Annotated in this window: 108 protein-coding genes, 2 tRNA genes and 4 pseudogenes (2 of these 114 cut by a window edge); 67 read left to right on the top strand and 47 right to left on the bottom strand. The window is 38.8% G+C overall.

Translation table 11 applies throughout. From position 1 onward, the window contains the following. From cyoB to alr, 11 genes are all read left to right on the top strand, one after another. Positions 1-1,546: the 3' portion of a cytochrome o ubiquinol oxidase subunit I gene (gene cyoB / locus M5121_RS00825; RefSeq protein WP_249569980.1), read on the top strand. 446 nt of this gene lie to the left of the window's left edge; 1,546 of the gene's 1,992 nt are visible here — the last part of the coding sequence; the start codon falls outside the window, past its left edge; it ends in the stop codon at positions 1,544-1,546. A 4-nt stretch (positions 1,547-1,550) separates the two neighbouring features. Then, on the top strand, positions 1,551-2,171 hold the full coding sequence (gene cyoC / locus M5121_RS00820) for a cytochrome o ubiquinol oxidase subunit III (RefSeq protein ID WP_087544273.1): 621 nt from the start codon (positions 1,551-1,553) through the stop codon (positions 2,169-2,171). Then, positions 2,171-2,500, top strand: coding sequence for a cytochrome o ubiquinol oxidase subunit IV (locus M5121_RS00815; RefSeq protein WP_087536102.1), 330 nt, complete (start codon positions 2,171-2,173; stop codon positions 2,498-2,500). The genes cyoC and M5121_RS00815 overlap by 1 nt, the downstream gene beginning before the upstream one ends. Before the next feature lie 10 nt (positions 2,501-2,510). Next, positions 2,511-3,389, top strand: coding sequence for a heme o synthase (gene cyoE, locus M5121_RS00810; RefSeq protein ID WP_249569978.1), 879 nt, complete (start codon positions 2,511-2,513; stop codon positions 3,387-3,389). Between the two features lie 87 nt (positions 3,390-3,476). Then, positions 3,477-5,591, top strand: coding sequence for a PA5441 family protein (locus tag M5121_RS00805; protein ID WP_249569976.1), 2,115 nt, complete (start codon positions 3,477-3,479; stop codon positions 5,589-5,591). Positions 5,592-5,635: 44 nt separating this feature from the next. Further along, positions 5,636-6,334, top strand: coding sequence for a DUF3142 domain-containing protein (locus M5121_RS00800; RefSeq protein ID WP_349628947.1), 699 nt, complete (start codon positions 5,636-5,638; stop codon positions 6,332-6,334). 129 nt (positions 6,335-6,463) lie between these two features. Then, positions 6,464-6,847: a 30S ribosomal protein S6 gene (rpsF, locus tag M5121_RS00795; RefSeq protein ID WP_004654408.1), complete on the top strand. Its 384-nt coding sequence runs from the start codon at positions 6,464-6,466 to the stop codon at positions 6,845-6,847. Positions 6,848-6,858: 11 nt separating this feature from the next. After that, positions 6,859-7,086, top strand: a complete 228-nt coding sequence (rpsR, locus tag M5121_RS00790) for a 30S ribosomal protein S18 (RefSeq protein WP_000090661.1) — start codon at positions 6,859-6,861, stop codon at positions 7,084-7,086. Between the two features lie 12 nt (positions 7,087-7,098). After that, positions 7,099-7,545: a 50S ribosomal protein L9 gene (rplI, locus tag M5121_RS00785; protein WP_004912185.1), complete on the top strand. Its 447-nt coding sequence runs from the start codon at positions 7,099-7,101 to the stop codon at positions 7,543-7,545. Between the two features lie 181 nt (positions 7,546-7,726). Continuing rightward, positions 7,727-9,172, top strand: coding sequence for a replicative DNA helicase (dnaB, locus tag M5121_RS00780; protein ID WP_087536098.1), 1,446 nt, complete (start codon positions 7,727-7,729; stop codon positions 9,170-9,172). Between the two features lie 59 nt (positions 9,173-9,231). Further along, a complete protein-coding gene (gene alr / locus M5121_RS00775) occupies positions 9,232-10,302 on the top strand; it encodes an alanine racemase (RefSeq protein ID WP_249569972.1) in 1,071 nt (356 codons plus the stop codon). Between the two features lie 46 nt (positions 10,303-10,348). On the opposite strand, the gene M5121_RS00770 is transcribed toward alr, so the two are convergent. The 4 genes from M5121_RS00770 to M5121_RS00755 form a co-directional block, all read right to left on the bottom strand. Continuing rightward, positions 10,349-11,083: a proteasome-type protease gene (locus tag M5121_RS00770; protein ID WP_005160957.1), complete on the bottom strand. Its 735-nt coding sequence runs from the start codon at positions 11,081-11,083 to the stop codon at positions 10,349-10,351. Positions 11,084-11,100: 17 nt separating this feature from the next. Further along, a complete protein-coding gene (locus tag M5121_RS00765) occupies positions 11,101-11,880 on the bottom strand; it encodes a transglutaminase family protein (protein WP_249569970.1) in 780 nt (259 codons plus the stop codon). Further along, positions 11,877-12,479, bottom strand: a complete 603-nt coding sequence (locus M5121_RS00760; RefSeq protein ID WP_249569968.1) for an alpha-E domain-containing protein — start codon at positions 12,477-12,479, stop codon at positions 11,877-11,879. Before M5121_RS00760 ends, M5121_RS00765 begins: the two co-directional genes overlap by 4 nt. Positions 12,480-12,564: 85 nt before the next feature. Further along, positions 12,565-14,115: a circularly permuted type 2 ATP-grasp protein gene (locus M5121_RS00755; RefSeq protein ID WP_249569967.1), complete on the bottom strand. Its 1,551-nt coding sequence runs from the start codon at positions 14,113-14,115 to the stop codon at positions 12,565-12,567. 213 nt (positions 14,116-14,328) lie between these two features. Between M5121_RS00755 and M5121_RS00750 the strand changes: the two genes are divergently transcribed. Then, entirely contained in the window at positions 14,329-15,330 is a 1,002-nt protein-coding gene (locus M5121_RS00750) for a helix-turn-helix transcriptional regulator (protein WP_087536092.1), read from the top strand. 13 nt (positions 15,331-15,343) lie between these two features. Here M5121_RS00750 and M5121_RS00745 read toward each other — a convergent pair whose 3' ends face one another. The 6 genes from M5121_RS00745 to M5121_RS00720 form a co-directional block, all read right to left on the bottom strand. After that, a complete protein-coding gene (locus tag M5121_RS00745) occupies positions 15,344-15,619 on the bottom strand; it encodes a DksA/TraR family C4-type zinc finger protein (RefSeq protein ID WP_005160973.1) in 276 nt (91 codons plus the stop codon). Positions 15,620-16,137: 518 nt separating this feature from the next. Further along, the gene (locus M5121_RS00740; protein ID WP_005160977.1) at positions 16,138-17,457 is read right to left on the bottom strand and encodes an adenylosuccinate synthase; all 1,320 of its coding nucleotides are present in this window, start codon (positions 17,455-17,457) and stop codon (positions 16,138-16,140) included. Between the two features lie 58 nt (positions 17,458-17,515). After that, positions 17,516-18,682: an ATP phosphoribosyltransferase regulatory subunit gene (locus M5121_RS00735; RefSeq protein WP_249569965.1), complete on the bottom strand. Its 1,167-nt coding sequence runs from the start codon at positions 18,680-18,682 to the stop codon at positions 17,516-17,518. 196 nt (positions 18,683-18,878) lie between these two features. Beyond that, positions 18,879-19,925, bottom strand: coding sequence for a carboxypeptidase-like regulatory domain-containing protein (locus tag M5121_RS00730; RefSeq protein ID WP_249569963.1), 1,047 nt, complete (start codon positions 19,923-19,925; stop codon positions 18,879-18,881). 268 nt (positions 19,926-20,193) lie between these two features. Further along, positions 20,194-20,508 carry a hypothetical protein gene (locus M5121_RS00725; protein WP_249569961.1) on the bottom strand — a complete coding sequence of 105 codons (315 nt, stop codon included), beginning with the start codon at positions 20,506-20,508 and terminating at the stop codon, positions 20,194-20,196. 34 nt (positions 20,509-20,542) lie between these two features. After that, a complete protein-coding gene (locus M5121_RS00720; RefSeq protein ID WP_249569960.1) occupies positions 20,543-21,568 on the bottom strand; it encodes a type I glyceraldehyde-3-phosphate dehydrogenase in 1,026 nt (341 codons plus the stop codon). A gap of 180 nt (positions 21,569-21,748) precedes the next feature. Here M5121_RS00720 and alaS point away from each other — a divergent pair, with 180 nt between their 5' ends. The 3 genes from alaS to csrA all read left to right on the top strand — a co-directional run bounded on the left by alaS (position 21,749) and on the right by csrA (position 26,290). Then, entirely contained in the window at positions 21,749-24,439 is a 2,691-nt protein-coding gene (alaS, locus tag M5121_RS00715) for an alanine--tRNA ligase (protein WP_249569959.1), read from the top strand. 66 nt (positions 24,440-24,505) lie between these two features. Beyond that, positions 24,506-25,786: an aspartate kinase gene (locus tag M5121_RS00710; RefSeq protein WP_249569957.1), complete on the top strand. Its 1,281-nt coding sequence runs from the start codon at positions 24,506-24,508 to the stop codon at positions 25,784-25,786. A 240-nt stretch (positions 25,787-26,026) separates the two neighbouring features. After that, entirely contained in the window at positions 26,027-26,290 is a 264-nt protein-coding gene (csrA, locus tag M5121_RS00705; RefSeq protein ID WP_004661337.1) for a carbon storage regulator CsrA, read from the top strand. Positions 26,291-26,366: 76 nt separating this feature from the next. Here csrA and rnhB read toward each other — a convergent pair whose 3' ends face one another. From rnhB to M5121_RS00690, 3 genes are all read right to left on the bottom strand, one after another. Continuing rightward, the gene (gene rnhB, locus M5121_RS00700) at positions 26,367-26,933 is read right to left on the bottom strand and encodes a ribonuclease HII (protein WP_249570073.1); all 567 of its coding nucleotides are present in this window, start codon (positions 26,931-26,933) and stop codon (positions 26,367-26,369) included. 60 nt (positions 26,934-26,993) lie between these two features. Next, entirely contained in the window at positions 26,994-27,179 is a 186-nt protein-coding gene (locus tag M5121_RS00695) for a hypothetical protein (protein ID WP_249569956.1), read from the bottom strand. A gap of 325 nt (positions 27,180-27,504) precedes the next feature. Continuing rightward, the gene (locus M5121_RS00690; protein ID WP_249569955.1) at positions 27,505-27,879 is read right to left on the bottom strand and encodes a hypothetical protein; all 375 of its coding nucleotides are present in this window, start codon (positions 27,877-27,879) and stop codon (positions 27,505-27,507) included. A 215-nt stretch (positions 27,880-28,094) separates the two neighbouring features. Between M5121_RS00690 and M5121_RS00685 the strand changes: the two genes are divergently transcribed. Next, positions 28,095-28,649 (top strand): cytochrome b, encoded by a 555-nt coding sequence (locus M5121_RS00685; RefSeq protein WP_249569953.1) that lies wholly within the window; start codon positions 28,095-28,097, stop codon positions 28,647-28,649. Positions 28,650-28,692: 43 nt separating this feature from the next. On the opposite strand, the gene M5121_RS00680 is transcribed toward M5121_RS00685, so the two are convergent. The 4 genes and pseudogenes from M5121_RS00680 to M5121_RS00665 all read right to left on the bottom strand — a co-directional run bounded on the left by M5121_RS00680 (position 28,693) and on the right by M5121_RS00665 (position 32,853). Continuing rightward, a complete protein-coding gene (locus M5121_RS00680) occupies positions 28,693-29,691 on the bottom strand; it encodes an adenosine deaminase (RefSeq protein ID WP_249569951.1) in 999 nt (332 codons plus the stop codon). 81 nt (positions 29,692-29,772) lie between these two features. Beyond that, a complete protein-coding gene (locus M5121_RS00675; protein ID WP_249569949.1) occupies positions 29,773-31,092 on the bottom strand; it encodes an NCS2 family permease in 1,320 nt (439 codons plus the stop codon). A 330-nt stretch (positions 31,093-31,422) separates the two neighbouring features. Next, on the bottom strand, positions 31,423-31,620 hold the full coding sequence (locus M5121_RS00670; RefSeq protein WP_249569947.1) for a hypothetical protein: 198 nt from the start codon (positions 31,618-31,620) through the stop codon (positions 31,423-31,425). 332 nt (positions 31,621-31,952) lie between these two features. Beyond that, a pseudogene (locus M5121_RS00665) lies at positions 31,953-32,853 on the bottom strand (TonB-dependent receptor domain-containing protein). A 286-nt stretch (positions 32,854-33,139) separates the two neighbouring features. On the opposite strand from M5121_RS00665, the gene M5121_RS00660 reads away from it, so the two are divergent. Both M5121_RS00660 and M5121_RS00655 read left to right on the top strand, forming a co-directional pair. Further along, entirely contained in the window at positions 33,140-35,203 is a 2,064-nt protein-coding gene (locus M5121_RS00660) for a TonB-dependent receptor plug domain-containing protein (protein ID WP_249569945.1), read from the top strand. 165 nt (positions 35,204-35,368) lie between these two features. Next, a pseudogene (locus M5121_RS00655) lies at positions 35,369-35,574 on the top strand (DUF6500 family protein). Positions 35,575-35,583: 9 nt separating this feature from the next. Here the strand turns inward: M5121_RS00655 and M5121_RS00650 are convergent. Genes M5121_RS00650 through M5121_RS00640 form a run of 3 tightly spaced genes read right to left on the bottom strand, consistent with a single transcriptional unit; the run spans position 35,584 to position 39,269 of the window. Next, positions 35,584-37,056 (bottom strand): sulfite reductase subunit alpha, encoded by a 1,473-nt coding sequence (locus tag M5121_RS00650; RefSeq protein ID WP_249569943.1) that lies wholly within the window; start codon positions 37,054-37,056, stop codon positions 35,584-35,586. Positions 37,057-37,066: 10 nt separating this feature from the next. Next, on the bottom strand, positions 37,067-37,657 hold the full coding sequence (locus tag M5121_RS00645) for a PepSY-associated TM helix domain-containing protein (RefSeq protein WP_249569941.1): 591 nt from the start codon (positions 37,655-37,657) through the stop codon (positions 37,067-37,069). Between the two features lie 34 nt (positions 37,658-37,691). Then, positions 37,692-39,269 (bottom strand): DUF2271 domain-containing protein, encoded by a 1,578-nt coding sequence (locus M5121_RS00640; RefSeq protein WP_249569939.1) that lies wholly within the window; start codon positions 39,267-39,269, stop codon positions 37,692-37,694. Positions 39,270-39,578: 309 nt separating this feature from the next. On the opposite strand from M5121_RS00640, the gene M5121_RS00635 reads away from it, so the two are divergent. Further along, a complete protein-coding gene (locus tag M5121_RS00635) occupies positions 39,579-40,460 on the top strand; it encodes a DUF4198 domain-containing protein (RefSeq protein WP_087536078.1) in 882 nt (293 codons plus the stop codon). Between the two features lie 98 nt (positions 40,461-40,558). Here M5121_RS00635 and M5121_RS00630 read toward each other — a convergent pair whose 3' ends face one another. Together M5121_RS00630 and mnmG are read right to left on the bottom strand one after the other, a co-directional pair. After that, a complete protein-coding gene (locus M5121_RS00630; protein WP_087536077.1) occupies positions 40,559-40,891 on the bottom strand; it encodes a DMT family transporter in 333 nt (110 codons plus the stop codon). A gap of 96 nt (positions 40,892-40,987) precedes the next feature. After that, on the bottom strand, positions 40,988-42,868 hold the full coding sequence (mnmG, locus tag M5121_RS00625) for a tRNA uridine-5-carboxymethylaminomethyl(34) synthesis enzyme MnmG (protein WP_087536076.1): 1,881 nt from the start codon (positions 42,866-42,868) through the stop codon (positions 40,988-40,990). Between the two features lie 251 nt (positions 42,869-43,119). Here mnmG and M5121_RS00620 point away from each other — a divergent pair, with 251 nt between their 5' ends. From M5121_RS00620 to M5121_RS00580, 9 genes are all read left to right on the top strand, one after another. Continuing rightward, positions 43,120-43,434 (top strand): hypothetical protein, encoded by a 315-nt coding sequence (locus M5121_RS00620; RefSeq protein ID WP_087546783.1) that lies wholly within the window; start codon positions 43,120-43,122, stop codon positions 43,432-43,434. Between the two features lie 199 nt (positions 43,435-43,633). Then, a complete protein-coding gene (prmA, locus tag M5121_RS00615; RefSeq protein ID WP_050041886.1) occupies positions 43,634-44,539 on the top strand; it encodes a 50S ribosomal protein L11 methyltransferase in 906 nt (301 codons plus the stop codon). A gap of 14 nt (positions 44,540-44,553) precedes the next feature. Beyond that, a complete protein-coding gene (locus M5121_RS00610) occupies positions 44,554-45,417 on the top strand; it encodes an MJ0042-type zinc finger domain-containing protein (RefSeq protein ID WP_249569938.1) in 864 nt (287 codons plus the stop codon). Positions 45,418-45,792: 375 nt separating this feature from the next. Further along, positions 45,793-46,062: a DNA-binding transcriptional regulator Fis gene (gene fis / locus M5121_RS00605; protein WP_001086304.1), complete on the top strand. Its 270-nt coding sequence runs from the start codon at positions 45,793-45,795 to the stop codon at positions 46,060-46,062. Between the two features lie 82 nt (positions 46,063-46,144). Continuing rightward, complete coding sequence (gene purH / locus M5121_RS00600) at positions 46,145-47,719, top strand: bifunctional phosphoribosylaminoimidazolecarboxamide formyltransferase/IMP cyclohydrolase (RefSeq protein ID WP_249569936.1); 1,575 nt, start codon at positions 46,145-46,147, stop codon at positions 47,717-47,719. Positions 47,720-47,826: 107 nt separating this feature from the next. Next, a complete protein-coding gene (purD, locus tag M5121_RS00595; protein ID WP_249569934.1) occupies positions 47,827-49,113 on the top strand; it encodes a phosphoribosylamine--glycine ligase in 1,287 nt (428 codons plus the stop codon). A 581-nt stretch (positions 49,114-49,694) separates the two neighbouring features. After that, a complete protein-coding gene (locus tag M5121_RS00590; RefSeq protein WP_005161058.1) occupies positions 49,695-50,567 on the top strand; it encodes a MetQ/NlpA family ABC transporter substrate-binding protein in 873 nt (290 codons plus the stop codon). 69 nt (positions 50,568-50,636) lie between these two features. After that, positions 50,637-51,662 (top strand): methionine ABC transporter ATP-binding protein, encoded by a 1,026-nt coding sequence (locus M5121_RS00585; RefSeq protein ID WP_005161062.1) that lies wholly within the window; start codon positions 50,637-50,639, stop codon positions 51,660-51,662. Beyond that, a complete protein-coding gene (locus M5121_RS00580; protein WP_004661291.1) occupies positions 51,659-52,354 on the top strand; it encodes a methionine ABC transporter permease in 696 nt (231 codons plus the stop codon). Before M5121_RS00585 ends, M5121_RS00580 begins: the two co-directional genes overlap by 4 nt. A gap of 54 nt (positions 52,355-52,408) precedes the next feature. On the opposite strand, the gene M5121_RS00575 is transcribed toward M5121_RS00580, so the two are convergent. Together M5121_RS00575 and M5121_RS00570 are read right to left on the bottom strand one after the other, a co-directional pair. Next, positions 52,409-53,275 carry an arginase family protein gene (locus M5121_RS00575; RefSeq protein WP_249569932.1) on the bottom strand — a complete coding sequence of 289 codons (867 nt, stop codon included), beginning with the start codon at positions 53,273-53,275 and terminating at the stop codon, positions 52,409-52,411. Then, a complete protein-coding gene (locus M5121_RS00570; protein ID WP_249569930.1) occupies positions 53,269-54,255 on the bottom strand; it encodes a hypothetical protein in 987 nt (328 codons plus the stop codon). The genes M5121_RS00575 and M5121_RS00570 overlap by 7 nt, the downstream gene beginning before the upstream one ends. 372 nt (positions 54,256-54,627) lie before the next feature. Here M5121_RS00570 and gloB point away from each other — a divergent pair, with 372 nt between their 5' ends. The 8 genes from gloB to M5121_RS00530 all read left to right on the top strand — a co-directional run bounded on the left by gloB (position 54,628) and on the right by M5121_RS00530 (position 65,970). Continuing rightward, a complete protein-coding gene (gene gloB / locus M5121_RS00565) occupies positions 54,628-55,359 on the top strand; it encodes a hydroxyacylglutathione hydrolase (RefSeq protein WP_249569928.1) in 732 nt (243 codons plus the stop codon). Positions 55,360-55,645: 286 nt separating this feature from the next. Then, positions 55,646-55,852 (top strand): hypothetical protein, encoded by a 207-nt coding sequence (locus M5121_RS00560; protein WP_004661287.1) that lies wholly within the window; start codon positions 55,646-55,648, stop codon positions 55,850-55,852. A gap of 297 nt (positions 55,853-56,149) precedes the next feature. Beyond that, complete coding sequence (gene ahcY / locus M5121_RS00555) at positions 56,150-57,532, top strand: adenosylhomocysteinase (RefSeq protein ID WP_087536066.1); 1,383 nt, start codon at positions 56,150-56,152, stop codon at positions 57,530-57,532. Positions 57,533-57,607: 75 nt separating this feature from the next. Further along, the gene (gene metF / locus M5121_RS00550) at positions 57,608-58,444 is read left to right on the top strand and encodes a methylenetetrahydrofolate reductase [NAD(P)H] (protein WP_249569920.1); all 837 of its coding nucleotides are present in this window, start codon (positions 57,608-57,610) and stop codon (positions 58,442-58,444) included. Between the two features lie 21 nt (positions 58,445-58,465). Then, entirely contained in the window at positions 58,466-59,188 is a 723-nt protein-coding gene (locus tag M5121_RS00545) for a 16S rRNA (uracil(1498)-N(3))-methyltransferase (protein WP_249569918.1), read from the top strand. A gap of 116 nt (positions 59,189-59,304) precedes the next feature. Continuing rightward, the gene (locus tag M5121_RS00540) at positions 59,305-62,181 is read left to right on the top strand and encodes a bifunctional diguanylate cyclase/phosphodiesterase (protein ID WP_249569916.1); all 2,877 of its coding nucleotides are present in this window, start codon (positions 59,305-59,307) and stop codon (positions 62,179-62,181) included. 191 nt (positions 62,182-62,372) lie between these two features. Next, complete coding sequence (locus tag M5121_RS00535; RefSeq protein ID WP_005161082.1) at positions 62,373-64,643, top strand: NADP-dependent malic enzyme; 2,271 nt, start codon at positions 62,373-62,375, stop codon at positions 64,641-64,643. Positions 64,644-64,740: 97 nt separating this feature from the next. Further along, positions 64,741-65,970: a multifunctional CCA addition/repair protein gene (locus M5121_RS00530; protein WP_249569914.1), complete on the top strand. Its 1,230-nt coding sequence runs from the start codon at positions 64,741-64,743 to the stop codon at positions 65,968-65,970. Positions 65,971-66,038: 68 nt separating this feature from the next. Here M5121_RS00530 and tsf read toward each other — a convergent pair whose 3' ends face one another. Beyond that, a complete protein-coding gene (tsf, locus tag M5121_RS00525) occupies positions 66,039-66,917 on the bottom strand; it encodes a translation elongation factor Ts (RefSeq protein WP_249569904.1) in 879 nt (292 codons plus the stop codon). Between the two features lie 137 nt (positions 66,918-67,054). Further along, entirely contained in the window at positions 67,055-67,807 is a 753-nt protein-coding gene (gene rpsB, locus M5121_RS00520) for a 30S ribosomal protein S2 (protein WP_004661273.1), read from the bottom strand. A gap of 222 nt (positions 67,808-68,029) precedes the next feature. Between rpsB and map the strand changes: the two genes are divergently transcribed. The 4 genes from map (at position 68,030) to M5121_RS00500 (ending at position 73,146) form a co-directional block, all read left to right on the top strand. Next, positions 68,030-68,854 carry a type I methionyl aminopeptidase gene (map, locus tag M5121_RS00515; RefSeq protein WP_004661270.1) on the top strand — a complete coding sequence of 275 codons (825 nt, stop codon included), beginning with the start codon at positions 68,030-68,032 and terminating at the stop codon, positions 68,852-68,854. Positions 68,855-69,048: 194 nt separating this feature from the next. Beyond that, positions 69,049-70,104: an OmpW/AlkL family protein gene (locus M5121_RS00510; RefSeq protein ID WP_249569903.1), complete on the top strand. Its 1,056-nt coding sequence runs from the start codon at positions 69,049-69,051 to the stop codon at positions 70,102-70,104. Positions 70,105-70,493: 389 nt separating this feature from the next. After that, on the top strand, positions 70,494-71,843 hold the full coding sequence (locus tag M5121_RS00505; RefSeq protein ID WP_249569901.1) for an MFS transporter: 1,350 nt from the start codon (positions 70,494-70,496) through the stop codon (positions 71,841-71,843). An 88-nt stretch (positions 71,844-71,931) separates the two neighbouring features. Next, positions 71,932-73,146 (top strand): alginate export family protein, encoded by a 1,215-nt coding sequence (locus tag M5121_RS00500; RefSeq protein WP_249569899.1) that lies wholly within the window; start codon positions 71,932-71,934, stop codon positions 73,144-73,146. A 195-nt stretch (positions 73,147-73,341) separates the two neighbouring features. On the opposite strand, the gene M5121_RS00495 is transcribed toward M5121_RS00500, so the two are convergent. Beyond that, positions 73,342-74,526 carry a trypsin-like peptidase domain-containing protein gene (locus M5121_RS00495; RefSeq protein ID WP_249569897.1) on the bottom strand — a complete coding sequence of 395 codons (1,185 nt, stop codon included), beginning with the start codon at positions 74,524-74,526 and terminating at the stop codon, positions 73,342-73,344. 183 nt (positions 74,527-74,709) lie between these two features. Here M5121_RS00495 and M5121_RS00490 point away from each other — a divergent pair, with 183 nt between their 5' ends. From M5121_RS00490 to M5121_RS00465, 6 genes are all read left to right on the top strand, one after another. Beyond that, on the top strand, positions 74,710-75,468 hold the full coding sequence (locus tag M5121_RS00490; protein ID WP_249569895.1) for a Nif3-like dinuclear metal center hexameric protein: 759 nt from the start codon (positions 74,710-74,712) through the stop codon (positions 75,466-75,468). A gap of 144 nt (positions 75,469-75,612) precedes the next feature. After that, the gene (gene sodB, locus M5121_RS00485; RefSeq protein ID WP_249569889.1) at positions 75,613-76,239 is read left to right on the top strand and encodes a superoxide dismutase SodB; all 627 of its coding nucleotides are present in this window, start codon (positions 75,613-75,615) and stop codon (positions 76,237-76,239) included. A gap of 146 nt (positions 76,240-76,385) precedes the next feature. After that, positions 76,386-76,461: transfer RNA gene (locus M5121_RS00480), tRNA-Asn, on the top strand. A gap of 173 nt (positions 76,462-76,634) precedes the next feature. Continuing rightward, complete coding sequence (locus tag M5121_RS00475; RefSeq protein WP_249569887.1) at positions 76,635-76,943, top strand: DUF8200 family protein; 309 nt, start codon at positions 76,635-76,637, stop codon at positions 76,941-76,943. A gap of 88 nt (positions 76,944-77,031) precedes the next feature. Beyond that, a tRNA-Asn gene (locus M5121_RS00470) sits at positions 77,032-77,107 on the top strand. Positions 77,108-77,193: 86 nt separating this feature from the next. After that, positions 77,194-77,748, top strand: coding sequence for a peroxiredoxin family protein (locus M5121_RS00465; RefSeq protein WP_087546800.1), 555 nt, complete (start codon positions 77,194-77,196; stop codon positions 77,746-77,748). A 45-nt stretch (positions 77,749-77,793) separates the two neighbouring features. Here M5121_RS00465 and M5121_RS00460 read toward each other — a convergent pair whose 3' ends face one another. From M5121_RS00460 to M5121_RS00410, 11 genes are all read right to left on the bottom strand, one after another. Further along, positions 77,794-78,441, bottom strand: coding sequence for a MiaE family protein (locus M5121_RS00460; protein ID WP_249569885.1), 648 nt, complete (start codon positions 78,439-78,441; stop codon positions 77,794-77,796). 4 nt (positions 78,442-78,445) lie between these two features. Beyond that, a complete protein-coding gene (gene pdxJ, locus M5121_RS00455; RefSeq protein ID WP_249569883.1) occupies positions 78,446-79,174 on the bottom strand; it encodes a pyridoxine 5'-phosphate synthase in 729 nt (242 codons plus the stop codon). Between the two features lie 55 nt (positions 79,175-79,229). Beyond that, positions 79,230-79,937: a DNA repair protein RecO gene (gene recO / locus M5121_RS00450; protein ID WP_249569882.1), complete on the bottom strand. Its 708-nt coding sequence runs from the start codon at positions 79,935-79,937 to the stop codon at positions 79,230-79,232. Positions 79,938-79,946: 9 nt separating this feature from the next. Further along, complete coding sequence (locus tag M5121_RS00445; protein WP_249569881.1) at positions 79,947-80,144, bottom strand: NF038104 family lipoprotein; 198 nt, start codon at positions 80,142-80,144, stop codon at positions 79,947-79,949. Between the two features lie 26 nt (positions 80,145-80,170). Beyond that, positions 80,171-81,196: a GTPase Era gene (era, locus tag M5121_RS00440; protein WP_249569880.1), complete on the bottom strand. Its 1,026-nt coding sequence runs from the start codon at positions 81,194-81,196 to the stop codon at positions 80,171-80,173. A 4-nt stretch (positions 81,197-81,200) separates the two neighbouring features. Beyond that, positions 81,201-81,896 (bottom strand): ribonuclease III, encoded by a 696-nt coding sequence (gene rnc, locus M5121_RS00435; RefSeq protein ID WP_249569875.1) that lies wholly within the window; start codon positions 81,894-81,896, stop codon positions 81,201-81,203. After that, complete coding sequence (locus tag M5121_RS00430) at positions 81,865-82,242, bottom strand: DUF4845 domain-containing protein (protein WP_087536434.1); 378 nt, start codon at positions 82,240-82,242, stop codon at positions 81,865-81,867. The genes rnc and M5121_RS00430 overlap by 32 nt, the downstream gene beginning before the upstream one ends. 24 nt (positions 82,243-82,266) lie before the next feature. Next, entirely contained in the window at positions 82,267-83,130 is an 864-nt protein-coding gene (lepB, locus tag M5121_RS00425) for a signal peptidase I (protein WP_249570071.1), read from the bottom strand. A 70-nt stretch (positions 83,131-83,200) separates the two neighbouring features. Next, entirely contained in the window at positions 83,201-85,018 is a 1,818-nt protein-coding gene (lepA, locus tag M5121_RS00420; protein ID WP_087536433.1) for a translation elongation factor 4, read from the bottom strand. Between the two features lie 157 nt (positions 85,019-85,175). Next, positions 85,176-85,625 (bottom strand): acyl-CoA thioesterase, encoded by a 450-nt coding sequence (locus M5121_RS00415; RefSeq protein WP_249569868.1) that lies wholly within the window; start codon positions 85,623-85,625, stop codon positions 85,176-85,178. Between the two features lie 114 nt (positions 85,626-85,739). Beyond that, positions 85,740-87,116, bottom strand: coding sequence for a Do family serine endopeptidase (locus M5121_RS00410; protein WP_249569866.1), 1,377 nt, complete (start codon positions 87,114-87,116; stop codon positions 85,740-85,742). A 371-nt stretch (positions 87,117-87,487) separates the two neighbouring features. Between M5121_RS00410 and nadB the strand changes: the two genes are divergently transcribed. Beyond that, positions 87,488-89,125 carry an L-aspartate oxidase gene (nadB, locus tag M5121_RS00405; protein WP_249570070.1) on the top strand — a complete coding sequence of 546 codons (1,638 nt, stop codon included), beginning with the start codon at positions 87,488-87,490 and terminating at the stop codon, positions 89,123-89,125. A 99-nt stretch (positions 89,126-89,224) separates the two neighbouring features. Here nadB and M5121_RS00400 read toward each other — a convergent pair whose 3' ends face one another. From M5121_RS00400 to pabC, 4 genes are all read right to left on the bottom strand, one after another. Then, positions 89,225-89,665 carry a hypothetical protein gene (locus M5121_RS00400; protein WP_283772233.1) on the bottom strand — a complete coding sequence of 147 codons (441 nt, stop codon included), beginning with the start codon at positions 89,663-89,665 and terminating at the stop codon, positions 89,225-89,227. A gap of 70 nt (positions 89,666-89,735) precedes the next feature. Continuing rightward, the gene (gene tmk, locus M5121_RS00395; RefSeq protein WP_249569862.1) at positions 89,736-90,341 is read right to left on the bottom strand and encodes a dTMP kinase; all 606 of its coding nucleotides are present in this window, start codon (positions 90,339-90,341) and stop codon (positions 89,736-89,738) included. Next, positions 90,341-91,420 carry an endolytic transglycosylase MltG gene (mltG, locus tag M5121_RS00390; protein ID WP_249569854.1) on the bottom strand — a complete coding sequence of 360 codons (1,080 nt, stop codon included), beginning with the start codon at positions 91,418-91,420 and terminating at the stop codon, positions 90,341-90,343. The genes tmk and mltG overlap by 1 nt, the downstream gene beginning before the upstream one ends. Position 91,421: 1 nt before the next feature. After that, on the bottom strand, positions 91,422-92,234 hold the full coding sequence (gene pabC / locus M5121_RS00385) for an aminodeoxychorismate lyase (protein ID WP_005161148.1): 813 nt from the start codon (positions 92,232-92,234) through the stop codon (positions 91,422-91,424). Between the two features lie 384 nt (positions 92,235-92,618). Here pabC and M5121_RS00380 point away from each other — a divergent pair, with 384 nt between their 5' ends. From M5121_RS00380 to M5121_RS00355, 6 genes are all read left to right on the top strand, one after another. Continuing rightward, positions 92,619-93,626, top strand: a complete 1,008-nt coding sequence (locus M5121_RS00380) for a sulfate ABC transporter substrate-binding protein (protein WP_087536427.1) — start codon at positions 92,619-92,621, stop codon at positions 93,624-93,626. A 31-nt stretch (positions 93,627-93,657) separates the two neighbouring features. Continuing rightward, positions 93,658-94,260 (top strand): RBBP9/YdeN family alpha/beta hydrolase, encoded by a 603-nt coding sequence (locus tag M5121_RS00375; RefSeq protein WP_249569848.1) that lies wholly within the window; start codon positions 93,658-93,660, stop codon positions 94,258-94,260. Positions 94,261-94,338: 78 nt separating this feature from the next. Continuing rightward, the gene (gene cysT, locus M5121_RS00370; protein ID WP_249569847.1) at positions 94,339-95,172 is read left to right on the top strand and encodes a sulfate ABC transporter permease subunit CysT; all 834 of its coding nucleotides are present in this window, start codon (positions 94,339-94,341) and stop codon (positions 95,170-95,172) included. Then, positions 95,169-96,053: a sulfate ABC transporter permease subunit CysW gene (gene cysW, locus M5121_RS00365; protein WP_050041906.1), complete on the top strand. Its 885-nt coding sequence runs from the start codon at positions 95,169-95,171 to the stop codon at positions 96,051-96,053. The genes cysT and cysW overlap by 4 nt, the downstream gene beginning before the upstream one ends. Before the next feature lie 11 nt (positions 96,054-96,064). Then, positions 96,065-97,135, top strand: a complete 1,071-nt coding sequence (locus M5121_RS00360) for a sulfate/molybdate ABC transporter ATP-binding protein (RefSeq protein ID WP_005161170.1) — start codon at positions 96,065-96,067, stop codon at positions 97,133-97,135. A 65-nt stretch (positions 97,136-97,200) separates the two neighbouring features. Continuing rightward, a complete protein-coding gene (locus M5121_RS00355; protein ID WP_004959761.1) occupies positions 97,201-98,124 on the top strand; it encodes a CysB family HTH-type transcriptional regulator in 924 nt (307 codons plus the stop codon). A gap of 106 nt (positions 98,125-98,230) precedes the next feature. Here the strand turns inward: M5121_RS00355 and carO are convergent, their stop codons facing one another. After that, the gene (gene carO, locus M5121_RS00350) at positions 98,231-98,983 is read right to left on the bottom strand and encodes an ornithine uptake porin CarO (RefSeq protein WP_087536423.1); all 753 of its coding nucleotides are present in this window, start codon (positions 98,981-98,983) and stop codon (positions 98,231-98,233) included. A 290-nt stretch (positions 98,984-99,273) separates the two neighbouring features. Between carO and dapD the strand changes: the two genes are divergently transcribed. From dapD to M5121_RS00320, 6 genes and pseudogenes are all read left to right on the top strand, one after another. Next, entirely contained in the window at positions 99,274-100,095 is an 822-nt protein-coding gene (gene dapD / locus M5121_RS00345; RefSeq protein ID WP_249569846.1) for a 2,3,4,5-tetrahydropyridine-2,6-dicarboxylate N-succinyltransferase, read from the top strand. 103 nt (positions 100,096-100,198) lie between these two features. Next, positions 100,199-100,909, top strand: a complete 711-nt coding sequence (queE, locus tag M5121_RS00340) for a 7-carboxy-7-deazaguanine synthase QueE (protein ID WP_004913505.1) — start codon at positions 100,199-100,201, stop codon at positions 100,907-100,909. A gap of 70 nt (positions 100,910-100,979) precedes the next feature. Continuing rightward, entirely contained in the window at positions 100,980-101,648 is a 669-nt protein-coding gene (gene queC / locus M5121_RS00335) for a 7-cyano-7-deazaguanine synthase QueC (RefSeq protein ID WP_215899298.1), read from the top strand. A 30-nt stretch (positions 101,649-101,678) separates the two neighbouring features. Next, positions 101,679-102,095, top strand: coding sequence for a hypothetical protein (locus tag M5121_RS00330; RefSeq protein ID WP_004913510.1), 417 nt, complete (start codon positions 101,679-101,681; stop codon positions 102,093-102,095). 77 nt (positions 102,096-102,172) lie between these two features. Further along, positions 102,173-102,302: pseudogene (locus M5121_RS00325) on the top strand (Dph6-related ATP pyrophosphatase); the annotation flags it as partial. 19 nt (positions 102,303-102,321) lie between these two features. After that, positions 102,322-102,786: a peroxiredoxin gene (locus M5121_RS00320; protein WP_249569845.1), complete on the top strand. Its 465-nt coding sequence runs from the start codon at positions 102,322-102,324 to the stop codon at positions 102,784-102,786. Between the two features lie 105 nt (positions 102,787-102,891). Here the strand turns inward: M5121_RS00320 and M5121_RS00315 are convergent. Continuing rightward, positions 102,892-103,413 (bottom strand): annotated as a pseudogene (locus tag M5121_RS00315) (IS5 family transposase); the annotation flags it as partial. A 143-nt stretch (positions 103,414-103,556) separates the two neighbouring features. Beyond that, the gene (locus M5121_RS00310; protein WP_249570068.1) at positions 103,557-104,132 is read right to left on the bottom strand and encodes a nicotinate-nicotinamide nucleotide adenylyltransferase; all 576 of its coding nucleotides are present in this window, start codon (positions 104,130-104,132) and stop codon (positions 103,557-103,559) included. A 108-nt stretch (positions 104,133-104,240) separates the two neighbouring features. Between M5121_RS00310 and M5121_RS00305 the strand changes: the two genes are divergently transcribed. Together M5121_RS00305 and M5121_RS00300 are read left to right on the top strand one after the other, a co-directional pair. Further along, on the top strand, positions 104,241-105,041 hold the full coding sequence (locus M5121_RS00305; RefSeq protein ID WP_087544834.1) for an enoyl-CoA hydratase-related protein: 801 nt from the start codon (positions 104,241-104,243) through the stop codon (positions 105,039-105,041). Positions 105,042-105,142: 101 nt separating this feature from the next. Beyond that, entirely contained in the window at positions 105,143-105,904 is a 762-nt protein-coding gene (locus M5121_RS00300; RefSeq protein WP_087546817.1) for a nitroreductase family protein, read from the top strand. Here the strand turns inward: M5121_RS00300 and M5121_RS00295 are convergent, their stop codons facing one another. Together M5121_RS00295 and purL are read right to left on the bottom strand one after the other, a co-directional pair. Then, positions 105,905-106,219, bottom strand: coding sequence for a YqfO family protein (locus M5121_RS00295; RefSeq protein WP_249569844.1), 315 nt, complete (start codon positions 106,217-106,219; stop codon positions 105,905-105,907). Between the two features lie 100 nt (positions 106,220-106,319). After that, positions 106,320-110,150 carry a phosphoribosylformylglycinamidine synthase gene (gene purL / locus M5121_RS00290; RefSeq protein WP_249569842.1) on the bottom strand — a complete coding sequence of 1,277 codons (3,831 nt, stop codon included), beginning with the start codon at positions 110,148-110,150 and terminating at the stop codon, positions 106,320-106,322. Between the two features lie 464 nt (positions 110,151-110,614). On the opposite strand from purL, the gene M5121_RS00285 reads away from it, so the two are divergent. The 6 genes from M5121_RS00285 to tolR form a co-directional block, all read left to right on the top strand. Beyond that, complete coding sequence (locus M5121_RS00285) at positions 110,615-111,955, top strand: deoxyguanosinetriphosphate triphosphohydrolase (RefSeq protein WP_249569840.1); 1,341 nt, start codon at positions 110,615-110,617, stop codon at positions 111,953-111,955. 56 nt (positions 111,956-112,011) lie between these two features. Next, positions 112,012-112,614 carry a Holliday junction branch migration protein RuvA gene (gene ruvA / locus M5121_RS00280; protein WP_249569838.1) on the top strand — a complete coding sequence of 201 codons (603 nt, stop codon included), beginning with the start codon at positions 112,012-112,014 and terminating at the stop codon, positions 112,612-112,614. An 18-nt stretch (positions 112,615-112,632) separates the two neighbouring features. Then, on the top strand, positions 112,633-113,628 hold the full coding sequence (gene ruvB, locus M5121_RS00275; RefSeq protein ID WP_005161224.1) for a Holliday junction branch migration DNA helicase RuvB: 996 nt from the start codon (positions 112,633-112,635) through the stop codon (positions 113,626-113,628). Positions 113,629-113,801: 173 nt separating this feature from the next. Beyond that, a complete protein-coding gene (gene ybgC / locus M5121_RS00270) occupies positions 113,802-114,209 on the top strand; it encodes a tol-pal system-associated acyl-CoA thioesterase (RefSeq protein ID WP_005161226.1) in 408 nt (135 codons plus the stop codon). A 24-nt stretch (positions 114,210-114,233) separates the two neighbouring features. Continuing rightward, complete coding sequence (tolQ, locus tag M5121_RS00265; RefSeq protein ID WP_004661166.1) at positions 114,234-114,932, top strand: protein TolQ; 699 nt, start codon at positions 114,234-114,236, stop codon at positions 114,930-114,932. Next, positions 114,932-115,343, top strand: partial view of a protein TolR gene (tolR, locus tag M5121_RS00260; protein ID WP_087536408.1) — the 5' portion only. Its footprint extends 41 nt past the window's final position; the window shows 412 of its 453 coding nt (coding positions 1-412); the start codon lies at positions 114,932-114,934; the stop codon falls past the right edge of the window. Before tolQ ends, tolR begins: the two co-directional genes overlap by 1 nt.

Below are 115,343 nucleotides of genomic sequence, written 5' to 3'. Positions count from 1 at the left end.
GTTATTCGCAGGCGCTGCTGGTTTGATGATGGTTTCACTTGTACTAGGTGAATTCGCTTCGACTGGTTGGATGGCTTACCCTCCTCTATCTGGCATTCAATATTCTCCTGGTGTCGGTGTTGACTACTATATCTGGGCACTCCAAGTTTCTGGTTTAGGTACGCTTTTATCTGGTGTTAACTTCTTTGTTACCATCATTAAAATGCGCGCACCTGGCATGAAATTAATGGACATGCCTATTTTCACATGGACTTCACTGTGTACGGCTGTATTAATCATTGCATCATTCCCTGTATTAACAGGTACGCTTGCAATGCTTACTTTAGACCGTTACTTCGGTTTCCATTTCTTCACTAATGAGCTTGGCGGTAGCCCAATGCTTTACGTGAACTTGATCTGGACATGGGGTCACCCTGAAGTATATATCTTGGTATTACCAGCATTTGGTTTATACTCAGAAATCGTTGCAACCTTCTCTCGTAAAGCGTTGTTCGGTTACAAGTCTATGGTGTATGCAACTATCGCGATTACTGTACTTGCGTTCGTTGTATGGCTTCACCACTTCTTCACCATGGGTGCTGGTGCGAACGTGAATGCGTTCTTCGGTATCATGACCATGGTTATTGCGATTCCTACAGGTGTGAAAATCTTCTCTTGGTTATTCACGATGTATAAAGGTCGCATCACCTTTACTACTCCAATGTTATGGACGCTTGGCTTCCTAGTAACATTCGGTATTGGTGGTTTAACTGGTGTACTTATGGCTGTTCCGCCTGCGGACTTCCTTGTACACAACTCACTCTTCTTGATCGCTCACTTCCATAACGTAATTATCGGTGGTGTGGTGTTTGGTATGTTTGCCGGCATCATCTTCTACTGGCCGAAAATGTTTGGTTGGAAGCTCAACGAAGCATGGGGTAAAGCTGCGTTCTGGTTCTGGTTCTTCGGTTTCTATTTTGCATTCATGCCACTTTATATCCTTGGTTTCATGGGTATGACTCGTCGTTTGAATACATATGACAACCCAGAATGGGATCCATACTTAGCGATCGCATTATTTGGTGCCGTTCTTGTTGCTATTGGTATTGCATGTTTCTTAATGCAAATCATCGTTGGTTTCTTACAACGTAAAGACAACATGGACTACACAGGCGACCCTTGGGATAGTCGTACACTTGAATGGTCTACGTCATCTCCTGCTCCATTCTATAACTTTGCACATGTACCAGAAGCTAGCGGCGTTGACCGTTTCTGGACTGACAAAGAAAATGGCGTAGCATATGCACGTAACACTAAATATGAAGACATCCACATGCCGACTGATCGTGCTGCTGGTTTTGTCATTGCAATGTTCATTACTGTTCTTGGTTTTGCATTGATCTGGCATATTTGGTGGCTAGTCGTTGTTTCATTCGTTGCTTCAGTTGTTAGCTTGATCGTAAGCTCATTCACTAAGAATGTTGATTACTACGTACCTGCTGCAGAAGTTGAACGTATTGAAAATGAACGCTATGCGTTACTTGAAAAACACTTGAAGAAGGACTAAGGAAATGGCTGAAGTACTTCATCACGACAACCACGGTCATGACGGTCATCACGAGCACGATGACACAGACTTAACGGTCTTTGGTTTCTGGACATACTTGATGAGTGACTTGATTCTTTTCGGATCACTCTTCATTGCGTTCGCTGTATTAAGCAGTCATATTCCGCCTGGTACCCCAAGTGCGAAAGATCTTTTTGGTGATTCTTTAGGTTTTGTATTAACCGAAACTTTTGCCCTCTTGATCTCTTCGGTAACATTCGGATTTGCAGTTCTTGCATCTTATAAAAAGAATGTAAACCAAGTGATTACTTGGTTATTCATTACTTTCTTATTTGGTGCATCGTTCATTGGTATGGAAATCTATGAATTCCATCACCTTGTACATGCTGGCCACGGTCCGACTCATAGTGCATTCTTATCAGCATTCTTTACTTTAGTTGGTACACACGGTATTCACGTAACTTCTGGTTTAGTGTGGATGCTGGTACTTATGTATCAAATTAAAAAGAATGGTTTGACACTACCGAATACACGTCGTCTTGCTTGCTTAAGCTTGTTCTGGCACTTCCTTGACATCGTTTGGATCTGTGTATTCAGCGTCGTTTACTTACTGGGAGTTCTCTAATGAGTGGTCATGACCATAATGCTGCAGGTGCATCACACGGTAACTTTAAGCAATACACTGTTGGGTTTATCCTATCTGTTATCCTCACCATCATCCCATTCGGGATGGTGATGTCGGGCGGATTTAGCCGTGGCATCTTAGTTACTGTTATTGCAATCGCTGCTGTTGCTCAGGTAATCGTACAACTTGTGTATTTCTTACACATGAATACATCATCTGAACAACGCTGGAACCTTATTGCATTTATCTACACAATCTTATGTATTGCTGTACTTTTAGTCGGCTCTGTGTGGATTATGAATTACCTACACTATAACATGATGATCTAAACTGATTGTCATGTGGAAAAAGTATCTATTCCTGACTAAGCCAGGAATTCTCTTCGGTAATTTTATTACCACCTTGGGCGGCTTCTTTTTAGCCGCGCAAGGCTCCATAGACTTCCTCTTGTTATTACTTACTCTGATTGGAACAACATTGGTTGTTGCTTCTGGTTGTGTAGTCAATAATGTTATTGATCAAGATATCGATCAAAAAATGCAACGCACAATGAATCGTGCTCTTGTTAAGAAAACCATATCTCCTACTATTGCAATGTTTTATGCTCTTGTATTAGGTGTGATTGGTTTTAGCATGCTCTGGTTCTATGTGAATGCCTATGCATTTTTATTCGCAGTCATTGGTTTTGTCGTCTATGTCGGTTTTTATAGTTTGTGGACAAAACGTACCACAATCCATCAGACCGTAATTGGTAGTATTTCTGGAGCGAGTCCACCTGTTATTGGTTATACGGCTGTAAGTCATCATTTCGATATGGCTGCTCTTCTCATTTTTATTGCATATGCCTTATGGCAAATGCCGCATTCATGGGCAATTGCAATTTATCGTTTTGAAGATTATAAAAATGCAGGAGTGCCAATCTTACCTGTAGCTCGTTCTATCTATAGAACGAAAGTGGAATCACTGATTTATGTGGTTTTATTTACGCTAGCCATGAATGCGCTATATGTTTATGGATACACCAATGTTGTTTTTCTGGCGATCTGTAATCTGCTTTGTGCCTACTGGTTCTACATTGGTATTTTAGGATTTAAAGCTGAAGATGATCAGCTTTGGGCAAAACGCTTTTTCCTTTTTTCAGTAATCTTAATTACTGTAATTAGTTTGAGCTTTAGCTTTACATTTAAAAGTCCTGCACCCTTCCTCCCTATTTTTTAAAAAGATAGAGACTTCTCTGTCTTTTTATTCCCCATTTCAGTTGTTATCATTTCGTGCAATAAAAACATTTCACCCTTTATTGCCTAAATGAAACTACAAAATAAATTTATATTCAAATCAATTGTCTATTCTTCGCTTTCACTGGTAATTTACTATAGCCCAATCACCTATGCTGGTGTAGAGCAATTTTGCGAGCCAAACCTTGCCATAAATGACAAAAATTTAAACGGTTGTAGCAATCTTCCTGTGTTATATCCAGCAAATGATAGTCAAACCAATATGACTTTACTACTCAGCGACTTAGGGCTTGCAACAATTAAGCCGATGACAGCAGATGGTAATTTATGGGATGCAAGCTACGGTACGGTGCCTTTTGATGCCGCAAATATTTCCGCTTTGACTGAAAACAGGATTTTAAATCAGCGAGAAAAATTATCGCAAAAAGATGAAATCATTTTTGATGAACGTTGCTACAGTTTTAATTCTGGCAATGCTGCTTTTATTAGTCAGGTTAAAATCAATAAGAATATTCCAGCAAATGAAAAACAATTGCTGATTAATGAACGTCAAAAAATGAATCAATGTGGTGATAAAATTGCATTGATTGCCGTTGATCCAAATTGGTCAGTCACAACACGTCAATACGCCTCTTACTTAAACGCCAGTATCCTGTTTTATAATGCAAACTACTCTGCCGCGACCAAAATTTATACCGTCTTAACCAACGTTGAAGATACGTGGTTAAAAGAAACTGCACTATATATGCTGATTCGTACCAGCCTCAACTCAGCCTATACAACAGGTGTGGATCAATATGGTGATGTATATCTGGACAATATCAATCAAAATTTACTTAAACAATTTTTAGATCATATTACGGTTTATTTAAAAGCCTATTCAAATGGGCAATATGTCGCGAGCGCACGCGGCTTTATGCGTCGGGGACTATGGCTTTCAAAACGTCAGGATTTATTGGTCAATGAAATCGTTTGGCAACTTAAAAATCCGACATCAAAATTTTATAATTTGGAAATGAGTGAACTTCCCGCCGAAATTGATCGCCGAGTGTTCGATAGCTCAGCTTTTAATCTGAGCAATCTAAAAGACCCTTTCTTTTTGGCAGTATATGATTTGATGCATATGCGTGAATCGAATTCTGAGAATTATCATTCGATTTCTTGGGCACAACTGAATGCACAAAAAGATTTTTTCAGAACCCAGCCTGAATTATTTCAGTATTTACAAGCCGCTCACTTATTTTTTGTTCAAAATAAAGCTCAAGAAACTCAAAATTACTTAGCTAAAGCAAATGCTAAAAATGGTAGTTATTTGCAGTTAAGCCAAACTTTTTTGAGAGGACAAATTTTAGAAAAAATTGGACAACCTCAAAATACTGAAGAATATTGGCGTCAGCAACTTGCACAGGCCAAAGACAGTTATCAACGCGGTTTATTTGAAACAGCATTATCCAATCATTTGGCAATAAAACAGGACTATTCAGCATTTATAGGAAAAAAAGCTCAAATTACTCAGCCGAACCTACAGAGAAATTTTATTACCCAAATCGCAGATACAAAAAGTTTGCAAAAATTGATTCAATCTGAACAAAGCAACATAGATCAAAAACAAGCTGCGATCTACACCCTTCTAAGTAAAAGCTTAGTACATCAACAATTCGAATTGTTTAAACAAAGCTATGCTTTTATGCCCAAAAATGCCATGCAATATCAAGGTTATAACAGTGCCAATGAACAATTGAAGAATAAGCCAGATTTTTCTAATTTCATTTGGAATGGAGCAAACATTACACCACAACTAAAATGCTCAAATTTAGAGACTTTAGTTAATCAATTGGCTCAAACACCTAAAGATTCATTATTAAATGTTTGCTTAGGAGAATATTTCCGTAGTGAACAAGGATATGCGTTACAGCAGCTTTCTTATAATAAAAAACAAACATCAAATTTTTCAGGAAAAATTTTTGCTCGTGGTCAGATTTATCAAGATCTCATCAAATCATCAAGCAAAAGCGATTTACAAGCTTACGCCCTTTATCGCGCAATTCAATGTTATGCGCCAAGTGGTATTAATGATTGTGGTGGTAATGAAGTAAACAAATCTGTCCGAAAACAATGGTTTGATAAAATCAAAACAGATTATCCAAATACCAGTTGGGCAAAATCACTGAAATATTATTGGTAATTGACGATGTTGAAGTGGCTGAAAGCGATCATTTTCACTTTTTTATTTTTAACTTATTTGCTTGCCAACCGACACAATCTGCAACGTCAACAATTGATGCCTATCATTTCGATTCTTTTTGGATTTGGGGCAACATTCAATCTGCGCCTTACTTAAGTAAGGCGAAAGAACTGTATATTTTGCAAGGAGAAATTCGATATTCAAAACAAAAACACAGCTCTATATTGATCCCACAAGGTGTTTCTATCCTAAAATTACCCCGTCAGAAAATTTGGTTAGTTTTTCGCACACATCATCTGGCTTGGAACGAACAAAACTATCAAACTGTTTTCAAACGTTTAGAACATTGGAGAAATCAAGGTAATCAAGTTCAGGGAATTCAAATTGATTTCGACAGTCGAACCCATGATTTAAAAGAATATGCCCTTTTTCTAGAAAGTTTCAGAAAAAGACTCCCTCCCTCTTATCAACTTAGCATTACAGGATTACTGGACTGGACAAATTTTAAGGATCAGAAAACTTTAACTATTTTGAGAAATAATATCAGTGAACTTGTGATCCAAACCTATCAAGGTACAACCACCATTCCCAATTACCCACAATATTTAAAACGTATCTCTGCAATGCAACTGCCTTATAAAATCGGTTTTGTACAAAATGGGTTACGTCAAAATAACTCAAACGATTTTAATGACCCTCATTTTAAAAGCTATATCATCTTTTTACTTCGATCTAAAACATGAATTTACTTGCGATTTAAATGAAATGTGTCTAAAATCCCAGCTTCGCAATTTGCGACATAACTAAATTAGTTATGACTCCTTGCTTCTGGCTTTTTAGTTGGGGGCTGCTTAAACCGTAAGGAGCTGACAATGCGTCACTACGAAATCGTACTATTGGTACACCCAGACCAAAGCGATCAAGTTGTAGGTATGGTTGAACGCTATATCTCTCAGATCAAAGAAGCTGAAGGTCAAATTCACCGTTTAGAAGATTGGGGCCGTCGCCAATTGGCTTACCCAATCAACAAGATTCACAAAGCACACTACATTCTTATGAATGTTGAATGTGGTCAAACGACTCTTGATGAATTAGAAGAATTGTTCCGTTATAACGATGCAATCATTCGTAACATCATCATCCGTCGTGAACACGCAATTACTGAAGAATCTTTACTTGCTAAGAGTGCTGAAGAGAAACGTGCGCGTAAAGCTCAACGTGAAGAAGCACAACAAGCAATTCAAGAAGCTGAATAAGGAGAACCTCAATGGCACGTTTTTACCGTCGTCGCAAGTTCTGCCGCTTTACAGCTGAGAATGTTGCGTACATCGACTACAAAGATATCGACACTTTAAAACAGTACATCACTGAAAACGGCAAGATTGTTCCTAGCCGTATTACAGGTACTAAAGCTCGTTATCAACGTCAATTAGCGTTAGCTATTAAACAAGCTCGCTATTTGTCTTTGATTCCGTACACTGACAACCATAAGTAAGTGAGGTGAGCTGTGGACGTTATCTTATTACAACGCATTAAGAATCTTGGTAAATTAGGCGACAAAGTATCAGTTAAAGCTGGTTACGGTCGTAACTTCTTGATCCCTCAAGGTAAAGCTGTAGCTGCAACTGAAGCAAATACTGCTGCATTTGAAGCTCGTCGTGCTGAACTTGAGAAACAAGAAGCTGCTATTTTAGCTGCTGCGAATGCACGTGCTGAACAATTGAACGAAGTAAATATCGTTATCACTGCTAAAGCTGGTGATGAAGGTAAACTTTTCGGTTCTATCGGTACTCGTGATATCGCTGACGCTTTAACGAACGCTGGTCTAGCAGTAGACCGTGCAGAAGTTCGTTTACCAAACGGTGCGCTTCGTCACACTGGTGAATTCAACATCGCAATCCAATTGCATCATGATGTTGTTGCTGAAGTTCTCGTTACTATCGTATCTGAGTAATTTCTGCAAAGAAAAGAGCATGTTTTTACATGCTCTTTTTTTATGCCTAAAATTTTATATTTTGGTACACCCTACTTTTCCAGCAATTAAACAATTTTCTTCCAATTAAATTCTCCTGTCTGCGTCCATTTGGATTAAGATAGTCAGTCGTTACAGTTTCATCTTTTTATTAGGTCTTGTTATGTCACAGGCGAATGCCAATTTTACGAAAAATTCTCCAAACACAGAGAGTAAAGTGAGTGACTCAGGTCAATTAAAAGAATTTCGTACACCACCGCACAATCTCGCAATTGAGCAAGCTGTGCTCGCGGCATTAATGACGGTTGCCGAATCATTTGAACAAGTTAGCGATTTACTTAAAGAAAATGATTTTTATGCAACACGTCATAAATATATTTATCGTGCCATCGAAAAACTAGCGCAAGAAAACTCGCCTTATGATGCTGTATTGGTCAATGATTGGTTACTCAAACAAAACCTGCTTGATGCAATTGGTGGTGAAGAATATTTGATGCAATTGATGGCAGATTCACCTTCAAGCTTTTACAATCTTGAAATCTACGCCAATAAAATTAAAGAATTTTCAACACTACGCGCAATGATTAAAGTCAGTAGTGATATTTTGCAAAATGCTTATGACACCAAAGGTCGCCCTGTCAGTGAAATCCTAGATTTAGCCGAAACCAGTATTTTCTCTTTGGCCGAACAGCATAACAACAACAAGAAAGATTCAGGGCCAAAATCGATTAGCTCTGTCACTGCTGATGTGATTTCTAAACTCGATGAACTTTCTAAATTAGACGGCAATATTACAGGTTTAACCACAGGTTTCTTAGAGTTAGATAATAAAACCTCAGGTATGCAACCTGGGGATTTGATTATTGTTGCAGCCCGTCCTTCGATGGGTAAAACCACCTTCGCCATGAACTTAGTTGAAAGTGTACTGCAATACAACCGCTTACCTGCTCTCGTATTCTCAATGGAGATGCCAGCAGACTCGATTGCTATGCGTTTGATCTCAGCAATGGGTAAAGTCCATCAGGGTCATCTACGTTCAGGTAATCTCGATGCAGATGAATGGACCAAAGTCACAGGAACTATTCTTCAATTACAAGAAATGCACCTCTATATTGATGATTCCTCTGCCCTACCACCAACTGAACTTCGTGCACGTGCGCGACGTATTGCCAAAATGCATGATGGAAAAATCGGCTGTATCATGGTCGACTACTTACAGTTAATGAAAGTGCCGGGTATGGGCGATAACCGTGTGGGTGAGATTTCGGAGATTTCTCGAAGCTTAAAAGCACTAGCTAAAGAAATGCAATGCCCTGTCATTGCCCTGTCTCAGCTTAACCGTAGTTTGGAGAACAGACCAAATAAACGCCCTGTCATGTCAGACTTACGTGAATCAGGCGCAATCGAGCAAGATGCCGACTTGATCATGTTTATTTATCGTGATGAAGTCTATAACAAAGAGTCTAAAGAAGCTGGTACAGCCGAAATTATTATCGGTAAACAACGTAATGGTCCAATTGGTTCAGTTCGTCTTGCCTTTGAAGGTCAATACACTCGCTTTAGTAACCTTTCACCTGAGTTCTATGCTCAATACGATGACGAGGAATAATCCCTCGGTTATTGATCTGCCTTAAAAACTTTCCATGTCGACCCAAAGGAGAAATCAGGGTGCGCCAAGCAACAGTTTATATTGATAGTGATGCACTACAATATAATTTAAACCGCGTTAAACAACTTGCTCCACATTCACAAATTGTTAGTATGGTCAAAGCAAATGCTTATGGACATGGAGTTAAAGACTGTTTAGCCGCCTTGGATGCAACAGATGCCTTTGGTGTCGCCTGTTTAGAAGAAGCTTTAGAGATCAGGCAACTGGAATATTCTCAACCCATCACTTTGATTGAGGGCATATTTTCAGAAGACGAAATGCAACAAGTAATTGAGCACAAACTCGAATGCCTGATTCATCAAAGTCAACAAGTTGAATGGTTGATTCAGCATAAACAAGCTTATAATGCTTTGGGCTTAAAAGTGTGGGTAAAGCTAAATAGCGGAATGAACCGTTTAGGCTTTAAAGTGACTGAAATTATCGATGTCATTCAACGTTTAAAATCAGAAGGCTTTAGCTGTGTCCTTACTATGCATTTTGCCAATGCAGATGCCGATCACCCTTTAAATGAACAACAAAAGCAGCAATTTCTCCATGTCAAAGAAGCATGTGCCCCTATCTTTGCATCATGCTGTAACTCTGCTGCGATCTATAAATATCCTGAATTGCATTTCGATTTTGTTCGCCCAGGTATCATGCTTTATGGCGCAAGTCCATTTGCTGACAAAAATGTAAATGAACTCGATTTAAAGCCTGTAATGACCTTTAGTGCAGAAATCATTGCGCTTAATCAAATTCAACAAGGCGAATCTGTAGGTTACGGTTCAACGTTTACAGCAACACAGCCTATGAATATTGCCATTGTCTCAATTGGCTATGGTGATGGTTATCCAAGAGCATATATCAAACCAAATTTCGTTGCGATTGATGAACAACTTGTTCCTGTTATTGGTCGTGTCAGTATGGATATGATTGCCATTGATGTCACTCATATTCAGGCAGAGATCGGCACTAAAGTCGAGCTTTGGGGCAAATCTCGTTTGGTTGATGATGTCGCTGCGGCAAATGGCACGATTGGTTACGAATTATTATGTCGGTTAAGTAATAGACCCATTCGAAAAGTGATTTAAAACAGATAAAAAATCCAAGCCTTTGCTTGGATTTTTTCTTATATGATTACAAACCATAATCAGTCGTAGGCTTTGGTAACTCTTGAAGTCCACGGCGTAAGGTTTCAGACCATTGCTTACTAATCTGAGTAAAATAAGGATCATCTTCTCGGATGCGTTTCCCTTCAGGAATTTTAAAACTATCTTTATGATAAACCAAAGCGTCTAAAGGCAATCCGACAGAAACATTAGACCTTAATGTTGAATCAAAAGAGATCAAACTGCAACGTAACGCATCATCTAATGGCATCGTATAGTGCAGTGCACGATCTAAAATTGGCTTTCCATACTTACTTTCACCAATCTGGAAATATGGGGTATCGGTAGTCGCACAGATAAAATTACCTTGTGGATAGACATTATACAGTTGCATTTCCTCACCCTGTATCTGCCCACACACCAAAATACTACACGAGTAGTTCATCTGTTCCTGAGTATCAGTAGTAACATCCTCGAGTACCTTACGCAAAGTCTTTCCAATTAATTCAGCAACTTCAAACATGGTATTTGCGCTATATAAATTTGGCTCTTGATGTAATGCTAAAGCATTTTGTAAATGACCAATAACAGCTTGTGTTGTTGCTAAATTACCTGCTGTTTGCAATGCAATAAAACGCTCACCTTCAACACCAAAGGTATGTAATTTACGAAATACAGAAATATGATCGACCCCTGCATTAGTTCGAGTATCACTAATCAATACCAAACCTTGCTCTAATCTTAATGCACAACAATAGGTCATCTCTTCTTCTCTTACCTTCAACAAGCCAAAACTTGAACCGTAGATATCATACTTTCCACCCCACCTTGCTCACGGATACCTCGAATTGGTGCAACATCTAGATAATCACGACCAACTGCGACATAAATATGATTTTTTGGGGTAAATATCTGGTTACTTACATCGAAACAATACCACTCATTTTCTACAAAAACCTCAGCCCATGCATGACTGGCTAGGTGCGGTTGATTTGCATCATATATATAGCCAGACACATAACGAGCTGGTAAATGTAATCCACGGCACATTGCAATTAAAATATGTGCATGATCTTGACATACACCTTGTCTTGCATGAAATGCATCAATTGCAGAAGTCGTCACTGAGGTGGTCTCAGGCTGGTACTGAACTTGTTGTAAAATTTTCTCAGATAAAAGTATTAAATGCTTACGATCTTTTACTTTGACCACCGCCTGAGCAAAATCAAGCATACTTAGATCGCAACACGTCATCATGGTACGCTGCAAAAAAAGCATTGGAGAAACATCCGTTTCTACATAGCCGAGTTCTGTTGCATATAAATCAACGACACCTTGCGCCATAATGGTCAAGTAGCGATATTCATGTCTCTGAGTTGCAGTGATCCATAAATTATTAAATGCATCTCTTTGACATGAATATTGCCCAGGCACACTAATATGCCAGTTTTCTATGCTTTGGTGCATAGAACTCTGCGGCAGCATTTTAATCGATTGCACACTATTTCGAGCAACTTGCGTATAACGATAGTGTGTTTGATGATTCACCATGAGTTTCATGAGAATGCCTCAAATTGATTTTCTAACTTATAGGTAAAGGCATAAAACTGATTTAAATTAGGTTGCTCTTTTAGAATCTGCCAATTTGGCTGCAAGTCATCCCAACCTAGTTCAAATAACTGTTCAATAATCAGATCAGTCGAAGCTATAACATCCTGAATATTATGTTGAAAACGGAAATGCGTATCAATTTTTTCAATACATTGTCCAACATGAAAGAATAAGAAAACATCGTTTTGTTCTGTTTTTAAAAGAGCACAACACTTCCCTACGACGGCTTGAATATCTTCACCATCTGATACTGCATTTTTAATTATATGATTCAGCTCAGCATAGGTTTGAGCTGACAGTAAACCACGTAATTCTTGAATATTATCTCGAGCAATCTCAAGCTGACTCAATAAAGAATAGGGTTGTTGATGATCTAGCATAAAATTATTCAGATTCTCAGCATCATCGATATGTAAACAAAGCGCTTGAGCAAAATCTGCTGCTTGTTCATTATCACAAAATGGCAAATGGCTAGCAACATGACCAATTCTAAATAAATAACGACCTAACCAATAAATTTGATGAGCGCTTGAGCTAAGTAAAAGCATAAATTTCCTCCCTTATATATGATCAAAATCCCCAAAGTACGGCACTAGGCGATAGACTTTGGACTAAAACTCTTAAGGAAAGCGTTCAAGAATGCAATGTTTCTACAACCCATGTATCTTTGATACCACCGCCTTGAGAGGAATTAACCACTAAAGAACCCGCTTGCATTGCAACTCGAGTCAGACCTCCTGGCACAATCTCAGTACGATAAGGCGAACTCAAAACGAATGGGCGTAAATCGATATGTCGTTCAGCAACCCCTTCGGACGTTAATGTTGGTGCTACAGAAAGTGCCAGAGTGGGTTGTGCAATATACAAATGAGGTGTTTCAATAATTTTTTGTCTAAATAGTTCAATTTGTTGTTGATCTGCTTGTGGTCCAATCAACATCCCATATCCACCCGAACCTTGTGTCTCTTTCACGACCAATTTTTCTAAATTACTAAGTACATAATCCAAGTGTTCTTGATCACGACATTGATATGTCGGAACATTACTTAAAATTGCTGTTTCACCCAAATAAAATTGAATCATTTTATCAACATAAGGATAAATTGATTTATCGTCAGCAACACCTGTACCTGGTGCATTTGCAATCACAACATTTTTTTGCAAATAAGCCGACATCAACCCTGCAACTCCTAATGTACTATCAGGTCTAAAAGTTAACGGATCAAGAAAGTCATCATCGACACGGCGATAGATCACATCAACTTGCTGACGACCACGAATTGTTTTAACAAAAACCCGATCATTTTCAACAAATAAATCTAGACTCGTGACTAATGGCACATCCATTTCTCGTGCTAAAAATGAATGCTCATAATAAGCACTGTTAAAACGACCCGGTGTTAATACCACAATAAGTGGCTTATCCACATAAGCGTTCTCTTCTAAAATTGCTCTTAATAAAGTTGGGTATTGTTCTATGCCTTGCAAATTGTTACTGATGCACAAATCAGGCATTAGTTTTTGACTAATCTTACGACTCTCAATCATATAAGATACGCCAGACGGTGTTCTTAAGTTATCTTCAAGTACGAAGAAATCACCCTGACCATCACGAATAATATCAATACCGCTAATTTGTGAATAAACCTTCCCTTTAAGATGATGATTTAACATATGTGGCTGAAATGCTTCATGTGCAATCACTTGATCAGCAGGAATAAGCCCCTCTTTTAAAATATGTTGTCCATGATAAATATCATCCAAAAATAAATTGAGTGCTTTCACGCGTTGTGCACAACCTGATGAAATTTTTTCCCATTGTTTCTTTTCAATCACTCTTGGAATCAAATCATAAGGAATGGTTCGCTCAGCACCCTCTTGATCGCCATACACATTGAATGTGATTCCCTGATAAAGGAAATGTTGCTTCGCTTGATTCCCAAGTGTTCGTAACTCATCAAGGCTACGAATACTCAACCACTGTTCAATTTTTTTCGAAGCTTCCGCATTAAAACTTTTGTCATCAAGCATCTCGTTAAAAAACTCAGATTTAAGCTGCTCAAACAAGTTTGTGCTGACACTAAGCTGTGGGATAAATGTAGACGAATGGACTGATACTGCTGCCGTTTGCTCTTGAGTATAATAATCCGCACTGGCATGTAGGTTGTGTTCTTGTTCTGACATAGAAACCTCGTCTCATCATTTATTTATATCTTAAATAAGCAATTTCAATGCCACTTATATAAAACGATTATTTTTTTCATCAGGATTAAGATCATTCAATAAATCGACAGTTGTTTCAGTCGTAAATACGTAATCTCAAGATCATGGGCTTGCTAAATAGTGCTAGTTTTTTTATTGTGTCTGCTTTAGACCATTAAATTACGTATTTCGCTTATGTCATCCGTACAAGAAAAAGAAACTTCCAATAGCCTTTATCGCCAATGGCAGATATTGTCTCGTCTTTCTACAGGGAAATGGATGGGGACACGTGAATTACAAGAAACATTACAACGTGAAGGAATCGAAATTAGCCTTCGAACCATTCAGCGGGATTTAAATCAGATTGCTCAACGCTTTCCCATTGAAAGCAATAGGACTGTACCGCAAGGTTGGCGTTGGCGTTCAGATGCACCCATCCAAAGCTTGCCACATATGACCAGCTCTCAAGCTGTCACCTTTATGATGGTAGAAGAGCATTTAAGACACTTACTTCCGCCAAGTTTACTTGAAGAAATGACACCTTGGTTTGATCTGGCAAAACGTAGTTTGTCTACACAAAACAATGTCAGACAATGGATCAATCGAGTTCGTATTGTTCCTGCTTCGCAACCATTAATCCCTCCGATGGTTGATAAACAAGCTCAACAAGCAATTTATGAAGGCTTACTACAAGATAAAAAAATTGAATGTATATATCGAGCACGGACCAATTCAGGCGAAGATAAATCCTATATTTTAAATCCTTTAGCTTTGGTTCAAAAAGGTGCAGTAATTTATTTAATCTGTACCAGAAATGATAAAACTGAAGTACAAACTTTTGCCCTGCACCGTTTTAAAGCAGCAACTGTACTTGATAACCGTGCTCTACATCCCGTAAATTTTGATATTGATAATTATATCGAATCAGGCGCGTTGGGCTTCCGTGTAGATTACAGCAAACCGACCGAACAAATTCAGCTCAAACTAACGATGACTGAAAGTACAGCAAAAAGCTTTTATGAAAGTCAGTTAAGTAAAGACCAAAAGATTACGCCGTTAGAAGAAAATATTGTTGAGGTTAGTGCAACAGTCGCTTTTACCTCTCAACTGGTTTGGTGGTTACGTAGCTTTGGTAAAAAGTTGCTCAATATTGAGCCAAGCGTTGTATATAATGCTGTGAAAGAGATAGAAGATTAATAAGGCAAAAGATTTAACGTAATTGGCTATCCTTACTTCCCCGCCGATTAAATAGTTCCAGTGCCTTACTCTTTTCCTCAAGTTGTTGCTGGCAACGAATACAATATTTCACGCCTTTCATCGCTTCACGTCGGGCTTGAGGAATGGGCTCGCCACATTCTTCACAATATAATGCGGCTTCTCCATCTTCATTATGAGAAAGACCTTGTCTTGCTTTTGCAATCGCATCATAAATTGTTGCATCAATCTGCTCCTGCTCTGCACCGTCACGTGCCCAACCACCTGCCATTGCTGATCTCGTTTCATTTTTATATCTTGTCAATTTAAAATTCTAATACCATTTTATTTAGCTCACAATACGATTATTTATACCGATCACAACTGATGTGCTATCCACTTCAAAGCACAGCAGTTTTTATTTTTAGAAAAAAATAAGGGAATCAATAGATTCCCTTAGATTTCTTATTCGTTTTTTATTTAACATTTAGGATTATTCTTATTGTATTAAAATGTTCAAACCAATTCCTTTCCCCGCCTGATCAAAATTGGCTTGTACCTTTTTAATCGCCTTGATATAACCTAACATTGGCATGCCAGTTCATATCCATTATAGCGAATTGTTTTTTTCGTCATGGTTAAAACCCTCTTCGTTTGAATGTAGAGTGAATATAACGGGGATTTTCCATTCTGTGAAATAACAATGACTGAAATAAAAAGCTGATTTTTTGCTAGAGATTTTTGATATATAAATCCATAAAAATAAAAAAGCCCCTTTTAAAAAGAGGCTTTTGACGTTATCTATTCAGTTTAAGCTGAAAATGGATGACGTAAAATAATGGTTTCTGCACGATCTGGACCTGTAGAAACAATATCAATTGGGCATTCAATTAACTGCTCAAGACGTTTTACATAAGCTAACGCATTTGCAGGAAGTTGATCAATTTGAGTTAAGCCTACTGTAGACTCACTCCAACCTGGCATTGTTTCATAAATTGGTTTTAAGCTTTCAAATGAAATTGCATCAGAAGAACCTGCACAGCCTGAATCCACATCTTCATAGCCTACACAGATCTTGATTTCTTCTAAACCATCTAATACATCTAGCTTAGTCAAGCAAATACCAGACAATGAGTTCACTTCAACTGAACGACGTAGGATTTCAGCATCGAACCAGCCACAACGACGTTGACGACCTGTAGATGCACCAAATTCGTGACCCACAGTACCTAAATGACGACCAATCGCATCACCTGTATCTGTAGCAGCATCGTAATGCAACTCAGTTGGGAATGGACCAGCGCCTACACGTGTTGTATATGCTTTAGTAATACCTAATACATAATCTAAATGTAATGGACCCATACCAGAACCAGAACTTACGCCACCAGCGGTTGTATTCGAACTTGTTACAAACGGATAAGTACCATGATCGATGTCAAGTAACGAACCTTGAGCACCTTCAAACATAATTGACTTACCTTCTTTGCGGTAATCATGTAACACTTTGGTCACGTCAATCACTAATGGTGCAAGCACTTCACGCCATTGATTACAAAGCTCAAGTACATCTTCAAACTTCACTTCATCAACACCATAGAATTGAGAAAGTTGGAAGTTATGAAGCTCTAGCATTTCCTTAAGTTTTTCTTCAAGTAATGCGCCACCACGAATCAAATCAGCTACACGTACAGCACGACGTGCAACTTTATCTTCATAAGCTGGACCAATGCCACGACCTGTTGTACCAATTTTGGCATTACCACGTTTTTTCTCACGTGCTTGGTCTAGTGCAATATGGTTAGGCAAAATCAAAGGACAGTTTGGTGAAATACGTAAACGCTCTTTAACAGGTACGCCTTCCGCTTCCAAAATTGCCATTTCTTTGATTAATGCTTCAGGAGAAAGAACAACACCATTCCCGATTAAGCACAATACGTTTTCACGTAAAATACCTGATGGAATGAGGTGTAATACAGTCTTCTTACCACCGACAACAAGTGTGTGACCTGCATTGTGTCCACCTTGATAGCGTACGACCGCAGCCGCCTGATCTGTGAGCAGGTCGACGATCTTACCTTTACCCTCGTCGCCCCATTGGGTACCCAGTACCACAACATTTTTGCCCATAATAGCCTCATTACATCATGCTGTTAAAATTGGAAGCTAAGCTTTTTAAACTTAGCAATTAAATTTTTTCAATTACCCATTGCCCATTTTGCAACACCATTTGATGCGTCGCATAAGGTACAGAGCTTAAATCATCATTACCTAACAATTGCACTACACTTAAACCTTGAGTACGTGCATCAGCAATTGCTTTCAATAAATTTTGATCATTTCCACGAGGAGCTACTATCGTTTCAATTTCAGTAAACTGAGTAGATCCTAATGCATATAAATCACAGCTAAAACCAGTCGCAGGACGAGCACGACCAAAGTGTTCACCAATACCATCATAACGCCCGCCTTGCGCAAGTGGCGCAGCACGATTTGGCGCATAAATGGCATACATCAAACCCGTATGATAGTGATAACTACGCAGTTCAATGACATCTATGCCAATATCAAGGCTAGACCAGCGAGATCTTATTTCTGCAAAAGTTGTTCTCAATGCATCAAACGCATTTTTAAAATCAACATCATTTAAAACATCTGGACTTAAATGTGCTTGCAAAGCTTCTAGATCGCTCGCATAACGACCTAGAGCATAAAAATCAGTACCCATTGGCAAGTCTTGAGTAAATTCTTCTAATTCTGGTAAAGCCTTACGCTGATATAAATCAGACAGCTGATTTTCAGTATTTTTATTTAAACCAGCGCGCTTAACCAGACTACGGAATAAACCAACATGACCTAAGTCTAAGTGAACACCTTGTAAACTATCTGTTTTTTCCAACAAACCAAGCATAACATCAATCATTTCGACATCAGCTTCGATGCTGTCATGACCATATAGCTCCGCACCCAACTGGAGTGGAGCACGTGTTGCATTGAAGTTTTGCGGTTTTGTATGAAGGACTGTACCTGCATAGCAATAACGAGCTACACCTTCAATTGGTCGAACATGCGCATCAATACGTGCAACTTGCGGTGTCATATCCGCTCGCACACCAAGCAAACGACCAGAAAGTTGATCAATAACTTTAAATGTAACCAAATCTAAATCTTGATTTGATTCTGAAAGTGAAGATAACGATTCGATGTATTCAATAAATGGTGTATATACCAATTGATAACCGCGAACTGCAAGAAAATCTAATGCTTGTCTACGCAAAGCTTCAACAACTTGCGCTTGTTCGGGCAATACATCTGCTACCCCGTCAGGGAGCAACCATGTCTCTGAAATGGTCATGTTCAAACCTAAAATCTGTTCAATGTGGAGGCATCCACACAAAAAGCAACCACATAAAAAAATCGGGTGAATGCCCGATTCAGCGTAGTGTAACATGAAGATTTATATGATGCACCTGAGAATTTTAGTAAATCCCGCATAAAAATAGGCAACCAAAATGGTTGCCTAAAATCAATTCCAAGTTTTTTAGATTTGATTATGCTGGGCTATACTCGTACTTCACATCATAGGTAACATTAAAACCGTTTGCATTTACTGTCGCATTGATATTACCTACCGTACCATTAAAGCTACAGCTATTAATCTTAAACTGACCATTTGGTAATTGTGCTGTGACATCATTAGAACCACAGAATTCATTTTGATTAGCTGGTTTTGGAACATTCTTCACTGTTACTGTTGCACCTTGCCCCATCACAGAAGTTGTAACATTCAAATTATAATTTCCTGAAGGAATATTTGGATTATTTCCTAGATCAACAACGACATTTAGACCTGTTGTATCAACACTATAATTCCATGCAAAGTTTTGCCCATTGACGACATACTGCACATTACAAGTATATGTGCTACCAATACCCGTACATTTACTATTCAAACCATTAATCTTAACTTGATCCAGAACCTTGTCCAGACCAGTAGAATCTGCATTAAACGCAGTTTTAAAAATGTTTGGATAACCTTTACTCGTATCTATATTTGCATCAAATACGGTCTTTAAGTTCGCAACAACTTCTTTTGCGGCTTTATCAATAGCAGCATTTATTTCATCACTAGTACTGTCTTTAGCCAGTTTTGCCCAATTAGTATAAATTTCTGCCAATGAGTTGTAATCACGTTTTTCATCCGCTTTGTTGGCAGCCAAAATTGCCTGTGTGGTTAATTGGGTTACATTGACATTACCAGCAGCCGAAGCATAAGAATATAGGGTAACTTGGGATTCACCAGTACCTTTAATTGCCTTTAATAAATAAGGTGCTCCCTTTTCAACATCGATACTGAATTTACCATCTGCCCCCGCAACAACTGATTTAGTTGTGCCATTTTTATTGACCACTTCAATATTCGCACCAGCCAGAGCAGCTCCAGTTGCAACAGTCCCTGTCAATTTTTCAGTCGTTGTTTGCTGTTGCCCACCATTATTGTTATTTGAACTATTATCATCATTACAACCTGTGACCATTACAATCGCACTAAATAAGGCTGAGCAGATTGCTGTACGTTTTAAAACTATTTTTTTCATTATCAATTATCCTTATGTGTTTAGTGATCAATGCTTTGTGAAGCACGATTTATAATAAGCAACAGCCAAAACACACTTCAAGTTAGTTTTCAGTCAAAATAATAATTAAAAAATATTTAACCATCCAACAAAAATTAATCATTGTTTTGCATAAATTTTACAATTCTATATAGAGTCTTTTCTTGTTTTAAATTTGTATCAAAATATTTAACAAAAACAAATGCTTATTAATTTTATTTTGTCAACCCCCTGTTCAAGGGGGACAACTTTAGGGCATATTTTTCCCATTTTTAACAACCACTTCCAAAACATTGACCAACTCAACATTTTGCTTTTCCAACGCCGCAATGTTTGCAACAGTCCGATCCAGCACTTCCTGCTGAACGTGCATTTTCTTTGCCAGGTCCTGCATAATTTCCAGACTCTTTTTAAGGTGGGATTCCAGATGCAGAACTTTTTCTCCCAGATACAATACTTGCGGATCAACAGCAGGTTGCTGTTTATTTTTAAACTGAAACCAAAATAAGAAACCAACCGCAATCAATAACAGACCGATAAAACCCCAAATCAACATCAATGTCATTCCGTTCTCCAAATCCTTTGTTTTTTATTTAATGTTATGAATCAAATGATTCACATAAATCAAGTAGGCGGTTCGCATAACCCCATTCGTTATCATACCATGCAAACACTTTAGCTTGATGACCCACCACCATGGTTTGAGTTAAATCGACGATTAAAGAATAGGGCGAATGATTAAAATCACTTGAAACCAAATCTTCATCTGTCACTTGCATGATTTGCGCATAATCATATTGAGCTGCTTTACTCAAAACCTCATTGACTTTGTGTACTGTAATTGATGAATGCGAAACAAAAGTTAAATCAATTGCTGCGACATTAATGGTCGGTACACGAATCGAATAACCATCAATTCGACCTTCCATTTTTGGCATGACTTGTTTTAATGCCCCTAATGCACTCGATGTGGTTGGAATAATATTTTGTCCTGAAGCTCGCGCACGACGTAAATCTCGATGTGCGTGGTCTAATACCGATTGATCTGCTGTGACTGCATGGATTTCTGTCATTAAAGCGGTATCAATGCCAAAGGCATCATCAATAATTTTAACCAACGGAACCAAAGCCTGAGTGGTGCAAGATACACTCGAAATAATTTGATCAGTTATTTTCACATCATGGTGATTGACACCATAGACAATTGCAGCATCGACCGAATCAAAAGGTGCAGCGCCAATAATCACGCGCTTTGCCCCTGCTTCGACATGCCGAGTTGCATCAACACGTGAACGGAATAGACCTGTACATTCCAATACCACATCTATTTTTAAATCTGCCCAAGGTAATAATTCTGGCTGAGCCTGCTTAAAAACCTGTAGCTTTAACTGACGTTGATGGGACTGAATATTTAAAAATATCTGTTCATTTTCAATCTGAATTTCAACTTGACCTGCAAAACGTCCATGCGTGGTATCGTATTTAAACAGATGTACCAAAGTCTGCACATCAGCAATGTCGTTGATAGCAACGATATCAAATTGAAATTGTTTTGGACTCTCAAACCACGCACGTAATACATTTCGACCAATTCGACCAAATCCATTGATAGCGATACGTTGCATGCGGAGCCCTTTCATCAAAACATCATCTTTTCTATGCTATATGGTAAAACATGAACAGCGCTATTGAATATAGATTTTTAGCTTAAACACAGTTTTATATGATATTGCTTGTAAAATCGTTGGTTGGGATCATATTTTCCGTTATAATTTAGCACTTTTAAAAATTATGGACGCTTGGTTGTGAGTACTCGTTTTATGACATCCGCTGAAATCCGTGAAGCATTTTTGCGTTACTTTGAATCGCAAGGGCATACACGTGTTGCTTCGAGTTCTCTCGTTCCTGCCAACGACCCAACTTTACTGTTTACCAATGCTGGTATGAACCAGTTTAAAGATTGTTTCTTAGGTTTAGAAAAGCGTGATTATGTTCGTGCTGTTTCATCTCAAAAATGTGTACGTGCAGGCGGCAAACACAATGACCTCGACAATGTAGGTTATACCGCACGTCATCACACTTTCTTTGAAATGTTAGGTAACTTTTCTTTCGGTGATTATTTTAAAGAAAATGCACTGAAATTTGCTTGGGAATTTTTAACCAGCGAACAATGGTTAGGCTTACCGAAAGATCGTTTATATGTCACGGTTTATCATACCGATGATGAAGCATTTGATATCTGGAACAAAGAAATCGGAATCGATGCTGAACGTATCATTCGTATTGGCGATAACAAAGGCGGAAAATACGCATCTGATAATTTCTGGGCAATGGGTGATACAGGTCCTTGTGGTCCGTGTTCTGAAATTTTCTATGATCATGGTGATCATATCTGGGGTGGCTTACCAGGCTCACCTGAAGAAGATGGCGACCGTTTCATCGAAATCTGGAACAACGTTTTCATGCAGTTTAACCGTACTGCGGATGGTGTCATGCACCCTCTTCCAGCACCATCTGTAGATACAGGTATGGGCTTGGAGCGTATTTCTGCGGTTCTACAACATGTCAATTCAAACTATGAAATTGACCTGTTCCAACACTTATTAAAAGCAGCCGCTGAAGTCATTGGTTTGGATACCACTGCAATTGAAGCTGAAGCAAAAGCTCAAAATAAACCAGTTGAATACCCAGCTTCTTTAAAAGTGATTGCAGATCATGCACGTTCATGCTCATTCTTGATTGCTGACGGTGTTAATCCTTCAAATGAAGGTCGTGGTTATGTGTTACGTCGTATCATTCGTCGTGCAGTGCGTCATGGTAACAAGCTCGGTGCGACGGGTTCATTCTTCTACAAGATGTTGCAACCGCTAATTGAAGTCATGGGTGAAGCATACCCTGAACTTGCAGCACAACAGGCACGCATTGAAGCGCAACTGCTGAAAGAAGAAGAGCAATTTGCGAAAACACTTGAACAAGGCTTGAAATTACTTGAAGGTGAATTGGCTCAGCTAAAAGGCAATGTGATTGCTGGTGAAACTGTATTTAAACTTTACGATACTTACGGTTTCCCGACTGACTTAACTGCTGATATCGCGCGTGAACGTGATCTTACAATTGACGAAGCTGGCTTCGAAGTTGAAATGGCTGCACAACGTCAACGTGCACGTGATGCTGGTAAGTTTGCAGTTGATTATAACAACATTGTAAAAGTTGAAGGCGAAACTCAATTTGACGGTTATGATGCAACTCAAGGTCAAGGTCAAATTGTTGCGATCTATAAAGATGGTGTTCAAGTTGATGAAATCAACGAAGGCGATGAAGCACTGATCGTATTGAACCAAACCCCTTTCTATGCAGAAAGTGGTGGTCAGATTGGTGACACTGGTATTTTCAAAAACGATACCGGTATCTTTGAAGTTCAAGATACCAAAAAATCTGGTGGTGCTTTTGTACACCAAGGTATCGTGACAATGGGTAGCCTCAAAGCAACTCAAAATGTTGAAGCAACGGTTAAAGCAGATATTCGTGCAGCAACAGCACGCAACCACTCTGCAACTCACCTTCTACATGCCGCTTTACGTCAAATTCTGGGTGAACATGTTCAACAGAAAGGTTCTTTGGTTGCAAGTGATATTTTGCGTTTCGACTTTGCTAATGACCAACCTGTTTCATTTGAACAATTGCAACAGATTGAGCGTTTGGTCAATGCTGAAGTGATTGCCAATACGACAGTAAGCACTGAATTACTTGATATTGAATCAGCGAAAGCCAAAGGCGCAATGATGCTTTTTGGTGAAAAGTATGGCGAAGAAGTTCGCGTACTTTCCATGGGTTCTATTATTGAAGAGAAAAACTTCTCGATCGAACTGTGTGGTGGTATTCATGTTAAGCGCACAGGTGATATTGGTTTATTCAAGATCACTTCCGAAGGTGGTGTTGCTGCGGGTGTTCGCCGTATTGAAGCCGTAACGGGTACCAAAGCACTTGAAGTTGTTCAAAAAGCTGAAGCTGATATTCAGACGATCAATGCTTTATTGAAAGCGCAAAAAGATCAAACTGTAGAAAAAGTTGAATCAATTGTTGAAACAGCATCAAGTCTGCAAAAGCAAATTGAACAATTGAATCAAAAATTAGCCAGCTTCCAAGCAGCTGATTTATTAGATCAAGTGAAAGAAATTGCTGGTCGTCAAACACTTATCACATCAGTAAAAGGTTTAGATGCCAAATCATTACGCAATCTTCATGACAGCGTAAAATCAAAATTGGAAGATGCAGTCATTATTTTAGCTGGTGTTGACGGTGATAAAGTGAGTTTAATCGCCTCTGTCGCTAAACAATACGCTGCAACTCTAAAAGCAGGTGACATCATCAAACATTTAGCTCAAGAGCTGGGTGGCAAAGGTGGTGGTAAACCTGACTTAGCACAAGGTGGCGCGCCACTTAACGAGAAGTTTGATCAAGTAATCGCAGCATTGCCTGCTTGGCTTGAGCAATAATAACAACTTCACTTTTGTGTAACTGACCCTGATGCCTCTCAGGGTCATGGCTTATATGGAACAACTATGGCATTAATCGTTCAAAAATATGGCGGTACCTCTATAGGTACTCCTGAGCGCATTTTAAATGTTGCTCATCGTGTCAAGCGTTGGCATGATCACGGTCACAAAGTGGTCGTGGTTGTATCGGCAATGAGTGGTGAAACTAACCGCTTACTTGCGCTTGCTAAAGCCATTACTAGCACCCCTAACCCACGTGAACTTGATCAAATGGTGTCTACGGGTGAGCAAGTAACGATTTCCATGTTAGCTATGGCACTGAATTCTATTGGTGTAGAAGCTAAATCATACACTGGACGTCAAGTTGGTATTAAAACTGACAGCGCGTTTACCAAAGCGCGTATCGAATCTATTGATACCGATGTCATGACAGCTGATTTAGATGCTGGTCGTGTGATTGTTGTCGCAGGTTTCCAAGGCTTTGATGCTGAAGGAAATATTACAACATTAGGTCGTGGCGGCTCAGATACCTCTGGTGTAGCACTTGCAGCTGCATTAAAAGCAGATGAATGCCAAATTTACACAGATGTGGATGGTGTTTATACCACTGATCCTCGTGTTGCACCTAAAGCGAAAAAAGTTGACCGTATCTCTTTTGAAGAAATGCTTGAAATGGCATCTTTAGGTTCAAAAGTTTTACAAATTCGTTCGGTTGAATTCGCAGGCAAATATCAAGTTCCATTACGTGTATTATCAAGCTTTGATAATGACAATGACGGCGCATTTGATGAAGATTTCAAACAAAACGTAGGCACATTAATCACGACTGAGGCAGAAGACGACATGGAACAACCAATTATTGCAGGTATTGCATTTAACCGTGACGAAGCAAAATTAACGATTTTGGGTGTTCCAGATGAACCAGGCATTGCCTCTAAAATCTTATCCCCGATTAGTGATGCTAACATTGAAGTGGATATGATTATCCAAAATGTTGAAGAAGATGGTACTACTGATTTTACCTTTACTGTAAATCGCAATGATCTTGCTAAAGCTAAAGCAATCTTGGACCAAACAGCAAGCAGCATTGAAGGCTGTGAAGTTGTCACTCGCGATGACATCGTAAAAGTGTCTATTGTTGGTGTAGGTATGCGCTCACATGCTGGTGTAGCAAGCAAAATGTTTACAGCTCTTGCGGATGAAAGCATTAATATCCTCATGATTTCTACTTCAGAAATTAAGATTTCTGTCATCATTGAAGAAAACTACTTAGAGCTTGCTGTACGTTGCCTACATACTGCTTTTGGTTTAGACCGTGAACATGGCGAAAGCAGTGCACGTGCTTAATTCATAGCACAATAAACATATTTACTTTCAAGTAAATGGTAAAAAATACAGAGCCACTATAGTTTTTATTCCAGTGGCTCTGTTATATTAAGTTGTGAGGTTTTTCAGAAAAACTCGGCAGAACTTACGAAAAAAAGCTGTTTTTTACATATTTCTGTTAAAATTTTCTGTATATTAAGGCTGTGCTTTCAAATAATGAATTCCCTGTCGCAAGTTTAAGCGTTTAGCAAGGAGATAAACATGCTGATTCTGACCCGTCGTGTCGGAGAAACATTAATGATTGGGGATCAAGTCAGTGTTACTGTGCTTGGCGTAAAAGGTAATCAGGTGCGTATTGGTGTAAATGCTCCAAAAGAAGTTTCCGTGCATCGTGAGGAAATTTACCAACGTATCCAACATGAACGTGCTATGCATGAGCATTTACAACATCTTGATCAAGATTATCAACTTTCTTTTGAAGAAGATAATAACGATTTTACTCGACATAATAACTTCAATCGTTAATGTACAGAATTCTTCTCTAACAATTAAAGCGACTAATTATTAGTCGCTTTAATTGTTTATGGATACTCATATATATTTATAAACCCAGTGCTTTTTTTACTGGCGCATAACTACGACGATGTTGATCAATCACGCCATACGCTGCAATTGCTTCAAAATGCGCTTTGGTTGGATAGCCTTTATGTTTTGCAAAACCGTAATTAGGATACTGCTGATCTAGTTCATGCATTTGACGGTCACGTGTTACTTTAGCCAAGATACTTGCTGCGCTAATCTCCGCATGACTTGCATCCCCACCAACAATCGCCTCACACAATATTTCAATTCCTTTCGGAATTTGGTTGCCATCAACAATCACTTTTTCAGGCTGAATGTTTAAGGTATCTACAGCACGACGCATGGCTAAAAAAGTTGCCTGTAAAATATTAATTTCGTCAATTTCTGAGTGGGAAGCTTCTGCAATTGACCAAGCTAAGGCTTTCTCTTGAATTTCTAAGAAAAGTTTTTCACGTTTCTTTTCAGTTAATTTTTTAGAATCATTTAAACCATCAATCGGATTATTGGGATCTAAAATTACCGCAGCAGCAACAACTGAACCGACCAAAGGCCCACGCCCTGCCTCATCTACACCAGCAACAAACATGATATTACTCACAAAGATTAGCTGCTTCAGAGCAACTAATTACAACTTATTTAAACTGTTCTATTTTATCACTTCTGATAAGCAAGCGTTCATCGTTTTTGCGACAGCAACGCCTGTTAATGCTGTTCTAGCTTTTGAATCAACTGCCGCTAAAGCAAGCTCTAATGGAGATAATACAGTAGGTGCATTTTTACCAACACATTTACAAATTTGCTTTTTCTTGTGTTGTTTTTGGTTCTTGGTCATTAATTTACTTGTAACTTTCTAAGCCGCGAAATCATCGATATCATGAGTACACTTGGTTTGTGCTGCACATTGTATTGCTGACGTACCCATTTTCAGTTTAGTTAGTTCAGCACTTTGTGCGTCAACATCTGCAAATAAGGTAAAGAAAGAGAAAAGAATAAAAAAATTGTTCTTATTCATACAAAACCTATTCTAAATGTAGGTATTTTTATAATTTAATCATATAAGTCTATTAACACGATCTTCAATTACGAGACCATATCAATTTCATCTAAAAAAGCAGAACCAAGTCAAACTTAGCTCTGCTTAGCGCATTTCATCAGAATTATTTCTTCAACACTTCTGCGACACAGGCATTTACTGTTTTAGAAACAACTTGATTCACAATCGTTGCACGCGCTGTAGGATCAATCGCAGCTGTGGCCAATTCAACAGTCGTTACACTATTTGGTGCTTTTTCACTAACACATCCACATACATTCGTTTGAATGTTTTCACGTTGCTCAGATGTCATTAAACGTGTCGCTGTTTTCCATGCTGGTAATGTATTGATCTCATTAATACATTTTGCATTCACAGCAATTTTTAATGCAGCCATACCTAGCTGCTGAGATGTTGTTGCAGTGGAATTATTAGTATTTGTCGCAACACACCCATTTAAAGCAAATAACATAGGTACGATAAAGAATAATTTTTTCACGAACTCAAACCTGTATCCAAAATTTTAGCACGCGTATTGTGCCTAAAGGATGACTTGAAAGAAATGACTGTGTAGATTCTTTACATAATATAACAATCAAGTTGCATTTTACTTACTGCTCTACACGTACAACGCTCTGTTACATATACACTGTATATGAAGAAAAATGAGCTATTTAAAATCGTAAAACTCATATTCACCGCTAGGATGTTGCAATGTCAACCTCAGCACAATATTACACTCGCACAGCGCAAATTTTACACTGGCTGATGGCGGCTATTTTTATCACAGCTTGGCTGATCGGCTTTTACAGTGGGAATTTTCTCAGCTATGACGTTGATGGAAGCTTCAAAGGCAATGTTATTACACTACATAAAAATATAGCCACCACCATTATCTTTCTGGTTGTGATTCGAATTTTTTGGCGTTACACCCACCCAGTCCCTAAACTACCAAACACCATGTCACCTATGATGAAGACTTTGGCTCATATCGGCCATTTCTTACTGTATTTCATGCTACTTGCGCTACCAATTACCGGCTGTTTATTTAGCTGGAGTGCTGGACATCCAGCTCCTGTTTTATATTTATTTGAAATTCCTCGCCTAGTTCAAGATAATCCTGACCTGCTTGAAATAGTGAAACCATTACACATTTATCTTTCTTGGTTTGCAGGTTTACTTATTGTCGGTCATGCTTTAGCAGCAATAAAACATCACATCATTGATAAAGATAATGTCTTATTGAGTATGTTGCGCCAACCTAAATAAATCCTGACACATAAAAAAACCGCTTAACGCGGTTTTTTTACATTTAAATCTTTTTTACTTCTGCAATCCATTTCTGTTTCTCATCATCAGAAATAAAGGATGCCTCAAAAGAGTTAATTGCAAGTTGCTTAAGCTCATCATTCGATAAATCTAAAGCCTGCTGAATTGCTACAAAGTTATCATTCATATAACCACCGAAATATGAAGGATCATCCGAGTTTACAGTAACATGCACACCTTTTTGTAATAAACGGCGGATGTTATGCTCGGCCATGTCATTGACAACACAAAGCTTTAAATTACTTAAAGGGCAAACTGTTAATGGCATTTTTTCTGCGATTAAACGTACCATTAACTGCTCATCTTCTTCTGAGCGAACACCATGATCAATACGGTTTACTTTGAGTAAATCCAAAGCTTCCCAGATATATTCTGGTGGGCCTTCTTCACCTGCATGTGCCACAATCAAGAAACCTACTTCACGTGCTTTAGCAAAAACACGTTCAAATTTCGAAGGAGGATGCCCTACTTCGCTTGAATCTAAACCAATTGCAATAATGTCATCTTTAAATGGCAAGGCTTGCGCAAGTGTTTCAAATGCTTTTTCTTCACTTAAATGACGCAAGAAGCACATGATCAATTGGGAACTAATTCCTAATTTTTCTTGAGCATCTTTACAAGCACGCTTTAAACCTGCAAGTACCGTTGCAAATTCAACCCCACGCTCAGTATGTGTTTGTGGGTCGAAGAACATCTCTGTATGCACGACACGATCTTCAGCACATTTCTCGAAATATGCCCAAGCTAGATCATAAAAATCTTGTTCATGCACCAGCACGTTCGCACCAGCATAATAGATATCAAGAAATGATTGAAGATTATGGAAGTTGTAGGCTTGCTTTACTTCCTCAACTGATTGATACGGAATCTGAATCTGATTACGCTGTGCAATTGCAAACATCAGTTCTGGTTCAAAAGTCCCTTCAATATGCACATGCAATTCGGCTTTGGGTAAAGCACGAATCAGCTCGATTTGATTCATATTAACTCCACGTTTAAATAAAAAAGGGTGTTGCCTATTCGGTACACCCTCTAAAGGTTTTATCAATAACTTTTAAATGGCTTAACCACCAAATGCAATAAATTTAAATACCCACAGTGCAGCAATAATCCAAACCATATAAGGAACTGTTTTTGCTTTGCCTGTAAATAATTTGACTAATGCATAACTAATAAAGCCCATTGCAATACCATCCGCAATTGAATACGTAAATGGCATAAATACAATCGTTAAAAATGCAGGTACTGCTTCTGTAATATCATCCCAATCAATATGTGTGATTCCTTGAATCATCAACACACCGATAAATAATAATGCAGGAGCTGTTGCAAAACTTGGAACAGATTGAGCTAATGGTGCCAAGAATAAGCAGCCAATAAATAAGAATGCAACGACAACGGCAGTCAAACCTGTACGACCACCCGCAGCAACGCCAGATGCAGATTCGATATAAGGTGTGGTTGAAGATGTACCTAATGCTGCGCCTGCAACAATTGCTGTTGAATCAGCAAACAACGCTTTCTTCAAACGAGGTAACTTACCATCTTGTAGTAAACCTGCACGGTGCGATACACCAACTAAAGTCCCTGTACTATCAAATAAATCGACAATAAAGAAGACAAAAATCACACCAACCATACTTGCAGTAAATAAACCTTCAAAGTCCATTTGCATAAAAGTGGGTGCAATCGATGGAATTTGTCCAACAACACCTTTAAATTCATTTAAGCCTAAAGCTGTCGCTATTCCAGTCACAGCAAGAATACTAATGATGATCGCACCACGAACTTTTAACTGGTGTAAAACCACAATCATTAAAAAGCCAAATAAAGCCAGTAAAACCGTAGGTTGTTTGATATTTCCCAGACCAACTAAAGTCGCTGGATTGTCTACAATGATGCCTGCATTTTTAAGCGCAATGAGGGCAAGAAATAAACCAATACCCCCGCCAATCGCAAATTTAAGCGATATAGGAATGGCATTGACAATCGCTTCACGAATTTTAAAAAAGCTGATTGCCAAAAAGATTAAACCTGATACAAAAACGGCCGCAAGCGCAGTCTGCCAAGGTACACCCATGCCTAAACAGACCGAATAGGTAAAATAGGCATTTAGGCCCATCCCCGGTGCAAGTGCGATTGGATAATTGGCAACAATCCCCATTACCAAGCAACCAATAGCAGCAGCTAAACAGGTTGCAACAAACACGGCACCATGATCCATTCCAGTTTCGGAAAGAATAAGTGGGTTTACAATAATGATGTAACACATCGTCAAAAATGTAGTTACACCCGCTAGAACTTCTGTTCTGAAGTTGGTTTTGTTCTCACTTAATTTAAATAAGCGTTCTAAAACACCAACCGAAGCATTAGGCGTTGTCATAACATAGCACCTGTTAAAATCTGAGATCTTAGGAATTGAAATCTATACACTTGCATTTCAATCTTTTTTGAATTTGCGAAATGGCATACCCAACGACAAAGCAATCTCTATGCCAGCCGAATGCTTGTGACACCAACAAGATGTATAAATCTGACCCGCTATCAAAATGTAAAAAGCTGCATAACAAGATGCAGCTTTTTATTCAATGGTAAATATTTTAACAGATTTTAAGCAAAACTTGATGGCTTCAAATCAAAAAAAGCCTAGTTATCATACATTCTAGAAAGACACATACACTGAATTGCAATAATTATTGATTAATATCAATGACTATTGATCGTTCTTATACGATGACAAATGTGTATGCTTGGTATAATTAGGATTATTCTGGATCATATGCAAACTGTGTTCCGCATCATTTACAATTTTCGTAAGCTCTTGGCGTCTTTTATCTTGGGCATCTACATATGCAGCGTAACCTAAAACAACAATCGAACAAACAACAAGCAATGGAAGGAATTTCTTCATTATTATTATCTCTATTGTATGCTTTTCTTGAATATTAACAATAATAAACAAAAAAGAGAATTAATTAACATTAAATAATCAAAAATTAGAAATAATTCACAATTATATGATTATTTATGAATTGATTTTGTATATTTTTCATCCAAATAAATCTTAAATTATTTATATTCTTGATGCAATTGCATTTTATATAATCCAATTAGATAGCTTAAAATTTAAGCATTTTTTATAACATTTGTTAAAATTAAAGATGGATTACTATCAAAAATCAAATAAAAAAGCATCTCTAGTTTAACTAAAGACGCTTTTACTCATATGCGATCTAAACAAGTTTAAAACTGATAATTCAATCGAACTAGAACATTACGTGGTGTTCCAGGCATTGACTCTGAGCGCCAATAGTCTTTATTGGTTAGGTTATTTACAGCAAGCGTAACGTTCCAAGGATCAGCGCTATAACCAATTGCAGCATCTAAACGCGTGAATCCTTGAAAATCGATAGGCGTATTATCTAAATTGCCATTGGAATATATCTTCGCATCACCAACATAAGTTGCGCCAATTTCACCATAGATCTTCTCGACTGGTAAATAGCGTATAAATAAGTTTCCAGTATGGCGTGGAGTATTATTGAGTACTTTACCAACATTGGCCGCTTTATTGTCTTTAGAAATCTCTGTATCCATATAGCTATAGCCTCCCCGTACAAACAAGTTATCTAAAGCACGTCCAATAAAGCTAAACTCTATCCCTTTAGATTGATGCTGGACCCTTCAATATTTCAATACGCTCAATATTGGCAGTACTACGGCGAACTTGACCACTTTCACGGACACCATCACGATAGATATCGCCAGTATCTGCATTAAATCCACGGAAGTTGATGCCATCACCACGCATGTCATAGCTCGTTGATATCCCTGGTGTTCCCTGTAACATCACACTTAAATCATTTGCACCATAGATTTTATATTTCTGAACATCAATCGTATCAATCGTTTGAGGAATATCTTTTTTCTTTAGCCCATTTCGAGTCACGCTGGCTTGTTCATAATCAATATAGCTTTTAATTGGATCAAGCTCGCTCATTGCTTCAATTTTAATCGTTGGCATAACCGCAGTCTGAGTATTGTTCTCGTTGGCAAATAGGTACTGCGCTTGTAAGAGCATTAAGCTTAATGCACTAAATCTAAAAATAGGCTTGTGAGAGAGCGTAACATATCGAGATGTCATAAGAATTCCAAACAAAAAATCAGACAAATATTAAGTAAAACTTAAAATATAAAAAACAATACAATATTAATGAAAATAATTCTTATTTTCACCATATTTTATATAAATTATTTCTCACAGCTTATTAAGCAGTCAATTTTTACGAAATCATGCTCTTTAATAGCGCATAAATAATTAAAAAATATTTTTTAAATCTGAGGCTTATTTAAGCTAAATTCCATTTTTCTACACAATTTTACATTAGGCTACACACAAAATAATTTGATCTTTCTTTTGGGGTACTTGAATGAAATATCCACTCTATTCTGGGAAATTGAGTGTACTTAGCTCGGCATTACTGAGTATCAGCACTTCAGTTTTCGCCGCTGATAGCAACATAACAACACCTACAGAAACAGCAACGCAGGTTTTACCTACCCTATCGTTTAAAGCATCGGCAGAGCCACAGAAACCAAAAGATGATGATATAAGTGCTGTACCTAAAACCATTATCACCCGTGATGAAATGCTACAGTACGGCGATCAATCCGTGATGGATGCATTACGTAGAGCTGCTGGATTTCAACTTCCGACACCTGGACAAGGTCCACGCGGTGGTGGCGGCGCTTCTGGAATGCGTTTCCGTGGTGGAGCTGGTCCAACATTCCTTATCAATGGTGAACCTGTGCAAGGTGGACCACGTGGAGGGATGTCTATTATTGACACGATTACCCCTGAAATGATTGAACGAATTGAAGTCGTGAAGCAGCCAAGTGTTGCTCAAGCGTCTGTTGCATCATCAGCTGTTATCAACATTATTTTGAAAGAACCTCTCGATAGTCGTATCAGTGGCTCGATAAAAGTAGGTTATGGTAAGTATGAGGATTCTGAGAAACAATCAAAGAGCGAACAAAAAATCAGCCTACAAGCAGATGGTCGTGACAACGTATGGTCATATAGCGTTTCTGCAAATCAAATGTGGGTTGATAACACATCCCTAACCAAAACAGAAACATCAGCGGGTACACGTGAACAATCGCGCACGGTCAATCGAAGCATGCAAATGTTTTCACCTCGCTTGCAATACGATCTCGATGATCAACAAAAATTGATTGCCGAATTATTCTATCGCAACATCAAAATGGATGGTTATTCAGCCAATCAAACGCAAGATGATAAAAATGATAGCATTCGTCTAAATACACGTTATGAACGAAAAGACAAAGACTTAAGCGATAAGATTCGGCTATCCGTTGAACGTCAAACCGAAACTCAACTCACCCGTTCACCTCAAAATACCATTTATACCGATGAAACCATTCATGAATATGGCCTCGCTTATGATGGGATGCGTAAATTAGATCCGACTCGTCAAATCAAATTTGGTGTTGATACACGGAGTAGTAATTTAGACAGTAATGTGAGCAATCGTTTAGATGAGCAACGTTATGCTTTATATGCCGAGGGAAGCTGGCGTTTTACAGATCGACAAACCATTACGTTGGGCGCGCGCCAAGAATGGTTAAATCGCTCTGGTCTAGTTGATTATCAGGACCAACATCTTAGCCCTGTACTTGCTTATCGTTTTGATCTAACCGAACAATGGTCGATTCAAACCAACCTGAGCCAAGCATTTAACAGTCCAAAAACTGATCGTCTAATTCCGAATGTCACTGTTTCTACAGATAGCGATGCTGGTTCATTGAATAATCCTGATCGCGGCGGTAATCCTGACTTAAAACCAGAGAAAACAAGCGCTGTAGAATCAACTCTGGCATATGACTCAGCGAATGGTGGTATGAGTTTAACTGCATATCATCGCGAAATTAAAGATTACATCGAAAAGGTGATTGCGCTTGAAGGGTCACGTTATGTTGAACGTCCACAAAACCAAAATCAAGCAACGACCTATGGTGTTGAACTTTCTGGACGTTATGCGCTGAAACAAACGGATGCAGGTCATTCATTTATGCTGAATGGGCAAATATCAACGATTCGTGCAAAAGTTGAAGATGAACAGCATAATGAGCGTTTAGTCAGCGATGTTGCCCCATATAATGCAAGTGCGGGGTTATCTTATAACTTTAAGCCTTGGCAGCTTTCTACCAGTATCAATGTGAGCTATACACCTGAATTTACGCGTGGTTTAGATGGTCAACCTTATGATCGAACCACCAATCAACGTTTTGGATTAGACCTCAGTGCAACCAAGCGTTTCACTGGTGGCTGGGCGGCAAGTTTAAATCTCAACAATCTACTCAGTACAGATTATAAAGAACGACTGACCAATCAATCTGACGGTAGTTTATATCAAGCAAGAACAAATCAAGGTATGGCGAGTTTCCAATTCTCTGTTGAGAAAAAGTTCTAACTTTACTGCCTAGGCTAAATTGATTCATCATTAACAAAAGCCAGTTATGAAAATAGCTGGTTTTTTTAGATTTCAAAATAGATATTAAAAATCTAACTATGAAAATTTTCGATATTGGGAATGCTATGATCTTCATCCTACTTTCATCAGTGCTTAGAGGATAATATGAGAGCCGAACTCAAAGCCAAATCCTACAGGTCTGCGATGAAAAAATTGCAAAAAAAGGCAGTAACGTCGGACTTTCTTTTTATGCTTTCTTTGCCAATAAAAATGATGATCCTGAATGCTTAATGGAAGCTACCCCATTGGTGGATCATTTTGAAAAAGCTGACAAGATCAAAGCACTGGTACTAGCCCAATCTGACAACTGATCGATAGACTTAATACACATCGCGTTGATAACGCTGTTGCTGCTTAAGCAGTTCTACCTGTTCATGCCCTAGAATCTCTTTTAGTGCTTGATCAACACCGCTCGCCATGCCTTGTAAACTACCACAGACATATATCGCTGCGCCTTGTGCAATCCATGCTTGTAATTGAACTGATTGTGTTCTCAGACAATCTTGCACATAGACTTTTTCAGCCTGATCACGTGAAAAAGCATAATCCACATACTCCAGAAAACCATGCTGCTGCCAATAGCGAATCTCTGTTTGGTACAAATGATCAAACTGCTGCTGTCTTTCACCAAAAATCAACCAATTCCGTCTATATCCCCAATGCTCACGTTGGCGTAAATGTGCAACTAGACCTGCGATTCCCGTACCATTGCCAATTAAAATCAGTGGTCGATCATCATGAACTAAGTGAAAACTTGGATTATGACGTATGTTGGCTTGCAGCGATTGGTCTTGCTCCAACCCCACTGTCAACCAACCTGAGCCTAGTCCTAAACCTGATTCAGTCTGTTGCTGTCTCACCACCAATTCAATTAAACCATTTTCAGGTAAGCTTGCAATCGAATACTCACGCTGAGCTAAGGATTCAAATTGTGTAATCCATTCAGCAAATGAAAGTGATGCGCGAGGTGGTAATTTTCTTAAATTTAAGCGGCGCAGTTGAGGTATGAAATCCACTGCATCTTCTTGCTGTTGTGCTACTAAAAAATTCTGAATATCAATCGTATTGTTTTCACATTGAATTTCTAAAATATCGCCTGATGACCAAACCAAATCTTGTTCAGGAATTAATTGGATTTTATAAATTGCTTCCCCAATACTGCCTCTATTCAAGCATTGGCGATGAGCAAACTTTAATTCTACATGCTCTTTTTCAATAGATAGCGCTGAAAATTGAGTGCTGGTTAACTGCTCCAAGCCAAGCAACCATTGTTCTAAATCACGACTATTGAGCTGATCCACACAAACTATTGGAAATAGAGCTTGAGCTTGTTGCTTCAATAACCATTGTTCTAGTGTTTTCCCAAACTGACAAAAATTCGAGTAACGTTGATCACCCAATGCAAGCACTGAAAATAACAAATGCGATAAATCTAAAGATTGGGACAGAATTTTATGGACAAAGGACTGGGCTGCATCAGGTGCATCCCCTTCTCCATAGGTACTCACCACCCATAAAATACGTTGATGTTGCGTTAAATCAGTAATACTCAGTTCTTGAATATTTCGAATTGCAGTGCGATGATCAATTAAACGCAATTGTTCAGCGGTGTGATTTGCCCAAGATTCAGCATGCCCCGATTGACTTGCATACACCACTAAATAAGCAGGATGATCTTGATTCGTTTTTTGCTTCGCATGACCTTGTTGCCATAATAACCAAACAATTATAAAAAGATGTAGACTCAATAATATTGCCAATATCACAATAATCGTCAGTACAGCTTGAGTCATCCTTTCACCCTTAAATGGCAGACCAAATGAGCAAAATAATTGCCGATAAACTACATGCCGTTAAAAGCAGATGTGTCACTAAACGGGTTTTAATGGTCAGGAACAGAATATAACCTGCCAAAGATAATAAAATAATGATGATCGCACTAATATCAATTAACCAATGCCAAGCTGTTCCAACGTTTTTGCCACGATGCAAATCATTCAATAATGAAACAGCGGTGGCTGGTTTCTGCGTTATCTCAACATCACCATTGTCGAGCAACACCCATAAGTCTGTTGAACCTGCTGGGCTTTCGAGACGAATCATGATCTCACCGTCTAGCACTTCACTACTTTTATAACGACCAATCAAAGGCTGTTTCGAACGAACGTATTCCACAATACTTTGGCTTGGATTCTCTTGTTTTTGCAGAGACGCAACCAGTGTTGGCGGTAAAGTGAATGTGGTGGTTTGCTCTTCATTTTTTGATTTAAACCAATCAGGATTATTGAGAAATAAACCTGTAGCAGCAAAGAAGATCAAAACGATAAAGGCAAAGGCAGAAAGCCAACCATGCACATAGCGTGCATGGCGGTAAAAATCACGGCGTTGATACAAGGGACTAGCCTCATAAATGGAGTGATGCTAGAAATTAAGCACCACGTTGGAAATTCAATTTAACTGTACCAATTTCTGCTTGAGCAGGCAGCGTTTGTGTTGCAGCTTTTGGTGTGACATTCAATTCAATAGTTTGATAAGAATGATCACCATGCTCACGCGAGGTTTCAATATGGATAATATATTTACCTGCATTCACTATTTTACCCGCTTCGTCTTTACCATCCCAAGCCAACTTATACTGTCCTGGTTGACGTGAAGGTTTTGCAACAGCATCTAAGTTTGGCATTTGACGACCATATCGACGCCACCAAACATAGTTAGAGTTAATCCACTTCTCATCTTTACCCCAGACAGCCAGTGTACGCACAATTTTTTTATCGCTATCTGTAACCCAAACTGACACATAAGGTGCACGGTAGTTATCTACTGCGATTTTTGGAATATTCACTTCTAACTGAGCTTGGTAGCCTTTTGGCCAAGCTGTTGCTGCGCCATTCGCCGCAACATGACGCATTAGAGCAGGTTGATTGGCATCTAATAATGATGACCAGCCTGAACTTTGATAACGTGTGCCGTCAGTTGCAACAAGTTGAGCTTCATAACCGACGAGTTGTTCAATCAGTTGCATCCCTTCATGCGCAGGCATTGCGGTTAATGCTGTTGCTAAAGCATCTGAATCAGCAGCACATTGTCCAACCACAACACATTGTTCAACGTTTTGAATCGGTTGTCCTGTATGTGGATTTAACAAATGTGATTGATCTGCGAACCCACGATAGCCTTGACCACTAAAAGCTACAGCTTGATCTTTCAGTTTGAGTACCTGAGTTGGTGCAACATTATCAAAACGTTCATTTGGGTCTTGTACACCAACTTTCCAACCCGCTTGTTGAGGTGATTGCCCCCATACACGCATATCGCCACCAATATCGATCAGAATACCTTGTAAATGTGGCACTGCTTGTTTAGCTGCTAACAAAGCACGGTCAATCACATAGCCTTTAGCGTAAGCATCAGGGGCGATTTTAATAGCTGATGCCGTTTTAATTTGTTTGGTTACAGGATTCAGTTCAATACTTTGCGTCTGTAACTGTCGCAATAAAGATTCTTGAGTATTGTCATCCAAGCGTTGGACTTGATTGCTATTTTCCCATAATTGGATCAATTGCCCCAAACGTGCATCAAAACCGCCACACGTTGCACTGCGCCACTGTTCACAAGCTGCGATAACATCATAAAGCTCAGATGAAGCAAAAATTTGCTGCTCACGATTTAATTGGCTGATTTCACTATCATCACGCCAAACAGAAAGAATCTGATCAAGCCTCGCAATTTCTGTTTGAATTGCTTGTAAAGCTTTTTCTGCATCTTGTTGCTGAGATGTAGTGACTACAACATCTAAAGATGTGCCTAACACATGATCTTGATGAAAACGATAACTTGGTAATTGGATGGGCGCGGATAATTGATGTGCATCTTTTATATTTATACTTAGTTCATCTGCTTGAGTCGCCGTAAATGGGGACATCAAAACTGTTAACGCAGCCATCAACGGAGATAAACGAAAAATTATCTGTATTGGACGAAAAATTTGTTGAGTTGATGACATACGGGGATTCCATTTTCCAAGATTTACTTAAAATCTACTGGTCGCTCAATTAAAGTAATGCTCTTCTTCTATCTCAATACTTAACTTAGACTACGATATAATTTGATCAAATTTTTCAATAAAATCAATAATATTAATCTGCATAAAAACTTAAGTTAAAAGAAAGGAATAACTTTTTAATCATCAACTTAGTTTTTGAACATGATGATTAAAAATTTATCGAAATAATATTGCAATTGATACTCGTTATCAAGTAGATTGTGGCAAATCTTTTGCATTTTTGTATATTTCTCTTTTAAGGAATTTTTCATGCGTCATTTGATTACGACTGGATTACTCGCGCTGTTACCAACCTTGAGTTTTGCTCATACTGCCAGCCCATTTTTACTGCCTGAAGTCTTCGATAGCAAATCTGACAGTGTAAGCTTTCAAAGTGGTATTACAGTAGAAAAATTCTTTGTCGCAAGTAGAAATTTTAAAACCAGCTATCAAGTCACAACACCTGAAGGTAAAACTGAATCTTTCAATGCAGCAGCTGAACTCAAAAAGTTTAATATCGCTGAATTCAATTTAACCAATGATGGTACCTATCGCATTCGCACAAAAGAAGCGACTGGTAATCCAACCAAATATGCTCAAGTTGATGGGCGTTGGTTACGTGTTCGTCCATCACGACCTGCAAATGCTGCACCTATGCAACCTCAAGCAAATGCTGAACAAAAAGCACCTCAGCAAGCAAGCCAACCACCACGTTTTGTGACAGAGGATCAAATCACGGCTAATGCAAAAACACTTCAAACAACAAACTATTATCTTGCTGAAAGCTTTGTGACAAAAGGCAAACCAAGCCCAATTCCACAAGTTGAAAATAAAGGTTTTGAATTTAAGTTTTTAACACACCCAAATGAATTATTTGCTGGTGAATCACTTAAAGCACAAGTTTTAATGGATGGCAAAGCTGTTCCTAACTTAGAAGTTGATGTCTTTAAAGGTGCGAGCAGCTATCAACCCAATGCTAAACGTGAACAACCGCACGTGAAAACCAATGCAAAAGGTGAAGTCGAGATTAAATTTAGCGAAGCAGGCATTTATTTAATTACCGCGACTTATCCAGAAGCGAATAGTGACAATACCAAACCACCTGTTGCTCAAAGCTACACCTATAGCGTTACCGTTGAAGTGACGGAGTAAGCCATTCAGGCACTTACATTCACATTTTTTGTAAGTGCCTTTGATTTTCCTGTCTGATTACAAGCAATTCAAATTTCTGCTTTGACTGACTTACCAGTTTAATGCGAACTTGTTTTAGACAACAAATTCAGGACCAGAACGCCACTCATAATCAATGCAATGCCAACAATTCCCCAGACATCCAGTTTCTGGTCAAATACAATCCAAGCTACAGTCGTAATGAGGACAATCCCGACACCCGACCATACCGCATAAGCAATACCAACGGGAATTGTTTTCAATGTGAGAGATAAACAATAAAATGCAATCATATAACCGAGTACAACAACAATAGATGCCATCGGCTTTGTAAACCCTTCACTACTTTTTAAAGCAGAAGTAGCAATCACTTCAGCAACAATTGCGATAAATAAAATGAGCCAATTCTTCATTCAATTTCCCATAGATAAATGGTTAAGCACAAAATTAAAAAAAAAATACCCTCTTATAAAAAGAGGGTATTTTTAACACGTAACTTTATACAAGAATTATGCTGATTTCTTCGCCATATTGTTTTTACGAATGGTGATCATCAATAATTGTACTGCTGCGGGAGTCACACCTGGGATACGACTCGCTTGTGCCAAAGTTTCTGGACGAACTGTTTTTAACTTCAAGGTGATTTCACGTGACAAACCTGAAATCCCCTCATATTCAAAATCAGCAGGAATTCGGGTTTCTTCTAGACGTTTCAATTGTGCAACATCTTCATGTTGACGGTTGATATAACCTTCGTATTTCACCGCAATTTCGATTTGCTCACCCACTTGCTCTGAAACTTCAGAACCCGTTAATTCTGCAATTTGACTGAAATTGATATTTGGACGTTTCAATAAATCAATCGCACTACATTCTTTACTAAGATCAGCACCCGTCATTTCAACGAATTTTTTACCCATTGGATTGTTTGGCGCAGCCCATAAATGTTGTAAACGAGAAGTTTCGCGCTCAACTGCTTCCATTTTTTCGCTATATGCAGCCCAACGCTCATCATCCACTAAGCCAAGCTCACGACCAATAGAGGTTAAACGTTGATCAGCATTGTCTTCACGTAACATCAAACGGTATTCCGCACGTGAGGTAAACATACGGTACGGCTCTTTAGTTCCAAGTGTAATCAAATCGTCAACCAATACGCCCATATAAGCTTGATCACGTTTTGGTGTCCATTCCTCTTGTTCCCAAGCACGACGTGCAGCGTTTAAGCCTGCAAGTAAGCCTTGAGCACCCGCTTCTTCATAACCTGTGGTACCATTGATTTGACCCGCAAAGTACAGATTTTGAATCGCTTTGGTTTCAAGTGTAAATTTCAATGCTTGTGGATTGAAATAGTCATATTCAATCGCATAGCCTGGACGCAAGATATGCGCATTTTCCATACCACGGATCGAACGAACTAAATTGAACTGTACGTCAAATGGTAAAGAAGTCGAAATTCCGTTTGGATAAAGTTCATGGGTATCCAAGCCTTCTGGCTCCAAGAACACTTGATGTGAATCTTTATCAGCAAAACGGTGAATTTTATCTTCAATTGATGGACAATAACGCGGACCTACACCTTCAATTACACCCGTATACATAGGTGAACGATCTAGACCACCACGAATAATTTCATGGGTTTTTTCGCTTGTATGGGTAATATAGCAATTCACCTGTTCAGGATGCATAGATGCATCACCCATAAATGACATTACAGGCGATGGGAAATCACCTGGCTGCGGCGTCATAACAGAGAAATCAACTGTACGGGCATCAATACGCGGTGGTGTACCTGTTTTTAAACGACCTACTGGCAATTTAAGTTCACGCAAACGATGAGCTAATGCAATTGACGGTGGATCGCCCGCACGACCACCACTTGAGTTTTGTAGACCAACGTGGATCACACCGCCCAAGAAAGTACCTGTCGTCAATACCACAGTTTTGGTATCAAAACGGATGCCCATTTGGGTTACAACGCCTTTAACGGTATCGCCTTCAACAATCAAATCATCCGCAGCTTGTTGGAAAATATCTAGATTCGCTTGATTTTCTAAAGTATCACGAATTGCAGCTTTATAACGAACACGGTCAGCCTGTGCACGTGTTGCACGAACAGCCGCACCTTTACGAGAGTTTAGAATACGGAACTGAATACCACCTTTATCCGCAGCAAGTGCCATTGCACCACCGAGTGCATCAATCTCGCGGACAAGGTGTGATTTACCAATACCACCGATTGCAGGGTTACAGCTCATCTGCCCCAAAGTTTCAATATTATGCGTCAACAATAATGTTTGTCTTCCCATACGAGCAGCAGCAAGCGCCGCTTCCGTACCAGCGTGACCGCCACCAATTACGATAACGTCGTAAACTTTAGGATAGTGCATAGTGGTAAATGTGTATTCAAAAAATGACAGAGTATTATACAGGATTTTTCATATTAAGTTGACAAAAACCGTCAATATTCTTATTCACTAGAAATCAATGGTCTGTATACAAAACACACAAAAAGAAACCTTCTGTTGCATTTTTCTCCAATGGTTAACAAAGCGCCACACAATCATTAACCTGATCACCACTGTTTTAGTGAATGAATTTCTTATTCTAGTTAATGCATAAAATACTTTAGGAAAATGATATGAACAAAAAGCTTTTAATTTCATCGTTTCTTTGTAGCCTATGTTTAGCTGTAACTGCACAGGTAAATGCTAAATCGACTGTTGATGCTCAAACTCAAAAGTATCAACAAGTTTGTAAAAGCAAAAAACAAGGTGATATGGTTTCTTTTGCTTATAAAGGTGTTGTTTATAACGGTACATGTGAACCGAATGAATCTGGAAAACTAGCATTCCAGCCACCGATGCCTGCTAACAACGCGACACCTGAAACTCAAAGCAAAATTTCAGAAACTCAGTCCGCACCTCGTCCAGTAAGTTCAGTCCAAACACCATAGACTTATCAAATAGGAAAATTATAAATATTTAAAATGATAAAAGAATGTGACCTAAGCACATTCTTTTATCCTATTTGATGTGATCAACACACTAAATTCAAAAAAAAGATCTTAAAATTGTAATCTGCCTATTTTATAATCCCTTTAGACTAGCTGAATCTATTACAATAACCCCAAATACATTTACTTAGGTTTTCCTGTGAACTGGCTACAAATTCATATTACCGTTGATCAAGATCAAGTTGAGCTTACTGAAACACTGCTTCTCTCTCTAGGTGCTGTGAGTGTGACTTTGGATGATGCTGAAGATCAGGCACTTCTTGAACCATTACCGGGTGAAACGCCACTATGGAATAAAGTTATTGTTACTGGAATTTATCAACAAGAAGAAGATGATCCTATCGATGTTGATACCTTAGAAGCTTTCCTCAAGGCGCAGCTTCCTAACGTTCCGATGCGTCATGAATATTTAGAAAATCAAGTATGGGAACGCGCATGGATGGACTATTACGAACCAATCCAAATTGGCGAAAAATACTGGATCGTACCTGAGTGGTTAGAACCACCTGAAGCTGATGCAACAAATATTAAACTTGATCCAGGTCTTGCTTTTGGTACAGGTAACCATGCAAGCACTTTCTTGTGCCTACAGTGGTTAGGTAAAACCGACGTAAAAGATAAAATCGTCATTGACTATGGCTGTGGTTCGGGCATTTTAGGCGTTGCAGCTTTATTGCTTGGTGCTAAAAAAGTTTATGCCACTGATATCGATCCTCAAGCAGTATTGGCTACAAAACAAAATGCAGAATTAAATGGTGTACTTGAGCGTCTTTATGTAGGATTACCTGAAGAGTTTGAGCAAGAATTCAAACAACAACAAGCGGATATACTTGTCGCGAATATTTTAGCGGCACCGCTCATGGCACTTGCGCCTGAATTCTCAACTTTATTGAAAAATGAGGGTGAATTCGCACTTGCTGGTGTAATCGAAGAGCAAGTTGCTGATGTTTCTAGTGTTTATTCTGAATTTTTTGATATATTACAGATCGAAAAACGTGAAGAGAACTGGTGTCGCATCTCAGGAAAACGTAAAACAACAATTTGAGAAATTTGTTCCTTATGAGTGAAAAACAAACCCGCTGCCCTAAATGCTCAACCGTGTATAAAGTAAGCCTTTCACAACTTAGCGTTGCACAGGGCATGGTTTGTTGCCCAAAATGTATCATTAATTTTAATGCTTTAACGAATCTAATAGATTCTGAACCGACTGACACAACCTTAACACCACCAAATCGTTCATTATTTTCTTCGATTCAACCCGATAGTTCTTTTGCTGAGAAGCAAATGCAAATTTTGAGTATTTTTGATCAGAAAATTGAAAACTCAAATATTGATTTATTGACTTATTTAAATAATTTAAATTACTTTAATACTGAACCTATTACGGCATTGCCTAATTTGAACTTATCAGAAGATAACTTGTTAATCATCCATGAACAAAATCATAAACAACATGGCTGGCTTTATTACACATTGTGGGGATTAGGCAATATTGCATTAATTCTAGTTTTTGCTTTTCAGATTTTATGGTTCAATCCAAAACTCATGCATGATAGTCCAGCATTGAATCACATCTTTAACTATGCTTGCAGTGTAGTAACGTGCAAAATAAAGAATGAACAATATAAATTTCTTAGTTTTGAAAAAGTAAAAATTAAACGTGTAGGAAAAGATGAAACAAGCTTCACAGGTGTATTAGTAAACCGTCACAAAGATAGTCTTGTGATCCCCTCTATTAAAGTGATTCTAAAAGAAAATGGAGAAGTCATCACCGATATCACGCTAAAGCCACAGGATTATTTAGTGGATAGTTTAAAAAGCATCCAAAGAATCCCAACGAATAGCCCTTTTAGATTCGAATTTATAGTGCCAAAGAGTAAACATAGCTTCGATGATTATAGTTTAGAAATTGTACAGCCTTAAAAGCGTAGAAAAATGACAAAAAAATAAAAAAAAGTGCAGTTAATTTGCTCACTTTTTCGCAGACAATGGTATGATACGCGCCACGAATGCTTAACCCACTTACTCCTCGTTATTTATAGACAATAAAATCGTTAAACGAACTGTGCTTCTAACACATAAGCGCATTGTTGGTTTTTTTGTTTTTGAAAGTAGGCTGTAACAAATATTTAACTATTGTTACGCTTATTTTTTACACAAATCGAGGATTTGTGGCAAGCTAATAGTCCCTTTGTTTTAGAGTCACTGTTTTAGGATCTAAAACAGGACTCAGTAATTTAGACCACATTTACATATCACTTTATCCAAGTGGTATTTTGATTTTTCGGATTAACACGCATGAATAGCAAATCTCCTATTTTTACGGCTCAATCTGATGTCGCTCTTCGCATCCATGTAGATCGCGCAGTTCGTCATTATTTTGCACAATTGCAAGGTGAGCAACCATCTCAAGTTTATGACATGGTTTTAGCAGAAATGGAGAAACCTCTTTTATCTGTGGTCTTAGAATACACTCGTGGCAATCAAACGCGCGCTGCTGAGATTTTAGGCCTTAACCGCGGAACTTTACGTAAAAAGTTAAAAGCTCACGGTTTAATGAGTGAATAATTGATAAAATGCTCACGTTCTCGTGGGCATTTTTTTTGCCTTTTATTTTTAATCTGTAGACTTCAAACTGTTGACTAAAATCATGACTATCAAACGTGCTTTAATCTCTGTTTCCGATAAAACTGGAATCGTTGAATTTGCTCAAAATCTTGCAGCTCTAGGGGTAGAAATTTTATCTACGGGCGGTACATATAAGTTGCTTAAAGACAACAATATCGCTGTCGTAGAAGTTTCTGAACATACAGGTTTTCCTGAAATGATGGATGGTCGTGTTAAGACACTACATCCAAAAATTCATGGTGGTATCTTGGCACGTCGCGGTCTAGACGAAGCTGTAATGCAAGAACACAACATCGATCCGATTGATTTGGTGATTGTAAACCTTTATCCATTTGCAGCTACAGTTGCAAAACCAAACTGCTCTCTTGCAGATGCGATTGAAAATATCGATATCGGCGGTCCAACTATGGTTCGCGCCGCTGCGAAAAACCATGCTTCAGTTGGTATCATTGTGAATGCATCTGACTATGATGCTGTAATTGCAGAGTTAAAGACAAATGGAGCTCTTTCTTACGAGACTCGTTTTGATTTAGCAGTTAAAGCATTTGAACATACTGCTCAATATGATGGCATGATCGCATCTTATTTAGGAGCACGTGTTGGTAAAGCTGAGGGTGAAGCAGATTTATTCCCTCGCACATTCAATACGCAGTTAAATAAAGCACAAGATTTACGTTATGGTGAAAATCCACACCAAAATGCAGCGTTCTATGTTGAAGCAAATGCTAAAGAAGCATCTGTTTCAACTGCAAAGCAATTACAAGGTAAAGAACTTTCTTATAACAACATCGCTGATACTGATGCTGCACTTGAATGCGTAAAATCATTCGCTAAACCAGCTTGTGTCATCGTTAAACATGCAAACCCATGTGGTGTTGCTGTTTCTTTAGATGGCATTAAGGCAGCTTATGATCTTGCATATGCTACAGATCCAGAATCAGCATTCGGTGGCATCATCGCATTTAACCGTGAATTAGATGTAGAGACTGCTCAAGCGATTGTTGATCGTCAGTTCGTTGAAGTGATTATTGCTCCAAGCATCGCAGAAGGTGTACTTGAAGTCACTGGTGCCAAGAAAAATGTCCGTGTCATGGTTTGCGGTGAGCTTCCAGCGATTGATGCACGTGCGCCGCAACTTGATTATAAACGTGTCAATGGTGGTTTGTTAGTTCAAGATCAAGACTTAGGTATGATCACCAAAGATGATCTTAAAGTAGTAACTAAACGCGCACCAACTGAACAAGAAATTGATGATCTTATCTTTGCTTGGAAAGTAGCAAAATATGTGAAATCAAATGCGATTGTTTATGCTAAAAATCGTCAAACGATTGGTGTAGGCGCAGGTCAAATGAGCCGCGTAAATTCTGCTCGTATTGCTGCAATCAAAGCTGAACATGCTGGCTTAGTGGTTGAAGGTGCGGTCATGGCATCTGATGCATTCTTCCCATTCCGTGATGGTATTGATAATGCGGCTAAAGCTGGCATTAAATGTATTATCCAACCGGGTGGTTCTATGCGCGATGAAGAAACAATTGCAGCCGCTGATGAAGCTGGTATTGCAATGGTATTCACGGGTATGCGTCACTTCCGTCATTAATACCCCCTAAGTCCCTCTTTCTTGCGACATCTAAATCGCATCCTAGGGGGACTTTTTTATTCTGAACAGGTATATTCTTAAATACGGAAAAAGGAAATAACTTAATAATGAATATTTTAGTTTTGGGTAGCGGTGGCCGTGAACATGCACTTGCATGGAAAATCGCACAAGATGCACAAGTGACTAAAGTTTTTGTTGCGCCAGGTAATGCGGGCACAGCAACAGAAGATAAGTGTCAAAACGTTGACATCGATATTTTAAATAATCCTGCCATTATCGAATTTGCAAAGGCAAATGATGTGGCATTGGTGATTGTTGGTCCTGAAGCACCTTTAGTGAATGGTGTGGTTGATGCAGCACGTGAAGCAGGTTTAAAAATCTGGGGACCGACCCAGTATGCCGCGCAGCTTGAAGGTTCTAAAGCATTCGCTAAACATTTCTTAAAACGTCATAACATCCCTACAGCATTTTATGATGTATTTACTGAAGTAGATGCTGCAAAAGCTTATATCGAACAGCATGGCGCACCAATCGTGATCAAAGCTGATGGCTTAGCGGCAGGTAAAGGTGTAATCGTTGCAATGACCAACGAAGAAGCTTTTGCTGCGATAGACGATATGCTTGCAGGCAACAAGTTTGGTGACGCTGGTTCACGTGTTGTAATTGAACAATTTCTTGCAGGTGAAGAAGCAAGCTTCATTTGTATGATCGATGGCAACAACATTTTACCGATGGCAACTTCACAAGACCATAAGCGTATTTTTGAAGGTGACCAAGGTCCAAATACAGGTGGTATGGGTGCGTACTCTCCTGCTCCAGTTGTTACACCGGAAGTATTTGAACGCGTAATGAACGAAGTTATGCGTCCTACTGTTGATGGTATGGCAGCAGATGGTCATGTTTATACTGGTTTCTTGTATGCTGGTTTAATGATTGATGAACAAGGTCAACCACGCGTGATCGAGTTTAACTGTCGTTTTGGTGATCCTGAAACTCAACCAATCATGATGCGTTTAAAATCATCTTTAGTTGATTTAGTAGAAGCTGGTATTGCTGGTAACTTGCCAAGTGAAGCCGAATGGGATGATCGCAAATCAATTGGCATTGTACTTGCAGCTGAAGGATATCCTGAAACTGTACGCAAAGGTGATGTGATATCAGGTATTGGTCAATCTCCAGAAGATACAAAAATTTTCCATGCAGGTACTGCAACGACTGAAGATGGTCATGTGATTACTGCAGGCGGTCGCGTGCTTTGCGTGACTGCGCTTGGAGACACAGTTCTAGAAGCTCAAATCAATGCACTAGAAGTATGTGGTCAAGTGACATTTACAGGTATGCAGTATCGTAGTGATATTGGTTATCGTGCAATTGCACGTGAAAAAGCAGAATAAGCTTTGGTTAATTAACAAAAGCCTTCTTCGGAAGGCTTTTTTATTCTTTAATTAGCATAAAAATCACTTCCTTATTCATTATTTAAATATTAAATTCAGAAAAATATATATCACTAATTCAATAAAATTTGACATTTCCATCATCAGAAAAAACTACAAAAGTATCATTTATTTACTTTTACCAAAATTAAACTATTTTTCTAATAATCATATATTTATACCCACAAGTACAAAATAGAACACTATAACAGAACCCAAATTATTGTTATGATTGCTAAAATTTTCGGCGAGTGCTTTTGGTTTTATACATATTCTTTTATATATGAATAAGAATATGAAATTTAACTCGAAAAGTATCAGCTAATCTCGATTTGATATGACAATTATTGAACCAGTATGCTTAAGTCAAATTCTTAAGATCAATGTTCTTAATTTTCTGTTGTTGCAAATGATTCGATCAGTCGCCTGTTCATAACATTAAATTTTGAACCGACTCACCTCTTTGTAACAAGAACCCTATAGCTCTTAAGTAATGCATTAGCGGATTATTTACTAAGCATTATTCCGATTAGGATTTACACATGAAAAAGCTGATTAGTCTTTTTTTAAGTGTGTCTGTGTTATTACTTGCAGCGTGCAGTAAACAACCTGACACCAAAGCAGAACAAAAAAATGAATCGGGTGGATTACAAACCGTTGTAATTGCATCAACAGGTTCAGATGCTGATATTTGGCGTTATATTGCGACATTGCCTGAAACTAAAGCAGCAGGTATTAAACTTGAAGTCAAAAACTTTACTGACTATGTTGCAATGAATACAGCTGTTGCTAATAAAGAAGTTGATATTAATGCCTTCCAATCTTACGCTTACCTTGTTGCTTTTAATGCGGCAAATAAAGATAAGATTGCACCTGTTTCAACGACTTATTTAGAGCCGATGGGTATTTACTCAAGCAAAGTCAAAAAAGTTGAAGAATTTGCTCAAGGCGCAACCATTGCAATCCCAAATGACGGCGCAAATGAATCACGTGCATTGTTACTTTTACAAAGCGCAGGTTTAATCAAATTAAAAGCTGATTTCGATCCTGTGAAAGGCACGCCTGCTGACATTATCGAAAATAGTAAAAAAATCGTAATCAAGCCAATTCAAATGGCGACAGCTGTACGTGTAAAAGACGAAGTTGATGCGATTTTATTAGGTAACACCTTGGCTTTAGAAGGTGGTTTGAACGTTCTTAAAGATGCAATCTATTACGAACCAATTGATCAAAGTACTAAATTAAATGTCAATGTTTTAGCAACTGCTGAATCTCGTAAAGATGATGCCGTACTACAAAAAGTTGGTGCGCTTTATCATACAGAAGCTGTGAAAAAATATGTGCAAGAACATTTTGCAGGTACAAAAGTTGATGTAAACAAACCGACAAGCTATCTCACTGAAGCAAAATCGTAATATAATATTTTCAATGAAACAGGCAAAGATATTTGCCTGTTTTTTCTTTTTTGCTTAGTACTGACGAACATGATCCAATTTAAAAACATTTCGAAACACTATCAATTGAAAGGTCAAACGATCAACGCACTGGATCAAATTAATTTAGAGATCCCAGAAGGCAGCATCTTCGGCATTATTGGTTATAGTGGTGCAGGTAAAAGTACGTTGATTCGTTTGATTAATTTGCTTGAACGCCCAACGCAGGGACAGGTAATTATCAATCAGAAAGACTTTACTGCAATGGATGCGCGTACGCTTCGTCAAGAACGTGCAAATATCGGCATGATCTTTCAACATTTCAATTTACTGCAAACTAAAACAGTATCTGAAAATATTGAAATGCCACTCAAATTATTGGGGCATAACAAAGCTGATCGTGAAAAGCGCCTAGCAGAACTATTAGATTTCATCGATCTCAAGCACAAGAAAGATGCCTATCCTGATGAACTTTCAGGAGGACAAAAACAACGTGTAGGTATCGCCCGCGCGCTTGCAAACCATCCCAAAATTTTACTGTGTGATGAAGCAACCTCTGCACTTGACCCTCAGACCACACAATCCGTTTTAGCGCTATTAAAAAAGATTAATAAAGAACAAAAGATTACCATTGTGATGGTCACCCATGAAATGGATGTAATTGAGTCAGTCTGTGACTATGTTGCAGTCATGGAAGCAGGTCATGTGATTGAAACAGGCCCTACCCTCAATATTTTTAGTCAACCCCAGCATTCGACTACAAAGACCTTCATTCAAACAGTTTTGCAACAACAGTTACCAATTAATATCCTCAATAACCTTGAACATAAGCATCACAATAGTATTTATAGTCTGCAATTCTTGGGGACATCTGCTCAAGAAACCGTCATTCAAGCTGTGATTAAGCAATTTGATTTGAGCCTAAATATTCTTTTTGCCAACATGACTGAAATCAATGGCACTGTGATTGGACAGATGTTTATTCAACTTTTGGGTGATTCAGCGACTATTCAAGACGCTATTAAGTTTCTTGAGCAACAAGGCGTGAAAGTTGAACAATCAGGAGTAAGCCAATGAGAGATTTAATCGTACAATGGCTTACTGAAGCTTCCGCGCCGTTTTGGCACAGTTCCCTTTCAATTGATCAGTTCGTCACGGCATTACAAGAAACCTTTCAAATGGTGTTCTTCTCATTGCTTTTTGGTTGTATTTGGGGATTGATTCAAGGTGTAACTTTAGTTGTCACTCGCACAGGTGGTATCTTACAAAACCGAGCGATCTATTATTTTCTCAACCCAATTGTAAATGCACTACGTTCTTTACCATTTATCATCTTACTGATTGCAGTTATTCCATTAACTAAATTATTAGTTGGAACTTCGATTGGTACTTGGGCTGCGATTGTTCCCCTCACCATTTATGTAGGTCCGTATTTAGGGCGATTGATTGAAACTTCATTACTTGAAGTGAATGAGGGTATTATTGAATCAGCTCAAGCTATGGGTGCCTCACCTTGGCAGATCATTTTTAAATTTATTATCCCCGAAGCACGTAGCTCATTAATTTTGAACCTGACCACAGGGACGATTTCCTTAATTGGTGCAACTGCAATGGCTGGCGCAGTTGGTGCAGGAGGTATCGGTGATTTAGCTATTTCCTATGGTTATCAACGTTTTGATACCAGTGTTGTTATTTTAACCGTGATTGTACTGCTAATTTTAGTTCAACTGGTTCAATCATTTGGTGATTGGTTAGCAAAATTACGCTAATCACAGCAACAGACAAAGCTCTAATTTTGAGGGCTTTTTTTGTACCTTTCTATTTTAAGGAAAGTAAATTTCATTTGCAGCCTTGAATGTATTGACATGTAAAGGCACTAAATCATCCAGTTCTTGATACCCACCCGCCAATACAAACAGTAATGGAATTTTCATTTTTTTTGCCATTTCAAAAACTAAGCGATCTCGCTCATATAACAACTCAGTGGTAAACCATTTTGAGCCATATTTATCTAGTTGGTGGCAGTCCATACCAGCTTGATAGATGATTAGATCTGCTTCCCAATGTGAGGCATATTGAAACGCTTCAAAAATTGCTTCGCGATACAAATCAAAGTTGCCCTGCTTGGGATGAATATAACGGGTCAGGCTACGCTCCCCTGCCTTGCAACCAAAACGAATCCCAAAAATTCCGAAATTGACCAGATTGGTGAGTCTATTGGTAAATATTGCCGTTCCATCTCCGCCATGCTGATCACAGTCCAGCACAAAGATACGTTTTTCAGGATTTTGTTTAGCAACCAGAGCCAAACCATTAAAGGTACAATATGCCGCACCAGACTCATAACTGGCATGATGAAAACCCTGTGCAATATTTGCAGCAATCCCTTCTTTCAATGCGATCTTAGCTCCTAAAAGCTGCCCTGCCTGTACTGATAGGATCGCATCCCTTAATTGCTCATTCCAGGGTTTAAAGCCCTGTATGGTTGCAAATGCGGACTCACCTGCCAGAAAGGCCTCCACATACTGCGGATTATGGAGTTTCTTTAAAATTTCAACATCAATCAAACCTGGATCAATCAGTTCAACCATTTTATGCTTACGCAACACATCCGCAACTGCGGTGAGTTTTTCCATGCTATTGGTATGCGTTTGGGCATAATAGCGTGGAGAGTAACAAGCTTTTAGCATGGATGCCCTACATAAATTTGATCTTTTGCAATCTCAATCAGTTGACTTAGTTCCGTCGTATCAGGTCTAAATAATCCATTATCTACCTGTTGTTTAAAATGATATCCAAACGCACGTGCACGGTTTTTTGGCGAAACAGCCAGTGTCGTTAATCGTAAAAACCAAAAACCATTCATTTGAGCAATTGGGATCACATATCCTTTATATTGTTTATTAGGCTTCTTTTCCAGCGCATCGACTTCATAACTTGCAGAGAACAGACTTCCTGCCGGTAAGCGCACCCCATTCATCATCAATGGAACCAGACTGATACAAGAGTGATTATCCCCCATATTCAGTTTCTCCATCATAATGGGTAAACCGTTATCATCCACGAAAATATTAATTTCACCTTGTCTCAATAAACGATGATGTGCAATTCGCAAGAAAAATTTTTCTGCCATCGGACACGAGCCAACTTTCGGCTTTTCCTCTAGAGAATGACACTCAATCATTTCAATTTGATCAATTGTTTGTGGAAGAATAATATCTGCAAGTAATTGGCAAATTAAAATGCTTTCTTCAAGCACTGCATATTGATGGATTTTTCTAAGCTTCGCTTGAAAATCAACTTCTTGTTGCAAATTCTGAGTAAATGTATCTTGTGAATTAGAACGTTCTAAATATTGTTGCACATCAATATTTAGATCCAAATTACGCCAAGTTTCCAACACTAAACCATATGAAGAACTTTGATTTAAAATGTTTTTCAATCCTTTAACCTCGTAGTCTTCAAAAATACGAAAATCTTGGAATCCCAACATATCACGTGGCTGTGAAACAAATTCAGCAATCACACGAGTGGCTTGAGTATAACCACAACCGCGACGTTCTGTTTGATGACTAAAATGCTCATTCAACATTTCTGTGAGTTTGGAAGACAAAGGATATAAATATTTTTTGAAGATAACGACAATCTCATGATCTACCAAATCAGTCATAATGCTCTCACTGTATTCTTATGATTTATTTTTCATTTCATCTTTAAATGTGTTACTTCGTTAAATATTGTTAAATCTAATTTTTAAACTATGTTAGCTTTAATTAAGTATTTTCACACCACCAAAGATGAATATAAACCATTAATTTATCAAAATTTTATATCATATTTATAGAAAAAGTATAACTTGTCAACCTGAAAAATACCTGATGATTGAAGCTGTCATAATATGTCCTAAAAAGTCAACATTCTGTATCAATTCTTACGTAAGCTTTTGCACTCTTATACATTTACACTTAAACTAACTGTGATTTGATTATTCAAATACTCTATTCATCAATAACCACATAAATCAGAGATTTAGGATTCGGCCATGCATTATAAAATTCATGCAATTGACGTAAAAAATGCCTTAAAAAACTATATTTGGTTATTAGAAGATACTCGTACGCAAGAAGTCGTAGCAGTTGACCCTACAGAAGCAGCACTTGTTACCGATTTTTGCGAACAACATCAACTTGAGTTGAAACAAATCTGGTTAACACATTGGCATCGAGATCATACTGATGGTGTACAAGGTCTATTGGCTGAGCAAAATTCACCCGTTTTCGGTCCACGTGATGAACTCAGTAAAATTTCCTTTATATCCAATCCACTGCAACATAATGACCATTTTCACTTTAATGATTTAAAAGTTGAAATTATTGCAACACCAGGGCATACACTAGGTCATATTGTTTATTTTATTGAAGAAATAGACACGCTTTTCTCTGGTGACACATTATTTGCAATGGGCTGTGGGCGCCTATTTGAGGGTTCTGCTGAACAAATGTACCACTCATTAAATCGCTTAGCTGCGTTGCCAATACAAACCAAAGTTTATTGTACACATGAATATACGCTTGTAAATGCAGAGTTTGCATTAACAATTGAACCTCAGAATGTTGCATTACAAGAACGCATAAAAGAAGTCAAAACATTGAGAGATGCTGAACAAATTACTCTGCCAAGTACAATTGAATTAGAGCTTGAAACAAATCCGTTCTTGCGCACAGAAAGTGTCGAAGATTTCGCAAGGATCAGAGCGCTTAAAGATCAGTTCTAATTTTAAAGTTCTACTTTTTAAAGGCTAAACTTTAGTTTTTAAAAAGTAGAAAGTGAAATGATTTTTTACATTTATTTTGGATCAAAACCCAATGCGAGAAAAAACAATACAAGTAAATTAAATCAATTATTTAAATAATTTTATCAGATAAAATTTAAGTTTAATTTCAGTTTCAATCAATCTAATTTTACATTAGTTACATGAAGAAAAATAAATATATGCAATCCCCCTTTAAAAATTTTTAGGTCACCCTTATTAATAAATACAGGTTAAAAGGAGTTCTGGAATGAAAAACAGAGTTGTGAAAGCAAAAAATTTATTGGCTTTTCGTATTTGGTTAGAAAAATTAGGATATTCAGTAAAAAGTTTAGCCGACAATAAAGGTTTTACCTTTAGTTTTAAAAAAGAATACGGTTTGGTCACGTGTGACTTATCTGGAAATGCCTTAGCCATGCAGCTTGGCGAAGAATTTGAAGATCATTTAAAAGCTTAATGCGATTCTTTTGTGCATACATAAGGATTTCAAAGGGATTTGGAATCCTTGTTCGTTCATTCAAAAAATTTAATCACTTATCCCAATCTAATTCTTCATTTTATAGCCATCTCAAACAAAATAACATTGGAACTAAAGTCATTTCCAAGTATTATAATGCCTAGTCGAGGGATGCTGCGACGATTGATTAGCACTAAAAATCAATTTGCCAGGCTCGACGATCGGTTAGACGCTCGTGCTAACCAACAACGGCATCCGCGAACAGAATGATCCATACTATTTTTCTAGGAGATCCTGATGAACGCGGTTACTGCTTCATTTACAGATTATAAAGTCGCTGATATTTCTCTTGCTGATTATGGCCGTAAAGAAATCAAACTTGCTGAAGCAGAAATGCCAGCTTTAATTGGTTTACGTAAGCGTTATTCAGCAACTAAACCACTTGCTGGCGCAAAAATTTTGGGTTGTATTCATATGACAATCCAAACTGCAGTTTTAATCGAAACACTCGTAGAACTTGGCGCTGAAGTTCGTTGGACATCATGCAACATCTTCTCTACTCAAGATCACGCTGCTGCTGCTATCGCTGCTGCGGGTATTCCTGTGTTTGCTTGGAAAGGCGAAACTGAAGAAGAATACATGTGGTGTCTTGAACAACAAATCAATGTAAATGGCACACCTTGGGATGCCAACATGATTCTTGATGATGGTGGTGATTTAACCCTACTTGTTCACGAAAAATACCCTGAAGTGATTGCAAAAATCCACGGTGTAACAGAAGAAACAACAACAGGTGTTCAACGTCTGTATGAAATGTTACGTGATGGTACGTTAAAAGTTCCTGCAATCAACGTAAATGATTCCGTAACGAAATCTAAAAACGACAACAAATATGGTTGCCGCCATTCTCTAAATGATGCGATCAAACGTGGTACAGATATGTTGTTATCTGGTCGTCGTGCACTTGTAATCGGTTACGGTGACGTAGGTAAAGGTTCTGCACAATCACTTCGTCAAGAAGGTATGATTGTACGTGTAACTGAAATTGACCCAATCTGTGCAATGCAAGCATGTATGGACGGTTACGAAGTTGTATCTCCATACAAAAATGGTGTTCAAACAGGCAAGAAAGAAGACATCAACCTTGACCTTCTTCAAAACACTGACCTTATCGTAACGACAACAGGTAACTACCACGTTTGTGATTCTGCAATGTTAGATAGCTTAAAAGCAGGTGCTGTAGTGTGTAACATCGGTCACTTTGATACAGAGATCGACACTGCATACTTACGTGGTTACAAGTGGGTTGAAGTTAAGCCTCAAGTTCACCAAGTGTATCGTTCAGAAAATGAAAATGATTACTTAATCCTTCTTTCTGAAGGGCGTTTAGTGAATCTTGGTAATGCAACAGGTCACCCATCGCGTATTATGGATGGTTCTTTTGCTAACCAAGTGTTAGGTCAAATGCACTTGTTCGCTGAGAAATTTGCCGATCTTCCTGAAGATCAAAAAGCTGCGAAAATCCGTGTAGAACTGATTCCTAAGAAATTAGATGAAGAGGTTGCTGCTGCAATGGTGCTTGGCTTTGGTGGTGTATTAACCCAGTTAACGCAAGTACAAGCAGATTACCTCGGCGTTGCTGTGGAAGGTCCATTCAAATCTGACGCTTATAAATACTAAGAAAATCAGGGCAGACGTTTACGGACTGCCCTTTTTTTCTAAAATAATGTCTAAGCGATTAAAAAAGGATTTGAAATGACGAAACGTGTTCCTATTTCTTTTGAATTTTTCCCGCCAAAAACTGATGCTGGCGCTGAAAAGTTACGTATCGTTCACCAAGAACTACAGCGATTAAACCCAGAGTTTTTCTCCATTACTTATGGTGCTGGTGGTTCTACTCGTGAACGCACTTTAGCAGCCATTAATGATTTTAATGGCAAAGGTACGCCCGTCGCCCCTCACCTTTCTTGTATTGGCGATGATAAAGCTCGTATTGCTGAGCTCTTAGATTTATATAAATCACAAGGGATTGACCGCATCGTAGCATTGCGTGGTGATTTACCTTCAGGTCAAGTTGGTCTTGGCGAATTACCTTATGCTCAAGATCTTGTTCGCTTTATCCGTGAACATTCAGGTGATCATTTCCATATTGAAGTTGCTGCGTACCCTGAAATGCATCCGCAGGCGGAAAGTTTTGACGCGGACATCCAGCGCTTTGTCGAGAAAGTGAATGCAGGCGCGAACGCAGGTATTACCCAATTTTTCTTCAATCCAGATGCATATTTCTACTTCATTGAACGAATTGCCAAATCAGGTGTGGATATTCCCGTTGCGCCAGGCATCATGCCAATTACCAATGCAAGTAATTTAATTCGCTTTGCGGATGGAACTGGTGCAGAAATTCCACGTTGGATTCGCAAACAACTTGCTGCTTATGGTGATGATAGCGAAAGTATTAAAGCCTTCGGCCATGAAGTGATTGTTAAACTTTGCGAACGTTTGATCGCTGGTGGTGCGCCAACACTCCATTTTTATTCAATGAACCAAACAGAGCCAACTCGACAACTCGTTGTTGATCTTGGTTTAAACTAATTTGTACGAGCCTTACCCAGCATGAATCGTTTTTATATCGAAACAGAATTAAATACCGGCAATTCGATTGAATTAACAGAATCGGTATTTCATCACTGGGTACGGGTGCTTCGTGCAAAAGAGCTAGATCAAGCCATCTTTTTCAATGGAAAAGGTGGTGAATATATCGTAACACTTACTGAAATTAATAAGAAAAATGCTTTTGTTTCTATTGATCAATTCAACCCTATAGATCGAACAGCGCCTGCTAAAGTAATTTTAGGCCAAGTCATGAGCAAAGGCGATCGCATGGATTATGCGATTCAAAAAGCCACTGAACTTGGTGTCACAACTATTCAATTATTGACTAGTGAACGTTGCGAAATGCGGTTAAGATATGAACGTGATCAAAAGAAATTAGATCATTGGCAGTCAATTGCGATTGCTGCCTGTGAACAATGTGGAATGAACAAAGTTCCAAATGTTCTAGCACCAATTAGTTTAACCGATTGGGTAAAATCGGCACAGCTACCACAATCACGTTTTGTGTTAGCGCCAAACAAAGACCAAGAAAACGTAGTACTAAATAGCCAGCCTGATTTAGCCCTATTGATTGGTCCAGAAGGTGGTTTAAGTGAAGCAGAAATTGATGCTGCTAACCAAAATCATTTTCAAAGCTGGTGTATTGGAGATCGTGTTTTAAGGACTGAAACCGCTCCAGTTGTAGCTTTATCAATTTTAAATTATCACTTTTCAATCAAATAAAGTATTTGCATTGCTTTCCATCTGGTTTAACGGTAATTTAAAATAAAATTATATCGTGCTTACAAAAAAATAATGATTGTACGCATAGATAAATAATGAAAAGGACTATTCTTTGTATGCTCGGGGTTCATGAAAAAAATTTGCCACCATTTGTTGATACGGATCAAATTAACTATACGAATCATGTACGTCTATTTATATTGAGTGTGTTTTTCATTTCTCTCTTAGATTATGTTTTATTTGGATTTTTTTATTCTTTTAGTACAAATATTTTTACGACTTGGATGAGTATTTGCCTGAGCATTTTATTTTGCTTTTATTGTATTTGTCATTTTTCGATAAAACATTATTCATCTGTTAGGTTTGCACATAAGACACGTATCGCTTTTCAAATTATTTGCTTTTTCACAGGATCACTACTGGGTATCAGTACGATTATCATCAATTATTTTTTGATCAAAGATGTACCAAGTTTATCTGTTTCCCATATTTTAACTTTAACAGCACTACTACTCACCTCCTCACATATTATTGCCCTGACCTTTCTTACCCAGCATGTTAAATATTTCTTTTTATTTTTTATTCCAAGTATTACCCCATTAGTTTTTTCTCAAATTTTACATCGTGACCAAGAACATACGCTTTTTTATCTTGCTTGTTATTCATCTTTCTTTGCGACATTTTTATCTGCGCAAGCAACTTTTAAAATTCACCAACGTTTATTCCAAGTTTTAGAAAAAAATAAACAATTGGTCGATGTAGCTGAACAACACAATCAATGGACCGAAGAACTTTGCCAACAATTACAACGTGAAGTGAATAAATCGAAAGATATTGAAGCTCAATTACAATTTAACAATCATTTATTAGAACAAAAAGTTCGCGAGCGTACTTTTGATTTAACAGAAATAAATAATAGTTTGCAGGAACACCGTCAAAATCTGGCTTTTGCCCATGAAACTGCGGGTATTCGTCCCTGGGAATGGAATCTGGAAAACCATACGGTTGGTATCACCAACGCCCATAGTCAAGCGGTTACACGCAAGTCTGAAAACCACTACACCCTGCTGCATAAAATTGTACATCCTGATGATCTTGAACGTGTTAAAAATACACTTTATAAACATCTATGTGGCCAAACTAAACGTTACGAAGAAACTTTCCGCATTAAACGACCGAGTGGTGAATGGGTTTGGATTCATGATGTTGGCCAAGTCATTTTAAGAAATCCTAAAGATGAGACCCCTCTACGCATGGTCGGTATTCATCGTGATATTAACCAAGAAAAGAAAGACCAAGAACGGCTAAAATTAGCAGCGAGTGTATTCGAACAGGCTTCAGAAGGTATCTTTATTCTGGATGATAGCTTCCACTATCTTGAAGTTAATCCTAAATATGAACAATTAACGGGTTTAGATAAACAGTTCATATTAGGAAAACAACTTTTTGAGATTACTAAACAAAATAACCAGCATCATCATAATTTTCATCTTTCTATCCTTGCTACTTTGCACGAAGAACATGAGTACGAAGGTGAGTTTCAGGAAACTTATCTTTCTGAAAAATCATGTTTCCTTTGGATCCATATGAACGCTGTAAAAGATGAATCAGATCGTGTGATTAATTATATCGGGATTGTCTCTGACCAAACTGAGCGTAAACATCAAGAGCAACGCTTATCATATTTAACCAATTATGATACCCTGACCGATCTACCTAATCGCTTCTATTATCACCAGCAACTGCATCAATATTTGGTTAATGAGGCTTCGATACAGAATTTAGCAGTTATCCGAATCAATATTGACCGTTTCCGTGCCTTGAATGAATTACTCAGCAATCAAGCGGGCAATGAGCTTTTGAAGCAAGTTGCACAACGTTTGCGTATCAGTAATATTGATGCACTTTTAGTCTCACATTTAAGTGCAGACGATTTTGTAATCATTTATGAAATGTCACCGTTACATCCGCCAATTCATCAGTTATGCAGTAATATTGTTGAAGCCTTTAGCAAACCCTTTTATATCGCTAATCAAGAGTATGTGGTCAGTATTTCGATTGGAGTTGCGATTTACCCTGAACACGGTCGTCAAGTTGACAACTTAAATACCCATGCAGAGCAAGCCTTAACAGAAGCCAAACGCTTAGGTGGAAATACAATCCGCTATTATTCTAGTGAGCGAACTAACTTCGTCGTTAATCATACTGATTTAGAGCTTGACTTGAGAAAGGCGATTCAAAACAATGAACTCGTTGTATATTATCAGCCAAAGATCACTGCTCAGAATTGTCAAATTAATGGATTTGAAGCACTCATTCGTTGGAAACATCCAACGAAAGGTCTAATCATGCCCGATATTTTCATTCCTTTAGCAGAAAGTACGAGTCTAATTTCTGATATTGGACGATTCGTCTTGTATGAGGCAGCAAAACAGTTACAAGAATGGCAAAAACTAGGTTTTACGAACATCCACATTGCTGTAAACATTGTTGCTCAACAAATTTTGCGTGGTCAGTTATTGCATGATATTGATGCTGTACTCGATCAATACTCTATTACAGGTGAAAATTTAGAGTTAGAAATTACCGAGTCAGCATTTTTAGAAAATACTGAGAGTGTTAAAACAATTTTGTGTGCATTGAAAGAACGTAATATTTCAATTGCACTGGATGACTTTGGCACAGGCTATTCTTCTCTGGCTTATTTAACTGAATATCCAATTGATATTTTAAAGATTGATCGTGCATTTATTTCGAAAATTGGTAATGCAAAACAAGATGCGATTGTTAATGCTATGATTGCCATGGGGAAAACAATTGGCTTAAAAGTTGTCGCTGAAGGCGTTGAAACAGAACAGCAATGTGAATATTTGAAACGACAAAACTGTGACATATTACAGGGTTACTTATTTGCCAAACCCTTAACTGCCGTACATGCAACTGAATACTTACAGCAACATATGCGTCTAGCAATTGCAAGATATTCCAGTTAAAACTATATTTTGAGCTTTTGGCAGTTTAATTTACACCCAATATAAATTGTCAATAAGCCTATACGTTCAGTGAAAATAAGCTTTTTTGACTGGGCGAAAACATGAACTAGTGCTATATTCTTGTGCACTTATCTTAATATAATCATCAGCCATGTATATGCCTGATTATTATCGGAACAATCGAGACTCAGATGGACGATCAATCTTTAAAAGAAGCCGCTTTATATTACCATGAATTTCCTACGCCTGGAAAAATCAGCGTGACACCGAGCAAGCAACTCGTAAACCAACGAGACTTAGCGCTTGCATATTCTCCTGGTGTTGCTGCTCCATGTCTAGAAATTGAACGTGACCCTTCTGCTGCTGCAAAATATACAGCACGTGGAAATTTGGTTGCCGTCGTGAGTAATGGTACAGCCGTGCTTGGTTTAGGAAACATTGGTCCTCTTGCTTCTAAGCCTGTTATGGAAGGTAAAGGCGTTCTATTCAAGAAGTTTGCTGGTGTTGATGTATTTGATATTGAAATTGCGGAAAATGATCCAGACAAGATCGTGGATATCGTTGCCGCATTGGAACCAACGTTTGGTGGTATCAACCTGGAAGATATCAAGGCACCTGAATGTTTCTATATCGAGAAGAAACTTCGTGAACGCATGAAGATTCCTGTGTTCCATGATGATCAACATGGTACCAGTATTATTGTAGGCTCAGCATTGTTGAATGCCTTGCAGATCGTGAACAAGAAAATTGATGAAATTAAAATCGTTGCATCAGGTGCTGGTGCTGCTGCATTGTCATGTTTAGATTTACTTTGTGCATTAGGCGTAAATAAATCGAATATTATCGTAGCTGATTCTCGTGGCCTTTTAACAACTTCACGTGAAGGACTTGATGAATCGAAAAAACGTTACGTTCAAGATATTTCTGCGACTCAATTACATGAAGTAATGGCTGGCGCAGATATGTTCTTGGGTCTTTCTGCAGCGGGAATTTTAACCAAAGAAATGGTTAAAGAAATGGCTGAAAACCCAATTATTTTTGCACTTGCAAATCCAGATCCAGAAATCTTACCTGAACATGCGCACGAAGTTCGTCCAGATGTGATTATGGCAACTGGTCGTTCAGACTATCCAAACCAAGTAAACAATGCACTTTGTTTCCCATATATTTTCCGTGGTGCACTCGATGTCGGTGCTACAACGATCAACGAAGATATGAAAATTGCTTGTGTACACGCGATTGCACGTATGGCACATATTGAAGCAGATGCTGCGACTTATGGTGAAAAATCTGCATCATTCGGTCGTGATTACTTGATCCCTCGCCCTCTAGACCAACGCTTGATTTTAGAAATCGCGCCTGCGGTTGCTAAAGCTGCAATGGATTCTGGTGTTGCGACACGTCCAATTGAAGATTTCTCTGCATATCGTCAAAGACTTTCTGAGTTTGTATATAACTCAGCATTCTTAATGAAACCGATTTTCTCACAAGCGAAAACTGACCCTAAGCGTATTGCATATGCCGAGGGTGAAGATCAACGTGTATTACGTGCGGTTCAAATTGTTGTAGATGAAGGTCTGGCTAAACCAATTCTTGTTGGTCGTACAGCCGTTATTGAAGACAATATCAGAAAACTCGGTTTACGCTTACAGCACGGTGTCAATATTGAAATCGTCGATCAAGAAAACAATCCTTTATATGATGATTTCTGGAAAGACTACTACAATACAATGCAACGTAAAGGCGTAACTGTTGAATATGCGCAACGTGAAGCACGTCGTCGTTCAACCTTAATCGCCGCATTGCTAGTTAAGTTCGGTAAAGCTGATGGTATGCTATGTGGTACTTATGCGAGCTACGATATCCATTTAGATTTCGTTAAAAACGTGATCGGTTTAAAAGAAGGTCGTAGTACATTCTTTACACTCAATGCATTAATGCTTGAAGATCGTAACTTGTTTATTGCCGATACCTATGTAAATACCAATCCAACTGCTGAACAACTTGCAGAGATGACTATCTTAGCAGCCGAAGAAGTGCGTCGTTTTGGTATGACCCCTCGTGTCGCTTTACTTTCTCACTCAAGTTTTGGAAGCGATCAAGTTGATCCAAGTGCTCAGAAAATGCGTGAAGTTTATCGTTTACTTTCTGAGCAAGCTCCTGAACTTGAAGTTGAAGGTGAAATGCATGGTGATGCTGCATTAGATGATAATATTCGTCATTTTGCATTTCCAAATTCACGCTTTAAAGGTTCAGCAAACTTGTTGATTATGCCGAATTTAGATTCTGCAAATATTTCATTCAACTTGTTAAAAGCAACATCTGGTAATAATGTAACGATTGGTCCAATCTTGTTAGGCGCAGCAAAACCAGTTCATATTTTAACACCGACAGCAACTACCCGCCGTCTAGTGAATATGACAGCTTTAACCGTTGCTGAAATTCAGCAAAGCCAAAACTGATACAGTTTAAGCATAGCTTTTAACATTAAAAGCTATGCTTAATGCTTGAGAAAACCTCTATTCTGTAGCATGATTGTGTGAAGAATAGAGGTTTTTTATGCAAGTTTATTTAGTAGGCGGTGCTGTTCGAGATCATTTACTCGGGCATCCCTATCACGAAAAAGATTATGTTGTGGTTGGAGCAACACCTGAACAATTATTATCTGAAGGCTACCAACCCGTTGGAAAGGATTTTCCTGTATTTCTTCATCCAAAAACAAAAGAAGAATATGCACTAGCACGTACTGAAAGAAAATCAGGCATTGGCTATCACGGATTCCAATTTGTTACTGATACCACTGTTAAATTAGAAGAAGATTTAATTCGCCGTGACCTAACAATTAATGCAATGGCAATGGATGAAACTGGACAAGTTTATGATCCATATGGTGGTCAAAAAGATCTTGATCAGAAAATACTACGCCATGTTTCAGATGCATTTACAGAAGATCCCTTACGTGTGCTACGTGTTGCTCGCTTCGCTGCTCGTTATGCTAGTTATGGATTTGAAATTGCAGAAGAAACTTTGCAATTAATGAAAAGGATTGCCAATTCAGGGGAACTGAATGCTTTAACACCTGAACGTGTATGGAAAGAGACTTCTCGTGCATTAATGGAAGATCATGCCGATATCTATTTTCAAACATTAAGAGATTGTGATGCGCTAAAAGTACTGTTTCCTGAGATAGATGCATTATTTGGTATTCCTCAACGCCCAGAGTACCACCCCGAAATAGATTGTGGTGTACACACCTTAATGGCACTAAAACAAGCTTGTCAGGCCAACTATGGACTAGATGTACGTTTTGCTGTCTTGGTGCATGATTTAGGGAAAGCACTTACTCCAACTGAGGAATTACCACGGCATATCATGCATGAGGAACGTGGATTAGAACCCGTTACAAACGTATGTGAACGCTTGAAAGTTCCCACACATCTGAAAAATTTAGCTTTAATTGTTTGCAAAGAACATCTGAAATGCCATCAAATCAAAAATTTGAAACCTGGTACTGTATGGCGTTTACTACAACGTTTGGACGTTCTACGAAAACCAGAAAAAGTCATTGCTTTTGTGCAGGCTTGTGAATGCGATGCTAAAGGTCGATTAGGTTTAGAAGATCGCCCTTACCCACAAGCACAGTATATTTTGGATGCCATGCAAATTGTACGGAATATTAGAGCACAGGATTTACCAGAACATGTTCAAGGTGCAGAAATTGGCGAAATGCTCATTCAGTATCGAATTGAGGCATTGGCACAATTCAAACAGCAACACGATGAGTCATAGTTTGGGGATGTAAAAAAGAACCAATAAAAAACCCAGCCACAAGGCTGGGTTTTTTGAAAAGATACGAATTACTTCGCAGCTTCAGCCTGAGCAGCAGCAACTTCTTCTGCAAAGCTCATTTCAGCTTTCTTCTCAATACCTTCACCCACTTCGAAACGAACGAATTGAGCTACAACTGTACCCGTTGCTTTCAATACATCAGCAACTTTCTTGTCGTTGTCGATTACATACATTTGACGGTCAAGTGCAACTTCGTTCAAGTATTTCTCAACTGAACCAGTTACCATTTTCTCAACGATGTTTGCAGGCTTACCTGATTCTAATGCTTTCGCTTCAGCAATTTCTTTCTCTTTAGCGATCAAATCAGCAGAAACAGATTCAGCATTTACTGCAACTGGGTTGAACGCAGCAACGTGCATTGCAATACCTTTACCAGTGTCAGCATCACCTGTGTAAGAAACAACAACACCGATTTTTAAACCGTGCTTATAAACAGCCAAGTTTTCGCCTTCAACGATTTGAGCACGACGAACTTGAATGTTTTCACCAATTTTTTGAACAAGTGCAACACGAGCTTCTTCTACAGTTGCGCCATCTTCAAGCTTAAGTTCAGCAATTTTTGCAGCATCAGTTTCATTTGCAGCAAGTGCAGCAGCAGCAACTTTATCAGAGAAGTTTTTGAAGTTTTCGTCTTTAGCAACGAAGTCAGTTTGACAGTTAACTTCAACAAGAATTGCTTTATTACCGTTTTGGATGATAGTGATCGCACCATCAGCAGCAATGTTACCTGCTTTTTTAGCAGCTTTTGCTTGACCTGATTTACGAAGGTTATCAATCGCAAGTTCAATGTCACCGCCTGCTTCTGTTAATGCTTTTTTGCATTCCATCATTGCAAGACCAGTACGGTCACGTAATTCTTTTACCATGCTTGCAGTAATTGCAGTCATGTTGATCTCCTAAAATCGGTAGAAAATAAATCTGTTCAACAAAAACGGCCCAAAGAAACTCTGGACCGTTTGCAATCTCGACGCTTAATTTGCCACCATTACATGTCGCAAAAATGACAAGCTTGCGTCAAACCGCATTAAGCCTCAGAAGCGTCTTTTGCAGCGTCATCGCCTTTAGCTTGTGCATTCGCTTGTGATTGAGCATATTCTTTACCAGCAAGAATTGCATTTGCCATAGCTGATGCATATAAAGTTACTGCACGGATCGCATCGTCATTACCAGGAATAACATAATCAACGTTATCTGGGTTAGAGTTTGTATCAACGATACCGATTACAGGAATACCTAAGTTTTTCGCTTCTTTGATTGCAATCGCTTCGTGATCAACGTCGATTACAAATAATGCGTCAGGTAAACCACCCATGTTTTTAACGCCGCCTAAAGCACGTTCAAGTTTTTCCATCTCACGAGTACGCTCTAAAGCTTCACGTTTAGTAAGCTTAGCAAAAGTACCATCTTGAGATTGAGTTTGAAGATCTTTTAAACGGTTGATAGATTGGCGAAGTGTTTTCCAGTTCGTCAACATACCACCTAACCAACGGTGATCTACATAAGGTTGACCAGCACGTTGAGCTTGTTCACGGATGATGTTAGAAGCAGCACGTTTAGTACCAACGAACAATACTTTGTTCTTTTTGCTTGCAAGATTGTTAACAAAGTTCAAAGCATCATTTAACGCAGGAACAGTGTGCTCAAGGTTGATGATGTGAATTTTGTTACGCGCGCCGAAAATATATTGACGCATTTTTGGATTCCAAAAACGAGTTTGGTGACCAAAGTGTGCGCCTGCTTGAAGAAGGTCGCGCATGCTTACGTTGTAATCTGCCATTTTCTTTACCTTAAAGTTTGGGTTAGGCCTCCATATATCCGCATTCTCCACCTATTGCTAGGCACCCAGAGTAATGTGTCGATATATGTGCGGATTTTTGATAACTATTCATCAGTTTTTCGCACAACTTTTATAAGCAAAATTGTCACGAAAAGCATTTGATAAAATAGGCGGCTATTTATACCATAGACGCTTGCAAATTACCAAAAGTTTTTAGAGATCATGAACACGACTTACACAGCTCCTCGTCGATTAATCAAAACGCCCGAAGAAATTGAAAAGATGCGTGTTGCAGGAAAACTGGCGGCTGAAATTTTAGACATGATTAAGCCGTATATTAAAGCAGGCGTAAATACCCTAGAACTTGATACAATTTGTCGTAATCACATTGAAAATGTACAACAAGCAATTCCAGCATGTGTTGGCTATGGCGCTGCACCTGGTCGCCCAGCATTTCAACATTCGATTTGTACTTCGGTTAACCATGTCGTTTGTCATGGTATTCCCTCTGAAAGTAAAGTTTTAAAAAATGGTGATATTCTCAATATTGATGTAACAGTCATTAAAGATGGTTATCACGGCGATACCAACATGATGTATATCGTCGGTGGAGAGACTTCTATTCTTGCAAATCGTCTCTGCCAAGTTGCACAAGAAGCCATGTATCGTGGTATGGCTACGGTTAAACACGGCTCTTATCTTGGCGATATTGGACATGCAATCCAACAATATGTTGAGTCTGAACGTTTTAGTGTTGTGCGTGAATATTGTGGTCATGGTATTGGCAATGTCTTCCATGATGAACCACAAGTTTTACACTATGGTCAGAAAGGTACGGGTATGCGCTTAGAAGCAGGCATGACGTTTACGATTGAGCCAATGGTCAATGCAGGGGTTTGGCAAACAAAACTTTTAGGTGACAAATGGACTGTGGTTACTAAAGACCACAAGCTTTCAGCTCAATATGAACATACCATTTTGGTAACAGAAACAGGCATCGAAGTACTTACTGCTCGCCCTGAAGAAGATTTATCTCGTTTTATGTAATTTATTTCGTTAAAGAAAAGCTACTTCGGTAGCTTTTTTTCATATTCATAATTTCTTCATTAATTCATCTAAATCAAACAAAAGTCTTCATAAGCATAACAATTATAAATTTTAACTAAACAAACCATTTAATAAAAAACGTTATTTTTATCAGAATAAAAAGTTCCTTATAAATCGGACATGGAGTCCTCACTATGAAAAAACGCATGCTATGCATTGCAATAGGAATTGCTGCAACCCTACCCACTATGAGCTTTGCGGAGTCACCTTATTTTAGTTTAAAAGATGGAGATGGTTTCAAACGTTTCTCTCTTTCAGCTGGTTGGTTACATGCCATGCCACAAGGTTCTGCAAATCCTATTAATATCAATACGACTGTAGCTGAGGGAACACAATCTAAAGTAGGTGATGTGTCTAAACAAGCCGTACTAGATGCAGCAGTCAAAGATTCCAATCCTATCGTTTACGGTGCCATTAATTTATGGCCAACCGATACTGTATCGGGTCTTGCAACAGGTACAGCTACCATTAAAGGATTATCTAACTGGCAAAGCCAAGGAACAGGTTTAGAAGCAGACAATGTAGATACCGTTGGTATTATGGCAAATTATCACTTTACTGATAATTTATCTCTAGAGATTAAGGCCGGAATTCCTCCAAAAGTTGATATTAAAGGGAAAGGCGACATATACGCGCCATTAAGTGGATCAGCAAGTACTATTTTAGGTGATATTGACTTAAAACAGGATCTTCATATCACAGATCTGACCCAAGGAGGCAAAGCAGCAACTGCACGTGCTTGGCTACCTGCGGTGGAACTCCATTACCAGTTTGGTAAATCAGGCGTGAATAAATTCCGACCTTACGTTGGCGCAGGCGTGATGTATGCTTATTTTAATGATCTTAAAATGAACTCGGGCATAGAATCTGATTTAGTAAAAGCTGGTCACATGATCCAAAATATCCATGACGGCAAAGCGGGAGCTGCCTTAGATGGTAAGACATCATCAGCAGATCCTATTGTCAAATTGGAAGCGACTGATACTTTTGCTCCGATTGTCACAGTAGGTGCAACTTATGATTTCAATCCCAATTGGTTTGCCGTTGGATCAGTTTCTTATTCAAAAATGAATAATGAAGCAAAAATTTATGTGACTGACCGCAATACAGGTAAAGAGTTGATCCAAGCAAATACTAAAATTGATATAGACCCACTCATTACTTATTTAGGCGTTGGCTATCGTTTTTAGACAAAACTTTAAAAAACAGCTTCGGCTGTTTTTTTATTTATCGCCACCTTTTAAATCATCATTCATAAAAAAACATGCACCAATTGCAATCATTTTCGAAATAATGAAGAAACATAAATATCAATAAAGCATATGAGATTCATTGATAAATAACATTCATCAATACAAATAATATTATAAATATAATTATATATTTACAATCATATGGTTAATTTTAAATTTTGATCAAATTTGTTTTTTGGCACACCCCTTGCTTAGTAACAAGCATCATGAATCAACGATGATTCATAAAAAATTTGCTGACGGCCAATGAAGTCCGTTCTGTTCGGTTTGTGTATGCAGAAATATTGTATAGCAAAAATATATTTCGTTCAGTTCAGGGGAAGGCTATGTCTTCAAAAATGAATCTAAATGCTAAAAAATCAACTGAAATAAAATTATTTAGCTTTTCAACGCCTGCCATGCGTGCTTTTCATATGACTTGGCTCGCATTCTTTGTATGTTTCTTCGCTTGGTTTGCTTGTGCACCCTTAATGCCAGTCATCAAAGGTGAATTTAATCTAACCAAAGACCAAATCGCAAACATCAATATCGCTGCGGTTGCAATCACAATTCTGATCCGACTCATTGTTGGCCCACTCTGTGACAAGTATGGACCACGCAAAACCTACACTGCTCTTCTCATTGTTGGCAGTATCCCTGTTTTCGGTGTTGCAGCAGCAAATACTTATGAATCGTTCTTGTTTTTCCGTCTCTTGATTGGTGCTATTGGTGCAAGCTTCGTCATCACCCAGTATCACACCAGTGTCATGTTTGCCCCGAATGTTGTCGGCACAGCCAATGCGGCTTCTGCAGGTTGGGGAAATGCGGGTGGAGGTGCAACACAAGCAATCATGCCACTAATTCTCGGTGCAATTGTGATGTTTGGTGTAGAACAAGCAATGGGCTGGAGAATTGCACTGCTTGTACCTGGCATTATGATGGTAATTGTTGGTGTACTTTATTGGAAACTTACCCAAGACTGTCCACAAGGTGATTTCAAAGAATTACGTGCGAACGGTGTCGAAGTTGGTAGCGGTAAAAAAGGTGGAATGGCGATTTTAATGCAGGCAGCACGTAACTACCGCGTTTGGATCCTATTTGTCTCTTATGCAGCATGTTTCGGTATCGAAATCTTCATTCATAACATTGCGGCAATGTACTATGTTGACCACTTCAACATGGGTTTAAAAGAAGCAGGTTTAACTGCGGGTATCTTTGGTCTACTTGCCTTATTCGCTCGTGCTTTAGGTGGAATTGTTTCAGATAAAGTTGCGATTTCAAAAGGTTTAGATGGTCGTACAAAAGTATTATTTATTCTTATCTTATGTGAAGGCTTGTTCCTCATTCTCTTCTCACAAATGAATACTGTAGCTCTTGCTATTATTAGCATGACGGTCTTCGCGCTATTCACGCATATGTCTTGCGGAGCAACTTATGCTTTAGTTCCTTTCATTGACCGTAATGCACTTGGTGGTGTGGCGGGCATTATTGGGGCTGGTGGTAATGTTGGTGCGGTTGCAGCAGGCTTCCTACTTAAAGGCTTACTAGATGTTCAAACTTGCCTCATGATTTTAGGTGGTCTTGTAACTGTGGCCGCTTTCGGTGTCATTCTCATCCGCTTCTCTGTAGAACATAAAACGAAAGAACAACAACTGTTTGACCAAGCTATGCTTGAACGCAACTCTATCACCTCTTAATCATCATTCACTTAGTGCGGGGAAACTTACCTTTCCCCTGCACAATCAAAATTAAATCCAGAAATTATAATCTCTCAGGGGTCTCAATATGAAATTGAATCTTCTTAGCTTTGCTATGCTCAGTGTTTTAACAACTACGACATTTGCCGCAGATAACTTTTTAAGTCAAACTCAATTTTCTCTCGATAGTCGCTTACGTTACGAACTAGTTGACCAAGATAATAAGCTAAAAAATGCTGATGCTTGGACTTTGAGACTACGCCCTTCACTGGAAACTGGCTCTTGGCATGGCTTAAGCGCATTTGTGCAAGGAGAAGGAACTGTCGAAATTAATGATCATTTCAATAGCACACGTAATGCTGAAACAAACTACAGTACAGTCCCTGATCCTCAAAACCTACAATTGAATCAAGCTTATTTAAAATATGCTTATAGTCCAAAGTTTGATTTAAGTATTGGTCGTCAAGCTATTAATTTAGATAATCAGCGCTTTGTAGGCTCCGTAGCTTGGCGTCAAAATGATCAAACCTTTGATGCGATTAGTTTAAATATTAAACCTTGCAAAGAGTTTGGTTTGTATTATGCCTATATTGATCAAATCAATACTATTTTTGGTAGTGAAGATGTAAAACCTAAATTTGTAGCAGCCCAAAATGGTAAACAAAACAGTCAAATTCATTTAATTCAAGCTAAAATGAATTACAACCCATTGTTGAACGCAACATTATATGGGTATTTGATGGATTTCGAGGATTTAAGTGCTTGGTCAAATCAAACCTATGGCTTACGCTTAACAGGTAAGAAAAACAATTTTAGATACGTTGCTGAATATGCCAAACAAAGTGAATATGCTGAGCAACATATAAATTATGATGCTGATTATTATGGATTAGAATTAGGTTATAGCATCACGGATAAAGGCTCAGCACTGGGTGAAATCACACTTGGCTATGAAGTGCTTGGTAGTGATGATGGAAAAATTGCATTTCAAACCCCATTGGCGACTAAACATAAGTTCAACGGATGGGCTGACTTATTCTTGACAACGCCCGCGAATGGTTTAACTGACTTGTACATTTCATCAAGTTTTAATGTATTTGGTAAAGGTAAATTAGGCACTGAACTACATCAATATCGTAGTGATGAAAAAAATATGGATTATGGTCAAGAATTCTCTATTTCTTATTCTCATGCTTTGCCTATTAAAGGTTTGTCTGCCCTAGCAAAACTCTCAGATTATCAAGCGGAAGAGTTTTCTGTAGATACTCAAAAGTTATGGTTGCAAATGGATTATAAATACTGATATTGAGTCGTTGTAATCTAATTATAAAAAAACTGTCATCAAATCATCAAATTTCGATGGTGTAATAAAAAATAAAAAACTCCAAAATTTGCAAAAAGCTTGCTGATCGACCTTTATCAGCAAGCTTTTTTCTTTTCATAAATAAAAAGGCTACCTCAGTAGCCTTTCATATTCAAATTAAATCATAAGATCATATTAGTCTTGAGGCTTAGGCAATGGGATATATTGCGACTGTGCATTTTGTTGGGTTTTTCTCTCTCCAACTTTAACTTGCATGCTCTGTTGCTTACCATCGCGTTCAACCACCACATCAATCACACTTTGTGGTGCTTGCAATGCAACATAGTTGATTAAATGTGAAGCTGAAGTAATTTGCTCATTATTGACTTGAATAATTTTATCGCCGCGTTTTACACCTGCAGCATCTGCTGGACCATCACGCAAGACATCAGCAACAACGACTCCAACAGGTTTCGCAGCCAATACGTCCTCATCCATGGTATTAGGAATTAAGCTAATACCTAACCAACCACGAACAACACGACCATCTTTCAAAATTGAATTTAATACTTGCTGACAAATTTTCGCTGGAATTGCAAAACCAATCCCTAACGAACCGCCTGATTGAGAGAAAATCGCAGTATTTACGCCGATTAAATTCCCCGCAACGTCAATTAATGCACCACCTGAATTACCTGGATTGATCGCCGCATCAGTTTGAATAAAGTCTTCATAGGTATTGATACCTAAATCTGAACGACCTGTCGCCGAAATAATCCCTTGCGTAACTGTTTGTCCCACGCCAAATGGATTACCGATTGCAAGTACAACATCGCCAACTTCATTGCCACTGAGTTTAAACGGTAGGACAGGAAGCTTGTCTAACTCAATTTTAATCACAGCTAAATCAGTATCAGGATCTGTACCAATGACTTTCGCTTCAGCACGACGACCATCATGCAATGCCACCACAATATGCTCTGCCTGAGCAATCACATGGTTATTGGTTAGAATATAACCATCTGCACGAACGATAACACCTGAACCTAAACTATTTTCATTTTGAGGCTGTTGAGGGGCTTGATTACCAAAAAACTCACGAAATACAGGATCATTCAATAAAGGATGATTCATCTGTTTCACTTTCTGAGTGGTAAAGATATTCACCACAGCAGGCGCAGCAACTTTTACGGCAGCACTATACGAAACCACGCCACCCGTTCGGGTTGTATCAATCAGTGGCTCCACTTTTTCGGCAGGCATTTTAACGCCATCGGCAGCGACTGTTGGCTTCGGCTGATGCAATTTTTGCCAGCTTAGGAAACTAATGATAACAAGAATGAGTAATACCCAAGGTAACCATGTAAATGCACGGCGCACGTTTATTATCCTCTAGGCGAACAATGGAGTTAATATATTGAAGAACAGGAATTTTCCACTATTGTAAAGTAAATTACCTAAAATCAATGCAAAAGTTAAAAAAGTTTTGTCTAGCTTTAGTTACATTTAAAAATATGCTTTTATTAAGCTGAATCTATAAATGTCATTCAGTTGAGGAATCGCATGGCAAATTTGCATGATATTGTGCAATGGTGTAATCAAACTTTAAAAGTTAGTGATTTTAAAGATTACGCACCCAATGGCTTACAAATTGAAGGCACGCCTGAGGTAAATAAAATAGTCTGTGCTGTTACAGCCTCAGAAGATGCAATTAATGCAGCTATTGCGCAGCAAGCAGATGCCTTACTTGTCCATCATGGTTACTTTTGGAAAGGTGAAGCCTACCCTATTACAGGTATGCGTGGTAATCGAATCAAAAAATTAATTCAGAACAACATCTCTTTGATCGCCTACCATTTGCCTTTAGACTCACATCCCACACTTGGCAATAATGTCGCAATTGCAGATTTAATCGGTTTACAAAATCTAGAAGCTTTAGATCCATTCGAAAAACATCCGATTGGAAATATAGGCTATTTGGAAAGTCCATTAAGCCCAGAGCAATTTAAAACAAATTTACAGGCTATTTTTGATCTTAATGTGATTCATTTGCCGAGCGAGAAAACTCAAATCCAAAAAGTAGGATTTTGCACAGGCGGCGCTCAAGATTTTATTAATAAAGCAGCAGAAAAAGATTGTGATGCTTATATTTCTGGCGAAGTCAGTGAGCGTACTTTTTATGAAGCTAAAGAATTAGGGGTTCATTATTTTGCCTGTGGTCATCATGCAACGGAACGATATGGCGTACAACGTCTTGCTCAAGCAATTAAAAATCAGTTTGCTGTAGAAACGATCTATTTTGAACTAAATAATCCAATTTAATAGAATTGACGAATCCGATTTTATTTATCGTTTTTAATTGAACCTTTATTGTATATCGTTCTTTAAAAGACTGCCCTATTATGTTTGGAATCATTTACAATAGAGCCACTTAACTTAAAACCCAGCAATTGCAAGGATTGGAACATGACAACCATTACTTTACCTGCACTTCCATATGGCTATGATGACTTAGCTCCGCACATTACTCGCGAAACTTTAGAATACCATCACGATAAACATCACAATACTTATGTTGTTAACTTAAACAACCTAATCAAAGGCACTGACCTTGAAGGTAAAACTTTAGAAGAAATCATCAAAGCATCTGCTGGTGACGCTTCTAAAGCAGGTATCTTTAACAATGCTGCACAAGTATGGAACCACACATTCTACTGGAACAGCATGAAACCAAACGGTGGTGGTAAACCAACTGGCGCAATCGCAGCTAAAATCGAAGAAGCTTTTGGTAGCTATGAAAAATTTGCAGAAGAATTCACTGCTGCTGCAACGACTCAATTCGGTTCAGGCTGGGCTTGGTTAGTTGCTGACGAAGTAAATGGTAAATTATCAATTACTAAAACTGCAAATGCAGATACTCCACTTGCTCACGGTCAAATCGCAGTATTAACAATCGACGTTTGGGAACATGCTTACTACATCGACTTCCGTAACTTACGTCCAAAATACATCGCAACTTTCCTAGAAAACCTAGTGAACTGGGACTATGCAAATGCAAAACTTGCTGGTCAACCAGCAGGTGTTGAGAAATAATTTTTATTTCTTGAATAAAAACTGCCCACTTCGGGCAGTTTTTTTATGCGTAAAACCTAAAAAGCATATTTATCAAGCAAACAATTCATTTTATTTAATATTCTTATTGACGCATACGTTTTTCATGCCTAAAATGCGCGTCAGATTCTCCCATAGCTCAGTCGGTAGAGCGACGGACTGTTAATCCGCAGGTCCCTGGTTCGAGCCCAGGTGGGAGAGCCAAGATTCTAAAAAACCCTGATCTGATCAGGGTTTTTTTATTGTAAATGCTTTAATTTATTGTCATCCTTCTTGTAACCCTATGTATTTTTTATGTTGCATCGCGTATATGTTTTAGCCCTGCGCCCTTTTCAACCCTATAATAAAAAACGATGGTCATATTAAGGAAAACCATAATGAAGAAACTACTTCTCAGTTTGTTATTCTTATGCAGTCCAGTCATGGCTGCACAAACAACATGGTATGCAGGCTCGACTTATAAGGGTACTGTGACTGTCCCTATTGAAAATGGGCCAAATGTGGTCTGGAAGTGTAATGGTAAAGTTTGTAGCATGTCTGGGCCCTGGGGCAATGACCTGTCTCTGGACTCCTGTCAAAATCTGGTTTTGCGTATTGGCAAGATTAGCTATTATAAAAATTCAGTGGGAGCAAGCTGGACAGCGCATTCGTCCCAATTAGCCCAATGCAATCAGGTTGCACGTTAATATAGCGATTTTAAGCACTTAACAGTTTATTATTTACACTGATTTTACTTGACTATAAACGTCTTGCCCCCTAAAATTCACTCCAGATTCTCCCATAGCTCAGTCGGTAGAGCGACGGACTGTTAATCCGCAGGTCCCTGGTTCGAGCCCAGGTGGGAGAGCCAAAATTCTCAAAAGCCCTGATCAATAATCGGGGCTTTTTTTATATTAAGTACAATGCATACCTTTAAAAATATATGGTCTTATCATAATGCGTCTTATATCGCCAGAAACTGCACCAAAATTTCAACTTATAGATAGCCATGGCAAAGTAGTTCGACTGGACTCAGGTAAACGCACTTTACTTGCATTTTTTCGTGATACAAACTGTCCTTTTTGTAATTTTAGAATTTTCCAATTAACACAACATTATAAAAAACTTTCGGATGAAGGCTTAGAAATCATTGCATTTTTTTCATCAACACATGAAGAAGTCAATGAATTTGTAAGAAAACGCCCTCGCCCTTTTACGATCGTCGCCGATCCTGAAAATATCGCCTATAAAGCTTATGGTATTGAACGATCAATGGCACGCTCTGCTTATAGCGTTTTTCGACATTTCGTCTCATGGGTTTTAGGCATCAAAATAATTGGGGCTGAGGGTTTAAAAAAGAATCTACAAAATCCAAGTGATATTATGCCAGCAGATTTTTTAATTGATGAGCAAGGTTATATTATTGAAACATATTACGGTTCTGATGCTAGCGACCACATTCCATTTGAAAATATTTATAAATTTTTAAATGCTGATCAGAACCCTAAGTAGTTTACAACACCTCGTGTTTAATTGATTTATGCAAAAATGGTGTGTTTAGCGACTAGGCACACCGCTATGGAAACGGAACGTATCATCTGGCGTTAAAATTAGATTCTTTTCCACTTCACGGATATGTTCAATCCGCTGCTGAATATTTTCTTCTGGATCTTTAAGTTTGGCAGTTTTTGCAACATCCAATGCCAGTGCCAGATAATCCTCAAAATGACGAGATTCCGATTTAAGCAAGTAACGATAGTAACGTCCAAGTTCATCGTCTACAACAGGTGCCAGCGCATAGAAGCGCTCACACGAGCGTGCTTCGACAAATGCGCCAATAATCATCACATCAATCAATGCTTCAGGTTCATAAGTACGGATTTCTTTACGTAATCCACCTGCATAGCGCCCTGCACTCAAACCCTTCCACTCTTGGCCACGTTTGTTCATGAATTCCAAAACCTGCTCATAATGCAGCATTTCTTCACGCACCAATTGCGCCAATTTCACTTGCAGATCTGTAAAAAAGCTATAGCGGAACATCAGGTTCATTGCTGTACTTGCCGCTTTTTTCTCACAGTTGGCATGGTCTTGCATTAAGATGTCAAGGTTATTCACCGCTTCATCTAGCCACGCCTGAGGAGTGGTACAACCTAAAAATGCAATGACAGGTTGCATTAACTCATCATAATTTACACTACTCATCAACTTATCTCGCAGCAGCCTGAATCGCTGCTTTCATATCTGTTACTGCTTGAGTCAAACCAACGAATACACTATCGGCAATAATCGAATGACCAATGTTGAGTTCATAAATTTGTGGAATTGCTGCAATTGCTGCCACATTATCCAAATTCAAACCATGCCCGGCATTCACAACTAAACCTTTAGCTGCTGCATATTCAGCACCTTTGATAATACGAGCTAATTCAGCTTGTTGCTGCTCATCTGTCTCGGCATCAGCATAAGCACCCGTATGGATTTCAATGGTTGGTGCACCACATGCGACAGCTGCGTCAATTTGTGCAAAATCTGCATCGATAAACAAAGACACATCACTGCCAATCGCTTTCAGTGCTTCAGTTGCCGCCTTCACTTTTTCAAAATGCCCAACCACGTCCAATCCACCTTCGGTGGTCACTTCCTGACGGCGTTCAGGCACGAAACACACATGCTGGGGTTGAATCTCTTTGGCAAACGCAACCATTTCATCAGTTACCGCCAATTCCAAATTCATACGTGTTTTTAATAATGGACGCATACGACGTACATCATCATCTTGTATATGACGGCGATCTTCACGCAAATGTAAAGTAATCCCCTCAGCACCAGCCTGTTCACACAACAAAGCAGCCTGAACTGGATCAGGGTAAGTTGTACCACGTGCTTGTCTTAATGTCGCAACATGATCAATGTTTACACCTAAGATTGCAGCCATAAAAAATATCCTATCGGTTTAGCCCTGAATCATTATTTTCAATACATCAGGAATATCAAGTTTGTGTACTTTGAATCCAAAGTTGACGGCTTTTCAGCGGTCGATCACCCAACAAGGCGCTAATCATTTGACGGTATAGTTTACCCAATAATTGCAATTGTTCGTGAGAAAAATCCCGCCCATCTTCATAACTTTGCATGGATGCAATCAATCTACCATCAAGTGTTGAACGCGAAGCTTGCGAAACTGGTAAAAAACCATCATTGAGTTGAAATTGATAATGCTGGTTGACCTGAATGTCTTGTTGACTCGCATCTATTGAGAAATCAATGGCGTAGCCAAGTTCCACCAATAGTACATGCTCAAATTGACGCAAAATCTGCCTAAGAAATACAGCAGCTTGTTCGTGTGTCGCCAATTGCTGTAACAGCACTAAAATTAACTGATATTGTTCAAATGTTTGCGGCATCATCTCTTCTAAGGGACATAGTCGCAATAGAATTTCATTTAAATAAAAACCAGCAAAAAATGCATCACCATGAAAGAATACAGGTTGATTCAGAATTTCCAGTTTTGTGAAGTTTTTTAGTTCAGATTTGCCCGTGGCTTGCAGACGAATTGGCTGATATTGTGGCGGTGGGGTCTGTCTTAGAATCCCATCCACCCGACCATATTCTTGTGTAAATAAATGCACAATATGACTTTTTTCACGATATTTACGATGATGAATCAAATAACCATGTAGGACTTCATTGCGCATCATAGTACGAGACTAGTCCTTCTTTTTCTCATCCTTTTCTTCATCATCGCCATCGGGAATCACTGCGCCAACAACCGCAGCAGTTCCTTTAACAACACCTTTAGTGGTCTTATAAGCAACTTTAACAGGTACAGTCACAACCTTGTGAATACAGCCTTGCAACATGAATACACATGTCACAATCGCGAGTATACGAATTGTTGTTTTCACACCTGTTTCCATTGTCTTAAAACCTGTTAAATATCGCTATAACCCAAGCTTTTTAACGCACGCTCATCATCAGACCAACCACCTTTGACTTTTACCCAAAGCGTTAGCATAATTTTTTGTTCAAACATTTTTTCCATATCTGTACGTGCATCCATGCCGATGCTTTTCAGCTTCGCACCTTTATCGCCAATCACAATAGCTTTTTGCCCTTGGCGTTCTACAAAAATGGTCGCATCAATATACGTACATGGCGGCTTTAAACGACCTGTTTTTTCATTTACTGCTGCTTCTTCGGTTTTAAATGATTCAATTTGAACCGTTAAATCATATGGAAGCTCTTCACCTAACTGACGCATAATTTTCTCACGAATGATCTCACTCGCAAGGAAACGCTCAGAACGATCAGTAATTTGATCTAATGAATACAAAGGTGGTTGATACGGCAGATATTTTTCAATCGTGTCACGCAAATGATCTAGATTTGCACCACGCAATGCTGAAACCGGAACAATTTCAGCAAAATTCATAAGCTTGGCACGCTCTCGAATCAGCGGTAAAGCCTCATTTTTATTTTCAAATGTATCCAGCTTATTGATCACTAGAATCACTGGCATATCAGCATGTTTAAGCTTTTCCAAAACCAATTCATCGTTTTGAGTCCACTTTTGTGCATCAACCACAAATAAAACCAAATTCACATCACGCAATGCAGAATGTGCCGCACGATTCATCATCTTATTGATCGCACGTACTTCTTTTTTATGCATCCCAGGAGTATCTACAAATACCGCCTGTGATTTCTCACGCGAGTCAATACCCACAATCTTGTGGCGTGTGGTTTGTGGCTTACGTGAAGTAATCGATAGTTTTTGACCCAAGATGTGGTTCATCAAAGTCGATTTTCCTACATTTGGACGACCAACAATAGCCACAAAACCGCTTTTGAAATCTGAGGGAATAGTCGTTCCCTGAGAACTAAAAAATTGATCAACTAGATTATTGCCATCTTGCTGTTCAGTTGCTTCTGGCTTATTTTCTTCTGAATGAGACATCAGGTTATTGCTCCAATAATTTTAAAATCTCTGCCGCTGCCGTTTGTTCGGCAAAACGACGACTTGAGCCCTCGCCTATAATTTTTGGCAATCCCGCTACATCACATTCCACTTTGAAATGTTGATTCGGGGCATCACCCTGAATATCTACAACCTCGTAAACTGGGAGAGGTTTTTTACGTGCTTGTAAATACTCTTGCAAACGTGATTTAGGGTCTTTCAGCTGATCGGTCGGTTCGATATGATCAAGATATGGTTCATACCATTTTAGCACAATGCGTTCGAGCAAGTTGAGATCATTACTGTCTAAATAAATAGCACCAATAATGGCTTCAACCGTATCAGCCAGAATTGACTCTCGGTGGTGTCCACCTGATTTTAACTCGCCTGTGCTTAAAATTAATGACCGACTGAGTTGCAAATCATTTGCGATTTTTCCTAATGCTTCTTGTCGAACCAAAGTCGCACGCATTCGCGTTAAACGACCTTCATTTTCCAACGGATAGGTATTGTACAAATAATTTGCAACGATCATTCCTAATAATGCATCGCCTAGAAATTCTAGGCGTTCATAATTATGTTTATGACTGACCGAGCGATGGGTCAAAGCCAGTTTTAACAATTCAAACTGTTTAAACTGGTAACCTATTCGACCTTGCAGCCGTGTATCATTGAGTTTGGTTTGCAGATTTTTGGTCAAAAGTCTTCTCAAAATTCATAACTAAACTAATATTCAATACGAAAGGCTTACGCACTTCATACTTTTTCATTACAACTAAATCATCTTTATAAGTAACTTCAGCAATATCCTTGAAATGTATATCACGAATATTATTCATCTCTAAACGTTGATCCATCTGAGTATAAAATTTACTTGGTGTAATATTTTTAGGACTATCTTTTAATAATCCTTCAATTTGAGTATCAATAATTTTGTCATCCCAATAGGCAGGCCATATTGCAACTGCCGCCTTTACAAATATCGCAAAGAAAATAATTCCGAATAATATCGCGATATAGGATGCCCCTTGTTGAGATTTACGCATCTGCATACTTCCTATGTATTTTTATTAGTTAATCTTACCATTGCGATTGAAACTTGGCAGGTTAAAACCAGGTTCTTTATGCATCCAAATATAAAAAGCGCGACCAGTTAAATTCGCTTCAGGGACAAATCCCCAAAAACGACTGTCTGCACTTTGATCTCTATTATCACCCATTGCAAAATACTGTCCTTTCGGCACAGTTACTTCCCAATCCTGCCCATTACTTTGAATAAAAACATTATTTTCTTTGGCAACAAATGGAACGAGTGCGTCAGCTCCACGTAACTTTGCAAATTGAAATTGTTCTGCTAAAGGATTACGACCATCTAAATAACGAATTAAATGCTGGTGTTCACCTAATGTTTCTTTAAAGTAATAAACTGTAGGAGTTTCTAATTGATCTTTATCACGTTTAAATTCAGTTGCGACTTTAGCAATTTGCTTCCCATTAATAGTTAATTGGCCAGCTTTAAACTGAATATGGTCGCCTGGCAAACCCACCACACGCTTAATATAGCTAATGGTTGGTTGTGGTGGATAACGAAATACGATCACTTCACCACGTTTTGGCTCACCTACATCAATTACTTTTGCATTTACAATCGGTAAGCGCACACCATAATCAAATTTATTTACTAAAATAAAATCACCTGTTTCTAAGGTAGGCACCATAGAATCAGATGGGATATTAAATGGTTCATATAAGAAAGAACGAAGGATTAAGACTACTGCTAACACAGGCCAAAAATCATATGCCCACGTTATAACAAAATTTTCCTGATCACGCCCTTTATTTGCACGTTGTTTTAGTACAAATTTATCGAGTAGCCACACTAGAAAAAAAATTAGTGTAACTGGTACCAGAATCAAATTAAAATCAAAATCCACACGCCCTCTCTCACAGCACAGCTGCTCGTCTTGTAGCGAGGTTTGAAAAACCACCTCGCTCATCTTTTCTTTATCTATCCACTTTCAATACGGCTAAGAACGCTTCTTGAGGAATTTCAACACTTCCTACTTGTTTCATACGTTTCTTACCTTCCTTTTGTTTCGCAAGAAGTTTCTTCTTACGTGAAACGTCACCACCATAACATTTTGCCAATACATTCTTACGCATGGCTTTTACGGTAGAGCGTGCAATGATTTGTGCACCAATTGCCGCTTGAATTGCAACATCATACATTTGGCGTGGAATCAAATCTTTCATCTTCTCAACCAACGCAATACCGCGATGACGCGCATCTTGACGGTGGCAAATCATTGCCAGAGCATCCACCTTTTCGCTATTAATTAACACGTCAACCTTAACTAAAGCTGAACTCTCAAAACGCACGAAGTTGTAATCTAAAGATGCAAAACCACGTGAACAAGATTTCAACTTATCAAAGAAATCCATGACCACTTCTGCCATAGGAATTTCAAAAGTGATTGAAACTTGATTACCTAAGAATTTCATATCTTTTTGAACACCGCGACGTTCAATACACAAGGTCATGACATTACCTAAATATTCTTGTGGCACAAGAATATGACACTCTGCGATCGGCTCACGCAAATCTTCAACTGTTGAACCATCAGGCATTTTTGATGGGCTGTCGATATAAATAATATCGCCTTTTTTAGTCAATGCTTCATAAATTACTGTCGGCGCAGAACTGATTAGATCAAGATCGTATTCACGCTCTAAACGCTCTTGTACAATTTCCATATGAAGCATGCCTAGGAAGCCACAACGGAAACCAAAACCTAAAGCATCTGAACTTTCTGGTTCAAAGAACAGCGCTGAGTCATTAATTTGTAATTTTTGTAGCGCTTCACGGAATGGTTCAAAGTCACTAGCATCAATTGGGAAAAGACCCGCATAGACCTGCGGTTTAACCTTTTTAAAACCTGGTAAAATAGCAACATCTGGTGTGTTCGACAAAGTAATTGTATCGCCCACAGGCGCACCAAAAATATCTTTAATACCAGCGATCACGAAGCCAACTTCACCCGCTTCGAGAATATCTGTTTCAGTATGTTTAGGATTGAATACGCCAACAGATGTAACTGGGTGAGTTTGCCCCGTTGATTTCACCAACATTTTGTCGCCCTTGCGGATACGACCTTGTTTGATTCGAACGAGAGAAACAACTCCTAAATAGTTATCAAACCATGAGTCGATAATTAATGCTTGTAAAGGTGCATCGCGATCACCTTCTGGTGCTGGAATCACATCTACTAGGCGCTCTAAAACACCTTCAACCCCCAAACCAGTTTTTGCTGAACAGGTTGGCGCATCTGTCGCTTCAATTCCGATAATTTCTTCAATTTCGTGAATGACACGCTCAGGTTCAGCTTGAGGTAAATCAATCTTATTTAAGATGGGTAAAACTTCTAACCCTTGCTCAATTGCCGTATAGCAGTTTGCTACTGACTGTGCCTCAACACCTTGCGCAGCATCGACGACTAAAAGCGCACCTTCACATGCGGCCAAAGAGCGTGACACTTCATAAGAAAAGTCGACGTGCCCTGGTGTATCGATAAAGTTCAATTGATACTCTTGACCATTTGGATGGGTGTAATACAAGGTTACCGATGCAGCTTTAATGGTAATCCCACGCTCACGCTCAAGCTCCATAGAGTCTAATACTTGAGCTTGCATCTCGCGATCTTGTAAACCACCACACATTTGAATGAATCGATCTGCCAAGGTTGATTTACCATGGTCAATGTGAGCAATAATCGAGAAATTACGTATATTTTTGATATCTACGGATTTTTTAGCTTGCGCCATGGGTTACCTTAACAAAATAGAATGCTCGAAACTTATAACAAGTCATGAGCCAAAGCGGTTTAACAAAATTGTCGGGGATTATAGCAGAACAGCATTTCAAAGTATTCAAAATAATTATCCCATCAAAGCCTCTAGATGGTGATTTCAGTCCTTCGATTTACTCATATAAAGTTGAAAAATCCATCGGATTTAAATCCAACCCAATCGGTTGGTAGGCATGAGTAAAACTCGGTGACATACGCTTTGGACGACCTGTTGTAATTTCAATACACGCCCATTTAGTATTCCCTACGAATAAAATACTTTGATCCTTTGGACGGTAAAATGCGTACTGACGAAAGGAATAGAGCGCATTAATATCATCTAACCATGTCCGTAAGATGATTTCTTCACCTTCAAGTGCTGCTTTCCGATATTGAACATGATGCTCTACCGCCACCATTGCATGTTTGAGTTCTAAATATTGAGCTAGACCTAAACCTAATTTTTCAATATGCGCTGCTGCGACATCTTGCATCCACTGAATATACATGACGTTATTGACATGACCTAAAATATCAATATGTTCAGGCTGTACAGTTATTCTCAAATCAAAAATAGTACTCATAAACCTACTTATTTCGTCAATCCAAGCTCAGTCGCATACACTAATCTAAACACTTATACATTACAAAATAAAAACCACCCTATTTCAGGGTGGTTTTAAAAAACTAACTATAGCTTAAGGCAAACGTAAACCTAAAATTGCACGCTGGCCTTGGCGAATAATAGCTACTCGAGCAACACTATTTTTTGGTAGGGCCGCCATTGTTTTTACAAACATTTGACTATTTAAAATAGGTGTACCATTCACTTGAAGGATAACATCACCTGCAACAATGTTTGACAATGATGCTAAGCTACCGCGTTTAACATCCTGCACCAATATCCCACCACGGACATCCAATTTTGCTTGCTCTTCAGGCGTTAAATTACGAATGCTCATTCCAAGACCACTGGTTGGATTGTTTTTATCCTCAGCGGCTGGCGTATCATCTGGTGCAGTACCTAAAGTTGCTGAAATAGTGCGGACTTTATCGTCACGTAATACTTCTAATTGAACAGTCTGACTAGGTGCTACGCGATTTAATACATTTAACAAATCGCTAGTACGGGAAATAGAAGAACCATTAATTTTTAAAATCACATCCCCAGACTTTAAACCTGCTTTTTCAGCCGGTGACTTCGGTGTAACTTGATTAATCAACGAGCCTTCTGGTTTTGGTAATTTGTATGCTTCTGCAAGGTTACGATCAATATCTTGCAACATCACGCCAAGGTATGAACGAGTTACTTTACCATTGCTTTTAAGCTGTTGAACTACATCCATCGCGACATCAATAGGAATAGAGAATGACAAGCCCATATAACCGCCAGTACCACTAAAGATACGCGAGTTAACACCAACCACCTCACCATGTTGGTTAAATAACGGACCACCAGAGTTACCAGGGTTTAATGCAGCATCTGTTTGAATGAATGGAACTGACGTTTCACCACTCATATTTCGAGATTTAGCACTCACAATCCCTGCTGAAGCAGAATAGTCAAAGCCAAAAGGTGAACCAATTGCTAAAACAGGCTCACCAACTTTTAACTGGTTTACATTACCAATTTTTAATTCTGGGAAATTTGCACCATTTACTTTAAGCACAGCAACATCAGTGCGCTCATCACTCCCGACCAAAGTTGCATCAAGTTCACGTCGATCGTTTAAAGTAATACTGATACGAGATGCATTTTCAATCACATGGTGGTTTGTAACGAGATAACCATCTTTACTAATAAAAAACGCACTACCGTATGCAGTTTTTTCTTGTGGCCCTTGTTGCTGAGGTATAATGACTTGATTACCAAAAAAACGTCGTAAAATTTCAGGTACTTGTTGCTGCAACAACTCTTCCTGAGTCATCTTTTTTACAACATTGACACTGACAACTGCAGGACTCACCTGCTCAACGAGGTTTGAAAAATCTACTGGTGAAGCAGCATTAACCTGTACTGCAGCAACCGTAAATACCGCAGCATACATTCCTTGTTGTAAATAGCGACTTTTCATGAAGTGAGAACCTACGTACTAATGATCTATAGAATATTAAGATTATGTTTGTATCATAACCCAACTGTAATCTTCGTAAAAATATGTTGATATTTTCAATGCATACAACGATGTAGCATATTGAAATGTGAATAAATTATGGAGAAAGTCTCCATGATTTATAAGCTTATTAACTTTTATCGTGGGCAGCTTAATATTAGATTAAAATGATGTATTGAATAATTATCCTTATTAGACTTTAAGGTGATTGACAATTCATATCAGTGAAAATTGTTTACATTCGCTAAAAAATCGTTCAATTCTAGGCAGATTGGCACTTGCCTTTTTTGTTAAAAAGCGTTGTCATTAGTGAACGTTTAAAACTGAAGCAGATCGACATGCCTGATTTAAAAACAATTCACCATTTTGACGTGATAATTGTGGGCAGTGGCGGTGCAGGTTTAAGTCTTGCACTCTCTTTACCGAGTCATTACAACATTGCCATTTTAGCAAAAGCTGAGCTCACAGAAGCCAGTACTTTTTATGCTCAAGGTGGTGTTGCTGCTGTCTTAGACGAGACTGATTCAATTCAACAACATATTAATGACACTATGATTGCAGGCGGACATCTTTGTGAGTTGGACGCCGTGAAACATACAGTCGAAGGTGGCAAGCCTTCTGTTGATTTCTTATTGAAGCAAGGTGTTCAATTCACTTTAGATGATGATGAGCAATTACACCTCACTCGTGAAGGTGGTCATTCACAACGCCGTATCATTCATTCTGCTGATGCAACAGGTAAGGCAATTTCAACCACGCTTGTTGAACGTGCTAAAGAACGTAAAAATATTACAATTTTTGAAAATTATATTGCGATTGACCTCATCACATTACATAAACTTGGTCATCAAGACAAAAATAATCGTGCGATTGGTTTATATGCATTAAATGAAAAAACAGAACAAGTTCATACATTTTTAGCCCCTTTCACAGCTTTAGCCTGTGGTGGTGCAATGAAAGCTTATCTCTATACTTCTAACCCTGACATTGCAACCGGTGATGGTATCGCGATGGCTTATCGAGCTGGTTGTCGTGTTGCCAATATGGAATTTAACCAATTCCATCCAACGTGTTTGTATCACCCGAAAGCGCGTTCTTTCCTTATTACTGAAGCCATGCGTGGTGAAGGTGCTTATTTACGTTTGCCTGATGGTGAACGTTTTATGTTACGTCTTGACGAACGTGCTGAACTTGCGCCACGTGATATTGTTGCACGTGCAATTGACTATGAAATCAAACGTTTAGGTATTCGTCATGTTTGGTTAGACATCACACATAAATCACCTGAATTTATCACTGAGCACTTCCCTACACTTTACGCACGCTTGCTCGAACTTGGTATTGATATTACCAAAGATATGATTCCTGTTGTTCCAGCAGCGCACTATACCTGTGGTGGTGTCGTTGTAGATGAGCATAGCCAAACTGACTTAGATGGTTTATATGCGATTGGCGAAACTTCATATACTGGTTTACACGGCGCTAACCGTATGGCAAGTAACTCACTGCTTGAATGTTTCGTTTATGGCATGAGTGCAGCGGAAGATATTCAAAGCAAACATAATATTAGCTTTGAATTTCCAAACGTACCATCTTGGGATGAATCACAAGTGACTGATGCTGACGAAGATGTTGTGATCTTACAAAACTGGGATGAACTACGTTCAACCATGTGGAACTACGTCGGTATTGTTCGTACGACTAAACGTCTACAACGTGCGTTACATCGTATCGAGATGTTGAAGCGTGAAATCAATGAATACTACCAAGATTACCGCGTCAGTAAAAACCTGATCGAATTGCGTAACCTCGTTTTAGTTTCTGAAATGATAGTACGTTGTGCGATGGAACGTAAGGAATCTCGTGGTTTGCATTACACGCTGGATTATCCAGAACTCTCGAATGAGATTCGCAAGACAGTGTTGACTCCACCGAATTTTAAAGTGGAACAGCCGTTGGTGAATGAGTGATAAGCTAACTTGATACAAGTATTAATTGCTGGGCTAATATTACTAGATAATATGAACTCAGCAAAATCGTACACAATAAAAATTTAGTAATAAAAAATCCTAACCAAAATCTATTGAGTTATAATACCCCTGTTTAAAAACAATAAATGACTCTATTGGATACATATATTCTTCTTCATAAAATGGTTCATAAACTCCCACGCCCAATTTAAAAGAAATCAACCCATCTGCATCAATCATCACATCTTGATCTAATTTTTTTATTAAGGCATAAACTTCAGAAGCTGGTATGCTAAAAACATCTATCCCATTTAATACAACACAAGCAGGTTCACTAAATTCTAATGCTTCAACTTTATCACTAGAATCATAAGAAACATTAAGACCTATATCATCATAACCATCTATAGGGGACTCTGAATAAGAATTTCTTCTAAATATTCTATATTCATAATTCAAAAGAGTATTTCTTACACCCTCTCTAGACATTCCAAATTTAATTGAATTAACACCAACATATGAATTCACTTCAAATATCATTATTGAATCCTCGTTATTTTAATAAAATATACATAAAACGAAACTAATCATAATAAATATAAAACAGCTCTTAGAGCTGTTTTATATAATTTAATGCCTCTTCAAACACCACATCCGCATTCTGAGTCGCATCCAAACGCTTCATCCGTTCAGGCTCTGCTTGCCACAAGGTCTCATAACCCGCACGCACTTTAGCAAAGAAACTCAACTTCTCTTGCTCAAAACGATCCAGTGCACCACGCTCTCGCGCACGAGTCATCCCCAACTCAATCGGCGCATCCAACCAAAAGGTAATATTCGGCATTTTCGCCACAAAAGTTTGATTTAATAATTGCAACTTTTCCTGACTTAAACCACGTCCAGAACATTGATATGCAAAACTTGCATCAGTAAAACGATCACTCAACACAATTTTTCCCGCCGCTAATGCAGGTAAAATCACTTGTTGTAAATGTTGAGCTCGTGCAGCATAAATCAGTAATAGTTCAGTATCATGACTCATTTGCTCATCATGATTTACTGCCAATAATAATGTACGAATCTGTTCTGCTAATGGTGTGCCGCCAGGCTCACGGGTCAGTACAACTTCTTTACCTTGCTGTTCAAAGTACTGATGAATTTTACGAATCAGAGTGGTTTTCCCTACACCTTCCGTACCTTCAAAACTAATAAACATCATTCACCTTGATTTTTCTTTGAACGGAGTACAGACAAGTAATCTTGTACTGCACGATTATGCTCTGCTAGAGAAGCACTAAATTTATGTCCACCATTACCTGTGGCAACAAAGTAAATATTTTTAGCATCGTCTGGATGCATTGCTGCTTCAATCGCTTTTTTACTTGGCAATGCAATCGGAGTTGGCGGCAAACCATTGATCGTGTATGTATTATAAGGCGTTGCTGCCCGTAAATCATTACGAGTGATATTACCTTTATAATTATCCCCCATACCATAAATTACGGTTGGATCAGTTTGTAGACGCATACCGATTTTTAAACGACGTACAAATACACCTGAAACTTGCTCCAGTTCACTATCTAAATTGGTTTCTTTTTCAATAATCGAAGCCATAATTAGAGCTTGATATTTATCATTATAGGGTAAGTTCGGTGCTTTTTTTGCCCAAGCTTCATCTAATGATTTCATTTGTCGACGATATAAATCCGTTAAGATTTTCTTATCTGTTTCGCCCTTGGCAAAGAAATAAGTATCTGGTGCAAATAAACCTTCAGGGTGTGAATAAGGAATATCTAAAGCTTTTAATAATTGGTCTTGCGGTAGATCTAGAATAGTCTTGCTAACATTCGGATCTTTCTTTAAATTCTGTAGCAATTGTTTAAAAGTTGTCCCTTCAATCACCAAAATACGATTCATTTGTGCATTTTCAGCATCAGATAGCATATCAAGTACTTGACGAACACTCATCCCTTTATTGATTTCATACACACCAGCTTTCAAACTGTCGTGAATCATAAATTTTTGATAAATTTTTAAAAGAATAGGGAAATTAACTTTATTTTCTTTGGCTAGATGATCAATAAATTTTGAGTAAGTATCTCCCGAAGAAATGACTAGAACCTGCTTTTTCCCTTCGACTGGATAGTTCTTAAATAAACTCGCCCAAAGCACACCGAGTACGAGCAAAAGAAAGACAACGATTACAATCAATAAGGCTTTGATAGAAAACTTAGACTTCGGTTGAGCTTTTAGCTTTTTCTTTGTATTGGATGGGGTTGTTGGTGGCTTTGGCATATTAATCAATCTGGCTAAGTTTCAATGTTTCAAATAAATCAAGGTAGGGTTGCTGCTCAAAAGCCCGACCATTAAATCGAATAACTGCTTTCATCGGATGTAAAGCGTTGCAGAAAAATAGACTTTGAATACGTTCAATATCATTAATCTCTACACAACCTTGCTCACATTCAATATTCTGTTGCTTCATACGAGATAGAATCTTGGCCCGCATGACGCCGTGAACGCCATTATAACGAAGTTCTGGTGTAATCCATCGGTCATTTATACGAATAAAACAATTACTGCTCACCCCTTCTACAATATAACCTTGTACATCAGTTACCAATGCTTCAAGCCACCCCTGATGGTCAGCTTCCTGCTTTAATAACACTTGTTCTAAACGGTTTAATGTTTTTAAACCCACTAAATGCGGCATATTCAAACCTAGAGCATGATTGAGTACTCCACTCTCAATCCACTCTGGTTGAAAAACTTGCATGACTTTAGGGTAATACCAAACATAAACATCAGCAGCATGTAAAGGTAAGCTATATCCTCGATCTCCCTCACCTCGACTAATCACAATTTTTAAAGTGCCATTCAAGGTAAAATGCTGTTGTTGTAGTTGTGCTAAGGTTCTATCTACGACCGATAAATCCACATCAAGACTTAATCTTTGGCAAGCCAATGCCAAACGAGCAAAGTGTAATTGTTTTAGTTCAAACGTATCTTGAAAAATTCGCGCAGTGGTAAAGCAACCATCTCCATAATGAAAGGCTCGATCTAACAACGGAATCGAATCAATCAATTGTCCATTTTTATAACACTGCATGATCAAAAATTCAGTCTCCAACACATCGTCATCATACCCTGAAACCTAAGTTTGGCAAAAGCATGTACACAATCCACGCCTCATTCATCATGATCTAGAATCCAATCGTTTATTAACAACTCGAATTAGCACGGACTCTCTAAATATATTCAGGCTTAATCTACCGAAACTCATTTTTAAATAAACATTCAATATGAATCAAATTCAACATTTTGTTTTATAGCTATATACAAAACAATTATCAGAAATTCAGCATAAGTTATCTCTTTTTTATATTTCTTTTTTATTCATATCAAATTCGATTTTAATTATTTTTTTTGCAAAAAAACTGGCGTTATGCTGCATCCATATTCCAAATCAAGATTTAATTCCAAGGGGTTTTTCATGCGTTTATCTCAGTTAAAAGTCGGTGTTATTGCCGCATTACTCTCCGTTTCATCTTTCGCGGCACAAGAGTTTTTAAATGTCTCTTATGATCCAACTCGCGAGCTTTATACCGATTTCAACAAGCAGTTTGGTGCTTTCTGGAAACAGCGTACAGGACAGGACATTGATTTCAAACAATCCCATGGGGGTTCAGGCAAACAGGCACGTGCCGTGATTGATGGCTTAAATGCTGATGTCGTAACACTTGCCCTTGCAGCAGATATTGATGAAATTGCTGAAAATGCAAAACTGCTTCCAGCTGATTGGCAGAAGAAACTACCAAATAACTCCACGCCTTACACCTCAACGATTGTTTTCCTTGTGCGTAAAGGCAACCCAAAACAAATTAAAGATTGGGGTGATCTGGTTAAACCAGGTGTAGAAATTATTACACCCAATCCAAAAACATCAGGTGGCGCACGTTGGAACTATTTAGGTGCTTGGGCATGGGCAAAACACCAAAAAGGTGGTAACGATGCTAAGGCACAAGAATTTGTGCGTCAAATTTACAAACAAACCAAAGTACTTGATTCAGGTGCACGTGGCGCAACCACTACATTTGCTGAACGCGGCATCGGTGATGTTTTACTGGCTTGGGAAAATGAAGCATTCCTAGCAGTACGTGAACAACCAGGTAAATTTGAGATCGTTACACCGTCACTTTCAATTTTGGCTGAGCCTCCAGTGGCGGTTGTAGAAAAAAATGCTGAGAAAAAAGGTAATTCACAAATCGCTCGTGGCTATTTGAACTACTTATATTCTCCAGCGGGTCAGGAAATTGCAGCACGTAACTTCTATCGTCCTCGCAATGCAGCTGTTTTAAAGAAATATAGCGCCACTTTTAAACCTCTGAAGCTTGTCACGATCGATAAAGAGTTTGGTGGTTGGACCAAAGTACAAAAAACTCATTTTGATAATGGCGGTATTTTCGATCAAATCGTCAAGATCAACAGCACCACAAAATAATTTACTAATTAGGTAAATAAGGAGAGCGGACATGATTCATACCGTAATTGTTCCTGGTGTTGGTGGTAGCGAAGCTCAACATTGGCAATCTTGGTTACAACAACAACTCGTGTCTAGCTCTCGCGTTCAACAGAAACATTGGGACCGACCCGTTTTAAACGAATGGGTTGCTCAGTTTATTAAAACCGTTGCAACTATAGAAGCACCAATACAAATTGTTGCTCATAGCTTTGGCTGTTTAACCAGTGTTGCTGCTTTAGCTGAACATCCAGAGTTACAAACAAAAGTAAAAAAATTAATTTTGGTTGCACCTGCAAATCCTGCACGGTTTGGCGAAGCGGGCTTTGCTCGTCACAGCTTGACTGATTACAAACAATATTTCCATCAGCTTAATATTGATGTGCCAACCACTTTATTAATCAGTGAAAATGATCCTTGGTTAGGTTATTTCGATGCTTTACAACTGGCTCAAGCTTGGAAACTGACACCAATCAATTTGGGGCAAGTAGGTCACATCAATGTGGCATCTGGATTTGGCCCTTTTCCAGACATCCTTAATTACATGTTGCCTGAAAAAAAACTGCAATCTGTAACTCGAATGAGTCAGGCAAATTTTAATTTGAAATTTGCCTAGATTCCGCTCTCAGTATTTTTTGGTTTTAGTGTTATTTATTTGCTGGTTTTAGCAAATATTTCTCTTTGAGGAAATATCATGTCGCAGCGTTCCCGAGTGCTGCCTGGGTTTGGTCTGTCTTTGGGCTTCACCCTCGCTTATGTATCTTTTATCGTACTTATTCCTTTATCAGCAGTATTTATCAAATCTTTAGGGATTGGATGGGATGGATTATGGGAAATTCTTACTTCAGAACGAATTTTAAAATCGTTACAACTCAGCTTTAGTGCTGCATTGATCGCTTCTTTAGTCAATGTAATCTTTGGCATACTGCTGGCTTGGTGCTTGGTTCGTTATAATTTCCCAGGTAAAAGAGTCGTCGATGCGCTGGTCGATCTGCCTTTCGCCTTACCCACTGCGGTTGCAGGCATTGCCCTGACTTCACTTTATGCCAAAAATGGCTGGATTGGGCAATACCTTGAGCCTTTAGGCATTCATGTGGCTTATACCCCAATTGGTATTACCCTTGCATTGATTTTTATTGGATTACCCTTTGTTGTTCGAACAGTACAACCAGTTCTCAGCGATATTGAAACTGAACTTGAAGAAGCAGCTTCTGCACTCGGTGCAAATCGCTGGCAAACCATTACTAAAATCATTTTACCGATCCTATTCCCTGCACTATTAACAGGCTTTGCTTTGGCATTTGCCCGCGGTGTTGGTGAATATGGTTCTGTTATTTTTATTGCAGGGAATCAACCCTATAAGACCGAAATTGCCCCCCTCATGATCATCTCTCGTTTAGAAGAATATGATTATGCTGGAGCGACTACGATTGCTGTCGTCATGCTTGTTCTCTCTTTTGCCATCTTATTTTTAATTAATTTAGTACAAGCATGGGCGAGCCGTCGTACAGGGAGAACTGCGCAATGAGTTTAAATACCAATAGCAATGCTTTAGCCATAAAGTTGCAATCTCGTGATTCAACCCGTGAACCAACATGGGTCCGTTATACATTAATTAGTATTGCACTGATTTTCTTCCTAAGTTGCTTGATACTACCGCTCATTTTGGTTTTTGTTGAAGCATTTAAACAAGGTCTTTCAGTTTACATCAATGCCTTAACTGATTCTGACACCCTGTCGGCAGTCAAACTAACCTTATTGACAGCAGCGATTGCTGTACCAATTAATGTGGTGTTTGGGGTAGCTGCCGCATGGGCAGTGGCTAAATTCCAGTTCCGTGGCAAAGCCATCTTGACCACCATTATTGATATGCCATTTTCAGTCTCCCCTGTCATTGCAGGTTTAATGTTGGTTCTGATTTTTGGTTCACAAGGTTGGGTTGGCGGTTGGTTAATGGATCACGATATTAAAATCCTGTATGCCGTACCTGCCATTGTTTTAGCCACAATTTTTATTACAGTTCCTTTTGTTGCTCGTGAATTAATTCCACTCATGGAAGCACAAGGGACCGAAGAAGAAGAAGCTGCGATTGTACTCGGTGCTTCAGGTTGGCAAACCTTTTGGAAAGTGACCCTACCAAATATTAAATGGGGTTTGATTTACGGTGTGATTCTGTGTAATGCCCGTGCAATGGGAGAATTTGGTGCGGTGTCTGTGGTTTCAGGACACATCCGCGGTGAAACCAATACCCTGCCGTTACACGTCGAGATTCTTTATAACGAATATACCTTTAGTGCTGCATTTGCTGTGTCTTCGTTACTGGCATTTTTAGCGATTATCACATTGATCTTGAAAACTTGGTTAGAAATACGCCAAGACCAAGCAAATGAACATCAACCGAATCACTAAGGAATGAACACATGAGTATTCAAGTTAAAAATATTGAAAAACACTTCGGTGCATTCCATGCACTCAAAAATATCTCTTTAGACTTTCCTGAAGGTGAATTAGTTGCTTTGCTTGGTCCTTCAGGCTGTGGAAAAACAACATTATTACGCATCATTGCGGGTTTAGAATCTGCTGATCATGGTCAAGTTTTACTTGAAGGCGAAGATGCCACCAATATCCATGTTCGTGAACGTCAAGTCGGTTTTGTATTTCAGCACTATGCCTTATTCCGCCATATGACTGTGTTTGATAATATTGCTTTTGGTTTACGCGTTCGCCCACGTGCAACTCGTCCATCAGAAGCCGAAATTAAAAAACGTGTCACGCGCTTATTAGATTTGGTTCAACTTGGATTCTTAGCTGATCGTTACCCTGCTCAACTTTCAGGTGGACAACGTCAACGTATTGCACTAGCACGTGCCCTTGCCGTAGAACCACGTGTTTTATTACTTGATGAGCCTTTTGGCGCACTAGATGCCAAAGTTCGTAAAGAATTACGCCGTTGGTTACGAACCTTACATGATGAACTACATATCACATCTATTTTTGTTACACATGACCAAGAAGAGGCTTTGGAAGTCGCAGACCAAATTATTGTCATGAATAAAGGCGATGTTGAACAAATTGGTTCACCTCGTGAAGTTTATGAAAAACCAGCAACCCCCTTTGTTTTTGATTTCTTAGGTCAAGCAAATCGTTTTGAAGGCGAACATACTAGCGGTATCATCCGCATTGGTGATGATCGAATCCAACTGCCAACCTCATTAGAAGCACCGCAAGGAAAAGTGATTGCATTTGCACGACCAAATGAATTACATATTCATACCCGTCCCCAAGCGAATACGATTGAGGCAACGTTTATACGTGAAGTCTGGATTGCGGGCAAAGTGATTGCGGAGTTACAAGATCGCAGTGGACGTACCATTGAGATTTTACTTAGTGTGGAAGAAGCAAATTTACATCAATTTAGACCGAATCAAACCGTCTGGATTAGTGCTGCTCAACTTCATTTATTTGCAGACCAAACGACTCAAGTTGCTTAGAATAATATCTTGAGGGCGGTTAAATAAATTTGATCGTTCCTCATCTTTTATGTGGAAAAATTATTATGAACTTTCAACAACTCAGAATTATTCGAGAAACTGTTCGCCAAAACTTTAATTTAACTGAAGCTTCTGCGGCACTTTATACCTCCCAATCTGGTGTCAGTAAGCACATTAAAGATTTAGAAGATGAGTTAGGTGTACAACTCTTTGTACGTAAAGGTAAACGTTTACTTGGTTTGACTGAACCAGGTCAATCGTTATTAAGCATTGTGGAGCGTATGTTAGTTGATGCTGACAATATTAAACGTCTCGCAGATGATTTTAATAAAGTTGATGAGGGGACATTAACGATTGCAACAACGCATACCCAAGCACGGTATGTTCTTCCACCGATTGTGAATCAGTTTAAAAAATTATTCCCAAAAGTACATCTGGTTTTACAACAAGCGAGTCCTGTTGAAATCGCAGAAATGCTACTCCAAGGTGAAGCAGATATTGGTATCGCAACTGAATCTTTGACGACGGAAGAGAACTTAGCTAGCGTACCTTATTATGAATGGCATCATAGTATCATTACACCTAAAGACCACCCGTTGACTAAATTAGATAAAATTAGTTTAGATGTCTTGGCCGAATATCCATTGATTACATATCATGGCGGCTTTACTGGACGCTCTAAAATCGATAAGGCATTTGAAGATGCTCATATACATGCCGATATCGTGATGTCCGCCTTAGATGCCGACGTCATTAAAACCTATGTCGAACTCAATATGGGGGTGGGTATTGTCAATGATGTCGCGTATGACACAGACAAAGATTATCGCTTAGAACAATTAAAAACTGATGTTTTTGGAGTGAATACAACTTGGATTGCTGTGCGTAAAGGACATCTTTTACGTGGCTATGGTTATGAATTTATTTCTTTATGTTCTCCAAAAACAAACATCAAAGAACTTAAAAAAGTGGCTTATCCCGAAGAATAAATATAACAAAATGAATCGCTTTACTACTATTAGCCATTTATTTTTACCTAAAATCTGAGCATAAAAAAACGAGCTTTAAGCTCGTTTTTTATGCAGAGTTGGTAGGTTAGAACTTAAAGCTCACACCCACTTTAGCCACTGGCAACCATTCATAGCGACTCTTATTCGCAATTTTGTCTTGCTCATCAGCAACTGCCTGATTAATCGGCTTAGCTCCGTTAACACCTTTTAAGTTGTAATCATCAAGTTTTACGTCAGGGTTACCTGTGTAGTAAGCACCAACTTCACCAAACAAACCAATATTTTTATACACTGGTGCATTCAAACCTAAACCGACATAAGGCGCAATGTTATTTTTATATGACATTTTGCCACGTACACCACCCTCTTGCCCAGGATTAACAACTTCATAATCATTGTTGTCAATTGTTAAAGTACGACCTGCTGATGTACGTTTCTGAAGATCATAATCATTATCAAGATACCCAACACCTGCTGCTACATAAAGCGAACGAGCGAACGCATTTTGACTCGCACCCCATGGATAAAGTTCAGCATTTAAATATGTGTTGTTATTCTCCATATCAAGATCATATTTGGTGCCATCAATTTTGACATCATCAGACCATGAAATGTCGCCACCATTGTAACCAAGGCTTAAACCTACATATGGATTAACACGATAAGAAATTGCACCACCATAACCTGTAGTACCCACTTCAGCACGAACTGAAACTGGATCTAAGTATGAAGGAAACGTAGAACCTGATTCCTTCACAACTTGTTCATCTGCTGCTAAAGCAGAACCTGCAATCGCTGTTAATGCACCTGCAGCTAAAATAACGCGCAAAGCTTTCATTGAAGTCTCCTCAAAAAATACTTTTATCTAAGGTATAGTTGTTACTGTAATAAAATCTTAAAAGAATGATTGATATCTTTTTATACAGAAACTGATTACTTTTTGTTATTTTTTGATACAAATTCAGAATAATTGTATATTTTAAAATAATAGATAAAAAACAATTAAATCCGAATTCATTACAATTTTATTGCTTAATTTTAAAACACTTTATTGTAACGACTTTTTTCAAAGCTTCTTGGTTCAATTTAGTGTAAAATCTTCAAAATTTTTTTGGATGAAGGAAGATCATGCCTCAGCTTTCTACGATCATTGAGCAAGCATTTGAAGACCGTGCAAATTATTCAGCTACGGACTGCCCTACAGAAATTCGTCAAGCCGTTGAAGAAGCATTAACTGGTTTAGACAACGGTACACTTCGTGTGGCTGAAAAGATTGATGGTGAGTGGGTTGTTCACCAATGGTTAAAAAAAGCAGTTTTACTTTCTTTTAAACTCAATGACAACCAACCTATTGAAGCTTGTGATCTACAGTTTTATGACAAAGTTGCAACTAAATATTCAGGTTGGACTGAAGAGCAATTTAAAGCAGCAGGTGTACGCGTAGTTCCTCCAGCTGTTGCTCGTCGTGGTAGCTTCCAAGCTAAAAATGTGATCTTGATGCCATCTTATGTCAACATCGGTGCATATGTTGATGAAGGCACAATGGTTGATACTTGGGCAACTGTTGGTTCATGTGCGCAAATTGGTAAAAATGTACATTTATCTGGTGGTGTAGGTATTGGCGGTGTATTAGAGCCATTACAAGCAAACCCAACGATTATTGAAGATAACTGCTTCATCGGCGCGCGTTCTGAAATTGTAGAAGGCGTGATTGTTGGTGAAGGCTCTGTAATCTCTATGGGCGTATTCATCGGTCAATCGACTAAGATCTATGATCGTGAAACTGGTGAGATTCACTATGGTCGCGTACCTGCTGGTTCAGTTGTAGTTGCGGGAAGCCTTCCTTCTAAATGTGGAACTTATAGCCTTTACGCAGCAATCATCGTGAAAAAAGTTGATGCTAAAACACGTGCTAAAACAAGTTTAAATGATTTATTACGTGCTGACTAAGTTGTAATACTACGGAGCTTACACTGCTCCTCGTCTCTACGATTATCACTGATCGTAGAGATTTTTGTTTTTTAATAGCTTGCTGATTTTGTGGTAACTCTTTATGACTTCCTTACGTTCCTCTGCAATTCCTGTCTCTGATCCTGCTGCTGGTTTGCGTATCACTGAGATTTTTTATTCTTTGCAAGGCGAAGCGAATACATTTGGCTTACCCACTGTCTTCATTCGTTTAACTGGTTGCCCTCTTCGTTGCAGCTATTGTGATACCACGTACTCTTTTGAAGGTGGCGAGCGTCAATCACTTGAACATATCATTGAAACAGCAAGCCAGTTTAAAACACCTTATATATGTGTCACTGGTGGCGAACCACTTGCACAGCCGAATTGTCTTGTATTACTTCAACGCTTGTGTGATCTCGGTTTTGACGTTTCGCTTGAGACAAGCGGAGCTTTAGATGTTTCTAAAGTTGATCCACGTGTTTCGAAAGTATTAGATCTAAAGACACCAACGTCTAATGAAGATCATCGTAATTTACTTACCAATCTCGACTATCTAACACAGCATGATCAGATTAAATTTGTGATCTGTAATCGTGCCGACTATGAATGGTCTAAACAACAACTGGAAAATTTCCAGTTGCAAGATAAAGTCAGTACAGTATGGTTCTCTCCTGCTTTCGCGGTAGAAAAAGGTGCTGTTGCCCTGCCTGCTCTTGCACGTGATTTAGCTCAGTGGATTTTAGATGACCATCTCCCTGTTCGCTTCCAATTACAGTTACATAAGCTGTTATGGAATGATGAATCTGGTCGCTAATGATCTTGTGACTGTCTCAAATGAGGCAAATCATCTACGAATAATTTTAGGTTGAATAATGGAAAATAATATGCGTTCTCGTGCCATCGTATTATTGTCTGGCGGTTTAGACTCGACAACATGTCTCGCTTGGGCACAAGCAAACTATGACTGTATCGCTTTAAGTTTTATGTATGGTCAGCGCTCTACAACTGAGCTTGATGCAGCTAAGGCACTTGCACAACGAGCAGGTGTTGAACATCGTGTAATTAATATCGATTTGGGTAATTTAGGCGGTTCCGCGCTTACAGATCATAACATTGATGTACCTGAACAATTACAAGAAGGTATTCCTGTAACTTATGTTCCAGCACGTAACACAATTTTTCTATCCTATGCTCTTGCAGCAGCCGAGGTATTTGACGCTGAAGCCATTGTTATTGGTGTAAATGCTGTTGATTATTCAGGATATCCAGATTGTCGCCCAGAATTTATTGACGCTTTTGCCAATCTTGCAAGACTTGCAACAAAAGCTGGTGTTGAAGGAAAACCTCTTAAAATTGAAACACCTCTGTTACATTTATCCAAAGCGAATATTATACGCTTAGGCACCGAACATGGCGTAGACTATAGCCAAACGGTATCCTGCTATCAGGCAGATGCTCAAGGACGTGCATGTGGCAAATGCGACAGTTGTCGTTTACGTCAGCAAGGTTTTATCGAAGCAGGTGTCGCGGATCCTACGCGCTATGCGGAATAAACGATATAAGGTAAAAATTAGGTACATTATATGAAGTTTTCTAAATCAAATATTATTCTTTCAACAATGATGTCAGCTGCGGCTCTTTTTGCTACAGCATCTCATGCAGCTGATAATCCATTACAAGCAGCATATAAAAGTACCAATGTAAAATCTGCATTAGTCAACGTATGTAAAGATCAAACAGCTAAAGGTGGAAAACTAACCTCTGCGGAAGTAAGTAAATTCTGTAGTTGCCAAATTGATGCACAAGGTAAAGTAACTGAAGCACAAAAATGGGAAATTCAAAGTGCAATTAATGCCAAGAAAAGCCCTAGTTCTTTAGCGTTTGTCCAACAGCAAAATAAAGATTTACAAGCTTGCTTAGGCGCCCCTTTGGTATCTAAGTTAGAAAAATTAACTGAAGAAGCAATGAAAGCTGCTCAGCAACAAGCTCCTAAAAAGTAAGCTTGTATTGTTCAGATTAAAGCCTGCATTTATGCAGGCTTTTTTGTAGGCTCTGTTAAACTTTCCTTTATGTTGAAGAGGATGAAAAATTCCATACTATTGTGATTGACAGGACAAGGTTTTAACAAAGCAATTCCTATACGTCACGGTAAAATTGTTTATCATGAAGAATATGCTTTTTTACCACTTGAACTAGATCACGCTTAGCTTTATAGAAGGAATAAAAATGTCTGAGAATATTGAATTACCGAATCATACTTTTTCAACTACACAAGGTGAAGTTAATCTTGCTGAGTTAGGCAGCGAATGGCTTGTCATTTATTTCTACCCCAAAGATTCAACCCCAGGTTGTACGACTCAAGCTATTGGATTTTCGTGTTTAAAAGATCAATTTGAAGGATTAAATTGTCAAATTTTTGGAGTCTCTAGAGATTCTGTTAAAGCACATCAAAATTTCACGGAAAAACAAGCGCTCACAATTGATTTAATTAGTGATAAAGAAGAAGTGTTATGCAAACATTTTGATGTCATCAAAGAAAAAAATATGTATGGCAAACAAGTCATGGGCATTGAGCGTTCAACTTTTATTTTTCACAACAAACAGTTCGTGAAAAGCTATCGCAAAGTTAAAGCTGCTGGTCATGCTGAACAAGTATTGGAAGATCTAAAAGCATTGCAAGGCACTTCATAATGTTGAGTAAAAAAAGCGAGTTGTGTACTCGCTTTTTTGTTATGGGTAAATTGCCCGCTGCTTATACCTTAGCGTATGATAAAAAGATTAGGGTTTATTGACATTTCATAATGGCAACCAGATGTATATGCAAGCTAAAGCAAGCGCATTTTCATAATTACGTTTTAGCTTGTCCTATCGAGTTACTATTCCTCTAAGTTGCTTCAATCTTGCAAAAGTATTTTCCACTAAGTGCCTAATTTTATATAGATTCCAGTCGATATGATTATTGTTGGACTGAGTATTTGGCTTTCGAGGGATATTGGCTTTTGTATTCGTCGCGCTGATTTGCTCTCGTAGTGGTTCAGAATCATAACCCTTATCTGCACATAAGACATCAGTTTCTTCCAAATCTAATTTTTCAACTAGCTCAGGCGCAACTTTAACATCATGTGTTGTTCCATTCGTGATGATAATTTCAATTGGATTACCATGAGAATCAACGGCTAAATGTATTTTTGAACTATTCCCACCAATGCTTTTTGATATAGATTGATCTTTTAACCCAGCAGAGTGTTGATGTGCTCTGATATGAGAGCCATCAATAAAAATCCACTCTTTATCTGTATGTTTGAGGCATAGCGAGTAGTGAATTTGGTTTGACGATTAAATTTTATTTACTCGCTATTTTTTATACAGCAAATGTCAACAGACCCTAGTTTATCCATCAAAAAACACGAATCTTTCCATATTCGTGTTTTCATCGATTTTCTGCTTAAAGAACTAAAATCTTAAAAACATTCATCTAAATTACTTTTATCACCCGCAAGATATTTATGCTGCAATTCCACATAGACTTTTGTATTTTTAAATTCAGTCAGAAATTCAATCGTGCCTTTAGGGAAAAATTCAGTTTGAATCTCTCCCCGATAATAGGCTTCTCGCATAGGCGTGGCTGAAATAGAATCTTTTAAACTATCCAACTCAACCATCTGCCATTCTGGAAATAAAGCTAAATAATACGAAGATTCATCTTTGAAGTGACCAATCAAACCTACTTTTGCATTTGGCTGAACCACTTGATTGACCAATGTTTTGACTTGTTTGACCCATTTTTCATCGTTATACACATCAACCACATGCACGAAATGAATCCGTTTCTGCTCATCTTCTGAAAAATTAGACAGAATCATTTGCTCACGTTCATGGGCTAAAAATGGATTTTTGATATTCCGTTCTGATTGCGCTGAACCCAATGCCAAGATCACGTTCTGACTTTGTTGTAACGCAATTTCAATCGTTTGTAGATGCGCTAAATGAAAAGGCTGAAAGCGTCCAATAAAAATAAGATAGTCAAATGTGTACATAGGCGTAATTTCACTTTTTGTGAACTCATCAGTTGCGCCATTTAGGCAAATATGCGACATAATGAGGACACTTAAAAAATCAATCTGGATTAAAGCAAGGATAGTACGATGACACTTAGCTGTATTCAACAACCTCATCAACATTTGCAAGCAAATTTAGAAGATGGCGTACTCACCTTAGCCATTAACCGTTCAGAAGCAAAAAATGCACTTTACGGCGAACTTTATCTATGGATTGCAAAAGCATTAGATGAAGCTGATACAAATAAAGATGTACGTGTTGTTATTTTCCGTGGTGCAGAACAAGATTTTACTGCGGGTAATGACATGAAAGATTTCATGGGCTTTATGCAAAAGCCGTATGAAGGCAAAGCAGGCGATCAACCACCATTTGTATTATTAAAAGCCGCGGCTCGTTTTTCTAAACCACTGATTATTGGAGTGAAAGGCGTAGCGATCGGGATCGGAGTAACGATCTTATTACATGCTGATATCGTATTTGCAGACAATACTGCCCTATTCCAAATTCCATTCGTAAGCCTAGGCCTTTCTCCTGAAGGTGCTGCGAGCCGTTTATTGGTCAAACAAGCAGGTTATCAGAAAGCGGCTGAATTATTATTCACAGCGAAGAAATTTGATGCTGCAACAGCAGTAAAAGCAAATCTCGTGAATGATGTCGTTGAAGATGTTTATGCAACCGCACAACAAACAGCTCAACATTTAGCAGCATTACCTTTAGCGTCTCTAAAACAAAGTAAAGCGCTAATGAAAAAAGACTTAGCTGAAATTATTGCTTGCGTCGATGAAGAAGCTGAAATCTTTATGCAGCGTGTACGTTCACCTGAAATGATGGAAGCTGTACAAGCATTTATGCAAAAACGTAAGCCTGACTTCTCACAGTTCAATTAATACATTACACTGTTTTTATATAAACCACTTAGTCAAGACTGGGTGGTTTTTTTATTTAACGTCCCAATATGAACAACAATCTTATAGGAACATTTATTCTCATGTCTGAACAAAATCAAACCGACAAAAAACGCTACTACGAACCTGCCACTCAAGATATTGATGTTGCCAATTTCCGTAAAGTCATCGAAAGCCGTCGTTCAGTACGTAAGTTCACGGATAAACCGATTCCAAGTGAGATTTTAGATGAATGTTTAGATTTGGCACTGCTTGCACCCAACTCATCAAACTTACAGCCGTGGACATTCTATGTGGTGCAAAATCCAAGTAAGAAAAAGCAACTGGTTAAAGCATGCTTAGGACAGCTAGCTGCTAAAACTGCATCAGAATTGATCGTATGCGTGGCGCGTACAGATCGTGTTGATGAAATGGCAAAACGAAATATTAGCGAATTTCCATTTCCTGAAGCCCCTGCAATGGTACAAAAATATTACCGTTTTATCCCCTACAACTATAAAACAGGTTATTTCAATGCATTAGGTAACTTCAAAAAAGTTGCATTTAAAGTAGCCCGTACACTTGATAAACAACTTCCTGTGACTGCATTTAACCCTGCCGATGCTAAATTATGGGCAACTAAAACCACTGCTTTAGCATGTGAAAATTTGGTATTGGCTTTACGTGCCTATGGTTTTGACAGTTGTATGATGGAAGGCTTTGATGAGCCTTTAGTTCGTAAAATTTTAAAATTAAATGATCAACAGCATCCTGTCATGGTGATTGGTGCAGGTGAACGGGCTACAGATGGTGTGTTCTTCCCGCAGTATCGTTTTGATCGTGATTTATTTATTCAAAAAGTATAATTATTCAATATCTAATATTTGAATAAACTCAAAGGCAGGCTCTTCATAAGGATGGCTTGCCTTTAATACCTTTGCCACAACACTGGCTTTATCTTCAGGCACAATGGTTTCTACACGCCACTCTTCAAGCTGTTCTAGTTCGTCTAATTGTCCTAAAAATGGATTTGCACCCTTAACTGGTTTAAATTGCCCTATTCCTTTCACTTGCCAAGCACAATGCTCATAATTGCCAATACCGCCAGCACCAGCTTCAAAGATAGCTTTTTTGCTTAATTCAAGGTGAGATTCAGGTACATAGTAAATAAGTTTTAGCATATTCTTTTTGATTTCATTGTTCTTGCTCATTCATCGTTATTTTATATTGAATCCAAGAATAAAATAAGCCACCTTACGGTGGCTTATTTTTTATTTCATATTAACCAATGAACTTACGTGCATTGCGGAACATACGCAACCAAGCACCATCTTCAGCCCAATCTTCAGGCTTCCAAGAATGTTGTAAAGCACGGAAGTTACGCTCTGGGTGTGGCATCATTACTGTTGCACGACCATCTTTAGAAGTTTGTCCTGTAATCGCTTCAGGTGAACCATTCGGGTTCAATGGATAGTGCTGAGTTGGATTACCCAAACTATCTACATAACGCAAGATGACTTGGTTCTCTGCATTTAAAGCAGCAAGTTGTTGTTCTGTCGCAACTAAACGACCTTCACCATGCGCAACTGCGATTGGTAAAATCGAACCTTGCATATCTTCAAGCAACACAGAAACAGATTTCTCTACACGAACATTCACTGCACGCGCTTCAAATACTTCTGACATGTTACGGTGGAAACGTCCCCAATGCTCTGCACCAGGAATCAGCGGAGCAAGTTGTGACATCATTTGACAGCCGTTACATACGCCTAAGCTGAATGTATTTTCACGATGGAAGAATTGTTCGAACTGATCACGTAGTTTCGCATTGAACAATACTGATTTCGCCCAGCCACCACCAGCACCCATCACGTCACCGTATGAGAAGCCGCCACAAGCCACTAAACCTTCAAAGTCACTTAAGCTCACACGACCTGCAAGTAAATCACTCATGTGTACGTCGATAGTATTGAAGCCTACTTTGTCAAAGGCTGCCGCCATTTCGACATGACCATTTACACCTTGCTCACGCAAAATTGCCATATTTGGACGACGTGTATTGATAAACGGCGCTTCAACTGGCTCATTTAAGTCATAAGTTGCTTGTGCAATTAAACCTTTGTGGTTTTTATCTGCAATTAAGGCAAATTCTTGATCAGCTGTTTCAACGTTGTCACGTAAACGTTGGATCTGATGTGATACTTCAGCCCAAGCTTGTTGTAATTCAGCACGTTCTAAAGTTAAACCATTCACAGCTAATTGATCAGTTGTATTCACACGGCCCACAACTGCGATTGCATCTTTCAGGCTTGATGCTGCAACTTCAACTTCTAACTGCGCCCAATCAGCACCCGTAATTTGAAGTACTGCACCAATTTCTTCAGCAAATAAGCTTTCAGTTGATTGATTTTCTAGAGCAACACCTAAACGCGATGCGAACATCATTTCAGCAACAGTTGCCAATAGACCACCATCACCGATGTCATGGTAAGCTTTGATCACACCACGATTGTTCCAGTCTTGAATCAAGGCAAAGAATGCTTTGAAGTCATCAAAACTATCCACATCAGGGGTAACAGAACCGATTGCTTTATATACTTGCGCAAGGATCGAACCACCTAAACGGAATTGACCTTTAGATAAATCGATACGTACAAGTACTGAGTCTGCTAAGTTCTTCAGTTCAGGTGTTAATGTTTTACGTACATCTAAAACAGGTGCAAACGCAGTGATTACGCCTGTCATTGGCGAAGTAACGGCTTTGTCTTCACCATCGTTCCAAGTGGTACGCATTGAAAGTGAATCTTTACCAACTGGAATTGCGATGCCCAATGCAGGACACATTTCCATACCAATCGCTTTCACACCTTCAAACAAGGCTTGATCTTCACCTTTTTGACCAGCCGCAGCCATCCAGTTTGCAGAAAGCTTGATATCACTAATTTGTTCGATGTTAGCACAGGCAATATTGGTAATTGCTTCCGCAACCGCTAAACGTGCAGACGCAGCAGGATTTAACAATGCCACAGGTGGACGTTCACCCATTGCCATTGCTTCACCTGTGAAGCCTTGCAAGCTTGTCGTCGTTACTGCTGCATCTGCAACAGGCACCTGCCAACGACCCACCATTTGATCACGTGCAACCATACCCGTAATCGAACGGTCACCGATGGTGATTAAGAATGATTTAGACGCAACAGTTGGATTTTTCAATACGAGGAAAATCGCATCTTTCAAGTCAACTTTCGCAGCATCAAAGTCGTTACCCGTACGCTCAATCGTTTCATACGAACGTTGCATACGCGGTGTACCGCCTAAGATCACCTGCATTGGAATATCAACAGGCTTGTTTTCAAACAAAGGATCTTCAACCGTTAAGTGACGCGCTTCAGTCGCCTCACCGAGTACCGCAAACGGGCAACGCTCACGTGCACAAATTTCTTCAAACTGTTCTAAAGACTCTGGACGAATCGCAAGCACATAGCGTTCTTGCGCTTCATTTGACCAGATTTCCATCGGGCTCATGCCTGGCTCTAATGATGGAATTTTACGCAGGTTCAGCACTGCACCCAACTCGTGATCATTCACAAGTTCAGGCATGGCATTAGATACACCACCCGCACCCACATCATGTACAGACACGATTGGGTTAAAATCTTCTAAACGCCAGCAGGTATCGATGACTTCTTGGCAACGGCGTTCCATTTCTGGGTTTTCACGTTGCACCGAAGCAAAGTCTAAACTCTCACCCATGGTACCGCTGTCTACAGAAGACGCTGCGCCACCGCCAAGACCGATCAACATTGCAGGGCCACCCAATACAATGAGTAAGTCACCCGGTTGAATCGCATCTTTTTCAACATGATCAGGACGGATGTTACCGTAACCACCCGCGATCATGATTGGCTTATGAAAGCCTTTCACTTCACCATTGACATTCTGTTCGAAAGTACGGAAATAACCATTTAATGCTGGGCGACCAAATTCGTTGTTAAACGCAGCACCACCCAATGGACCTTCGATCATGATTTGTAATGGCGATGCCATACGTGAAGGTTTACCGTAGTTTTCTTCCCAAGGTTGTTCAAAACCAGGAATATTTAAGTTTGAAACCGTAAAGCCTGTTAAACCTGCTTTTGGTTTACCACCACGACCAGTTGCACCTTCATCACGGATTTCACCGCCCGAACCTGTTGCAGCACCTGCAAATGGAGCAATTGCAGTTGGATGGTTGTGTGTTTCAACCTTCATTAAAATATGAGCAGCTTGGCTCTTATATTTATAAACGAAGTGACCATTTTCATCCGCTTTCGGATAAAAACGCATCGTGTCATAACCCACGATCACAGAGGCATTATCTTTATAGGCTGATAACACATCGGTCGGAGATTCTTTATAGGTATTTTTAATCATTTGGAACAATGATAATGGTTGTTTTTCACCATCAATTGTCCACTCAGAACCAAAGATTTTATGACGACAGTGTTCAGAATTTGCTTGAGCAAACATCATCAATTCGATGTCGTTTGGATTACGACCGAGTTTGGTAAATGCTGCAACTAAATAATCAATTTCTTCGTCAGATAGCGCAAAACCAAATTCATTGTTGGCTTTCACTAATGCTTCTTTACCTTGGCTCAAAATATCAATTGAGTTCAATGGTTTCGGCGCTGTTTCTAAGAATAAAGCTTTTGCATCATCAATTTGAGCAAAAACACTCTCTGTCATACGGTCATGTAATGCCAATTTCACTTCATTCGAAATCTCTTTCACACCTTTCAGTGTAAATAACAGACCACGCTCTAAACGGTGAATTGGAGTATTACAGTTTTGGAAAATATCCGTTGCTTTAGATGACCACGGCGAGATTGTCCCTACACGCGGTGTGACTAAAATCTGGATTTCATCACTTGCAGCTTGGCGAAGTTCGAAAGATTGACCATCGTTTAAAAGTTGTAATGCCGATTGATGTTGCTGCTCGTTGAGCGCTTGATCAAACAAATAAACCCACTGGCTGTCAAAAGATTGAACAGAACTCATTGACGCTAAACGGTTTAAGAGTTGAGCTTTCTTAAAAGAAGAATGTGCTGATGCACCGGCCACGATAAACATGTTGACTTTGGCTCCACGGGCGGGTCTAACGAACCTACCACAATGTGACTTATGAGAGAGCGCATATTCTACTGTGAAAGCCTTCTTTCAGCTAGACATATCCATCTTAAAAATCAGAGTTTTCTATCCCAAGTTTCTTAATTTCTTATCGCTTTATGGGTTTACTATATTCGTAACAATTCATTTAGCCTGCTGTATAAATCATATTTCTTGTTTACAATTCTTCTTTTGTAGAAATACCAAACTGAAAAAAGAATTGATCATTGCCTGTAAATGACTCTTTTACGCCACCATCAACACCTTATACAAGCAACATATGCGAACCAACAAATGCCTTAAATTATGATTGAATACAAAACTATAAACGACAACATACTTATCTAAGACAACTTATGTCGCCCTACTCTAGTGCTTTAATCTTTTTTTTGGCATGATGATCTTGAACTCATAGTGAATAATGATGAATGGAACAAATGCGTTGGTTGGAATTGCTTTCCGCAATTCGTTTAGGCAGTAAAAAAAGTAGTACAGAATTGGCTCGAAGCCCATTTCACAAAGATTACGATAGAATTATATTTTCCCAAAGTTTTCGACAACTGAATAGAAAAACTCAAGTTCACCCATTGACTCAACACGATGGTATTCATACTCGACTGACTCATTCGCTTGAGGTTTCTTGTATTGGCCGCTCGCTCGGCATGTTGGCTGCTGAAAAAATCAAAGATGAATTACCAATGTGGATTTCACCAGCAGATGTTGGTGCAATTATTCAGGCAGCTTGCCTTGCACATGACATTGGTAATCCCCCCTTTGGACATGCAGGTGAATATGCGATTCGGGAATGGTTTGATGATGCATCGCATCGTGACTTTCTCAGCCAATTAACACCCGAAGAAGCAGCAGATGTACGTCAGTTTGAAGGCAATGCACAAGGACTTCGTCTACTTAGTCGTATTGATTATCATCCTGATGATGGTGGCATGCGTTTGACCTGCGCCACACTCGGAGCTTATTTAAAATATCCATGGTTATCTAAAACCATTGAAGAACAAGGCGATATGCCATCGCATCAAAGAGCAAAATTTGGTTGCTATCAATCTGAAAAAGAAATCTTAAAACAATTGGCTGAACAGCTCGGCTTAATTCAACTCGGTGAATATCATTTTTGTCGTCATCCGCTGACCTATTTATTAGAAGCTGCAGATGATATGTGTTATGCACTTATTGATTTGGAAGATGGCATCATACTGAATATGCTCAGTTATGAAGAAGTTGAGCCGATCTTTCTCAATTTAATTGCCGATTTCGGTCTACCAGAAGAATTACACCTACCCCATACCACATGGCAGCAAAAAATCGCAGCTTTGCGTGGGCGTGTGATGAAACGTCTTGTCGATGAAGTCACTACTGCTTTTGCTAAACATCATTATGAAATTTTAACGGGTCAGCTTAAAGGCAGTCTTTTACAATATTGTTCACCTGATATTGAGGTAGGTATCCAAACTGCCAAGAATCTCGCCAGAGATCGGATTTTTGAGCATCCGCAAAAGTCAGGTTTAGAGATCATTGCTCATCAAAGTTTACAAACTATTTTAGATGCCTTTGTGCCCTTAACCATGCCGCACAAGACCCTAAGTTTTAAGGAACAACGGTTGATGTCTATATTGCAGCATTCAGGTGCACATTTCCAAAGCAACCATTACCACAATATTATGCAAGTTCTCGATATTATTAGTAAGTTCTCGGATCATCAGGCTTATAGCTTGGCGCAAGAGTTGCAAGGCAATAAAGTTGGGTTCTTTTAAAACAGAGAACTTTATCTTTTAATTTGAATTTTCAAAACAACAGTGAAACGAGTTTTATGATCGGATGTTTAATTGGCGAGGTGTTTGCCTTAGAAGCCCCAACCGTATTGCTGAATGTAAATGGTGTAGGCTATGAAATTGACACACCACTTTCGACATTTTGCCAATTACAAAAAGGACAGAAAGTCACTTTATGGACACATTTGGTGGTTCGAGAAGATGCACAGCAACTGTATGGTTTTAGTGATGCACAAGAGAAAATTATTTTTCGTACTTTACTCAAGGTCAATGGTGTCGGTCCTAAAATGGCGCTCGGTATTCTTTCGACTTTGAGCGTGGACATGATCATCCATACAGTCGAACATGGTGATGTAAAAACACTGGTCAAAGTCCCGGGAGTTGGTACAAAAACAGCTGAACGTTTAATGATTGAACTACGTGATCGTTTTAAAGCATTTTCAACCACTACCGTTTCAAATAATACAGCATCCACTCAAATACAGTTCACTGGAAATTCTGCTGTTGCCGAAGCTGAAGCCGCTTTACAATCACTGGGCTACAAACCACTTGAAGCACAAAAATTGATTCAAGCCGTTAAAGCAGATTTTACCGAAGCCAGTGATATTATCCGAGCTGCACTTAAGTCATTGAATAAATAAAGATAGACCGAACTCATTATGCAAGACCGTTTAATCAGTGGTTCTGAAAAACCAGAAGATCATTTTGATCGTGCGATTCGCCCAACCTCTCTTGAAGACTATATTGGTCAGCCAGTGGTACGTGAGCAAATGGAAATCTTTATTGGTGCTGCACGAGGTCGTGGTGAAGCACTCGACCATACCTTGATTTTTGGTCCACCGGGTTTAGGTAAAACCACATTGGCGAATATTATCGCACGCGAAATGGGCGGTAATTTAAAATCCACCTCTGGTCCTGTATTGGAACGAGCTGGAGATTTAGCGGCGATGCTGACCAATTTGGAAGAAGGCGATGTCCTTTTTATTGACGAAATCCATCGTCTATCCCCTGTTATTGAAGAGATTCTTTATCCGGCAATGGAAGATTACCAATTAGATATTATGATTGGTGAAGGTCCTGCTGCCCGCTCAATTAAATTAGATCTACCACCATTTACATTAGTCGCAGCAACAACGCGTGCGGGGCTACTCACCTCGCCTTTACGTGACCGTTTTGGGATCGTGCAACGGCTGGAGTTCTATTCAGTTGAGGACTTAACCTATATTGTCACCCGTTCGGCAAACTTGATGGATGTTCCGATTACCAAAGAAGGTTCAACTGAAATCGCTAGACGTGCACGTGGTACGCCACGTATTGCCAATCGTTTATTACGTCGTGTTCGAGATTATGCACAAGTGAAAGGCACGGGTGAAGTGACACAAGAGATGGCACAACGTGCTTTAGACATGCTTAATGTAGATAAAGATGGTTTAGATACTTTAGATCGCCGTTATCTCAGTATGTTACTTGAGCGTTTTGAAGGTCGTCCAACAGGTGTTGAAGCTTTAGCAGCCGCGATGGCTGAAGATAGCGGAACACTTGAAGATGTGATTGAGCCGTATTTAATTCAGCAAGGTTATGTGATGCGTACTGCGCGTGGGCGTATTGCAACCAATATGGCGTATTTGCAGTTTGGTATGACACCGCCAGAATGAAATTATTAGGTTTCTTTTATAAATTCTTTATTTTCTTCTTAATAGAAGAAAATAAAGAGGGTCTAAACAATTATGAAAGAAGTCTAATATGTTATTTATTACTATTCCCATCCTATCATTGACGCAATATCATTCCCTCAATTGCTCGCAGTATGCAGAAATAGGTTAAGGATATGGCTAATCATTTTGAATTTAATATTCGTGTATATATTGAAGATACAGATGCAGGTGGTATCGTTTACCATGCCAATCACATTCGTTTTATGGAACGCACGCGAACTGAATGGTTACGTGCAGCAGGCATCGATCACTACTGGCATCAACAAGACTACAACTTCGTTGTACATCAAATTCAGGTGAAATATGTACGCCCTATATTAATGGACGATTTAATTACCGTTACAGCACGTGTTATTTCGTGTAAAGCCGCGTCTTTTGTGTTGCAACAAAATATTTATCGTGGTGAAATCTTGCTTGCTTCAGGTGAGGTTACGTTGGCATGTTTAAACAAAGAGTTAATGCCACGTAGACTTCCTGAAGAAATACGTGATCTGATTCAAAAAGAATTAGCACAGGACTAAAAATAAACTTTCGGCACTCAACTTATGGCAACTAATTTAGAATCTTCTCTACATATTTCTGACCTGATTTTACAAGCCAGCCCAGTCGTGCAATTGGTCATGTTGATCTTATTACTAGCGTCAATTTTCAGCTGGTACTTAATTGCCAAATTACATATGGGTTTTAAAAAAGCAGCTCAAGATGATGAGCATTTTCAAAAAATGTTCTGGTCAGGTGCCGAATTAAACACGCTCTACAATAATGCTCAGTTAAACTCGAAACGTAGTGGCCTAGAAGATATTTTTTATCAAGGTTTAGGTGAGTTTTTTAAACTACAAAAACGCAAAGCAGATACCAATCAAACCATTGAAGGTACTGAACGTATTCTTCGTGTCGGTCTAAGTCGTGATCAAGGCGGTTTAGAACAAGGTTTAGGAGCGCTTGCGAGTATTGGTTCTGTTGCGCCTTATATCGGCTTATTCGGTACGGTTTGGGGCATTATGAATGCCTTTATTGGCCTTGCTGCCGTTGATCAAGTTACTTTGGCAACCGTAGCACCGGGTATTGCTGAAGCACTTATTGCAACGGCAATCGGTTTATTTGCAGCAATTCCTGCTGTGCTGGCTTTTAACCACTTCACAGCGAAAGGTGAATCTATTTACTCAGATCGTGCGTTATTCGCAGAAGAAATGGTCGCTCTTTTACAGCGTCAAGCGATTGGATCGACACAGGAAGATGCATAATGGCAATTCAACGATCTGGGCGTTTTGAACGCATTAAAAAACCACTGAAAAGTGATATGAACGTTGTACCCTATATTGACGTTATGTTGGTACTTTTAGTCATTTTTATGGTCACTGCACCTATGATTACCAGCGGCATCAAAGTTGATTTGCCCCAAGCGAATAATAATCCTATCGAATCGAAAGACATGCCTGCAATGGTAACGATTGGCAAAGATGGCAATATTTATTTGCAATACCAAGATCATAAAGATAGTGAACCTCTTTCACTTGAGCAGCTTGAAGCTATTTTGAGTGATGCTCAAAAGCAAGCGGAACAAGAAAATAAACAACTCACCGTATTAGTGAATGGTGATAAATCTCGCCCCTATGGTGAGGTTGTATCACTCATGGCTAGTTTACAAGAAACCG

This window comes from Acinetobacter sp. ANC5681 (genome assembly GCF_023488045.1).
Lineage (GTDB): Bacteria > Pseudomonadota > Gammaproteobacteria > Pseudomonadales > Moraxellaceae > Acinetobacter.
Note: the sequence above shows the minus strand (reverse complement) of the source record. Positions and strands in the feature narration are given on the sequence as shown.

Bases quoted from the DNA above. Each gene is read 5' to 3' on its own strand.
- metF (WP_249569920.1), top strand. From the start codon at position 57,608: ATGACGAAACGTGTTCCTATTTCTTTTGAATTTTTCCCGCCAAAAACT.
- carO (WP_087536423.1), bottom strand. From the start codon at position 98,983: ATGAAAGCTTTGCGCGTTATTTTAGCTGCAGGTGCATTAACAGCGATT.
- M5121_RS00685 (WP_249569953.1), top strand. From the start codon at position 28,095: ATGTCAACCTCAGCACAATATTACACTCGCACAGCGCAAATTTTACAC.
- M5121_RS00720 (WP_249569960.1), bottom strand. From the start codon at position 21,568: ATGCAACGTATCGCTATCAATGGATTTGGTCGAATTGGTCGAAATGTA.
- mnmG (WP_087536076.1), bottom strand. From the start codon at position 42,868: ATGCACTATCCTAAAGTTTACGACGTTATCGTAATTGGTGGCGGTCAC.
- M5121_RS00355 (WP_004959761.1), top strand. From the start codon at position 97,201: ATGAACTTTCAACAACTCAGAATTATTCGAGAAACTGTTCGCCAAAAC.
- rpsB (WP_004661273.1), bottom strand. From the start codon at position 67,807: ATGGCAGATTACAACGTAAGCATGCGCGACCTTCTTCAAGCAGGCGCA.
- M5121_RS00300 (WP_087546817.1), top strand. From the start codon at position 105,143: ATGTCTGAACAAAATCAAACCGACAAAAAACGCTACTACGAACCTGCC.
- M5121_RS00755 (WP_249569967.1), bottom strand. From the start codon at position 14,115: ATGTCAGAACAAGAACACAACCTACATGCCAGTGCGGATTATTATACT.
- M5121_RS00475 (WP_249569887.1), top strand. From the start codon at position 76,635: ATGAAGAAACTACTTCTCAGTTTGTTATTCTTATGCAGTCCAGTCATG.
- M5121_RS00540 (WP_249569916.1), top strand. From the start codon at position 59,305: ATGCTCGGGGTTCATGAAAAAAATTTGCCACCATTTGTTGATACGGAT.
- M5121_RS00490 (WP_249569895.1), top strand. From the start codon at position 74,710: ATGGCAAATTTGCATGATATTGTGCAATGGTGTAATCAAACTTTAAAA.
- cysT (WP_249569847.1), top strand. From the start codon at position 94,339: ATGTCGCAGCGTTCCCGAGTGCTGCCTGGGTTTGGTCTGTCTTTGGGC.
- cysW (WP_050041906.1), top strand. From the start codon at position 95,169: ATGAGTTTAAATACCAATAGCAATGCTTTAGCCATAAAGTTGCAATCT.
- M5121_RS00295 (WP_249569844.1), bottom strand. From the start codon at position 106,219: ATGCTAAAACTTATTTACTATGTACCTGAATCTCACCTTGAATTAAGC.
- M5121_RS00675 (WP_249569949.1), bottom strand. From the start codon at position 31,092: ATGACAACGCCTAATGCTTCGGTTGGTGTTTTAGAACGCTTATTTAAA.
- M5121_RS00310 (WP_249570068.1), bottom strand. From the start codon at position 104,132: ATGTACACATTTGACTATCTTATTTTTATTGGACGCTTTCAGCCTTTT.
- M5121_RS00590 (WP_005161058.1), top strand. From the start codon at position 49,695: ATGAAAAAGCTGATTAGTCTTTTTTTAAGTGTGTCTGTGTTATTACTT.
- pdxJ (WP_249569883.1), bottom strand. From the start codon at position 79,174: ATGGCTGCAATCTTAGGTGTAAACATTGATCATGTTGCGACATTAAGA.
- M5121_RS00660 (WP_249569945.1), top strand. From the start codon at position 33,140: ATGAAATATCCACTCTATTCTGGGAAATTGAGTGTACTTAGCTCGGCA.
- rpsR (WP_000090661.1), top strand. From the start codon at position 6,859: ATGGCACGTTTTTACCGTCGTCGCAAGTTCTGCCGCTTTACAGCTGAG.
- M5121_RS00460 (WP_249569885.1), bottom strand. From the start codon at position 78,441: ATGAGTAGTGTAAATTATGATGAGTTAATGCAACCTGTCATTGCATTT.
- purH (WP_249569936.1), top strand. From the start codon at position 46,145: ATGACTATCAAACGTGCTTTAATCTCTGTTTCCGATAAAACTGGAATC.
- M5121_RS00680 (WP_249569951.1), bottom strand. From the start codon at position 29,691: ATGAATCAAATCGAGCTGATTCGTGCTTTACCCAAAGCCGAATTGCAT.
- tmk (WP_249569862.1), bottom strand. From the start codon at position 90,341: ATGTTTATTAGTTTTGAAGGTACGGAAGGTGTAGGGAAAACCACTCTG.
- M5121_RS00635 (WP_087536078.1), top strand. From the start codon at position 39,579: ATGCGTCATTTGATTACGACTGGATTACTCGCGCTGTTACCAACCTTG.
- fis (WP_001086304.1), top strand. From the start codon at position 45,793: ATGAATAGCAAATCTCCTATTTTTACGGCTCAATCTGATGTCGCTCTT.
- M5121_RS00710 (WP_249569957.1), top strand. From the start codon at position 24,506: ATGGCATTAATCGTTCAAAAATATGGCGGTACCTCTATAGGTACTCCT.
- M5121_RS00805 (WP_249569976.1), top strand. From the start codon at position 3,477: ATGAAACTACAAAATAAATTTATATTCAAATCAATTGTCTATTCTTCG.
- gloB (WP_249569928.1), top strand. From the start codon at position 54,628: ATGCATTATAAAATTCATGCAATTGACGTAAAAAATGCCTTAAAAAAC.
- csrA (WP_004661337.1), top strand. From the start codon at position 26,027: ATGCTGATTCTGACCCGTCGTGTCGGAGAAACATTAATGATTGGGGAT.
- M5121_RS00695 (WP_249569956.1), bottom strand. From the start codon at position 27,179: ATGACCAAGAACCAAAAACAACACAAGAAAAAGCAAATTTGTAAATGT.
- rnhB (WP_249570073.1), bottom strand. From the start codon at position 26,933: ATGTTTGTTGCTGGTGTAGATGAGGCAGGGCGTGGGCCTTTGGTCGGT.
- cyoE (WP_249569978.1), top strand. From the start codon at position 2,511: ATGTGGAAAAAGTATCTATTCCTGACTAAGCCAGGAATTCTCTTCGGT.
- M5121_RS00585 (WP_005161062.1), top strand. From the start codon at position 50,637: ATGATCCAATTTAAAAACATTTCGAAACACTATCAATTGAAAGGTCAA.
- tolQ (WP_004661166.1), top strand. From the start codon at position 114,234: ATGGCAACTAATTTAGAATCTTCTCTACATATTTCTGACCTGATTTTA.
- M5121_RS00430 (WP_087536434.1), bottom strand. From the start codon at position 82,242: ATGCGTAAATCTCAACAAGGGGCATCCTATATCGCGATATTATTCGGA.
- M5121_RS00770 (WP_005160957.1), bottom strand. From the start codon at position 11,083: ATGACCTATTGTTGTGCATTAAGATTAGAGCAAGGTTTGGTATTGATT.
- M5121_RS00670 (WP_249569947.1), bottom strand. From the start codon at position 31,620: ATGAAGAAATTCCTTCCATTGCTTGTTGTTTGTTCGATTGTTGTTTTA.
- M5121_RS00575 (WP_249569932.1), bottom strand. From the start codon at position 53,275: ATGCTAAAAGCTTGTTACTCTCCACGCTATTATGCCCAAACGCATACC.
- dapD (WP_249569846.1), top strand. From the start codon at position 99,274: ATGCCTCAGCTTTCTACGATCATTGAGCAAGCATTTGAAGACCGTGCA.
- M5121_RS00415 (WP_249569868.1), bottom strand. From the start codon at position 85,625: ATGAGTACTATTTTTGATTTGAGAATAACTGTACAGCCTGAACATATT.
- ruvA (WP_249569838.1), top strand. From the start codon at position 112,012: ATGATCGGATGTTTAATTGGCGAGGTGTTTGCCTTAGAAGCCCCAACC.
- M5121_RS00610 (WP_249569938.1), top strand. From the start codon at position 44,554: ATGAGTGAAAAACAAACCCGCTGCCCTAAATGCTCAACCGTGTATAAA.
- M5121_RS00815 (WP_087536102.1), top strand. From the start codon at position 2,171: ATGAGTGGTCATGACCATAATGCTGCAGGTGCATCACACGGTAACTTT.
- M5121_RS00380 (WP_087536427.1), top strand. From the start codon at position 92,619: ATGCGTTTATCTCAGTTAAAAGTCGGTGTTATTGCCGCATTACTCTCC.
- M5121_RS00320 (WP_249569845.1), top strand. From the start codon at position 102,322: ATGTCTGAGAATATTGAATTACCGAATCATACTTTTTCAACTACACAA.
- M5121_RS00765 (WP_249569970.1), bottom strand. From the start codon at position 11,880: ATGAAACTCATGGTGAATCATCAAACACACTATCGTTATACGCAAGTT.
- M5121_RS00535 (WP_005161082.1), top strand. From the start codon at position 62,373: ATGGACGATCAATCTTTAAAAGAAGCCGCTTTATATTACCATGAATTT.
- M5121_RS00285 (WP_249569840.1), top strand. From the start codon at position 110,615: ATGGAACAAATGCGTTGGTTGGAATTGCTTTCCGCAATTCGTTTAGGC.
- M5121_RS00360 (WP_005161170.1), top strand. From the start codon at position 96,065: ATGAGTATTCAAGTTAAAAATATTGAAAAACACTTCGGTGCATTCCAT.
- M5121_RS00400 (WP_283772233.1), bottom strand. From the start codon at position 89,665: ATGATATTTGAAGTGAATTCATATGTTGGTGTTAATTCAATTAAATTT.
- M5121_RS00725 (WP_249569961.1), bottom strand. From the start codon at position 20,508: ATGACATTGATGTTGATTTGGGGTTTTATCGGTCTGTTATTGATTGCG.
- pabC (WP_005161148.1), bottom strand. From the start codon at position 92,234: ATGCAGTGTTATAAAAATGGACAATTGATTGATTCGATTCCGTTGTTA.
- M5121_RS00505 (WP_249569901.1), top strand. From the start codon at position 70,494: ATGTCTTCAAAAATGAATCTAAATGCTAAAAAATCAACTGAAATAAAA.
- ahcY (WP_087536066.1), top strand. From the start codon at position 56,150: ATGAACGCGGTTACTGCTTCATTTACAGATTATAAAGTCGCTGATATT.
- M5121_RS00735 (WP_249569965.1), bottom strand. From the start codon at position 18,682: ATGACCATTTCAGAGACATGGTTGCTCCCTGACGGGGTAGCAGATGTA.
- sodB (WP_249569889.1), top strand. From the start codon at position 75,613: ATGACAACCATTACTTTACCTGCACTTCCATATGGCTATGATGACTTA.
- M5121_RS00650 (WP_249569943.1), bottom strand. From the start codon at position 37,056: ATGACTCAAGCTGTACTGACGATTATTGTGATATTGGCAATATTATTG.
- M5121_RS00750 (WP_087536092.1), top strand. From the start codon at position 14,329: ATGTCATCCGTACAAGAAAAAGAAACTTCCAATAGCCTTTATCGCCAA.
- dnaB (WP_087536098.1), top strand. From the start codon at position 7,727: ATGTCACAGGCGAATGCCAATTTTACGAAAAATTCTCCAAACACAGAG.
- M5121_RS00630 (WP_087536077.1), bottom strand. From the start codon at position 40,891: ATGAAGAATTGGCTCATTTTATTTATCGCAATTGTTGCTGAAGTGATT.
- M5121_RS00410 (WP_249569866.1), bottom strand. From the start codon at position 87,116: ATGAAAAGTCGCTATTTACAACAAGGAATGTATGCTGCGGTATTTACG.
- M5121_RS00545 (WP_249569918.1), top strand. From the start codon at position 58,466: ATGAATCGTTTTTATATCGAAACAGAATTAAATACCGGCAATTCGATT.
- M5121_RS00330 (WP_004913510.1), top strand. From the start codon at position 101,679: ATGAAGTTTTCTAAATCAAATATTATTCTTTCAACAATGATGTCAGCT.
- M5121_RS00580 (WP_004661291.1), top strand. From the start codon at position 51,659: ATGAGAGATTTAATCGTACAATGGCTTACTGAAGCTTCCGCGCCGTTT.
- queC (WP_215899298.1), top strand. From the start codon at position 100,980: ATGCGTTCTCGTGCCATCGTATTATTGTCTGGCGGTTTAGACTCGACA.
- recO (WP_249569882.1), bottom strand. From the start codon at position 79,937: ATGATGCGCAATGAAGTCCTACATGGTTATTTGATTCATCATCGTAAA.
- era (WP_249569880.1), bottom strand. From the start codon at position 81,196: ATGTCTCATTCAGAAGAAAATAAGCCAGAAGCAACTGAACAGCAAGAT.
- cyoC (WP_087544273.1), top strand. From the start codon at position 1,551: ATGGCTGAAGTACTTCATCACGACAACCACGGTCATGACGGTCATCAC.
- purD (WP_249569934.1), top strand. From the start codon at position 47,827: ATGAATATTTTAGTTTTGGGTAGCGGTGGCCGTGAACATGCACTTGCA.
- M5121_RS00745 (WP_005160973.1), bottom strand. From the start codon at position 15,619: ATGGCAGGTGGTTGGGCACGTGACGGTGCAGAGCAGGAGCAGATTGAT.
- M5121_RS00305 (WP_087544834.1), top strand. From the start codon at position 104,241: ATGACACTTAGCTGTATTCAACAACCTCATCAACATTTGCAAGCAAAT.
- M5121_RS00570 (WP_249569930.1), bottom strand. From the start codon at position 54,255: ATGACTGATTTGGTAGATCATGAGATTGTCGTTATCTTCAAAAAATAT.
- lepA (WP_087536433.1), bottom strand. From the start codon at position 85,018: ATGGCGCAAGCTAAAAAATCCGTAGATATCAAAAATATACGTAATTTC.
- queE (WP_004913505.1), top strand. From the start codon at position 100,199: ATGACTTCCTTACGTTCCTCTGCAATTCCTGTCTCTGATCCTGCTGCT.
- rpsF (WP_004654408.1), top strand. From the start codon at position 6,464: ATGCGTCACTACGAAATCGTACTATTGGTACACCCAGACCAAAGCGAT.
- M5121_RS00640 (WP_249569939.1), bottom strand. From the start codon at position 39,269: ATGTCATCAACTCAACAAATTTTTCGTCCAATACAGATAATTTTTCGT.
- mltG (WP_249569854.1), bottom strand. From the start codon at position 91,420: ATGCCAAAGCCACCAACAACCCCATCCAATACAAAGAAAAAGCTAAAA.
- M5121_RS00620 (WP_087546783.1), top strand. From the start codon at position 43,120: ATGAACAAAAAGCTTTTAATTTCATCGTTTCTTTGTAGCCTATGTTTA.
- map (WP_004661270.1), top strand. From the start codon at position 68,030: ATGAACACGACTTACACAGCTCCTCGTCGATTAATCAAAACGCCCGAA.
- M5121_RS00510 (WP_249569903.1), top strand. From the start codon at position 69,049: ATGAAAAAACGCATGCTATGCATTGCAATAGGAATTGCTGCAACCCTA.
- M5121_RS00560 (WP_004661287.1), top strand. From the start codon at position 55,646: ATGAAAAACAGAGTTGTGAAAGCAAAAAATTTATTGGCTTTTCGTATT.
- M5121_RS00730 (WP_249569963.1), bottom strand. From the start codon at position 19,925: ATGAAAAAAATAGTTTTAAAACGTACAGCAATCTGCTCAGCCTTATTT.
- M5121_RS00465 (WP_087546800.1), top strand. From the start codon at position 77,194: ATGCGTCTTATATCGCCAGAAACTGCACCAAAATTTCAACTTATAGAT.
- M5121_RS00760 (WP_249569968.1), bottom strand. From the start codon at position 12,479: ATGCTTTTACTTAGCTCAAGCGCTCATCAAATTTATTGGTTAGGTCGT.
- M5121_RS00530 (WP_249569914.1), top strand. From the start codon at position 64,741: ATGCAAGTTTATTTAGTAGGCGGTGCTGTTCGAGATCATTTACTCGGG.
- purL (WP_249569842.1), bottom strand. From the start codon at position 110,150: ATGTTTATCGTGGCCGGTGCATCAGCACATTCTTCTTTTAAGAAAGCT.
- ruvB (WP_005161224.1), top strand. From the start codon at position 112,633: ATGCAAGACCGTTTAATCAGTGGTTCTGAAAAACCAGAAGATCATTTT.
- M5121_RS00500 (WP_249569899.1), top strand. From the start codon at position 71,932: ATGAAATTGAATCTTCTTAGCTTTGCTATGCTCAGTGTTTTAACAACT.
- ybgC (WP_005161226.1), top strand. From the start codon at position 113,802: ATGGCTAATCATTTTGAATTTAATATTCGTGTATATATTGAAGATACA.
- M5121_RS00740 (WP_005160977.1), bottom strand. From the start codon at position 17,457: ATGGGCAAAAATGTTGTGGTACTGGGTACCCAATGGGGCGACGAGGGT.
- M5121_RS00375 (WP_249569848.1), top strand. From the start codon at position 93,658: ATGATTCATACCGTAATTGTTCCTGGTGTTGGTGGTAGCGAAGCTCAA.
- tsf (WP_249569904.1), bottom strand. From the start codon at position 66,917: ATGACTGCAATTACTGCAAGCATGGTAAAAGAATTACGTGACCGTACT.